106 protein-coding genes, 1 tRNA gene, 1 other RNA gene and 1 riboswitch (2 of these 109 running past the window's edge) are annotated in these 113,967 nt (G+C 60.4%); of the genes, 51 read left to right on the top strand and 57 right to left on the bottom strand.

Annotated elements, in window-relative coordinates; genetic code table 11:
• The 3 genes from KVQ82_RS06375 to KVQ82_RS06365 form a co-directional block, all read left to right on the top strand.
• Positions 1-348, top strand: partial view of a GNAT family N-acetyltransferase gene (locus tag KVQ82_RS06375; protein WP_222018436.1) — the 3' portion only. 111 nt of this gene lie to the left of the window's left edge; the window shows 348 of its 459 coding nt (coding positions 112-459); its start codon lies off the left edge, out of view; its stop codon occupies positions 346-348.
• A 157-nt stretch (positions 349-505) separates the two neighbouring features.
• Positions 506-829 carry a hypothetical protein gene (locus KVQ82_RS06370; RefSeq protein ID WP_222018435.1) on the top strand — a complete coding sequence of 108 codons (324 nt, stop codon included), beginning with the start codon at positions 506-508 and terminating at the stop codon, positions 827-829.
• An 86-nt stretch (positions 830-915) separates the two neighbouring features.
• Positions 916-1,665 carry a YkgJ family cysteine cluster protein gene (locus KVQ82_RS06365; RefSeq protein ID WP_222018434.1) on the top strand — a complete coding sequence of 250 codons (750 nt, stop codon included), beginning with the start codon at positions 916-918 and terminating at the stop codon, positions 1,663-1,665.
• 140 nt (positions 1,666-1,805) lie between these two features.
• On the opposite strand, the gene KVQ82_RS06360 is transcribed toward KVQ82_RS06365, so the two are convergent.
• Complete coding sequence (locus KVQ82_RS06360) at positions 1,806-3,395, bottom strand: PAS domain-containing methyl-accepting chemotaxis protein (RefSeq protein ID WP_222018433.1); 1,590 nt, start codon at positions 3,393-3,395, stop codon at positions 1,806-1,808.
• Between the two features lie 149 nt (positions 3,396-3,544).
• Positions 3,545-3,784: a hypothetical protein gene (locus KVQ82_RS06355; protein ID WP_041071739.1), complete on the bottom strand. Its 240-nt coding sequence runs from the start codon at positions 3,782-3,784 to the stop codon at positions 3,545-3,547.
• 735 nt (positions 3,785-4,519) lie between these two features.
• Here KVQ82_RS06355 and KVQ82_RS06350 point away from each other — a divergent pair.
• The 7 genes from KVQ82_RS06350 to KVQ82_RS06320 all read left to right on the top strand — a co-directional run bounded on the left by KVQ82_RS06350 (position 4,520) and on the right by KVQ82_RS06320 (position 14,570).
• On the top strand, positions 4,520-5,677 hold the full coding sequence (locus tag KVQ82_RS06350; protein WP_222018432.1) for an efflux RND transporter periplasmic adaptor subunit: 1,158 nt from the start codon (positions 4,520-4,522) through the stop codon (positions 5,675-5,677).
• Complete coding sequence (locus tag KVQ82_RS06345) at positions 5,674-8,775, top strand: multidrug efflux RND transporter permease subunit (RefSeq protein WP_222018431.1); 3,102 nt, start codon at positions 5,674-5,676, stop codon at positions 8,773-8,775. Before KVQ82_RS06350 ends, KVQ82_RS06345 begins: the two co-directional genes overlap by 4 nt.
• Before the next feature lie 7 nt (positions 8,776-8,782).
• Entirely contained in the window at positions 8,783-9,460 is a 678-nt protein-coding gene (locus KVQ82_RS06340; protein ID WP_007916978.1) for a heavy metal response regulator transcription factor, read from the top strand.
• Positions 9,450-10,814 carry a heavy metal sensor histidine kinase gene (locus tag KVQ82_RS06335; protein ID WP_095668356.1) on the top strand — a complete coding sequence of 455 codons (1,365 nt, stop codon included), beginning with the start codon at positions 9,450-9,452 and terminating at the stop codon, positions 10,812-10,814. Before KVQ82_RS06340 ends, KVQ82_RS06335 begins: the two co-directional genes overlap by 11 nt.
• 288 nt (positions 10,815-11,102) lie before the next feature.
• A complete protein-coding gene (locus KVQ82_RS06330; protein ID WP_027612176.1) occupies positions 11,103-11,324 on the top strand; it encodes a hypothetical protein in 222 nt (73 codons plus the stop codon).
• A 196-nt stretch (positions 11,325-11,520) separates the two neighbouring features.
• The gene (locus KVQ82_RS06325; protein ID WP_222018430.1) at positions 11,521-12,837 is read left to right on the top strand and encodes an OprD family porin; all 1,317 of its coding nucleotides are present in this window, start codon (positions 11,521-11,523) and stop codon (positions 12,835-12,837) included.
• A 224-nt stretch (positions 12,838-13,061) separates the two neighbouring features.
• Positions 13,062-14,570, top strand: a complete 1,509-nt coding sequence (locus tag KVQ82_RS06320) for a sensor domain-containing diguanylate cyclase (protein WP_222018429.1) — start codon at positions 13,062-13,064, stop codon at positions 14,568-14,570.
• A gap of 202 nt (positions 14,571-14,772) precedes the next feature.
• On the opposite strand, the gene lpxC is transcribed toward KVQ82_RS06320, so the two are convergent.
• From lpxC to rsmI, 18 genes are all read right to left on the bottom strand, one after another.
• A complete protein-coding gene (gene lpxC, locus KVQ82_RS06315) occupies positions 14,773-15,684 on the bottom strand; it encodes a UDP-3-O-acyl-N-acetylglucosamine deacetylase (RefSeq protein WP_007961638.1) in 912 nt (303 codons plus the stop codon).
• 112 nt (positions 15,685-15,796) lie between these two features.
• Entirely contained in the window at positions 15,797-16,993 is a 1,197-nt protein-coding gene (ftsZ, locus tag KVQ82_RS06310; RefSeq protein ID WP_003228013.1) for a cell division protein FtsZ, read from the bottom strand.
• A gap of 68 nt (positions 16,994-17,061) precedes the next feature.
• Positions 17,062-18,321, bottom strand: coding sequence for a cell division protein FtsA (gene ftsA, locus KVQ82_RS06305; protein ID WP_003228014.1), 1,260 nt, complete (start codon positions 18,319-18,321; stop codon positions 17,062-17,064).
• 15 nt (positions 18,322-18,336) lie between these two features.
• Positions 18,337-19,203, bottom strand: a complete 867-nt coding sequence (locus KVQ82_RS06300; protein WP_041073143.1) for a cell division protein FtsQ/DivIB — start codon at positions 19,201-19,203, stop codon at positions 18,337-18,339.
• 4 nt (positions 19,204-19,207) lie between these two features.
• Positions 19,208-20,182 (bottom strand): D-alanine--D-alanine ligase, encoded by a 975-nt coding sequence (locus KVQ82_RS06295; RefSeq protein WP_086791637.1) that lies wholly within the window; start codon positions 20,180-20,182, stop codon positions 19,208-19,210.
• A complete protein-coding gene (gene murC, locus KVQ82_RS06290) occupies positions 20,179-21,639 on the bottom strand; it encodes a UDP-N-acetylmuramate--L-alanine ligase (protein ID WP_007961634.1) in 1,461 nt (486 codons plus the stop codon). The genes KVQ82_RS06295 and murC overlap by 4 nt, the downstream gene beginning before the upstream one ends.
• Positions 21,632-22,702: an undecaprenyldiphospho-muramoylpentapeptide beta-N-acetylglucosaminyltransferase gene (gene murG, locus KVQ82_RS06285; protein WP_222018428.1), complete on the bottom strand. Its 1,071-nt coding sequence runs from the start codon at positions 22,700-22,702 to the stop codon at positions 21,632-21,634. Before murG ends, murC begins: the two co-directional genes overlap by 8 nt.
• A complete protein-coding gene (gene ftsW / locus KVQ82_RS06280; RefSeq protein ID WP_171061850.1) occupies positions 22,692-23,903 on the bottom strand; it encodes a putative lipid II flippase FtsW in 1,212 nt (403 codons plus the stop codon). Before ftsW ends, murG begins: the two co-directional genes overlap by 11 nt.
• Before the next feature lie 2 nt (positions 23,904-23,905).
• The gene (murD, locus tag KVQ82_RS06275) at positions 23,906-25,252 is read right to left on the bottom strand and encodes a UDP-N-acetylmuramoyl-L-alanine--D-glutamate ligase (protein ID WP_222018427.1); all 1,347 of its coding nucleotides are present in this window, start codon (positions 25,250-25,252) and stop codon (positions 23,906-23,908) included.
• Between the two features lie 5 nt (positions 25,253-25,257).
• The gene (gene mraY, locus KVQ82_RS06270) at positions 25,258-26,340 is read right to left on the bottom strand and encodes a phospho-N-acetylmuramoyl-pentapeptide-transferase (protein ID WP_025109289.1); all 1,083 of its coding nucleotides are present in this window, start codon (positions 26,338-26,340) and stop codon (positions 25,258-25,260) included.
• Positions 26,340-27,707, bottom strand: a complete 1,368-nt coding sequence (murF, locus tag KVQ82_RS06265) for a UDP-N-acetylmuramoyl-tripeptide--D-alanyl-D-alanine ligase (protein ID WP_222018426.1) — start codon at positions 27,705-27,707, stop codon at positions 26,340-26,342. The genes mraY and murF overlap by 1 nt, the downstream gene beginning before the upstream one ends.
• Complete coding sequence (locus KVQ82_RS06260) at positions 27,700-29,163, bottom strand: UDP-N-acetylmuramoyl-L-alanyl-D-glutamate--2,6-diaminopimelate ligase (RefSeq protein ID WP_047296423.1); 1,464 nt, start codon at positions 29,161-29,163, stop codon at positions 27,700-27,702. Before KVQ82_RS06260 ends, murF begins: the two co-directional genes overlap by 8 nt.
• Entirely contained in the window at positions 29,163-30,902 is a 1,740-nt protein-coding gene (locus tag KVQ82_RS06255) for a penicillin-binding protein 2 (RefSeq protein ID WP_174376919.1), read from the bottom strand. Before KVQ82_RS06255 ends, KVQ82_RS06260 begins: the two co-directional genes overlap by 1 nt.
• Complete coding sequence (gene ftsL, locus KVQ82_RS06250; RefSeq protein ID WP_041073157.1) at positions 30,902-31,195, bottom strand: cell division protein FtsL; 294 nt, start codon at positions 31,193-31,195, stop codon at positions 30,902-30,904. The genes KVQ82_RS06255 and ftsL overlap by 1 nt, the downstream gene beginning before the upstream one ends.
• Positions 31,192-32,133: a 16S rRNA (cytosine(1402)-N(4))-methyltransferase RsmH gene (gene rsmH / locus KVQ82_RS06245; RefSeq protein WP_222019364.1), complete on the bottom strand. Its 942-nt coding sequence runs from the start codon at positions 32,131-32,133 to the stop codon at positions 31,192-31,194. The genes ftsL and rsmH overlap by 4 nt, the downstream gene beginning before the upstream one ends.
• A 2-nt stretch (positions 32,134-32,135) precedes the next feature.
• The gene (gene mraZ, locus KVQ82_RS06240; protein ID WP_003228026.1) at positions 32,136-32,591 is read right to left on the bottom strand and encodes a division/cell wall cluster transcriptional repressor MraZ; all 456 of its coding nucleotides are present in this window, start codon (positions 32,589-32,591) and stop codon (positions 32,136-32,138) included.
• Positions 32,592-32,992: 401 nt separating this feature from the next.
• Positions 32,993-33,346: RNase P RNA component class A (gene rnpB / locus KVQ82_RS06235), an RNA gene on the bottom strand.
• 73 nt (positions 33,347-33,419) lie between these two features.
• Positions 33,420-34,325, bottom strand: coding sequence for a 16S rRNA (cytidine(1402)-2'-O)-methyltransferase (gene rsmI / locus KVQ82_RS06230; protein WP_222018425.1), 906 nt, complete (start codon positions 34,323-34,325; stop codon positions 33,420-33,422).
• A gap of 177 nt (positions 34,326-34,502) precedes the next feature.
• Here rsmI and KVQ82_RS06225 point away from each other — a divergent pair, with 177 nt between their 5' ends.
• From KVQ82_RS06225 to KVQ82_RS06210, 4 genes are all read left to right on the top strand, one after another.
• Complete coding sequence (locus tag KVQ82_RS06225; RefSeq protein ID WP_041073162.1) at positions 34,503-36,314, top strand: penicillin-binding protein activator; 1,812 nt, start codon at positions 34,503-34,505, stop codon at positions 36,312-36,314.
• Positions 36,314-36,676, top strand: a complete 363-nt coding sequence (locus KVQ82_RS06220; RefSeq protein ID WP_041073170.1) for a YraN family protein — start codon at positions 36,314-36,316, stop codon at positions 36,674-36,676. Before KVQ82_RS06225 ends, KVQ82_RS06220 begins: the two co-directional genes overlap by 1 nt.
• A gap of 104 nt (positions 36,677-36,780) precedes the next feature.
• Positions 36,781-37,374 carry a phosphoheptose isomerase gene (locus KVQ82_RS06215; protein WP_025109297.1) on the top strand — a complete coding sequence of 198 codons (594 nt, stop codon included), beginning with the start codon at positions 36,781-36,783 and terminating at the stop codon, positions 37,372-37,374.
• Positions 37,371-37,949 (top strand): BON domain-containing protein, encoded by a 579-nt coding sequence (locus KVQ82_RS06210; protein ID WP_041073173.1) that lies wholly within the window; start codon positions 37,371-37,373, stop codon positions 37,947-37,949. The genes KVQ82_RS06215 and KVQ82_RS06210 overlap by 4 nt, the downstream gene beginning before the upstream one ends.
• A gap of 148 nt (positions 37,950-38,097) precedes the next feature.
• On the opposite strand, the gene KVQ82_RS06205 is transcribed toward KVQ82_RS06210, so the two are convergent.
• The 7 genes from KVQ82_RS06205 to rplM form a co-directional block, all read right to left on the bottom strand.
• The gene (locus tag KVQ82_RS06205; protein ID WP_145593172.1) at positions 38,098-38,511 is read right to left on the bottom strand and encodes a ClpXP protease specificity-enhancing factor; all 414 of its coding nucleotides are present in this window, start codon (positions 38,509-38,511) and stop codon (positions 38,098-38,100) included.
• Between the two features lie 16 nt (positions 38,512-38,527).
• Entirely contained in the window at positions 38,528-39,145 is a 618-nt protein-coding gene (locus KVQ82_RS06200; protein ID WP_003228048.1) for a glutathione S-transferase N-terminal domain-containing protein, read from the bottom strand.
• A 146-nt stretch (positions 39,146-39,291) separates the two neighbouring features.
• Entirely contained in the window at positions 39,292-40,074 is a 783-nt protein-coding gene (locus KVQ82_RS06195; protein WP_222018424.1) for a cytochrome c1, read from the bottom strand.
• Positions 40,074-41,285, bottom strand: a complete 1,212-nt coding sequence (locus KVQ82_RS06190; protein ID WP_041073175.1) for a cytochrome bc complex cytochrome b subunit — start codon at positions 41,283-41,285, stop codon at positions 40,074-40,076. Before KVQ82_RS06190 ends, KVQ82_RS06195 begins: the two co-directional genes overlap by 1 nt.
• Positions 41,285-41,878, bottom strand: coding sequence for a ubiquinol-cytochrome c reductase iron-sulfur subunit (gene petA / locus KVQ82_RS06185; protein ID WP_003228055.1), 594 nt, complete (start codon positions 41,876-41,878; stop codon positions 41,285-41,287). Before petA ends, KVQ82_RS06190 begins: the two co-directional genes overlap by 1 nt.
• A 269-nt stretch (positions 41,879-42,147) precedes the next feature.
• On the bottom strand, positions 42,148-42,540 hold the full coding sequence (rpsI, locus tag KVQ82_RS06180; protein ID WP_007961615.1) for a 30S ribosomal protein S9: 393 nt from the start codon (positions 42,538-42,540) through the stop codon (positions 42,148-42,150).
• 14 nt (positions 42,541-42,554) lie between these two features.
• Entirely contained in the window at positions 42,555-42,983 is a 429-nt protein-coding gene (gene rplM / locus KVQ82_RS06175; protein ID WP_003228062.1) for a 50S ribosomal protein L13, read from the bottom strand.
• A 244-nt stretch (positions 42,984-43,227) separates the two neighbouring features.
• Here rplM and KVQ82_RS06170 point away from each other — a divergent pair, with 244 nt between their 5' ends.
• Positions 43,228-44,268: an NADP(H)-dependent aldo-keto reductase gene (locus tag KVQ82_RS06170; RefSeq protein ID WP_222018423.1), complete on the top strand. Its 1,041-nt coding sequence runs from the start codon at positions 43,228-43,230 to the stop codon at positions 44,266-44,268.
• Between the two features lie 104 nt (positions 44,269-44,372).
• Here the strand turns inward: KVQ82_RS06170 and KVQ82_RS06165 are convergent, their stop codons facing one another.
• Positions 44,373-45,509, bottom strand: coding sequence for an acyl-CoA dehydrogenase family protein (locus KVQ82_RS06165; protein ID WP_222018422.1), 1,137 nt, complete (start codon positions 45,507-45,509; stop codon positions 44,373-44,375).
• Between the two features lie 250 nt (positions 45,510-45,759).
• Here KVQ82_RS06165 and KVQ82_RS06160 point away from each other — a divergent pair, with 250 nt between their 5' ends.
• The gene (locus KVQ82_RS06160) at positions 45,760-46,656 is read left to right on the top strand and encodes a GlxA family transcriptional regulator (RefSeq protein ID WP_174376918.1); all 897 of its coding nucleotides are present in this window, start codon (positions 45,760-45,762) and stop codon (positions 46,654-46,656) included.
• A gap of 193 nt (positions 46,657-46,849) precedes the next feature.
• Here KVQ82_RS06160 and zapE read toward each other — a convergent pair whose 3' ends face one another.
• From zapE to KVQ82_RS06145, 3 genes are all read right to left on the bottom strand, one after another.
• A complete protein-coding gene (gene zapE / locus KVQ82_RS06155; protein ID WP_041074841.1) occupies positions 46,850-47,944 on the bottom strand; it encodes a cell division protein ZapE in 1,095 nt (364 codons plus the stop codon).
• A gap of 90 nt (positions 47,945-48,034) precedes the next feature.
• Positions 48,035-49,390 (bottom strand): tryptophan--tRNA ligase, encoded by a 1,356-nt coding sequence (locus KVQ82_RS06150; RefSeq protein WP_222018421.1) that lies wholly within the window; start codon positions 49,388-49,390, stop codon positions 48,035-48,037.
• A 24-nt stretch (positions 49,391-49,414) separates the two neighbouring features.
• Positions 49,415-50,044, bottom strand: a complete 630-nt coding sequence (locus tag KVQ82_RS06145; RefSeq protein ID WP_222018420.1) for an alpha/beta hydrolase — start codon at positions 50,042-50,044, stop codon at positions 49,415-49,417.
• Between the two features lie 144 nt (positions 50,045-50,188).
• On the opposite strand from KVQ82_RS06145, the gene KVQ82_RS06140 reads away from it, so the two are divergent.
• A complete protein-coding gene (locus tag KVQ82_RS06140) occupies positions 50,189-50,623 on the top strand; it encodes a YhcB family protein (RefSeq protein WP_007961596.1) in 435 nt (144 codons plus the stop codon).
• A gap of 261 nt (positions 50,624-50,884) precedes the next feature.
• Here KVQ82_RS06140 and KVQ82_RS06135 read toward each other — a convergent pair whose 3' ends face one another.
• Entirely contained in the window at positions 50,885-51,619 is a 735-nt protein-coding gene (locus KVQ82_RS06135; protein WP_007961595.1) for an OmpA family protein, read from the bottom strand.
• Between the two features lie 114 nt (positions 51,620-51,733).
• A complete protein-coding gene (locus KVQ82_RS06130; protein WP_222018419.1) occupies positions 51,734-52,378 on the bottom strand; it encodes an MBL fold metallo-hydrolase in 645 nt (214 codons plus the stop codon).
• A gap of 206 nt (positions 52,379-52,584) precedes the next feature.
• On the opposite strand from KVQ82_RS06130, the gene KVQ82_RS06125 reads away from it, so the two are divergent.
• Positions 52,585-56,529: a M10 family metallopeptidase gene (locus KVQ82_RS06125; RefSeq protein ID WP_222018418.1), complete on the top strand. Its 3,945-nt coding sequence runs from the start codon at positions 52,585-52,587 to the stop codon at positions 56,527-56,529.
• Positions 56,530-56,607: 78 nt separating this feature from the next.
• On the opposite strand, the gene KVQ82_RS06120 is transcribed toward KVQ82_RS06125, so the two are convergent.
• The 5 genes from KVQ82_RS06120 to KVQ82_RS06100 all read right to left on the bottom strand — a co-directional run bounded on the left by KVQ82_RS06120 (position 56,608) and on the right by KVQ82_RS06100 (position 65,733).
• Complete coding sequence (locus KVQ82_RS06120) at positions 56,608-59,340, bottom strand: LuxR C-terminal-related transcriptional regulator (protein ID WP_222018417.1); 2,733 nt, start codon at positions 59,338-59,340, stop codon at positions 56,608-56,610.
• Positions 59,341-59,543: 203 nt separating this feature from the next.
• Entirely contained in the window at positions 59,544-60,908 is a 1,365-nt protein-coding gene (locus tag KVQ82_RS06115; protein WP_041072394.1) for a DUF1329 domain-containing protein, read from the bottom strand.
• A 28-nt stretch (positions 60,909-60,936) separates the two neighbouring features.
• On the bottom strand, positions 60,937-62,826 hold the full coding sequence (locus KVQ82_RS06110) for a DUF1302 domain-containing protein (RefSeq protein WP_222018416.1): 1,890 nt from the start codon (positions 62,824-62,826) through the stop codon (positions 60,937-60,939).
• A gap of 338 nt (positions 62,827-63,164) precedes the next feature.
• A complete protein-coding gene (locus tag KVQ82_RS06105; RefSeq protein ID WP_222018415.1) occupies positions 63,165-64,847 on the bottom strand; it encodes a fatty acid--CoA ligase in 1,683 nt (560 codons plus the stop codon).
• Positions 64,848-65,103: 256 nt separating this feature from the next.
• Positions 65,104-65,733, bottom strand: coding sequence for a LysE family translocator (locus KVQ82_RS06100; protein ID WP_027612203.1), 630 nt, complete (start codon positions 65,731-65,733; stop codon positions 65,104-65,106).
• Between the two features lie 241 nt (positions 65,734-65,974).
• Between KVQ82_RS06100 and KVQ82_RS06095 the strand changes: the two genes are divergently transcribed.
• From KVQ82_RS06095 to KVQ82_RS06085, 3 genes are all read left to right on the top strand, one after another.
• A complete protein-coding gene (locus KVQ82_RS06095) occupies positions 65,975-66,940 on the top strand; it encodes a 2-hydroxyacid dehydrogenase (RefSeq protein WP_222018414.1) in 966 nt (321 codons plus the stop codon).
• Between the two features lie 33 nt (positions 66,941-66,973).
• A complete protein-coding gene (locus tag KVQ82_RS06090) occupies positions 66,974-67,972 on the top strand; it encodes a class I SAM-dependent methyltransferase (RefSeq protein WP_003228088.1) in 999 nt (332 codons plus the stop codon).
• 40 nt (positions 67,973-68,012) lie between these two features.
• Positions 68,013-68,135, top strand: a riboswitch (yybP-ykoY riboswitch).
• 88 nt (positions 68,136-68,223) lie between these two features.
• Positions 68,224-68,808, top strand: coding sequence for a TMEM165/GDT1 family protein (locus KVQ82_RS06085; protein WP_222018413.1), 585 nt, complete (start codon positions 68,224-68,226; stop codon positions 68,806-68,808).
• A gap of 203 nt (positions 68,809-69,011) precedes the next feature.
• Here KVQ82_RS06085 and KVQ82_RS06080 read toward each other — a convergent pair whose 3' ends face one another.
• Positions 69,012-69,830: a M48 family metallopeptidase gene (locus KVQ82_RS06080; RefSeq protein ID WP_222018412.1), complete on the bottom strand. Its 819-nt coding sequence runs from the start codon at positions 69,828-69,830 to the stop codon at positions 69,012-69,014.
• A 263-nt stretch (positions 69,831-70,093) separates the two neighbouring features.
• On the opposite strand from KVQ82_RS06080, the gene KVQ82_RS06075 reads away from it, so the two are divergent.
• Positions 70,094-72,235: a methyl-accepting chemotaxis protein gene (locus KVQ82_RS06075; protein ID WP_222018411.1), complete on the top strand. Its 2,142-nt coding sequence runs from the start codon at positions 70,094-70,096 to the stop codon at positions 72,233-72,235.
• A gap of 87 nt (positions 72,236-72,322) precedes the next feature.
• Here the strand turns inward: KVQ82_RS06075 and KVQ82_RS06070 are convergent, their stop codons facing one another.
• The 3 genes from KVQ82_RS06070 to KVQ82_RS06060 are packed head-to-tail and all read right to left on the bottom strand — an operon-like array spanning position 72,323 to position 73,435.
• On the bottom strand, positions 72,323-72,946 hold the full coding sequence (locus tag KVQ82_RS06070; RefSeq protein ID WP_027612209.1) for an SOS response-associated peptidase: 624 nt from the start codon (positions 72,944-72,946) through the stop codon (positions 72,323-72,325).
• A gap of 36 nt (positions 72,947-72,982) precedes the next feature.
• A complete protein-coding gene (locus tag KVQ82_RS06065) occupies positions 72,983-73,243 on the bottom strand; it encodes a DUF2007 domain-containing protein (protein WP_003228093.1) in 261 nt (86 codons plus the stop codon).
• A 9-nt stretch (positions 73,244-73,252) separates the two neighbouring features.
• Positions 73,253-73,435: a CPXCG motif-containing cysteine-rich protein gene (locus tag KVQ82_RS06060; protein WP_108183764.1), complete on the bottom strand. Its 183-nt coding sequence runs from the start codon at positions 73,433-73,435 to the stop codon at positions 73,253-73,255.
• A 142-nt stretch (positions 73,436-73,577) separates the two neighbouring features.
• On the opposite strand from KVQ82_RS06060, the gene KVQ82_RS06055 reads away from it, so the two are divergent.
• The gene (locus KVQ82_RS06055; RefSeq protein WP_222018410.1) at positions 73,578-74,741 is read left to right on the top strand and encodes a 1-acyl-sn-glycerol-3-phosphate acyltransferase; all 1,164 of its coding nucleotides are present in this window, start codon (positions 73,578-73,580) and stop codon (positions 74,739-74,741) included.
• Positions 74,742-74,885: 144 nt separating this feature from the next.
• On the opposite strand, the gene KVQ82_RS06050 is transcribed toward KVQ82_RS06055, so the two are convergent.
• Positions 74,886-75,164, bottom strand: coding sequence for a hypothetical protein (locus KVQ82_RS06050; protein ID WP_108183766.1), 279 nt, complete (start codon positions 75,162-75,164; stop codon positions 74,886-74,888).
• A gap of 194 nt (positions 75,165-75,358) precedes the next feature.
• On the opposite strand from KVQ82_RS06050, the gene KVQ82_RS06045 reads away from it, so the two are divergent.
• Positions 75,359-75,565, top strand: coding sequence for a hypothetical protein (locus tag KVQ82_RS06045; RefSeq protein ID WP_027612213.1), 207 nt, complete (start codon positions 75,359-75,361; stop codon positions 75,563-75,565).
• Positions 75,566-75,742: 177 nt separating this feature from the next.
• Here KVQ82_RS06045 and KVQ82_RS06040 read toward each other — a convergent pair whose 3' ends face one another.
• The gene (locus KVQ82_RS06040; RefSeq protein ID WP_025109324.1) at positions 75,743-76,327 is read right to left on the bottom strand and encodes a YajG family lipoprotein; all 585 of its coding nucleotides are present in this window, start codon (positions 76,325-76,327) and stop codon (positions 75,743-75,745) included.
• Between the two features lie 203 nt (positions 76,328-76,530).
• Between KVQ82_RS06040 and KVQ82_RS06035 the strand changes: the two genes are divergently transcribed.
• Together KVQ82_RS06035 and mqo are read left to right on the top strand one after the other, a co-directional pair.
• Positions 76,531-76,764, top strand: a complete 234-nt coding sequence (locus KVQ82_RS06035; RefSeq protein ID WP_041072422.1) for a hypothetical protein — start codon at positions 76,531-76,533, stop codon at positions 76,762-76,764.
• A 708-nt stretch (positions 76,765-77,472) separates the two neighbouring features.
• The gene (gene mqo / locus KVQ82_RS06030) at positions 77,473-78,981 is read left to right on the top strand and encodes a malate dehydrogenase (quinone) (protein WP_041072424.1); all 1,509 of its coding nucleotides are present in this window, start codon (positions 77,473-77,475) and stop codon (positions 78,979-78,981) included.
• 161 nt (positions 78,982-79,142) lie between these two features.
• On the opposite strand, the gene KVQ82_RS06025 is transcribed toward mqo, so the two are convergent.
• From KVQ82_RS06025 to KVQ82_RS06015, 3 genes are all read right to left on the bottom strand, one after another.
• Entirely contained in the window at positions 79,143-79,430 is a 288-nt protein-coding gene (locus tag KVQ82_RS06025; protein ID WP_222018409.1) for a PA4642 family protein, read from the bottom strand.
• Between the two features lie 63 nt (positions 79,431-79,493).
• Positions 79,494-79,979 carry a hypothetical protein gene (locus KVQ82_RS06020; protein ID WP_222018408.1) on the bottom strand — a complete coding sequence of 162 codons (486 nt, stop codon included), beginning with the start codon at positions 79,977-79,979 and terminating at the stop codon, positions 79,494-79,496.
• A 135-nt stretch (positions 79,980-80,114) separates the two neighbouring features.
• Entirely contained in the window at positions 80,115-80,672 is a 558-nt protein-coding gene (locus tag KVQ82_RS06015) for a hypoxanthine-guanine phosphoribosyltransferase (RefSeq protein ID WP_041072430.1), read from the bottom strand.
• A 162-nt stretch (positions 80,673-80,834) separates the two neighbouring features.
• Between KVQ82_RS06015 and upp the strand changes: the two genes are divergently transcribed.
• Entirely contained in the window at positions 80,835-81,473 is a 639-nt protein-coding gene (gene upp, locus KVQ82_RS06010; RefSeq protein ID WP_041072432.1) for a uracil phosphoribosyltransferase, read from the top strand.
• A 2-nt stretch (positions 81,474-81,475) separates the two neighbouring features.
• Positions 81,476-82,750 (top strand): uracil-xanthine permease family protein, encoded by a 1,275-nt coding sequence (locus KVQ82_RS06005; protein ID WP_007951684.1) that lies wholly within the window; start codon positions 81,476-81,478, stop codon positions 82,748-82,750.
• Between the two features lie 150 nt (positions 82,751-82,900).
• Here the strand turns inward: KVQ82_RS06005 and hemH are convergent, their stop codons facing one another.
• Positions 82,901-83,926 (bottom strand): ferrochelatase, encoded by a 1,026-nt coding sequence (hemH, locus tag KVQ82_RS06000; protein ID WP_222018407.1) that lies wholly within the window; start codon positions 83,924-83,926, stop codon positions 82,901-82,903.
• 13 nt (positions 83,927-83,939) lie between these two features.
• Positions 83,940-84,842, bottom strand: a complete 903-nt coding sequence (locus KVQ82_RS05995; RefSeq protein ID WP_108183770.1) for a TIGR01777 family oxidoreductase — start codon at positions 84,840-84,842, stop codon at positions 83,940-83,942.
• A gap of 197 nt (positions 84,843-85,039) precedes the next feature.
• Here KVQ82_RS05995 and KVQ82_RS05990 point away from each other — a divergent pair, with 197 nt between their 5' ends.
• The 12 genes from KVQ82_RS05990 to KVQ82_RS05935 all read left to right on the top strand — a co-directional run bounded on the left by KVQ82_RS05990 (position 85,040) and on the right by KVQ82_RS05935 (position 95,113).
• On the top strand, positions 85,040-86,026 hold the full coding sequence (locus KVQ82_RS05990; protein ID WP_047296478.1) for an NAD(P)/FAD-dependent oxidoreductase: 987 nt from the start codon (positions 85,040-85,042) through the stop codon (positions 86,024-86,026).
• Positions 86,023-86,238, top strand: coding sequence for a TIGR02450 family Trp-rich protein (locus KVQ82_RS05985; RefSeq protein ID WP_047296480.1), 216 nt, complete (start codon positions 86,023-86,025; stop codon positions 86,236-86,238). The genes KVQ82_RS05990 and KVQ82_RS05985 overlap by 4 nt, the downstream gene beginning before the upstream one ends.
• A 169-nt stretch (positions 86,239-86,407) precedes the next feature.
• Positions 86,408-87,370 carry a DUF523 and DUF1722 domain-containing protein gene (locus tag KVQ82_RS05980; protein WP_041072444.1) on the top strand — a complete coding sequence of 321 codons (963 nt, stop codon included), beginning with the start codon at positions 86,408-86,410 and terminating at the stop codon, positions 87,368-87,370.
• Positions 87,370-88,311, top strand: a complete 942-nt coding sequence (locus KVQ82_RS05975) for a MerR family transcriptional regulator (protein ID WP_222018406.1) — start codon at positions 87,370-87,372, stop codon at positions 88,309-88,311. Before KVQ82_RS05980 ends, KVQ82_RS05975 begins: the two co-directional genes overlap by 1 nt.
• An 11-nt stretch (positions 88,312-88,322) precedes the next feature.
• Positions 88,323-89,768, top strand: a complete 1,446-nt coding sequence (gene phrB / locus KVQ82_RS05970; protein ID WP_222018405.1) for a deoxyribodipyrimidine photo-lyase — start codon at positions 88,323-88,325, stop codon at positions 89,766-89,768.
• Entirely contained in the window at positions 89,761-90,183 is a 423-nt protein-coding gene (locus KVQ82_RS05965) for a nuclear transport factor 2 family protein (RefSeq protein ID WP_108183773.1), read from the top strand. Before phrB ends, KVQ82_RS05965 begins: the two co-directional genes overlap by 8 nt.
• Positions 90,180-90,962 (top strand): SDR family oxidoreductase, encoded by a 783-nt coding sequence (locus KVQ82_RS05960; protein WP_041072452.1) that lies wholly within the window; start codon positions 90,180-90,182, stop codon positions 90,960-90,962. The genes KVQ82_RS05965 and KVQ82_RS05960 overlap by 4 nt, the downstream gene beginning before the upstream one ends.
• Entirely contained in the window at positions 90,959-92,206 is a 1,248-nt protein-coding gene (locus KVQ82_RS05955; protein WP_222018404.1) for an NAD(P)/FAD-dependent oxidoreductase, read from the top strand. Before KVQ82_RS05960 ends, KVQ82_RS05955 begins: the two co-directional genes overlap by 4 nt.
• On the top strand, positions 92,203-93,018 hold the full coding sequence (locus KVQ82_RS05950; protein ID WP_108183776.1) for a DUF1365 domain-containing protein: 816 nt from the start codon (positions 92,203-92,205) through the stop codon (positions 93,016-93,018). Before KVQ82_RS05955 ends, KVQ82_RS05950 begins: the two co-directional genes overlap by 4 nt.
• Positions 93,005-94,270: a cyclopropane-fatty-acyl-phospholipid synthase family protein gene (locus tag KVQ82_RS05945; RefSeq protein ID WP_047296494.1), complete on the top strand. Its 1,266-nt coding sequence runs from the start codon at positions 93,005-93,007 to the stop codon at positions 94,268-94,270. Before KVQ82_RS05950 ends, KVQ82_RS05945 begins: the two co-directional genes overlap by 14 nt.
• Positions 94,263-94,754: a DUF2878 domain-containing protein gene (locus KVQ82_RS05940; RefSeq protein ID WP_222018403.1), complete on the top strand. Its 492-nt coding sequence runs from the start codon at positions 94,263-94,265 to the stop codon at positions 94,752-94,754. Before KVQ82_RS05945 ends, KVQ82_RS05940 begins: the two co-directional genes overlap by 8 nt.
• Positions 94,755-94,807: 53 nt before the next feature.
• Complete coding sequence (locus KVQ82_RS05935; RefSeq protein WP_041072462.1) at positions 94,808-95,113, top strand: YkgJ family cysteine cluster protein; 306 nt, start codon at positions 94,808-94,810, stop codon at positions 95,111-95,113.
• A 93-nt stretch (positions 95,114-95,206) separates the two neighbouring features.
• Here KVQ82_RS05935 and KVQ82_RS05930 read toward each other — a convergent pair whose 3' ends face one another.
• The 6 genes from KVQ82_RS05930 to hemA form a co-directional block, all read right to left on the bottom strand.
• Positions 95,207-95,725 (bottom strand): acyloxyacyl hydrolase, encoded by a 519-nt coding sequence (locus tag KVQ82_RS05930; RefSeq protein WP_027612230.1) that lies wholly within the window; start codon positions 95,723-95,725, stop codon positions 95,207-95,209.
• 112 nt (positions 95,726-95,837) lie between these two features.
• Positions 95,838-96,629: a glutamate racemase gene (murI, locus tag KVQ82_RS05925; protein ID WP_222018402.1), complete on the bottom strand. Its 792-nt coding sequence runs from the start codon at positions 96,627-96,629 to the stop codon at positions 95,838-95,840.
• Complete coding sequence (locus KVQ82_RS05920; RefSeq protein ID WP_086791597.1) at positions 96,622-97,377, bottom strand: molybdopterin-synthase adenylyltransferase MoeB; 756 nt, start codon at positions 97,375-97,377, stop codon at positions 96,622-96,624. The genes murI and KVQ82_RS05920 overlap by 8 nt, the downstream gene beginning before the upstream one ends.
• On the bottom strand, positions 97,371-98,201 hold the full coding sequence (prmC, locus tag KVQ82_RS05915; RefSeq protein ID WP_041072468.1) for a peptide chain release factor N(5)-glutamine methyltransferase: 831 nt from the start codon (positions 98,199-98,201) through the stop codon (positions 97,371-97,373). Before prmC ends, KVQ82_RS05920 begins: the two co-directional genes overlap by 7 nt.
• Complete coding sequence (prfA, locus tag KVQ82_RS05910; RefSeq protein ID WP_027612234.1) at positions 98,202-99,284, bottom strand: peptide chain release factor 1; 1,083 nt, start codon at positions 99,282-99,284, stop codon at positions 98,202-98,204. It lies immediately after the preceding gene.
• Complete coding sequence (gene hemA / locus KVQ82_RS05905; RefSeq protein WP_027612235.1) at positions 99,281-100,567, bottom strand: glutamyl-tRNA reductase; 1,287 nt, start codon at positions 100,565-100,567, stop codon at positions 99,281-99,283. The genes prfA and hemA overlap by 4 nt, the downstream gene beginning before the upstream one ends.
• Before the next feature lie 182 nt (positions 100,568-100,749).
• On the opposite strand from hemA, the gene KVQ82_RS05900 reads away from it, so the two are divergent.
• From KVQ82_RS05900 to ychF, 8 genes are all read left to right on the top strand, one after another.
• The gene (locus KVQ82_RS05900; protein ID WP_222018401.1) at positions 100,750-102,474 is read left to right on the top strand and encodes a tetratricopeptide repeat protein; all 1,725 of its coding nucleotides are present in this window, start codon (positions 100,750-100,752) and stop codon (positions 102,472-102,474) included.
• A gap of 3 nt (positions 102,475-102,477) precedes the next feature.
• Positions 102,478-103,095 carry a lipoprotein insertase outer membrane protein LolB gene (gene lolB, locus KVQ82_RS05895; RefSeq protein ID WP_047296510.1) on the top strand — a complete coding sequence of 206 codons (618 nt, stop codon included), beginning with the start codon at positions 102,478-102,480 and terminating at the stop codon, positions 103,093-103,095.
• Positions 103,096-103,098: 3 nt separating this feature from the next.
• Positions 103,099-103,950 carry a 4-(cytidine 5'-diphospho)-2-C-methyl-D-erythritol kinase gene (ispE, locus tag KVQ82_RS05890; protein WP_027612238.1) on the top strand — a complete coding sequence of 284 codons (852 nt, stop codon included), beginning with the start codon at positions 103,099-103,101 and terminating at the stop codon, positions 103,948-103,950.
• Positions 103,951-103,987: 37 nt separating this feature from the next.
• Positions 103,988-104,062, top strand: a tRNA-Gln gene (locus KVQ82_RS05885).
• Positions 104,063-104,107: 45 nt separating this feature from the next.
• Positions 104,108-105,049, top strand: a complete 942-nt coding sequence (locus KVQ82_RS05880; RefSeq protein WP_003171603.1) for a ribose-phosphate pyrophosphokinase — start codon at positions 104,108-104,110, stop codon at positions 105,047-105,049.
• A gap of 141 nt (positions 105,050-105,190) precedes the next feature.
• Positions 105,191-105,793 carry a 50S ribosomal protein L25/general stress protein Ctc gene (locus KVQ82_RS05875; RefSeq protein ID WP_007967646.1) on the top strand — a complete coding sequence of 201 codons (603 nt, stop codon included), beginning with the start codon at positions 105,191-105,193 and terminating at the stop codon, positions 105,791-105,793.
• A gap of 169 nt (positions 105,794-105,962) precedes the next feature.
• Positions 105,963-106,547 (top strand): aminoacyl-tRNA hydrolase, encoded by a 585-nt coding sequence (gene pth, locus KVQ82_RS05870; protein ID WP_003228164.1) that lies wholly within the window; start codon positions 105,963-105,965, stop codon positions 106,545-106,547.
• A gap of 22 nt (positions 106,548-106,569) precedes the next feature.
• Positions 106,570-107,670 (top strand): redox-regulated ATPase YchF, encoded by a 1,101-nt coding sequence (ychF, locus tag KVQ82_RS05865; protein WP_041072487.1) that lies wholly within the window; start codon positions 106,570-106,572, stop codon positions 107,668-107,670.
• A gap of 183 nt (positions 107,671-107,853) precedes the next feature.
• Here the strand turns inward: ychF and KVQ82_RS05860 are convergent, their stop codons facing one another.
• A complete protein-coding gene (locus tag KVQ82_RS05860) occupies positions 107,854-109,071 on the bottom strand; it encodes an MFS transporter (RefSeq protein ID WP_041072489.1) in 1,218 nt (405 codons plus the stop codon).
• 433 nt (positions 109,072-109,504) lie between these two features.
• Here KVQ82_RS05860 and KVQ82_RS05855 point away from each other — a divergent pair, with 433 nt between their 5' ends.
• Positions 109,505-111,562 (top strand): methyl-accepting chemotaxis protein, encoded by a 2,058-nt coding sequence (locus KVQ82_RS05855; protein ID WP_222018400.1) that lies wholly within the window; start codon positions 109,505-109,507, stop codon positions 111,560-111,562.
• Here the strand turns inward: KVQ82_RS05855 and KVQ82_RS05850 are convergent.
• Complete coding sequence (locus tag KVQ82_RS05850; protein ID WP_222018399.1) at positions 111,555-112,457, bottom strand: LysR substrate-binding domain-containing protein; 903 nt, start codon at positions 112,455-112,457, stop codon at positions 111,555-111,557. The genes KVQ82_RS05855 and KVQ82_RS05850 overlap by 8 nt on opposite strands.
• 227 nt (positions 112,458-112,684) lie before the next feature.
• On the opposite strand from KVQ82_RS05850, the gene KVQ82_RS05845 reads away from it, so the two are divergent.
• Positions 112,685-113,803: an ABC transporter ATP-binding protein gene (locus KVQ82_RS05845; protein WP_222018398.1), complete on the top strand. Its 1,119-nt coding sequence runs from the start codon at positions 112,685-112,687 to the stop codon at positions 113,801-113,803.
• Between the two features lie 15 nt (positions 113,804-113,818).
• Positions 113,819-113,967: the 5' end (the start) of an ABC transporter permease gene (locus KVQ82_RS05840; protein WP_222018397.1), read on the top strand. Its footprint extends 772 nt past the window's final position; 149 of the gene's 921 nt are visible here — the first part of the coding sequence; the start codon lies at positions 113,819-113,821; its stop codon lies off the right edge, out of view.

Genomic DNA, 113,967 nt, shown 5'->3' with positions numbered 1-113,967 from the left:
GGATACCGTGAGGGCGGCGGTCGGGTGCCGGCACTGGAGGAATGGCAGCTGCGGTTTGAAAGCGATGCCGAATACGATCCTGATTTGTGCTTCATCGCCCGCGATAACGAAGGCGTGATCGGCGTGGCGCAATGCTGGACCAGTTCGTATATCAAGAATCTGGTGGTGCATCCGCGCGCTCAGGGCCGAGGTTTGGGTCGGGCGTTGCTGTTGAATGCATTCAAGGTGTTTCAGCAACGCCGTGAAGGGTTTGTCGATCTGAAGGTGCTGGAAGACAATCTGCGGGCGCAGCGTTTGTATGAAAGTGCCGGGATGTTTGTGGTTCGCCGGGAAATCGTGCCGGACTGATTCAAAGTCAAAAGATCGCAGGCTTCGGCAGCTCCTACAATGGAACGCATTCTCTGTAGGAGCTGCCGCAGGCTGCGATCTTTTAGCGATGTCTCGGCAACAAAATTCTTTAGGCATACTCCAACCTCTGGACACTCAAGACCAAGGATGCCGCCCCATGAAACCCCTCACCCTGAGCCTGCTCTGCCTCACCGCCCTCGCCTCCCAGGCCCACGCCTCCAGCCCCGACGCCTGGGCCGCGTACGACAAATCCGTACTCGCCAGTTGCACCAAGGCCAGCGGCCTGAAAGCTGCGAAACCCGTCGGCACACCCGCGCAATTCGATGACCGCGTCGGCTACACCGCCGTGCTGCTGCAAGGCCAATACCCGCAAAAACACATGAAAGGCCAGCAAGGCACTGAGCTGTGCCTGTACAGCAAAAAGTCGAAAACCGCGTTCGTCACCGAATGGGACTCGATCCGCCCGACCGTCAAGCCTTGAGGACTGGCGCACAACTTGCTTCGATCAGCCTCAGCCTGGCGACTTTATGTCGCCGTTTCACACCCTGATTGAAGATTGATCGTGCAATGAAAACGACATTTTCCTGCGTCGGTTGCGGCAGATGCTGCACCGACCACCATGTACCCCTGACCCTCGCCGAAGCCAGCATGTGGGCGGCGGACGGTGGTCAGGTGATCGTGCTGGTGGAGGCCTTTCTCGCCAACGGCCTGGGCCTGCCGGCGCAGCAGCGTGAGCACGCTGAACGACGTTCAGCGGCAGTGCGCAGCGGTACCACCGAGGCCCACGTGGCAATCACTTTCGCCGCCTACAACGTCGGTCGCTGCCGGAATCTTGACGAAGACAACCTGTGCCGTATCTACGAGCGCCGACCGTTGGTGTGCAGGATTTATCCGGCAGAAATCAATCCGCACATCCCGCTCAATCCGGCCGCCAAGGATTGCCCGCCAGAGTCGTGGCAGCAGGGGCCGCTGCTGATTGTCGGTGGGGAGCTGGTCGACCAGGAGCTGTTGGAATTGATCCAGCGTTCACGCCAGGCTGATCGCGACGATATTCGGATCAAGGATGCGATCTGCGCCGCACTGGAAATTCGCACCACAGCACTCAAGGGCGACGGGTTCACCGCGTATTTGCCGCAGATGGACGCTTTTGCGGCTGTGATCGATCAGGTGTCTTCACAGCCACTGAACACAGCATCCAGTGAATGGCTGTTTCATTTGTCCGGAGACGACGTGGCCGGGCAATTGCTGGCGGCCGGTGCGCAGGTAGTGACGGAGCCGGCGCAGACGTATGCGTTCATTTCGCTGCGCGCGGCTTGATCGGAAATTCCTGCCGATTGGACTGGCCTCATCGCTGGCAAGCCAGCTCCCACAAGGTTCCATGTCGTGCACAAGTCATGTGAACACTCGAGAAACCTGTGGGAGCTGGCTTGCCAGCGATGAGGCCAGTGGCAACAGCATCAATCCTGTCCTTGCCGCCGCCCCCAGAACTCCCGCGCCAGCAAGCGCAAATCCCCCGCCAACCCCGCCACATCCTCAGAGTTGCGTTGGCTCAGCCGCCCCTCATCCACCGTCAATTCGGACGCCGTGCGAATGCTGACGATATTGCGATGGATGTCTTCGCTCACCGCGCTCTGCTGCTCCACCGCTGCGGCAATCTGCAGGCTCATTTCGGTGATCTGCTCGACCCGCTCGCTGATCCCGTCCAGCGCCCGCGCCGCACGCTGTGCCTGTTCGACGCTGTTATCCACATGCTCACTGCTTTGCTGCATCACCAGCACCGCATCGCGCGCGCCGTTTTGCAGCGTGCTGATCATCCGCTGAATCTCGTTGGTCGATTGCTGCGTGCGCCGCGCCAACCCGCGCACCTCATCCGCCACCACTGCAAAACCGCGCCCGGCATCGCCCGCGCGCGCCGCTTCGATCGCCGCGTTAAGCGCCAGCAGATTGGTCTGCTCGGCGATGCTGCGGATCACCTCCAGCACCCCGGAAATCTCGCTGCTGTGGCCTTCGAGCTGATGGATCACCTCGGTCGCCCGCCGCAATTCCTCGGCCAGACGCAACACCGCACTGCGACTTTCACCGACCAGCCAATGCCCTTCACGGGTTTCCGTATCGGCCAGGTCTGCCGCCACCGACGCCTGCTGCGCATGGCTGGCGACCTGCGCGACACTCGCGGCCATTTGGTGAATCGCTGCCGCCACCTGATCGGTTTCCGCCTGCTGCGCCAGCGAACTGCTGTGGCTTATTTGCAGATGATCAACCAGTTGCGCCGCATGCCCGGCCAACTGTTGCGATGCGTCCCCCATACGCCCGACCACCGCGCCGACCTGGGCTTCGAGCATCTGCAGGGCAAACTCGATCTGGCCGAACTCATCGCCGCGCCCGGTGTAAATGCCCTGGCTCAACGGATTGTCCGCGACCTGCCGCGCCCGTTCGCTCAGCCGCTCCAGCGGCCGCAAGATCCAGCGCACGCCCAACGTGCAGAGACTGCTGCCGACAACAAATGCCAGCCCATCGATCCACGCCGACTCCGGACGCAACCAGGCCTCGATCCCCAACACCACACCCAGCAACGCACTGGCCAACGCCGTGATCCTGCCGCGCAAACCTAACCTGAGCAGCGGCCGCCTTCCCTTCAATTCGCCACGCAACTGCGCATAAACCCGCTCCGCCGCGGCCACCCACCGCGCATCAGGCCGGGTGCGCACCGACTGATACTCCACCGCCACGCCGTTCTGCGTGACCGGCGTGACATAGGCGCTGACCCAATAATGGTCGCCATTTTTGCAACGATTCTTCACCAGCCCCATCCACGAACGACCGCTCTTGAGCGTCTGCCACATATGGGCAAACGCCTGCGCCGGCATGTCCGGGTGACGCAACAAGTTGTGTGGCGTGCCGAGCAATTCGTCGCGGCTATAACCGCTGATCTGAATGAAATCGTCGTTGGCGTAAGTGATCGCGCTGGTCAGATCGGTGGTCGAAAGAATGTTCGCATCCAGCGCCACATCGACGTTACGGCCGGTTACCGGGAGATTGATCTTCATGGAAAGCGCGCTCGTTTTATGGGAAGAGTCGGCAGGGCTGCTGACTCTAAGCGCACCAATTGGTCAAATATTGATCTGGCTCAGGGGATGAGCACTTAGCCATCACTGCGACGGAAAATCGCAGTCGATGGCTGAAGGCGGGATAAAACTCAGCGCTTGCCCATCGAACGGCGGGTACCCGGCGGGGCCATGCCCGGGGTCTTGGTGTGGCCGTTCTTGGCGCCGTTCTTGTACCACGGCTGATTCGAACCCTTGGCAGCCGCCAGCTCCCCCGGTTTGAACGGGAACTTGAAAGCCGGGATCTCGGGTTTGGTTTCGCTGGCGTCAGTCAGCTCGGCCGGGACATCGCTCACGGCGTCGTCAACCGGCGGTTGGGTCGGGGAAGTCATAAAAGCTCCGCAAAGCAAAAAGTCGGGCCCGAACAGTGAGCCGCGAAGGCGCGCAGTATACCTGCGCGCCCGGACTCGGCACCTGAAGATTTGCAGCGGCTGTCAGGCCGTCTTCGCGAGCAGGCTCGCTCCCACAGGTGGACAGAGTACACCCGCCAGAGATTGGTCGGCTGTCAGGCCGCAATCGCTGGCAAGCCAGCTCCCACAAAAGAGCAAAAGCAAAAGCAAGATCAAAAGATCGCAGCCTGCGGCAGCTCCTACAGGAAAAATAAGTACAACCCGCACGCGGCGCAGCCGCCCCACTCAACAGGATGAGCGCAAGCTCGGCTGCAGCTCTTGATCTTGATCCACGGGCGACGTCGGAAGGCTGAGTGGAGGGGTTAATCCGGGCGTGGGAGCGCAGCGACCGTTTGGCGCAGCCAAACACAGCGAGAGGAGGTGCAGCGAAGCAAACCGTAGGCGCTGCGCCCGGATCGATCCCGCAGCGAAGGGACCCCGAGCCCCAGCGAGCGGGCCGAACGCAGGAGCAAGCGTTTTTTTTGCTTACTTTTTTTAGGCGTTTGTAAAAAAAGTGAGTCGCCGTCAGGGCGAAACCCTAATCAGCCACACCCGCAGAAACGGATATACACCCCGGCGAAACTGACAGCGCTGACAGCCAGCCGTCACCCTCCTGACCCCCAAACAAGTTTATAAATACCCAACCTGCCCAAACTCCACCCCTGGCGCCCCAATCGCATGCGAATCCAGAAAAACATAGCCCTGCCAGCCCTAGTGATCGCCCTGGCCGCCGCAGGCACATGGTGGGCACTGAAACCCGCCCCGACCAAACTGGCCACCCCGACCGCCATCCCGGTCCGCGTCGTCACCGTCAGCGAAAAAGACGTCCCCCGCTACACCAGCGGTATCGGCTCGGTGCTCTCATTGCACAGCGTCGTAGTGCGTCCACAAGTCGATGGCATCCTCACCAAAATCCTCGTCAAGGAAGGCCAACTCGTCAAAGCAGGCGACCTGCTCGCCACCATCGACGACCGCTCGATCCGCGCCAGCCTCGACCAGGCCCGCGCGCAACTGGGCGAAAGCCAGGCACAACTGCAAGTCGCCCTGGTCAACCTCAAGCGCTACAAACTGCTCAGCGTCGACGACGGCGTCTCCAAACAGACCTACGACCAGCAACAGGCACTGGTCAACCAACTCAAGGCCACCGCCCAAGGCAACCAGGCCTCGATTGACGCGGCGCAAGTACAACTTTCCTACACGCAGATCCGCTCACCAGTCACCGGCCGCGTCGGTATTCGTACAGTCGACGAAGGCAACTTCCTGCGCATGACCGACACCGCCGGCCTGTTCACCGTGACCCAGATCGACCCGATTGCCGTGGAGTTCTCGCTGCCGCAGCAAATGCTGCCGACCCTGCAGGGCCTGATCAACGATCCGCAGCACGCACAGGTCAAGGCCTACATCGGTGCCGACACCGACGGCGAAACCGGCAACCTGCTCGGCGAAGGTCACCTGACCCTGATCGACAACCAGATCAACGCCAACACCGGCACCATCCGCGCCAAGGCCGAATTCGACAACGCCAGCCAGAAGCTCTGGCCGGGCCTGCTGGTGACGGTAAAAATTCAGACGGCACTGGATAAGAATGCGCTGGTGGTGCCGCCCACTGTCGTACAGCGCGGTCTCGATCAACACTTCGTTTACCGCGTGAACGGCGACAAAGTCGAAGCCGTACAAGTGCAGATGGTCTATCAGGGCAGCGGGCAGGACATCATCAAAGGCGTGAAGGCCGGTGACGTACTGGTGACCGACGGCCAGTCGCGGCTCAAACCCGGCTCGACCGTGCAGGTCATGAGCGAGCCGCCACAGGTGGTGCAAGCGGAGCCGAAACCATGAAGGCGCACAAAGGCGTCTCCACCTGGTGCATCGATCACCCGGTCGCGACGATTCTGCTGACCATCGCATTGGTGCTGGTCGGCGTGATTGCCTTCCCGCGCCTGCCGATCGCCCCACTGCCGGAAGCGGAATTTCCGACAATTCAGGTCTCGGCGCAGTTGCCCGGCGCCAGCCCCGACACCATGGCTTCGTCCGTGGCCACGCCGCTGGAGGTGCAATTCAGCGCCATCCCCGGCATGACCCAGATGACCTCCAGCAGCGCGCTCGGCTCCAGCCTGCTGACCCTGCAATTCACCCTCGACAAGAGCATCGACACCGCCGCTCAGGAAGTCCAGGCCGCGATCAATACCGCCGCCGGCAAGCTGCCCAAGGACATGCCGACCCTGCCGACCTGGAAGAAGGTCAACCCGGCCGACAGCCCGGTACTGATCCTCAGCGTCAGCTCGACGCAAATGCCCGGCACCGAACTCAGCGACCTGGTGGAAACCCTGCTGGCGCGTCAGATCAGTCAGATCGACGGTGTAGGCCAGATCAACATCACCGGTCAGCAACGTCCGGCGATCCGTGTGCAGGCCTCGGCCGACAAACTGGCGGCGATCGGCCTGACCCTCGCCGACATTCGTCTGGCGATCCAGCAGACCAGCCTCAACCTCGCCAAAGGTGCGTTGTACGGCGAATCGAGCATCTCCACGCTGTCGACCAACGATCAGTTGTTCCACCCCGAGGACTACAGCCAACTCATCGTTTCCTACAAGGACGGCGCACCGGTTCACCTGCGCGATGTCGCCAAAGTCGTCAACGGTTCGGAAGATGCCTACGTGCAGGCCTGGGCCGGTGATCAACCCGGGGTGAACTTGGTGATCTCGCGCCAGCCCGGCGCCAACATCGTCGAAACCGTCGACCGCATTCAAGCCGCCCTGCCCGGCCTCGAAGCCATGCTCCCGGCCTCGGTGCAAGTAAAAACCTTGATCGACCGCACCCAGACCATTCGCGCCTCGCTGCATGAAGTCGAGATCACTCTGCTGATCGCGATCCTGCTGGTGGTGGCGGTGATGGCGCTGTTCCTGCGGCAGTTGTCGGCGACCATGATCGTCTCGGCGGTGCTCGGTGTATCGCTGACCGCCAGTTTCGCCCTGATGTACCTGTTGGGATTCAGCCTGAACAACCTGACGCTGGTGGCGATCGTCGTCGCGGTCGGGTTTGTCGTGGACGATGCGATTGTCGTGGTGGAGAACATCCACCGGCATCTGGAGGCCGGCGACAGCATGCGCGAGGCGGCGGTCAAAGGTGCCGGCGAAATCGGCTTCACCGTGGTCTCGATCAGTTTCTCGTTAGTGGCGGCGTTCATTCCGCTGCTGTTCATGGGCGGTGTGGTCGGGCGGTTGTTCAAGGAATTCGCCCTGACCGCAACCTCGACCATTTTGATTTCGGTGGTGGTGTCGTTGACCCTCGCGCCGACGCTGGCAGCGCTGTTCATGCGCAAACCGGTGCACCACGCCCACGACAAACCGGGCTTCAGCGAGCGCTTGCTGGCCTGGTACGAAAAAGGTCTGCGTCGCGCCCTCGCCCACCAGAAGTTGATGATTGGCGTATTCGGCCTGTCGCTGGGACTGGCGATTGCCGGTTACATCTTTATCCCCAAGGGATTCTTCCCGGTGCAGGACACCGGGTTTGTCCTCGGCACCACCGAAGCCGCTGCGGATATTTCCTACGGCGACATGGTGAAAAAACACCTGGTGATGGCCGAAATCGTCGCCGCCGACCCGGCCGTGCAGGCGTTTTCCCACTCGGTGGGTGTGTCCGGCAGCAACCAGACCATTGCCAACGGCCGCTTCTGGATCGCCCTGAAAAAACGCGGCGACCGCGACGTCTCGGCCAGCCAGTTCATCGACCGGATTCGTCCGCAACTGATGAAAGTCCCGGGCATCGTCCTGTACCTGCGCGCCGGCCAGGACATCAACCTCAGCTCCGGCCCGAGCCGCGCGCAGTACCAATACGTGCTCAAGAGCAATGACGGCGCGACCCTCGCCACCTGGACCCAGCGTCTGACCGAAAAGCTGCGCAGCAACCCGGCGTTCCGCGACATTTCCAACGACCTGCAACTGGGCGGCAGCATCACTCACATCAGCATCGACCGCAGCGCCGCCGCGCGTTTCGGCCTGACGGCGAGTGATGTCGACGAGGCCCTGTACGATGCGTTCGGTCAACGGCAGATCAACGAGTTCCAGACCCAGGTCAACCAGTACAACGTGATCCTGGAGCTGGACACCAAGCAACGCGGCAAGGCCGAAAGCCTCAATTATTTCTACCTGCGCTCGCCGTTGAGCGGCGAGATGGTGCCGCTGTCGGCACTGGCCAAATTCGATGCGCCGACCATCGGCCCGCTGTCGATTGCCCATGACGGCATGTTCCCGGCCGCCAACCTGTCGTTCAACCTGGCGCCCGGCGTGGCGTTGGGTGATGCGGTGATTCTGCTCAATCAGGCCAAGGCCGAAATCGGCATGCCGACCGCGATCAGCGGCAATTTCCAGGGCGCGGCGCAGGCGTTCCAGAGTTCGCTGGCCAGTCAGCCGTGGCTGATTCTCGCAGCGCTGGTGGCGGTGTACATCATTCTCGGCGTGCTTTATGAGAGCTTCGTGCATCCGCTGACCATCATCTCGACCCTGCCGGCGGCCGGTCTCGGTGCGGTGATCATGCTGTGGATCTGCGGCCAGGACTTCTCGATCATGGCGTTGATCGGCTTGGTGTTGCTGATCGGTATCGTCAAGAAGAACGGCATCCTGATGATCGACTTTGCCCTCGAGGCGCAGCGCAATCGCGGCTTGCCGCCGCAGGATGCGATTTACGAAGCGTGCCTGACGCGATTCCGGCCGATCATCATGACCACCCTCGCCGCCCTGCTGGGTGCCCTGCCGCTGATGCTCGGTTATGGCACCGGCGCCGAACTGCGCCAGCCGCTGGGGATCGCGGTGGTGGGCGGCTTGCTGGTCAGCCAGATGCTGACGCTGTTTACCACGCCGGTCATATACTTGTGGCTTGAGCGGCTGTTCCACAGGCCCAAACCTGTGCCCACGACGGCATTGGCGACTACAGACTGAGGCGGTCATGCGCGTTCTGATTATCGAAGACGAGGAAAAAACCGCGGACTATCTGCACCGCGGTCTGACGGAACAGGGTTACACCGTGGACCTGGCCCGCGACGGCGTCGAAGGCCTGCACCTGGCGCTGGAAAGCGACTACGCGGTGATCGTCCTCGACGTCATGCTGCCGGGCCTGGATGGCTTCGGCGTACTGCGTGCATTGCGTGCACGCAAGCAGACCCCGGTGATCATGCTCACCGCCCGCGAGCGTGTCGAAGACCGCATCAAAGGCCTGCGTGACGGCGCCGACGATTACCTCGGCAAGCCGTTTTCCTTCCTTGAACTGGTAGCCCGCCTGCAAGCGCTGACCCGGCGCAGCGGTGGCCATGAACCGGTGCAAGTGAGCATCGCCGACCTGTGGATCGACCTGATCAGCCGCAAGGCGACCCGTGCCGGCACCCGGCTGGACCTGACCGCCAAAGAGTTCTCGCTGCTCAGCGTGCTGGCGCGCCGGCAAGGCGAAATCCTCTCGAAAACCGCGATTGCCGAGATGGTCTGGGACATCAATTTCGACAGCGATGCGAACGTCGTCGAAGTCGCGATCAAACGTCTGCGGGCCAAGCTCGACGGGCCGTTCGACGAGAAACTGCTGCACACCATTCGTGGCATGGGTTATGTGCTGGAGAGCCGTGGTGTCCAGTAATTCGATTGCCCTGCGTTTAAGCGGGATGTTCACCCTGGTGGCGCTGCTGGTGTTTCTGTTGATCGGCGGCGCGCTGTATCAACAGGTCGACAAGGGCCTGGGCCTGCTCCCGGAAGCCGAGCTGGATGCGCGTTACAGTGTGCTCGAATCGGCGCTCAATCGTTACGGCACACCCGAGCATTGGGTGAAGATCAACGCCAAGCTCAAGCTGCTCGGCGAAGAGGACAAGCGCATCCGTTTCTGGGTGGTCAGCGCTGATCCCGGTTACGAGTATGGCGAGCCTGACGCGCAAATCCGCGCCTTCGCCCAAGGCCCGACCGGCATGCATGATCTGCAGTTGCCTGAACATCCTTATCCGCTGAAAGTGCTGCTCACCGAGTTGCCGGCCAAGGACCAGCGCCCGCCGCTGCGGTTCATGATCGGCATCGACACCGAAACGTTCCACGAAACCCAACACAAACTGTTGATCGCTCTCGTCAGCCTCGCGATTGTCGGTGTACTGATGGCCTCGGCGCTGGGATACTGGGTCGCGCGAATCGGCCTCAAGCCGTTGATCAAACTGTCGGATGAAGCCCAGCGCCTCGCGCCCCCCCTGCGGGCCGGACGTTTGCGGATGTCGCCATTGCCGCCGGAGCTAGAGCAGTTTGTCGATTCGTTCAACTCCACGCTGGAGCGGGTCGAACAGGCCTACTCGCGGCTGGAATCGTTCAACGCCGACGTCGCCCATGAACTGCGCTCGCCACTGACCAACCTGATCGGCCAGACCCAGGTCGCACTGACGCGCGGACGCTCCGCCGAACATTACTTCGAAGTGCTGCAGTCGAATCTTGAGGAGCTGGAGCGCCTGCGTTCGATCATCAATGACATGTTGTTCCTCGCCAGCGCCGACCAGGGCAGCAAGGCGACCAAACTGACGTCTACGTCGCTGGCCGATGAAGTCGCGACTACGCTCGAGTATCTGGATTTCATCCTTGAAGACGCGCAAGTGCAGGTGCACGTGAGTGGCGATGCGCAGGTGCGGATCGAGATCGCACATCTGCGCCGGGCATTGATCAATCTGCTAAGCAACGCCGTGCAGCACACCGAACCCGGCAAGGTGATTGAGGTGCGCATCGAGGTTGAGGAACATCAGGTCAGCATCGGCGTGGCCAACCCGGGATCGCCGATTGCCAGCGAGCACTTGCCACGACTGTTCGAGCGTTTCTACCGGGTCGATGCCTCGCGCAGCAACAGCGGCAACAACCATGGATTGGGGCTGGCGATCGTCAAGGCGATTGCGCTGATGCACGGTGGGGATGTGTTTGTGCGCAGTGATCGGGGGATGAATACTTTCGGCATTCACCTCCCCGTTTAATCGCTGATTAAAGTCCCCTGTGGCGAGGGGATTCATCCCCGATGGGTTGCGAAGCGACCCCAAAATCAGCAATCGCGATCTTCCTGACACAACCAGTACAAAGGATTGAGGGCTGCTTCGCAGCCCATCGGGGATGAATCCCCTCGCCACAAGGCGTGGAGTCAACCCGAGGTTGATCTTTGCTTTTGCTGTAACAGTCATTTATGAAAATCACGCTGTTTCCCAACGCTCGGCAACCTTATCTTTGCCCGCACCAAACAGCACTTGCCAAGCAAGAAGGTTTTCAAGATGTCCAACAGTATGGGTATTGCCAGCGCTTTCGTTTTGTCCTCATTGATCCTGTCGCCAATGGCGATGGCTGAAGAATCGCAGGCGTTCGTCGCGCAGAATGCTGCTCGCGCTCACGCCTTCGAGCAATCTCAGGCAGAAGTGATGGCGAAGTCGCAAGACGCCTCGCAAGCCCCACAGGCCGCCACTTCCCAGGCTCAAGCGGCCGAGAAAGACAGCTGAGTCGCGCACCGCGAAACATTTCCCTCGACGCGGTTGTTTGGCTCTTCCCGTTCAACCGTCGTCCTTCCAGGCCGCTGCCTTTCAGCGGCCTTTTTTCGTTGTGGTCTGAAAGCCGTTTGGTTCGTCTGTAACAACAAGAAATATCCCGCACCTCAAGACATTGAAGTGTCAGTTGACCCAAGGAGCTCCGTCGCAAGTGCGTTACCCAGTCAGTTTCACCTCGCTGTTCATTGCAATTGCCGCAACGATTGCCCCCACAGCCCAAGCCGACGAAGCCGCCAAACAAGGCTTCATCGAAGGCTCGAGCCTCAATCTCAACGCTCGCAACTACTACATGAATCGCAACCGTCTGCAGCAGACGGACGACAACATCGAGTGGGGTCAGGGTTTTCTCGGGATCTTCCAGTCGGGTTATACCGAAGGCACGGTCGGCTTCGGCATCGATGCCCACGCCATGCTCGGGCTGAAGCTCGACGGCGGTGGCGGTACCGATGGTTCGAGCATCCTGCCGATTAGCGATGGCAACGGCAAAGCGCCGGGCTCGTTCTCGACTGCGGGCGGCACGTTGAAGATGCGCGCGTTCGATACCGAGCTGAAGGCCGGTGACCTGTTCCTCACCAACCCGGTGATTGCCGGCGGTGAATCGCGCATGTTGCCGCAGACCTTTCGTGGCGTCAGCCTGACCAACCACGGCTTCGACGGCTGGATGTTCGAAGGTGGCCAGGCCAGTTTCACCAAGCCGTACAACCAGAGCGGTCGCCAGCGCATCGGCACGTCCTACGGCAAACTCGCCGAGGGCGACGAAAGCCATCACCTGAACTGGGCCGGCGTGTCCTGGAGCGGCGTCGAAGGCCTGACCAGCAATCTGTATGCCGCTGAACTGAAGGACATCTGGAACCAGTACTACTACGACCTGGATTACACCTGGCAGTTGAACGATCTGGTCAGCCTCAACCCGGGCCTGCACTTCTATCACACGCAGGACACCGGCGACGCGCTGCTGGGTAACATCGACAACAACACCTACAGCCTGCATTTCACCGTCGGCATCGGCAACCACAGCGTCACCGCTGCGTACCAGCGCGTGAACGGCAACACGCCGTTCGACTACATCAGCCAGGGCGACAGCGTTTACCTCGACAACTCGCAGCAGTACTCGGACTTCAACGGCCCGAACGAGCGCTCGTGGAAGCTCAAGTACGCCTACGACTTCGCCGGTCTCGGTCTGCCGGGTCTGACGTCGGCAATTTCCTATTCGCGTGGCACCGTGGACCTGACCAAGGTCGATCCGGACAGCAAAGGCTATGCCTCGTGGTACAGCGCCGACGGTCGCAACGCCAAGCACTGGGAACGCGACCTCGATCTGAAATACGTGGTGCAGAGCGGCCAGGCGAAAGATCTCGCGGTGCGCCTGCAATGGGCAACCAACCGTGGCGGCAACGGCTACGGCGCGATCGATACCGACACCGATGAATACCGCGTGATTGTCGACTACCCGATCAACGTCTTCTAAGATCACCTATAGCTCAGTAACAACTGATCCTTTTTTTGAATGGAATAGATTTTGTGGCGAGGGGATTTATCCCCGATGGGCTGCGCAGCAGACCCTTTTTTTGGGGCCGCTTCGCAGCCCATCGGGGATAAATCCCCTCCCCACAGTAGATCTGCTTTAGTGTCATCCCCCGCAGTGTTTGTGCAACTACTCTTATAAGTCTCAGCCCAATCGAAAGCCCCATCATGATCGCGAACCGTACCCCACCTCTGGCGGGCAAGACCGGACGCCCCGAATTGCTGCTGATCTGCGGCAGTTCGCTGACCGTGATCGCGATTCTGTGCATCGTCACTTTTCTGCTGATTCGTGAGCACGCCAACGCTCAGGAAGCGGCCACCCGCAGTGCCACCACCATCGCCCAGTTGATCGACGCCGACGTCCTGCGCACGGTCGAGTTGTACGACCTGACCCTGCAAGGCCTGATCGCCGCCGCCCAGCGCGATGACTTGCGCGACGTCACCCCGCAGATTCGCCATCTGGCATTGTTCGACCGCTCGACCACCGCGCGCTTCAAGGGCGACATTCTCCTGCTGGACAAGCATGGCGATGTGGTTGCCGACTCATCGCGGATCGAACCGAAACCGGGCAACTTTGCCGATCGTGATTACTTTCTCGCCCACGCCTTCAACCGCGATACCGGCATGTTCATCAGCCGCCCATTCAAGACTCGCTGCGATTGCGACGACGCCAATCAGTGGCGCATCAGCTTCAGTCGGCGGATCTCCTCGGACACCGGCGAATTCGCCGGAGTGGCGGTGGCGTCGATGAAACTCGACTACTTCGATCAGTTGTTCAATAGCCTCGACATCGGCAAAGACAGCACGCTGAACATCATCAACAGCGACGGCGTGCTACTGGCGCAGAAGCCGCATCTGCAAAGCGACTCCATCGGCAAGAGTTTCGGTAACCGGCCCAACGTGGTGCGGATTCTCGGCGACAAGAATGGCAGCGGCAGTTTCACCAGCACTTCGAGCATGGACCACCAGCAACGGCTTTACACCTATTCGCGGGTCGGCAACTTGCCGCTGACGGTGATGGTCGCGCTCTCCAGTGATGAGGTGTTCGGCACTTGGCGACGCACGGCACTGTTGATCAGTGGCGCCACCGGCGTGCTGTGTGCCGGGCTGCTGTGGCTGACCTGGCTGCTCGCCCGCGAGCTGCGTTTGCGCCAGCGCGCCGAACGCGAGCTGGCGCAACTGGCTGCCACCGATGCGCTGACCGGCGTGGCCAACCGGCGGATGCTCGATCAGTCGCTGCGCCACGAATGGTTCCGCGCCCAGCGTTCGGGCAAGCCGCTGTCGGTGATGATGATCGATGCCGACCACTTCAAGGCGTTCAACGACCGTCACGGGCATCAGGCCGGTGACCAGGCGCTACGCGAACTGGCCAAGGTGATCACGGCGAACGTGCGCCGCCCCGGCGATCTGGTCGCCCGTTACGGCGGCGAAGAGTTCTCGGTGATTCTCGCCGAAACCGACAGCAGCGGTGCCCGGCAAATTGCTGAACACATTCGTCAGGCGGTGGAGCAGATGCCGAGGGTCGAGGGCGCGGACGTGGCGATGACCGTCAGTATCGGTATCAGCACTTGGACGGCAACGGTCGAGATGTCGCTGGAGCAACTGCTGTTTGCGGCGGACAAGGCGCTGTATCAGGCCAAAGAAGGTGGGCGCAATCGGGTGGTGGTGGCGGCCTGAAACCTCGAGGTGCTGGCGCTGGCCCAATCGCTGGCAAGCCAGCTCCCACATGGGTCTGTGGGGTGCTGCAGATTTGAGATCAACAAAGAACCTGTGGGAGCTGGCTTGCCAGCGATTGGGCCAGTGCAGGCAACACAAAAACCGCAGGCATAAAAAAAGGCCATCCGAGGATGGCCTTCAAAAAACTAGAGAGGTTTTTTACTTACACCGCCGCAACCGGGCGCATGTAAGAGATCGGTGCAGTGCTGGCGTCTTCGAACGTCACGACTTCCCAAGCATCTGTCTGCTCAATCAACTTGCGCAGCAGCTGGTTGTTCAGTGCATGACCGGACTTGAAGCCTTTGAACTCACCAATCAGGCTGTTACCCAGCAGGTACAGGTCGCCAATCGCATCGAGGATCTTGTGCTTCACGAATTCGTCTTCGTAGCGAAGACCGTCTTCGTTCAGTACACCATCGGAATCCACCACGATCGCGTTTTCAACGCTGCCGCCGAGTGCGAGGTTGTGCTTGCGCAGGTACTCGATGTCACTCATGAAACCGAAAGTACGCGCGCGGCTGACTTCTTTTACGAACGAAGTGCTGGAAAAATCCACGCTTGCACTTTGGGTGCGGTCCCGGAAAACCGGGTGATCGAAATCGATCTCGAAGCTCACCTTGAACCCTTCGAAAGGGACGAAAGTGGCGCGCTTGTCGCCGTCTTCCACTGTCACTTCACGCAGGATGCGGATGAATTTCTTGGCGGCGTCCTGCTCTTCCAGGCCAGCCGATTGAATCAGGAATACGAACGGTCCAGCGCTGCCATCCATGATCGGGACTTCGGACGCGGAGAGCTCGACGTAGGCGTTATCGATGCCCAGGCCAGCCATGGCCGAGAGCAAGTGCTCTACCGTGTCCACTTTGACGTCGCCATTGATCAGCGTCGTCGACATAGTGGTTTCACCGACGTTTTCCGCGCGGGCAGGAATCTGCACCACAGGGTCGAGGTCAGCGCGACAAAACACAATGCCAGTGTCGACAGGCGCAGGCTTGAGGGTCAGGTAGACCTTCTCCCCGGAATGCAGGCCTACACCTGTGGCACGGATAATATTTTTCAGTGTGCGTTGTTTAATCATGGCTTGGGCCGCTTCAGCGCAAATTGCGAACTGGTATCAACAAAGGCTGGCGATAATAGCAGACCGAGCCTTTGCTGAACACCAATCACCGTCATAGCCCTGATACATTCCATCAATCGGCCTGACGACGCAGGAATGCCGGGATGTCCAGGTAATCCAGATCGTCCTGCGGGTTCATCTTCGCGGCAGTCGCAGCACCGGCCTGAGCCTGGTTGCGCATGACGGTCGGACGGTCAAGGTCACGGTAGTTCACCGCCGGAGCTTCCTGACGCGCTGGAGCCGGTTGTTGAACCTGAGCGGAAGCCATGGAGGTGTGAACGGTGTTGTCGATGACCTTCACAGGCTTCTCGATTTTCGCGCCCAGACCGGTGGCAACCACAGTAACGTGCAGTTCGTCGCGCATGTCCGGATCGATCACGGTACCGACCTTGACCATCGCGTGTTCAGAAGCGAAGGCTTCGATGATGCTACCCACGTCGGAGTACTCACCCAGGGACAGGTCAGGACCGGCGGTGATGTTCACCAGGATGCCGCGTGCACCTTGCAGGTTCACGTCTTCCAGCAGCGGGTTGCGGATGGCCGCTTCGGTCGCTTCACGTGCACGGTTCGGACCGCTGGCGCAGCCAGTGCCCATCATCGCCATGCCCATTTCGCTCATCACGGTACGCACGTCGGCGAAGTCGACGTTGATCATGCCCGGACGCTTGATGATGTCGGAGATACCGCGCACGGCACCGGCCAGTACGTCGTCAGCCTTGGCGAACGCCGACAGCAAGCTGGCGTCTTTGCCGAGAATGGTCAGCAGCTTCTCGTTCGGAATGGTGATCAGCGAATCGACGCTTTCGGAGAGCATGCGGATGCCTTCGTCGGCGATCTGCATACGCTTGCGGCCTTCGAACGGGAACGGACGGGTCACGACCGCAACCGTCAGGATGCCCATTTCCTTGGCCACTTCGGCGATGATCGGCGCAGCACCGGTACCGGTACCGCCGCCCATGCCAGTGGTGATGAACACCATGTTGGTGCCGGCCAGCACTTCAGCGATGCGCTCGCGATCTTCCAGCGCAGCCTGACGGCCGACTTCCGGGTTGGCGCCGGCGCCCAGGCCTTTGGTCACACCGGTGCCGAGTTGCAGGATGGTGCGCGCGCCGATGTTTTTCAGCGCTTGAGCATCAGTGTTGGCGCAGATGAATTCAACGCCTTCGATGTTGCTCTTGACCATGTGGTTGACAGCGTTGCCGCCGCCACCGCCAACACCGATAACTTTGATTACCGGGCTTGCGGGGATGTTGTCTACGAGTTCGAACATTTTCCCTCTCCTTACATTCTCTAGTTTTTTCGCCTACTGCATTTTTGTAGCGGTGTTGCGGTAAAGCTTTAGAAGTTGCCTTGAACCCACTTCTTCAATCGGTCCAGCAACGGCGCCTGTGGCTCATCGTTGCTGTAGCTGTCGCGGCTGCCAATGCCCGAGAACGAGATCCCGTCGGACTGCTTCTGCAGGCCGTACATCAGCAAGCCAACGCCAGTGGAATAAATCGGGTTGCGCACCACGTCATCCAGACCCTTCACGCCGTGCGGCACGCCCAGGCGCACCGGCATGTGGAAGATTTCCTCGGCCAGCTCGGTGGCACCTTCCATCTTCGAGGTACCGCCGGTCAGGACGATGCCCGCCGGGATCAGGTCTTCGTAGCCGCTGCGACGCAGTTCGGCCTGGATCAGGGTGAACAGTTCGTCGTAACGCGGCTCGACCACTTCGGCCAGGGCCTGACGCGACAGTTCGCGCGGAGGACGGTCGCCAACGCTTGGCACCTTGATGGTTTCACCGGCACCGGCCAGTTTGGCCAGGGCACAGGCGTAGCGGATCTTGATCTCTTCGGCGTACTGGGTCGGGGTGCGCAACGCCATGGCGATGTCGTTGGTCACCTGATCACCGGCAATCGGGATCACCGCGGTGTGGCGGATCGCGCCTTCGGTGAAGATCGCGATGTCGGTGGTGCCGCCGCCGATGTCGACCAGGCAGACGCCCAGCTCTTTTTCGTCGTCGGTCAGTACCGAGTAGGCCGAGGCCAGTTGCTCGAGAATGATGTCGTCGATTTCCAGACCGCAGCGACGCACGCACTTTTCAATGTTCTGTGCGGCGTTGACGGCGCAGGTGACCACGTGAACCTTGGCTTCCAGACGCACACCGGACATGCCCAGAGGCTCGCGGACGCCTTCCTGGTTATCGATCACGTAATCCTGCGGCAGGGTGTGCAGCACGCGCTGGTCAGCCGGGATCGCCACGGCCTGGGCAGCGTCAAGTACACGCTCCAGGTCAGCCGAGCTCACTTCGCGGTCACGAATCGCCACGATGCCGTGGGAGTTCAGGCTGCGGATGTGATTGCCGGCCACGCCGACGAACGCCGAGTGAATGCGGCAGCCCGCCATCAGTTGGGCTTCTTCGATCGCGCGCTGGATCGATTGCACGGTCGACTCGATGTTCACCACCACGCCCTTCTTCAGGCCGCGGGACGGGTGAGTACCGATACCGACGATTTCCAGCGTGCCGTCGTCCGCGACCTCGCCTACCAGCGCCACCACCTTGGAGGTGCCGATATCCAGACCGACGATCATTTTGCCGCTTTGCACGTTTGCCATGGGTCCTGCCTCTTCTTAATTCTTTGCGACAGCGGGTTGGGCTGTCGTCGGCGCTACTGGTTCCCGCCAGCCAACAGCGAGGCCGTTGGCGTAGCGCAGATCGATGCGCGCAATGTTCGTAATCTGGTCTTTAAGCGTCTTGTCATAGATGGCGATGAAGCGGCGCATCTTTTCCACCAGGTTGCCGCGTCCCAGCAGCAGCTCGATGCCGGGGCCGGAGCTACCGGCACCGGTGGTCAGGAACCAGCTGCCACGTTCACGCAGTTCCAGACGCGCGATCGAGAAACCCAGCGGCCGGAGCATCTGGCTCAGCACCTGATACTGCTGCATCACTTGCTGCTGGGCCCGTTGTGGGCCGAACAGCTGTGGCAGGTGTTCGTAGTTCGCCAGTTCCTTGGGCGTAAACGCCTGGCCCTGGTTGTTGAGCAGCGACTCGTCGCCCCAACGGGCCACGGGCAGTTGCTCTTCGAGGCGGATCACCACCTGGTCCGGCCACACCCGGCGTACTTCGGCGTGGGCGATCCACGGCATTTGCTCAAGCTCGGTGCGCATGCCGGCCAGATCAATGGTGAAGAAGCTCGACGCCACGTACGGGGCGATTCGCTGCTGCACCGCTTGCTGGCTGATGTAGCTCAGGTCGCCCTGCACGGCGATCTTGGTGATCGGCCGATCGGCATACGGCAGCAAACGCTGCGCGCCTTCGTAGGTACCGAACCCCAACGCCACCAGCAGCACTGGCCAGAACAGGCTTTTCAGAAAGCCGAAATTGGCTTTCGGCAGGCGCGCAGACATCGGCTCTTTGGCCACCATTCGGCTGGCACCCCGCGGCACCGGCTTGCGGCCGGGTGCGGGTGGCTGATGTCTGAGCTGAGCGCCTTGCATGGTCTTAACCTCGCGCCTCTGTATGACCGGAGCCTTCAACACTGGCGGCCAGAATGGCCAGAACCAGTTGCTGGAAGTCCAGACCGGCAGCACGGGCCGCCATCGGCACCAGGCTGTGATCAGTCATGCCCGGTGCGGTGTTCACTTCCAGGAACCAGAACTGCCCGTCGGCGTCCTGCATCACGTCCGCCCTGCCCCAACCGGCAATACCCAGCGCCTCACAGGCCTTGGCCGTGAGATCCATGAGTTCCTGTTCCTTGGCGGCATCCAGCCCGCACGGAATGCGGTACTGGGTATCGTTGGCGATGTACTTGGCGTCGTAGTCGTAGAACGTGTGCGGTGTACCCAGGGCGATAGGAGGCAACACCTGGTCACGCAGGGTGGCGATGGTGAACTCCGGACCTTGAATCCATTGCTCCACCAAGACTTGCGAATCGTAGGTACTGGCCGCTTTCCATGCGTCGATCAACTCGGACGCAGAACTCACTTTGGCCATCCCGATACTTGAACCTTCATGCGCCGGTTTGACGATCAAAGGGAAGCCCAGTTCCGTCGCCGCGGAAATACAATCGGCTTCGCTGCACAGCACGGCGTGACGCGGCGTCGGAATCCCGAGGCTGTGCCAGACCTGCTTGGTGCGCAGTTTGTCCATCGCCAGTGCCGAGGCGAGGATGCCGCTGCCGGTGTAGGGAATGCCGGCGCATTCGAGCAGGCCCTGCATGGAGCCGTCTTCACCGCCACGGCCGTGGAGAATGATGAACGCACGGTCGATCTTTTCGTTCAGCAGACGCTGCAGAAAATCCTCGCCGACGTCGATCCCGAACGCGTCCACACCCGCGCTTTGCAGCGCGTCGAGCACAGCGTTACCGGACTTCAGCGAAACCTCACGCTCGGCACTCATGCCACCGAACAGCACGGCGACCCGGCCGAAGTCTTTCGGCGCGATGGTGGAGAACAGGTTGGCGTAGGCAGCAGTCATTTCAACTTCCCCTCGACCGACGCCGCCACGGCGCCGGCGAACAATTCACTTTTCAACAGCTTCGGCGCGAGACCGCCGATATCCCCGGCGCCCTGGCACAGCAGGATGTCGCCGGCACGCAGTAGCGGCTTGACCAGCGGCGCGAGGTCGACACCGCGCTCGATGTAGATCGGGTCGAGCTGACCGCGCTGACGGATGCTGTTGCACAACTTGCGGCTGTCCGCGCCCGGGATCGGCTCTTCGCCGGCCGGATAGACTTCCATCAGCAACAGCACGTTGGCATCGGCCAGTACATTGACGAAATCGTCGTACAGGTCACGGGTGCGGCTGTAACGATGCGGCTGGTAGACCATCACCAGACGGCGCTCCGGCCAGCCACCGCGCACGGCTTTGATCACCGCCGCGACTTCGGTCGGGTGGTGACCATAGTCGTCGACCAGCATCACGTTGCCGCCGTCCACCGGCAGTTCGCCGTAGACCTGGAAGCGTCGGCCAACGCCCTGGAACCCGGACAGGCCCTGAACGATGGCTTCATCACTGACGCCTTCGTCGGTGGCGATGCAGATGGTCGCCAGCGAGTTGAGCACGTTGTGGTTGCCCGGCATGTTCACGGAAACATCCAGCGGCTCGCGGTCAGGACGCAGCACGGTGAAGAACGTCTGCATGCCTTGCTGGCGCACATTGATCGCGCGCACGTCGGCGTCTTCGCTGAAGCCGTAGGTCACGGTCGGACGTTTGACCAGCGGCAGGATTTCACGCACCACCGGATCGTCCAGGCACATCACCGCCAAACCGTAGAACGGCAGGTTGTGCAGGAACTCGACGAAGGTTTTCTTCAGTTTGTTGAAGTCACCGTCGTAGGTCGCCATGTGGTCGGCGTCGATGTTGGTAACCACCGCCACCAGCGGTTGCAGGTGCAGGAAGCTCGCATCGCTTTCGTCGGCTTCGGCGATCAGATAGCGGCTGGTGCCGAGCTGGGCATTGGTACCCGCCGCATTCAGACGGCCACCGATGACGAAGGTCGGGTCCAGGCCACCGGCGGCGAACACCGAAGCGATCAGGCTCGTGGTGGTGGTTTTGCCGTGAGTACCGGCGACGGCGATGCCGTGGCGGTAGCGCATCAGCTCGGCGAGCATCTCGGCACGCGGCACCACCGGGATACGACGCTCAAGGGCGGTCGCCACTTCCGGGTTGGAAGTGTTCACAGCGCTCGAGACCACCAGTACGTCGGCGGTGGCAGCGTTCTCGGCACGGTGGCCGATATAGATGTGTGCGCCGAACGATTCCAGACGCTCGGTCACCGGCGAAGCCTTCAGGTCGGAACCGGACACTTCATAGCCCAGGTTCAACAACACTTCAGCGATGCCGCACATGCCCACGCCGCCGATACCGACGAAGTGGATGCGACGGATGCGGCGCATTTCCGGTTGTGGCATGGCTTTCTGATTCTCAACCATGGGCCACCTCCAGACAGGTATCGACCACGCTACGGGTGGCATCGGGTTTGGCCAGACGGCGGGCCGCTTGGGCCATTTCTTCGAGTCGTTGCGGTTGCATCAAGACCTCTGTCAGGCGCGCGGCAAGGTCCGCGGCACCAGTCGTTCTTTGCGGCATCACGAAGGCAGCGCCTTCACGGGCCAAATAATCGGCGTTGCGGGTCTGGTGATCGTCGATCGCGTGGGGCAAAGGCACCAGCATCGAGGGCAGACCAACGGCGGCCAGCTCACTGATGGTCAGCGCGCCAGCGCGGCACACCACCAGGTCAGCCCAGCCATAGGCCTGGGCCATGTCTTTGATGAACGGCTGCACCTGCGCATCCACGCCGGCGGCGCGATAGCGCTCTGCAGTCACGTCATCGTGGTTTTTGCCGGCCTGATGAAACACGTCCGGACGCAAATCGGCGGGGACTTGCGCCAGGGCTTCAGGCAGCAACTTGTTCAACGGTTCTGCGCCCAGGCTTCCGCCGAGGATCAGCAAACGCGCTTTGCGCCCGGCCAGAGCCGGTCGCGATGTTTCGAGGAACAGCTCGCTGCGCACCGGGTTTCCGGTGGTACGGCGGCTGTCCGACAGAGTAAAGGTGTCGGGGAACGCTTCACACACCCGGGCGGCGAACGGCACCAGCAACCGATTGGCGGTGCCGGCCACGGCGTTCTGTTCGTGAACGATCACCGGCACACCGGCCAGTTTCGCGGCAATCCCGCCAGGCCCGGTCACATAACCACCGAAGCCGACCACGCAGACTGGACGCAGCTTGCGAATCACCGCCCGCGCCTGCCACACCGACTTGAGCAACATGAACGGCGCCTTGAGCAGCGACAGCTTGCCCTTGCCACGCAAACCCGTGGCATTGATGCGGTGCAGTTCAAGACCTGCAGCCGGTACCAGTTCGTTTTCGATTCCGCGTGGCGTGCCGAGCCAATGCACGGTGTAGCCGCGCGCTTGGAATTCGCGGGCACAGGACAGCGCCGGGAACACGTGGCCACCGGTGCCGCCGGCCATGATCAATACGTTAGCGCCCATGGTTCGGCTCCTCGGCGAAGTCGCTCTCATGGAATTCCATCTCTTCACTGCCCAGGTGGGTCCGACTCTCCCACTCGATCCTCAGCAACAGACCAAGGCAGGCGCAGCAGATCACCAGGGAACTGCCGCCATAACTGAGGAACGGCAGGGTCAGGCCCTTGGTCGGCAACAGGCCGACGTTCACGCCGATGTTGATCAGGAACTGACCGATCCACAGGAACGACAGACCGTAAGCCACGTAAGCGGCGAAGAATTGCTTGGCCTTCTCGGCCCACAAACCGATATACATGCCGCGAATACACACGAAGACGAACAGCGCGACTGTGCACAGCGAACCGACGGCGCCCAGCTCTTCGGCCAGTACCGAGAACACGAAGTCGGTGTGCGCTTCAGGCAGGTAGAACTGTTTCTGCACGCTGTTGCCCAGGCCAACGCCCAGCCACTCACCGCGACCGAAAGCGATCAATGCCTGCGACAACTGATAACCGGCACCGAACTGGTCGGCCCACGGGTCAGCGAAGTTGGTCAGACGCGCCATTCGATAAGGCTGCATCTGGATCAGCAACACCACCGCTCCGACTGCCAGCACCACCATCAGCGAGAAGCGGAACAGCCCGACCCCGCCAAGGAACAGCATCGCCGCCGCAGCCCCCATCATTACCACGGTGGCACCGAAGTCCGGCTCCATCAGCAACAGGCCCGCCATTGGCAGCAGCACGATGAACGGCTTGAAGAAGCCCATCCAGCTCTCGCGCACTTCTTTCTGCCGACGCACCAGATAACCGGCGAGGTAGATCACCACGAAGACTTTGGCGATCTCCGACGGCTGTACGTTGAAGAAGCTGAAACCGATCCAGCGCATCGAACCGTTCACTTCACGGCCGATCCCGGGGACGATCACCATCACCAGCAGACCGAATGCACCGATCAGCATCATCCAGCCCAGACGCTGCCAAGTGGCGATCGGAATCATCATGGTGATGATGCAGGCACCCAGGCCCAGCGCCACATAGATCAGGTGGCGAATCATGTAGTACAGCGCGCTGCCCGACTGCGCCGCCGCCACTTCGGTGGAGGCCGAGGCGATCATGATCAGGCCCAAGCCCAGCAGCGCCAGGCAGCCGGCGAGCATCGGGAAATCGAGGTCGATGCCACGGCCGGTGATGATCGGCGACGGGTACGGCTTGATGATATTGCGCAGGCTCATGCCAGATCCTCCACGGCGCGGACGAACTGGTGACCACGGTCTTCGTAATTCTTGAACATGTCGAAACTGGCGCAGGCCGGCGACAGCAGCACCACGTCACCCGGTTGGGCGACCGCGCGGCATTGCGCAACGGCGTCGAGCAGCGACGTGGCGCGAATCAGCGGCACGGCGTCACCGATGGCCGCGCCGATCTTGTCGGAGTCGCGGCCCATCAGGATCACGGCGCGGCAGTTGGCCGCCACCGGATCGCGCAAATCGTTGAACTCGGCGCCTTTGCCGTCGCCACCGGCGATCAGCACGACTTTGCCGTCGATATCCGCACCCAGGCCTTCGATGGCGGCCAGTGCGGCGCCGACATTGGTGGCCTTGGAATCGTTGTAGTAACCGACGCCGTCGAGATCACGCAGCCACTGGCAGCGGTGTTCGAGGCCGGTGAAGTTGCGCAGGGCATCAAGCATGGCGTCGAACGGCAGGCCGACCGCATGCCCCAGCGCCAGCGCCGCGAGGGCATTGGCCTGGTTATGCGCGCCGCGCACTTTCAGTTCGCGCACCGGCATCAGGTTCTGGAATTCGAAGGCCAGGTATTTCTCGCCGTCTTCTTCGCGCAGGCCGAAAGCCTTGAAATCCGGTTTGTTCAGGCCGAAGGTCCAGCACGGCTGGCCCTCGCCGATCAGCGGACGGCTGAGCGCGTCCTGACGGTTGACCACGAACTGCTTCGCGCCACGGAAGATCCGGTGCTTGGCCAGGTGGTACGCCGGCAGGCCGCTGTAGCGGTCCATGTGGTCTTCGCTGATGTTCAACACGGTAGCCACTTCAGCGTTGAGCTGGTCGGTGGTTTCCAGCTGAAAACTCGACAGTTCCATCACATACAGCTCGACGTCGTCGCTGAGCAGGTCCAGCGCCGGCGTGCCGAGGTTGCCGCCCACCGCGACGCGTTTGCCGGCTGCAGCCGCCATCTCGCCGACCAGGGTGGTGACGGTACTTTTCGCGTTGGAACCGGTGATGGCCACGATCGGCGCCCGCGCGTTACGCGCGAACAGCTCGATGTCGCCGGACATTTTCACGCCACGGGCGGCAGCGGCTTGCAGGGCCGGGGTCGCCAGCGCCAGGCCAGGGCTCACGTAGAGCTCGTCGGCACGGCACAGGAATTCGACGTCCAGCTCGCCACAACGCACTTCCACGTGCGGATAGTCACGCTTGAGCGTGGCCAGTTCCGGTGGATTGTCCCGCGTATCGGCAACGGCAAACGACACGCCCCGGTTCGCCAGGAAGCGAACCAGGGACATGCCGCTCTTGCCGAGGCCGACAACGATGCGGAAGTGGTCAGAAGCGATCAGAGACACTCGTTCTACCTCAGCTTCAGGGTGGCAAGGCCGATCAGCACGAGAATCACGGTGATGATCCAGAAACGGACGATCACGCGTGGCTCGGGCCAGCCCTTGAGTTCAAAGTGGTGGTGAATCGGTGCCATGCGGAACACACGGCGCCCGGTCAGCTTGAAAGAGGCAACCTGGATAACCACCGACAGGGTTTCCATCACGAACACGCCGCCCATGATGAACAGGACGATTTCCTGACGGACGATCACTGCGATGGTGCCCAGTGCCGCGCCCAGTGCCAGAGCACCGACGTCGCCCATGAACACTTGCGCGGGATAGGTGTTGAACCAGAGGAAGCCCAGACCGGCACCGATCAGTGCGCCGCAGAACACGATCAGTTCGCCCGCGCCCGGCACATAAGGGATCAGCAGGTATTCAGCGAATTTCACGTTACCCGACAGGTAGCAGAAGATGCCCAGACCGCCGCCGACCATCACGGTTGGCATGATCGCCAGACCGTCGAGGCCGTCAGTCAGGTTGACCGCGTTGCTTGAGCCGACGATCACGAAGTAGGTCAGCACGATGAACCCGGCGCCCAGCGGAATGCTGTAGTCCTTGAGCATCGGCAGGATCAGCGTGGTTTCCACCGGCGTGGTGGCGGTCATATAAAGGAAGATCGCCGCGCCCAGACCGAACACCGACTGCCAGAAATATTTCCAGCGGCTTGGCAAGCCACGGGAGTTCTTCTCGATCACTTTGCGGTAGTCGTCGACCCAGCCAATGGCGCCGAACAGCAGAGTCACCAGCAGCACGACCCAGACGTAGCGGTTGCTCAGGTCAGCCCACAACAGGGTGCTGACACCGATGGAAGACAGAATCAACGCGCCGCCCATGGTCGGCGTACCCGACTTGGACAGGTGCGATTGCGGGCCGTCGTTACGAACGGACTGGCCGATCTGACGGTTCTGCAGGGTGCGGATCATCCACGGGCCATAGCACAGCGACAAAACCAGCGCGGTCAGCACACCGAGGATCCCGCGCAGGGTCAGGTACTGGAAGACCGCGAAGCCTTTGTAGAACTGTTGCAGATACTCCGCTAGCAGCAGCAGCATTAATGTTTCTCCAGACTGGACCCGCACAGAGCCGCAACGATGTTTTCCATCGCTGCACTGCGCGAACCCTTGATCAAAATGGTGGTGTTTGTGTCCTGCTCGGCGTCGAGGGCCTGGATCAGTTCGGCTTGCGTGCCGAAGTGATGCGCCTCTTTGCCGAATGCGTTCACGGCGTGGACCATGTTCGGCCCGACCGCGTAAAGCGCGGAAACCTTGCCCCGGGCGTATTCGCCCACGTCGCGGTGCCCCTGCTCCGCCCAGTCGCCCAACTCGCCGATATCTCCGAGCACCAGGACGGTGCGGCCGGAAAAGCCGGCGAGTATATCAACGGCAGCGCACATGGAGGTGGGGTTTGCGTTGTAAGTGTCATCGATCACGCGCATGCCGTTCTTCGCCAGTTGCGCGACGGTGCGGCCCTTGACCGGTTGTACCGCGCCAAGCCCGGTGGCAATGCCGAACAGCGACACGCCCAAGGCGTGAGCGGCAGCGGCGGCAGCCATGGCGTTGGCGACGTTATGGGTGCCGAGCAGGTTCAGCTGAACGTGCTCCACACCTTCAGGGGTATGCAGGTTGAAGGCCGGGCAACCCCGGGCATCGGTGCTCAGGTCGCTGGCGTAGAAATCTGCCTGCGGATTGCTCAGGGAGAAGGTCAGCACCTTGCGTGCGCCGGCGCGGAGCTTCCAGATTCCGAAGGCCTTGTCGTCGAGGTTGAGCACGGCAATACCATCCGCCGCGAGCCCGTCGATGATCTCGCCTTTGGCCTCGACGATTTTTTCCGGCCCGCCGAACTCGCCAACGTGGGCGGTGCCAGCGTTGTTGAGGATCGCCACGTGTGGCTTGGTCAGCCCGACGGTGTAGGCGATTTCGCCCAGACGCGAGGCGCCCAGTTCGATCACGGCGGCAGTGTGTTCCGGTGCCAGTTCGAGCAGGGTCAGCGGCGCGCCGAGGTCGTTGTTCAGATTGCCGCGCGTCGCCAGCACCGGACCGCGGGTACGCAGGATGCTCGCCAGCATTTCCTTGACCGTGGTCTTGCCGCTGGAGCCGGTAATGGCCGCCACCGGTTGCGTGAACGCGGCACGGTTCAGCGCACCCAACTGGCCGAGGGCCTGACGGGTGTCCTTGACCAGCAGTTGCGGCAAGGTGCTGTCGGCGACTTCACGCTCGACCAGTGCCGCCACCGCGCCTTTGTCGGCGACATCGTTCAGATAGTCGTGACCGTCAAAGCGCGGGCCAGTCAGGGCAATAAACAGTTGGCCAGCGGTGATCGCACGGCTGTCGATGCTGACACCATCGAAACTGGCGTCGCTGCTGATCAGACGGGCGTCGAGCACGTTGGTCAGTTCGCTCAATGTCAGAGCCTTAAGCATGGGCCACCTCCCACGCGGTGAGGGCATGATCGGCCTCGACCAGATCGGAGAAAGCGTGCCGCTCGCCGTTGATTTCCTGATAGTCCTCGTGGCCTTTGCCGGCCAGAACGATCACGTCATCGGCCGATGCAGCAGCGATGAGTTGGGCAATCGCCTGACCACGGCCGGCGACGAAGGTGACTTTATCCACAGCGGTGAAACCGGCGCGGATGTCGTCGAAAATCTGCGCCGGGTCTTCCGTGCGCGGGTTGTCATCGGTGACCAGTACGCGATCGGCCAGACGCTCGACCACTTCGGCCATCAGCGGACGCTTGCCGCGATCACGATCACCGCCACAGCCGAACAGGCACAGCAACTGGCCTTTGACGTGTGGGCGCAATGCAGTCAGAACTTTTTCCAGCGCATCCGGGGTGTGCGCGTAATCGACCACCACCAGCGGCTGAGTGCCGCCACCCAGACGCTGCATACGTCCGGCAGGGCCTTCGAGTTTCGGCAGCACCTTGAGAATTTCGTCTAGGGCGTAATCCAGACCGAGCAAGGCGCCGACTGCCGCCAGTACGTTGCTCAGGTTGAAACGACCGAGCAGCGTGCTGCGCAGGTGATGCTCGCCCTGCGGCGTGACCAGCGTGGCGCGCACGCCGTGGTCATCGAACTGCGCTTCGCGGACATACAAATAGGCGCTGCTGTCGAGCAGGCTGTAACTGATCAAACGCGACTCGCGTTTTTCGCCGGCCAACTGCCGACCGAAATCGTCGTCGAGGTTGACCACGCGGCACTTCAGGTCATTCCAGGCGAACAGCTTGGCCTTGGCCTCGGCGTACGCCTGCATGGTGCCGTGATAATCCAGGTGGTCGCGGGACAGGTTGGTCATCACCGCGACGTCGAACGCCAATGCAGTGACCCGGCCCTGATCCAGACCGTGGGACGACACTTCCATGGCCACGGCTTTGGCCCCGGCCTTTTTCAGGTCGGCCAGAGTGGCTTGCATGGCGATCGGATTCGGCGTGGTGTGCAGGCCGCTTTCCAGCGCGCCATGGAAGCCGGAACCCAGCGTACCAACGATGCCGCAATGCTGACCAAGCAGATCGAGTGCCTGCGCGACCAGTTGGGTCACGCTGGTTTTGCCATTGGTGCCGGTAACACCGATCAGGTTCAAGTGATGGCTCGGCTCGCCATAAAAGCGCCCGGCGATGTCGGACAGCTGCGCCGCCAGGCCTTTGACCGGAATCAACGGTACTTCGGTGATCGGCAGCACGGTGGCGCCTTCCACTTCGTAAGCAACTGCCGCCGCGCCGCGCTGCAAGGCATCGGCGATGTGCGCACGGCCATCGAACTTGCCACCCGGCACGGCGAGGAACAGGTCACCCGCGCGTACGTTGCGGCTGTCCAGCGCCAATTCACGGATCAACAGATCATGGCCGGCGTGGGGGAATATCTTGTTCAGACTCAGAGACATCAGCCGCGCCCTCCATTGGCTTTCAGCGGAACGACCGGGGTAGCGTTGGCCTGTTGGGTAGTCGGCAGGTTGTCCGGGGTCACGTTCATCAGGCGCAGGGTGCCGGACATCACACGGCTGAACACTGGCGCCGACACCAGACCACCGAAGTAACCGGCCTTGGACGGTTCATCGATCACCACCACGATGGCGTAACGCGGATCACTCATCGGCCCGAAACCGGCGAACAGCGAGCGGTAGGAGTTTTCGGCGTAGCCCTTGGTGCCCACCGAAGTCTTGCGCGCAGTACCCGACTTGCCGGCCACGTGATACGCCGGCACCTGCGCACGGAACACGCCGCGCGGTGCTTCGATCACTTGCTGCAGCATGCCTTGCATGGTTTTCGCGACCGCTTCCGGCAATACCTGAGTGGTCTGCGGCGGCTTGTCGGTTTTGATCAGCGTCAGCGGTGCGAGACGACCGTTGTTGGCCAGCGCCGAGAATGCGTGCACCAGCTGGATCGCGGTCACGGAAATACCGTAGCCATAAGACAGTGTCGCGGTTTCGGCTTTGCGCCAGTCGCGGTAGTTCGGCAGGTTGCCGACGCGCTCGCCCGGAAAGCCCAGGCCGGTGTCTTGGCCGAGGCCGACTTTCTGTGCGAGACGGTAAATGGTTTCACCGCCGATATCGAACGCGACCTTGCTCATGCCGACGTTACTGGAATTGATCAGGATGCCGGTCATGTCGAGTACCGGCCCCTCGGTCTTCGACACGTCCTTGATCGTGTACTTGCCGATCTGCAGCGAGCCCGGATACACCTCGACGGTGTCGGTCGGTTTCCAGCGACCGGACTCGATGGCGGCGCTCATCGAGATCGCTTTCATGGTCGAACCCGGTTCGAACACGTCGATCATCGCGCGGTTACGCATCATCGCCGGCTGCAGGTTGCGACGGTTGTTCGGGTTATAGGTCGGCTGGTTGACCATGGCGAGAATCTCGCCGGTCTTCACGTCCATGATCACCAGACTGCCAGCCTTGGCGCCATTCTCGATGATCGCGTTGCGCAGCTCGCGGTTCGCCAGGTATTGCAGACGCAGGTCAATCGACAACGCCAAGGGCTTGCCGGCCTTGGCGTTCTTGGTGACCTGGACATCCTTGATCAGCCGACCGCGCCGATCCTTGATGACCTGCCGCTTGCCCGGCACCCCGGCCAGCCACTCGTCGTAGGCCAGCTCGACGCCTTCACGCCCGTGATCGTCAATGTCGGTAAAGCCGACCATGTGCGCGGTGACTTCACCGGCCGGGTAGAAGCGGCGGAATTCTTCGATGCCGTAAACGCCCGGCACTTTCAGGTCGAGCACAGCCTGGCCCTGCTCGGGGGTCAGCCCGCGCACCAGGTAAATGAATTCTTTGTTGGCCTGAGCTTCGAGACGTTCGGCCAGGGCTTTCGGATCCTGCCCCAGCGCCGCGGCCAGTGCCGGCCACTTCTCTTTGGCCGTCTGCATTTCCTTGGCGTTGGCCCACAGCGTCGTCACCGGGGTACTCACGGCCAACGGCTCGCCGTTACGGTCGGTGATCAGACCACGGTGAGCAGGAATCGGGATGTGACGGAGACTGCGCGCGTCGCCCTGCCCCTTGAGGAAGTCACGGTCAACCACTTGCAGGTCGATGATGCGCCAGCAGATCGCCGCGACCATCACGCCGAGCAGAGCCACCATCAGGCGGAAGCGCCACGGGAAGAGTGCGCCTTCGAGTTTCATCATGGCGCCACCATCTTCACGTCAGCCGCGCCCGGAATGTGCATTTTCAATTGTTCAGTGGCCAGCACTTCGATGCGGCTGTGCGCTGTCCAGGTGCTTTGCTCGAGAATCAGACGCCCCCACTCGGCCTGCGCCTTGTCGCGCACGCTGAGTTCGTTGTAAAGGGTGTTAAGCAACTGCCGGTTCCAGTGCGCGCTGTAGGACACGCCGATGGCCGACACGAGCACGCCGACAAACAGCAGCAGCATGATAAAGCTGCCGCCCGGCAGGGGCTTGGCGAAAAGCTTGCTCACCGCAACTTCTCCGCAACACGCATGACAGCGCTACGGGAACGTGGGTTGGCTTTGAGTTCGGCGTCGGAGGCCGTCTGCGCTTTGCCATGGATTTTGATTTTCGGTTCGAACGCCACGTGGCGCACGGGCAGGTTGCGCGGCAGGTTGTCGGCTTCGCCTTTTACCAGCTTGCGCATGAACAGTTTGACGATGCGGTCTTCCAGCGAGTGAAAGCTGATGACCACCAGGCGGCCGCCAATTTCAAGCGCATCCAGGGCGGCTTCGAGGCCGGCCTCCAGATCGCCCAGTTCGTTGTTGACGTGAATGCGCAAGCCCTGGAACGCGCGGGTCGCCGGGTTCTTGCCCTTCTCCCACGCCGGGTTGGCGACTTTCAGAACTTCCGCCAGATCGGCGGTGCGCTCGAACGGCTTGATGTCGCGGCGCTCGGCCACGGCACGGGCCATGCGCCCGGAGAAACGCTCTTCGCCGTATTCCTTGAACACCCGGGCAATTTCTTCCACCGGCGCAGTGTTGACGAACTCGGCGGCGCTGATGCCACGGGACGGATCCATGCGCATGTCCAGCGGGCCGTCATTGAGGAAACTGAAGCCGCGCTCGGCGTCATCCAGTTGCGGCGACGACACGCCGAGATCGAGCAGGATACCGCTGACCTTGCCGCTCAGCCCTTGTTCGGCGACCACCGAACCCAGTTCGGCAAAGCTGCGCTGCACAACGACAAAGCGGCCGTCTTCGGCCGCTAGCGTTTGCCCGGTGGCAATCGCTTGAGGATCCTTGTCGAATCCGATCAGTCGGCCGTCCGGCCCGAGCTGGCTGAGGATCAGCCGACTATGCCCGCCGCGCCCGAACGTACCGTCCAGATAGCAGCCATCAGGGCGTACGGCGAGAGCCTCGACGGCTTCGTCAAGCAGTACGGTGATGTGGTTAAAGCCGCTATCAATAGTCACAGGATCAAATCACGCAGTTCGTCAGGCATGGCGCCCGGTTGTTGAATAGCAGCAAGGTCAGCGGCAGATACCGCGTTCCATGCATCCTCGTCCCACAATTGGAACTTGTTCAGTTGGCCCACCAGCATCGCTTTCTTATCAAGCTTGGCGTATTCGCGCAGACGCGGTGGAACCAGAAAACGACCACTGCCGTCGAGTTCGAGGTCGACGGCATTACCAATCAATAAACGCTGCAGGCGACGGTTCTCTTCACGAAGCGAAGGGAGTGCACGCAACTTGGTTTCAATGATTTCCCACTCGTCGAGCGGGTAGACACACAGGCACGGATCAACGGCATCAATGGTCACGATCAACTGGCCGGAACTACGCGAAACGAGCTCGTCACGGTACCGGCTCGGCATGGCGAGACGGCCCTTAGCATCGAGACTGATAGCGTTAGCTCCGCGAAACACGTCAGCGTTTCTCCAATTTTTATCGTTTTGAGCTCAAAAAACCCACTTCATGCCACTTTCCGCCACTTGCGCACACTATAGGAATGCGCCCACCACACCGTCAAGGCGCGGATTAAAGGAAAACCCTTACAGAACGGAGATTTAGGAGCTTAAAAGGAGGGGCAACGACAATTTGGCGGATACTTTTGACCAATAACTTGATGCAGCACTGAAAGCTGCGCTCGGAAGTTAAAGTGATTTGTTAAGAGTAAGATTTTTTCGGTATTACAAAAGCGCTTCTGCTGTTGATTGAAGCAAGGTGGGAAATGGCTATTACTGCATTTGCCGCTGCCGGACTTTAGCGCAGGCCTGCCGATAATAACCAGCCCTGATGCCATTGATTCAAGCAGGGAAAGAAAAAGGTGGAGAGTCGATCTGTAAGCCGGGTTCTGTCTTGAACAGTCATTCGTCTACGATGGCCATCACTGGACATCTTTAGCAACCTACCCGGTCCCAGCGCGGGCCACGCCTTGGGACCCTATTTGGTCTTGCTCCAAGTGGGGTTTACCTAGCCACGAACTGTTGCCAGACGTGCGGTGCGCTCTTACCGCACCTTTTCACCCTTACCGGCGCCGAAGCGCTTAGGCGGTTATTTTCTGTGGCACTTTCCGTAGGCTCACGCCTCCCAGGCATTACCTGGCACTTCGCCCTATGGAGCCCGGACTTTCCTCCCCCCTCTAATTTTCATAGAGGGCAGCGACTGTCCGATCGACTCTCCGCCGCGCAGGTTAACGGCAGAGCGCCCGAAGAACAAGCGCTAATAGCCGTGAAACCCGTCTGCGCGACGGGTTACTCGCCCTTCTGCTGCTCCAGTGCGACCTGATACAGCACGTTTTTGCGCTCACCGGTGATTTGCGCGGCCAGGGCGGCGGCGCGCTTGAGCGGCATCTCTTCGAGCAGCAGGTTGAGGACGCGCATCGCCTCGCTGCTGACCGCGTCCTCGGACTCCGGTGCAGACCAGCCGGCGACCAGCACCACACACTCGCCGCGCTGCTGGTTGCTGTCGGACTCGACAAACGCACGCAACTCAGCCAGCGGCAACCCTTTGAGCGTCTCGAAAGTCTTGGTGATTTCCCGGGCCAGCAATGCCTGACGCTCGCCACCGAACACCGCTTCCATGTCCTGCAGGCACTCGAGAATGCGATGCGGGGCCTCGTAGAAAATCAGCGTGCGTGGCTCTTCCTTTACCGATTCCAGGCGCGCCTTGCGCCCCGCCGACTTGGCCGGCAGGAAGCCTTCAAAAATGAACCGGTCGGAGGGCAGCCCCGCCGTCGACAGCGCTGCGATCAACGCACAGGCACCCGGCACCGGCACCACATTGATGCCCGCCGCCCGCGCCTGACGCACGAGGTGATAACCCGGATCGGAAATCAGCGGTGTCCCGGCATCAGATATCAGCGCGACGTTATCGCCTGCCAGCAAACGGGTAATAAAGCGGCTACCTTCATCACGTTCGTTATGTTCATGGCACGCGGCCAGCGGCGTGGCAATACCGAAGTGCTGCATCAAGCGCGCCGAGTGCCGCGTGTCTTCGGCGGCGATCAATGCCACTTCGCGGAGGATTTTCAGAGCCCGGGCGCTGATGTCGTCCAGGTTGCCGATGGGCGTCGCCACCACATAAAGCGAGCCAGCAGCGGAATTCAAAGGACCTGGAGCAGTCAAAGCGCACACCTCATGATCGGTAAAAGCCGGCATTGTAACGCGTCACGAGGCTTGCGATGCGTTCCGGCCGACGCCGGTTTTGCGCGCCTTTGTGCGATGCCGCAACATTTGCTTCAGCTAAATTGACGGTTTCACGCCAGTAACATCGCGCCCCGGCCAGCGCTTGGGTACAATTCCACGCTAATTTGATCGAGTATCAGGAACACTTACATGATCGCTTGCCTGCGGCTGTTCACTGCCCTCTGCCTCGCTGCCTTATTGGCGGCCTGCGCCAGCTCCCCTTCCTCCAGCCTTGGCGAACTTCCACGGACTCCGGATGCCAGCATCGAGCAACTGCTCGAACAGGCTACCCAGGCCAAGACGCCGGAAAAAGCCGCGTTGTTGCGCTTGAGCGCGGCAGACCTCGCTTATCGCCAGGGCAATGCCGGCCAGTCCGCGCAGATCCTGCAACAAGTGCCAATGGAGCAGTTGAAGCCAGGCCAGCAGATCTTCGCCAGCACCTTGTCCGCTGAGCTGGCAATGACGCGTAATCAGCCGAAAGCTGCGCTGACCGCCCTGAGCCATCCGAGCCTGCAGCATCTGAGCGAAATGCCGGAAGACCAGCAAGTGCGCACCGGCACCGTGCATGCCCGCGCACTGGAAGCCGATGGCCAGACCCTGGCGGCCGCTCGCGAGCGCATCTTCATCGCGCCAATGCTCAAAGGCGAAGCCGCGAGCAAGAACCACGAAGCCATCTGGACTTTGATCGCTTCGCTGCCGACCGATCAACTGCAACCCAACACCGCCGACGATCTCGGCGGCTGGATGGGCCTGGCCCTGGCTGTGAAAACCGCCGGCACCCTGGAACAGCAGCAAGCGGCGATCGATGCCTGGCGCGCACAGAATCCAAAGCACCCAGCAGCAATCAACCTGCCGCTGCCACTGACCAAACTCAAGGAACTGGCCAGCCAGCCCCTGAGCAAGATTGCCCTGCTGCTGCCGCAAGACGGCCCACTGGCCTCAGTCGGTAAAGCGCTGCGTGAAGGCTTCATGGCGGCGCACTATCAAGCACAACAGGCCGGTCAGAAGCCGCCCGCCATCGAGTTTTACGACAGCTCCAAACTGACCTCGATGGACGAGTTCTACCGCAAGGCCCAGGCCGATGGCGTGCAACTGGTGGTCGGCCCGCTGGAAAAACCGCTGGTCAAGCAATTGAGCACCCGTCCGCAACTGCCAATCACCACCCTCGCGCTGAATTACAGCGAAGGCGATCAAGGTCCGGCGCAACTGTTCCAGTTCGGTCTGGCGGCTGAAGACGAAGCTCGCGAAGTTTCGCGTCGCGCCCGCGCCGACGGCCTGCATCGCGCGGCGATCATGGTGCCGAAAGGCGAATGGGGCGACCGCGTATTGCGTGCGTTCAGCCAGGACTGGCAGGCCAATGGCGGCAGCATCGTTGCCACCGAACGCGTTGATCAGCCAGTGCAACTGGCCCAGCAGATCGCTGACATGTTCCAGCTGCGTCAAAGCGAAGCCCGCGCCAAGAGCCTGCAAAACGCTGCTGGCACCAATGTCGCCGCGCAGCCGTCGCGTCGCCAGGACATCGAGTTCATCTTCCTCGCAGCCACCCCGCAGCAAGCGCAGCAGATCAAGCCGACTCTGAACTTCCAGTACGCGGGTGACGTTCCGGTGTACGCAACTTCCCACGTGTACAGCGCCAGCGGCGATGTGAACCAGTACAACGACATGAACGGCGTGCGCTTCTGCGAAACCCCATGGTTGCTGGAAGCCAATGACCCGCTGCGTCAGCAAGTCACCGCGCAATGGCCGCAAGCGGCCGGCAGCCTTGGTCGCCTTTACGCCATGGGCGTCGACGCCTACCGTCTGGCGCCGCGCCTGGGTCAGTTGAAGGCGCTGCCGGACAGCCGCATCGAAGGTCAGTCGGGTAGCCTGGGCATGACCCAGACCCAACGCGTAGTGCGTCAGTTGCCATGGGCGCAGTTCGTCAACGGTCAGGTTCAACGCCTGCCGGACACCCCGCGCTGATGCCCGACGGCTCGCACCTGCAAAGCGGTAAAGATGCCGAGCGCCAGGCGCTCGAGCATCTGCAACACCAGGGTCTGCGCCTGCTGGCGCAGAACTGGTCATGCAAACGGGGCGAGCTTGATCTGGTCATGCTTGATGGCGATACAGTAGTATTCGTCGAAGTCCGCTACAGAAAAAACACTCAATGGGGTGGCGCGCTCGCTAGCATCGATGAGCGCAAACGGCAGAAGCTGATTTTCGCCGCACAGCATTTCCTTCAGCGCGAGTCACGCTGGGCCGATTCCCCTTGCCGCTTCGACGTGGTGGCCATCGACAGGCACCCGGATCAGTTGAACTGGTTGCAGAATGCGTTCGATGGTTGATTCTCTGCACACCACCCCGGACACTTTCACCGACAATTTTTGCTCTTTGCTTTGCGGGCTGCACATTCACGTGCCGAACAGCCGCGCTACTTAAGGTCACACAGATGGACATGCAATCCCGAATTCGCCAGCTTTTCCAGGCCAGTATCGACACCAAGCAACAGGCGATGGACGTACTTGCACCGCACATCGAGCAAGCCAGCCAGATCATGGTCAACGCCCTGCTCAACGAAGGCAAAATGCTTTCGTGCGGCAACGGCGGCTCTGCCGGCGACGCCCAGCACTTCTCCTCCGAGCTGCTCAACCGCTTCGAGCGTGAACGCCCGAGCCTGCCGGCCATCGCTCTGACCACCGACAGCTCGACCATCACCTCGATCGCCAACGACTACAGCTACAACGAAGTGTTCTCCAAGCAGATCCGCGCACTGGGTCAACCCGGCGACGTATTGCTGGCGATTTCGACCAGCGGCAACTCCGCAAACATTATTCAAGCGATCCAGGCCGCACATGATCGCGAAATGGTTGTCGTAGCTTTAACTGGCCGCGATGGCGGCGGCATGGCTTCACTGCTGCTGCCTGAAGATGTCGAGATTCGCGTACCGGCCCATGTCACTGCACGTATTCAGGAAGTCCATCTGCTGGCGATCCATTGCCTCTGCGATCTGATCGACAGCCAACTGTTCGGGAGTGAAGAATGACCCCTAATCGCCTTGGCCTTCTGGCCTTGACCCTGTGCCTCGGCATCAGCGGCTGCACCTCGGTGGTGAATGCCAGCCGTGAAGCGCCGATTGAAGACGACCGCGGCACCCGAACCTTCGGCAGTAAAATCGACGACTCGCTGATCGAAACCAAAGTCGGCGTCAACGTGGCCAAGGCCGACCCCGGCCTGGACAAGGATTCACATATCGTCGTCACCAGCTTCAACGGCGTGGTCCTGCTTGCCGGCCAGACGCCGCGCGAAGACCTCAAGGCCAAGGCCGAACAGGCCGCCGCCAACGTGCAGCGCGTGAAGAAAGTGCACAACGAACTGCAAGTGATTGCACCTTCAAGCTTCCTCGCTCGCCAGAACGACGCCTGGCTGACCACCAAGATCAAGACCCAGATGCTGACCGACGCCAGCATTCCCGGCTCGCGCATCAAGGTCGTGACCGAGAACGGTATCGTTTACCTGCTGGGCCTGCTGACCAAACAGGAAGCACAACAGGCGACCAATCTGGTGCAAGGCGTTGCCGGCGTGCAGAAGATCGTGAAGCTGTTCGAATACATCGATTGATCTGCACTTCTGTAGGAGCTGCCGAGTGAAACGAGGCTGCGATCTTTTGATCGTCAAAAACAAGATCAAAAGATCGTCCGAACGCGGCCCGAGCCTTCGGCAGCTCCTACGTAATAAAAAAGGCGACCCTCTCGGGTCGCCTTTTTTATTACTTCACCACTTTCAAACTTGGCCGGCCACTTGGGCGCGGCGGCTCGCTGTCGGGTGGCGGCACATCGTCATCAGGCTCGATATCGTCTTCGTCATCCATCGGCGACTCTAGATCGAACACCATGCCCTGACCGTTTTCCCGGGCATAAATACCCAGAATTGCGCTGATCGGCACATAGAGACTATGCGGAACGCCACCGAAGCGACCCTCAAAGGTCACCACGTCGTTGTCCATGTGCAAGTGCCGCACGGCACTGGGCGAAATGTTCAGGACAATCTGCCCGTCGCTGGCGAAACCTTGCGGCACCTGCACTGCCGGGTATTCGGAATTGACCAGCATGTGCGGGGTGCAATCATTATCCACAATCCACTCGTAGAGCGCGCGGACCAGATAAGGTCGACTGGAGTTCATAGCGGCTCCTTAAGCCTTAGCGCATATCGCGTTCGACGCCAGACAGACTCGCCTGGAAAGCCTCACGCGCAAACTGGCGCTCCATATAATCAAGCAGCGGCTTGGCCGGCCGCGGCAGTTCAATACCCAGAATCGGCAAACGCCAGAGTATTGGCAATAGGCAGCAATCCACCAGACTTTGTTCCTCACTGAGGAAAAACGGCTTGTCGGCAAACAACGGCGACACGCCCGTCAGGCTTTCACGCAATTCCTTGCGCGCCACGACACGCGCGGCTTCCTTGGTTTTCGGATCCAGGATCAGATCCACCAGCCCACACCAGTCGCGCTGAATACGGTGAATCAGCAGACGGCTGTTGGCACGCGCCACCGGGTAAACCGGCATCAGTGGCGGATGCGGGTAACGCTCATCCAGATATTCCATCACCACGGTCGACTCCCACAACGCCAGGTCGCGATCGACCAGTGTCGGGAGACTGCCGTAAGGGTTCACCTCAATCAGTTTAGGCGGCTGGCGGCCAGCTTCCACGTAAATGATTTCGGCGCTGACACCCTTCTCTGCAAGCACGATGCGCACTCGGTGGGAATAGTGGTCGGCGGGGTCGGAGTAACAGGCCAACCGATTGGTCACGCCCATGGCGATCCTCCTCGCTTGTTGAAATGATTGGAACCGGAAAAACGCGCGCGCCCAGAGGGCGCCTCCCGCAATGCCTGGCGAACCAGACATTGCGTTATCGGAGGCACCCTTGGGCGCGCGCGATTAACAGCAATGCTTGAAGCGTATCAGTGCACGTCTTTCCAGTATTCACGCTTGAGCAGGTAGGCGAACACAAAGAAGAACGCCAGGTACAGCAAGACGTATGTACCGATGCGCTGATGTTGCAGCTTAACCGGGTTAGCCGAGTAAGCCAGGAAGGTTACCAGATTCTTGACCTTCTCATCGAACTGCTCTTCGTTCAGAGCACCGGTTTTCGGCACGATGGTCAACTGATCGCACGCTTCATGGGTCAGCGGCGTACCGGTCAGCGGATCGTATTGCTTCTTGCCGTCCTCGACGATTTGCACTTGCTTGCAGCCCACCACCTGACGACCTTGCAGGCCGACCAGCACGTTAGGCATGCCGACGTTCGGGAAGACCTTGTTGTTCACGCCCCAAGGGCGCGCCGGATCTTCGTAGAACGAGCGCAGATAACCGTAGAGCCAGTCGGTGCCACGCACACGCGCCACCAGGGTCAGGTCCGGCGGTGCCGCACCGAACCAGGTCTTGGCGTCTGCCGGCTGCATGCCGATGCTCATGTGGTCGCCGATCTTGGCGCCAGTAAACACCAGCTTCTCGAGCATCATGTCGTGGGGAATGCCGAGGTCATCGGCCACCCGTTCGTAACGCTGGAACTTGGCACTGTGGCAACCCATGCAATAGTTGGCAAAGGTGCGCGCACCGTCCTGCAGGGCAGCTTTATCGGACACGTCGATGTCGACTTTTTCCAGCTCCGGACCACCGTGTTCGGCGGCGAAAGACAGCACAGGCAGCGCAGCAAAAATCAGAGCAAAAAATAACTTTTTCATCAGCCAGTCACCCTTTCCGGAACCGGTTTGGTCTTCTCGAGCCTGGTGTAGAACGGCATCAGAATGAAGTAGGCGAAGTACAGGAAGGTGCAGATCTGCGACACCAGCGTGCGCTCGGGCGTCGGGGCCAGTACGCCCAGAATGCCGAGGATCACGAAGGAAATGCAGAACACCAGCAGCCAGATTTTGCTCATCCAGCCCTTGTAGCGCATCGATTTGACCGGACTGCGGTCCAGCCACGGCAGCACGAACAGCATGGCAATCGAGGCCCCCATGGCGATCACGCCCATGAGCTTGTCCGGGATCGCACGCAAGATCGCGTAGAACGGCGTGAAGTACCAGACCGGCGCAATGTGCTCAGGCGTCTTGAACGGGTTGGCTTGCTCAAAGTTCGGCTTTTCGAGGAAGTAACCGCCCATTTCCGGGAAGAAGAACACGATAAAGCAGAAGATGAACAGGAACACCACCACGCCGACGATGTCTTTCACGGTGTAGTACGGGTGGAAGGCAATGCCGTCCAGCGGGACACCGTTTTCGTCTTTGTGCTTCTTGATGTCGACGCCATCCGGGTTGTTCGAACCGACTTCGTGCAGCGCCAGAATGTGCAACACCACCAGACCGAGAATCACGATCGGCAGCGCCACGACGTGCAGTGCGAAGAAGCGGTTCAGAGTGATTCCGGAGATCAGGTAGTCACCCCGAATCCACTGGGTCAGGTCGTTGCCGATCACCGGAATCGCACCGAACAGCGAGATGATCACCTGGGCACCCCAGTAGGACATCTGCCCCCAAGGCAGCAGATAACCCATGAAGGCCTCAGCCATCAGCGCCAGGTAGATCAGCATGCCGAACACCCAGACGAGCTCACGCGGTTTCTGGTACGAACCGTAGAGCAGGCCCCGGAACATGTGCAGATAAACCACGATGAAGAACGCCGAAGCGCCGGTGGAGTGCAGCAGACGCAGGATCGAGCCGTACTCGACGTCGCGCATGATGTACTCGACGGAAGCGAACGCCTCTTCTGCCGACGGGGTGTAGCTCATCGTCAGCCAAACACCGGTGACGATCTGGTTGACCAGCACCAGCAGTGCCAGCGAGCCGAAGAAATAGAAGAAGTTGAAGTTTTTTGGCGCGTAATACTTGCTGAGATGGTCTTCCCACATTTTGGTCGCCGGGAAGCGCGCATCCACCCAATCCATGAACTTGCTCATCACGCTTTCTCCGTATCGACGCCAATGACAATCAGGTCATCGGTCTCATAGGAATGCGGGGGAACTGGCAGGTTCAAAGGCGCGGGTTGCGACTTGTAGACGCGGCCAGCCAGATCGTAGTGGGAACCGTGGCAAGGGCAGAAATAGCCGCCGACCCAGTCTTTACCCAAGTCCGCAGGCGCCACTTCGGGACGGAAGGTGGGAGAGCAACCCAGGTGAGTGCAGATCCCGATCAGCAGCAGGATTTCCGGCTTGATCGAGCGCACTTCAGGATCGACATAAGTAGGTTGCGTGGAGTTTTTGGAAGTCGGATCGGAGAGCTGGCCCTCGATCTTCTTGAGATTCCCCAGGATTTCCGCAGTACGGCGGACAATGAACACCGGCTGGCCGCGCCATTCGGCAATCATCTGCTGTCCTGGCTCGATCTTGCTGACATTCACTTTCACCGGTGCACCGGCGGCTTTCGCCTTGGCACTGGGAAACCATGACCCCACGAACGGGACCGCAGCCCCCACCGCTCCTGCAGCACCCACCACGGATGTGGCTGCTACCAAGAAGCGACGCCGGCCTGCATTCACGCCGTCATTGCTCATTCAGTCCTCTCCCATCAGCTTTGTGGCCTGTTAAATCAGGCATCTACTAAATAAATCAATGTTACTTATAAAAATTTTGCCGAGATGGTAATGAAAAGCCCCAATTCTGACAAGGGAATTACCCGGGGCTCCCACCCTCAAGCCTTGTAGTATAGGGGGTCTACGAATGTGGCAAGTTGTCACAGCGCAATTCTTTAATAAATCGCAGGTATAAAAAAACGCCCGCTTCCGTGAGGAATCGGGCGTTCTTTTTTGAACGTGGAAACGAATTAACGCTTCGAGTACTGCGGACGCTTACGCGCTTTACGCAGACCAACTTTCTTACGTTCAACTTCACGGGCGTCGCGAGTAACGAAGCCAGCTTTGCGCAGAGCGCTACGCAGAGTTTCGTCGTAGTCCATCAGAGCGCGAGTGATGCCGTGGCGGATTGCGCCAGCCTGACCACTTACACCGCCGCCGATGACAGTGACGTAGATGTCGAACTTCTCGACAGTCTCGGTCAGTTCCAGCGGCTGACGAACTACCATGCGGGCAGTTTCGCGGCCGAAGAACGAGTCCAGGGAGCGGTTGTTGATGGAGATGTTACCAGTACCCGGACGCAGGAAAACGCGTGCGGTTGCGGTCTTGCGACGGCCAGTGCCGTAATTTTGAGTCGCCGACATAATGAACTATTCCGTTAAATCTTCAGTTCTTGGGGCTGCTGAGCAGTATGAGGGTGTGCAGCGCCCGCATAGACTTTCAGCTTACGGTACATGTCACGACCCAGCGGGTTCTTAGGCAGCATGCCTTTAACCGCGGTCTCGATCACGCGCTCAGGGGCCTTGGCGATCAGCTTTTCAAAGTTGATCGACTTGATGCCGCCCGGGAAACCGGAGTGGGAGTAGTACATTTTGTCAGTGGTTTTAGCGCCGGTTACACGAATCTGCTCGGCGTTGATTACGACGATGTAGTCGCCGGTGTCAACGTGAGGAGTGTACTCAGGCTTGTGCTTGCCACGCAGACGGCTCGCGATTTCGGTGGCCAGACGACCCAGGGTCTGACCAGCAGCGTCGACGACAAACCAGTCGCGCTTTACTGTTTCCGGTTTAGCAGTAAAAGTTTTCATTCTTTATAGCCTCAGGGGCCGCCTGTAAATAAGACGGCGGATCTTACTGAATAGTGCGTACTTTGACAAGTCAAAGGCAGCCGGATACAGACGCTTTCGGGGGCTCGGGTCGGCGCGTCCGTTCAACGGCAAGATTCTTCGGCGGCGGCGCATCACTTCCACTGCAGAAAGAGGTCGGCAATTATGCAGATTGCGAAAAAATTTTCAACCTGCTTTTATGATTGTTTTGCCCAAGGAGCACCCGATGGACTATCGCCAGCTAGGCCGTACCGACCTGAACGTGAGTGCAATCTGCCTCGGCACCATGACCTGGGGCGAGCAAAACACTGAAGCTGAAGCCTTCGCCCAGATCGAACGGGCCAAGGAAGCCGGGATCAATTTCATCGACACCGCCGAGATGTACCCGGTGCCGCCGAAAGCCGACACCTACGCCACCACCGAGCGCTACATCGGCAATTACTTCAAGCGTCGCGGCGACCGCGCCGACTGGATCCTAGCCAGCAAGATCGCCGGCCCGGGCAACACCATCGACTACATCCGCGACAAAAACCTGCGCCACAACCGCCAGCACATCACCGAGGCGGTGGATGCCAGCCTCAAGCGCCTGCAGACCGATTACATCGACCTGTATCAATTGCACTGGCCGGAGCGCAGCACCAACTTTTTCGGACAACTGGGCTACAAACACAAGATCGAAGCCAACCTGACGCCGCTCGAAGACACCCTCGAAGCCCTCGACGAGCAAGTGAAGGCCGGCAAGATCCGCCACATCGGCCTGTCCAACGAGACGCCGTGGGGCACCATGCGCTTCCTTGCCCTGGCCGAAGCCCGGGGCTGGCCGCGCGCGGTGTCGATCCAGAACCCGTACAACCTGCTCAACCGCAGCTTCGAGATCGGCCTGGCGGAAATCGCCATCCGCGAACAGTGCGGCCTGCTCGCCTACTCGCCGCTGGCATTCGGTTTCCTGTCCGGCAAGTACGAAGGCGGCGCGCGTCCGCCGAAAGGTCGCCTGAGCCTCTACAGCCGCTTCAGCCGCTATTTCAACGCGCAATCGGAAGCGGCCTGCAGCCGTTACGTGGCCCTGGCCCGTGAACACGGTCTTGATCCGGCGCAGATGGCCCTTGCATTCGTCACCCAGCAACCGTTCGTCACCAGCAACATCATTGGCGCCACGACACTTGAGCAACTGGACAGCAACGTTGCCAGTTTTGATCTGAAGCTTTCCGATGAGGTGCTGGCGGGGATTGAGGCGATCCACAAGGATCATCCGAACCCGGCGCCTTGATCGGCCGTTAAAAGCTTCGCGAGCAGGCTCGCTCCCACAGGTACAGCGTGATCCTTGTGGGAGCGAGCCTGCTCGCGAAGGGGCCCGTCAATTCACTGCAGAACTCACAGCGACCGCGCAATGATCTCCTTCATGATTTCATTGGTACCGGCATAGATCCGCTGCACCCGTGCATCCGCCCACGCCCGGGCCACCGGGTACTCCCACATGAAGCCGTAGCCGCCATGCAACTGCACGCACTCGTCGAGCACCTTGCATTGCAGGTCGGTGCCCCAGTATTTGGCCATCGCAGCTGTCGGCACATCGAGCTTGCCCTGCAGATGCAGTTCCAAGCACTTGTCGACAAATACTCGGCCGATCTGAATCTCGGTAGCCATCTCCGCCAGTTTGAAGCGGGTGTTCTGGAAATCGGCGATCGCCTTGCCGAACGCCTTGCGATCACGGGTGTAATCCAGCGTCCATTTCAGCGCAGCTTCGGCTGAGGCCAGACCACCGATCGCTACCGTCAGTCGCTCCTGTGGCAATTCCTGCATCAAATAAGCGAACCCTGCCCCGGCCTGCCCCAACAGGTTTTCTTTCGGCACGCGTACGTCCTGGAAGAACAATTCCGACGTGTCCTGAGCCTTCATTCCGACCTTCTCCAGGCGTTTGCCCTTCTCGAAGCCCGGCGTATTCGCCTCTACCACAAACAGGCTGGTGCCTTTGGCGCCGGCCTTGGGATCGGTTTTGGCGACCACGATCACCAAATCAGCGAGAAAGCCGTTGGTGATGAAGGTCTTGGAGCCGTTGATCACGTACTCGTCGCCGTCCAGCACTGCGGTGGTCTTGACCCCTTGCAGGTCGGAACCGGCACCCGGCTCGGTCATCGCAATCGCGCTGACCATCTCGCCCGAGACCAGTTTCGGCAGGTATTTTTGCTTCAGCGCTTCACTGCCGTAATGCAGGATGTATGGCGCAACGATGTCCGAATGCAACGAGAAACCGATCCCGGTCAGACCCAGACGACCGACCTCTTCGATTACCACTGCGCTGTACAGAAAGTCCGCGCCCAGGCCGCCGTACTCTTCCGGCAGGTGCGAGCAGAGCATCCCCGCCTCCCCCGCCTTATTCCACAGTTTGCGGTCGACGTGGCCTTGTTTCTCCCATTGCGCATGGAACGGCACGGCCTCTTTTTCGAGGAAGGTTCGTACGCTGTCGCGGAACAATTCGTGCTCGGAGCTGAACAAGGTTCTGGGGATCATGCGGCACCTTTCATTGTTGTTGGAGGAATATGGCCTTCAGAGACTAAGCCTCACCTCCGACACAGGACACTGGACACATCCGACAAAAAATAAGACGATCCAGCCGTCTGGTGACCACTTTCCCTTATAAAAACAAAACAAAAGTTGAATTATGTCCAAGCAAGTCTCCACGCCCTTGCGGCGCGTCAGCATCCTGGCAATCGACCGGGTTTTCGCATCCACTCTCATGCAGGCCAAGGATTTCTTTCATTTGGCCAGCCTGCGTTACGGCAAACAACTGGGCCACGGCCTGACACCGGCGTTTGAAACCCGCTTGGTCAGCCCCGACGGCAAACCGGTGAACAGCTTCAGTGACGTGATGATGCCGGTGGACGGCGGCCTGGAAAACGCCGACGTCATCATCCTCCCGGCGTTCTGGGATGATTTCGACACCCTGTGCAGCCGTTATCCACAGATCCTGCCATGGCTGCGCGAGCAACATGCCCGCGGCGCCGTGCTCTGCGGCGAAGCCACCGGGGTGTTCTGGCTGGCCGAGGCCGGGCTGCTCAACGGCAAGGAAGCGACCACCTACTGGCGCTTCTTCAATGCCTTTGCCGAGCGCTTTCCCAAGGTGTACCTCAATCAGGACAAGCACCTGACCGACGCCGACAACCTGTATTGCGCCGGCGGTACCACTTCGGCCTGCGACCTGTATATCTACCTGATCGAACGCTTCTGCGGCGCCAACGTGGCGCAAGCCGTGGCCCGCGACATTCTGTATGAAGTGCAGCGCAGTTATTCGCCGGGACGTATCGGTTTCGGCGGGCAGAAGCTGCACCAGGACGTGATCATCCTGCAGATCCAGCACTGGCTCGAAGAGCATTTCGCCGACAAGTTCCGCTTCGAAGACGTGGCCCGCGAGCACGGCATGAGCATCCGCAACTTCATGCGCCGCTTTCAGACCGCGACTGGCGACAAGCCGCTGCACTACCTGCAACGCCTGCGCATCGAGACTGCCAAAGGTCTGTTGTCGGGCAGCCGCAAGAGCATCAAGACCATCAGTTATGAGGTCGGCTACGACGATGCGAGCTTCTTTGCGCGGCTGTTCCGCCAGCACACCGAGTTGTCGCCGAACCAGTATCGGCAGCAGTTTCAGCAGGCTGCGTAGGCCCCTGAGCAAATACAAAACCTGTGGGAGCTGGCTTGCCAGCGATGGCGTCGTGTCAGGTGATATCTATTTCTCTGACAAACCGCTATCGCTGGCAAGCCAGCTCCCACAGGGATTGCAGTGCATTAGAGATTTTTTCAGCGCATAAAAAAGGCCTGCAATTGCAGGCCCTTTTTTTGTATGCCGAATCTGTTTAGGGCTTGTGCGCCCGCGACAGGAATTCGTGCGATTGCATCTCCAGCAGACGGCTCAGCGTACGCTGAAATTCGAACGTCAGGCGTCCGCCGGTGTACAGGTCTTTCAACTCGACTTCGGCAGAAATGATCAGCTTGACGTTGCGGTCGTAGAACTCGTCAACCATGTTGATGAAGCGTCGGGCGATGTCGTCAGTGGTGACGCTCATCTGTTCGACACCACTGAGCAGCACGGCGTGGAATATCTTGCCCAGCTCGATGTAGTCGTTCTGGCTGCGCGGGCCGTCGCACAGTTCACGGAAGTCAAACCAGGCCACGTCGTCACAGGTGCGCAGGGCACGGATTTCGCGGTTCTCGATGATCAGCACATCGTTCTCGACCGCCGCCGTGCATTCCGGCGTCAATGCCTTGAAGCTCTTGCGCAGGCTTTCGTGCGCGGCTTCGTCCAGCGGATAGTGGAACAGCTCCGCTTGTTCGAGATGGCGCAGACGGTAGTCGACGCCGCTGTCGACGTTGACGATTTCGGTGTTCTGCTTGATCAGCGCGATGGCCGGCAGGAAGCGTGCGCGTTGCAGGCCGTCCTTGTACAAGCCGTCCGGAACGATGTTCGAGGTCGCAACCAGGGTCACGCCGTTCTTGAACAGCTCTTCCATCAGCGTGCCGAGGATCATCGCGTCGGTGATGTCCGAGACGAAGAATTCATCGAAGCAGATCACTCGCGACTCGGTCGCAAAACGCTTGGCGATGATGGTCAGCGGGTTTTTCTCGCCGCCGAGGGTTTTCATCTCTTCGTGCACACGTTTCATGAAACGGTGGAAGTGGGTGCGGGTCTTTTCCTTGAACGGCAGCGCTTCGAAGAAGGTGTCGACCAGGTAAGTCTTGCCGCGACCCACGCCGCCCCAGAAGTACAGGCCCTTGACCGGCGTCTGATCCTTCTTGCCAAACAGTTTGCCCAGCAAACCCGGCTTGTTCTGCTCGGCCGCGATCAGATCGTCGTACAGGCGCTGCAGATGACGCACGGCAGTTTCCTGCGCGGCGTCATGGAAGAAGTCCGGGCGTTTCAGATCAGCTTGGTATCGTTCTAGGGGCGTCATAATTCGTTAGCAAGGCAACAAAAACGGGCCGTCACTGTAGCGACGGCCCGTAGGAATGGCAATCAGCCCTTGGTCGGGCCGCACCGTTGTTTAGTCCTGAACCGGGGTCAGCGCTACGCGCAAAGCTTCGATCGCGGCGTCCCGCGCAGCAGCATCAGCGAACGCCGGGCCGTCACCCACGCACTCGCCTTCCAGCCACACACTGAAGCTCAGGTCTTGATTGCGGATGTCCAGCGCCTGACCGGTTTGCAGTTGCTTGGTCACCTGGCCGGCGGTTTTGCCGTCGGCAAAGTTGCGCGACAGCAGCAGTTGCTCGCCATCGGCCGCCAGCAGACGGAAACGGAAGCTGCCGTCGTCTTCACGGAAGCTGACGAAACGTGCAGCTTTCACGGCTTTCTTCTTGGTGGTCGCCGCGACTTGCACCTGATTGACGAACGAACGCAGGCCGACCGCTTCACGCAGTTCGTTGAGGAACGGCGTCGCCACCGCACGGGCCTTTTTCGCGCCGTGTTGCAGGATGTCTTCCAGATCCGCCGGACGCTCGATCAGATGGTGATAGCGTTCGCGGGACTCGCCCAGTTCATTGTCGAGCAACTGGAACAGACGATTCTTCGCCTCGCCCCAACCCAGACCGCCGAGCAGTTCGCTGCGGAATTCGTCAGCCTGCGTCGGTGTGGCGAACGCCTGGAACAGGGTGAACAGGTGCGAGTTGTCCGGATCTTTGGCTTCGCCCGGCGCTTTGGAGTCGGTGACGATCCGCGAGATCGCGTCCTTCATCTCTTTGGCGCTGGAGAACAGCGGGATGGTGTTGTCGTAGCTCTTCGACATCTTGCGCCCGTCGAGGCCTGGCAACGTCGCCACGCTTTCCTCGATCAGCGCTTCAGGCATGGTGAAGAACTCTTTGCCCTGGCCGAACAGGTGGTTGAAGCGCTGGCCGATGTCGCGGGCCATTTCCACGTGCTGGATCTGGTCACGACCGACCGGGACCTTGTGCGCGTTGAACATCAGAATGTCCGCCGCCATCAGCACCGGGTAGCTGTAGAGGCCCATGGTGATGCCGGCATCCGGGTCTTCACCGCTCTCGACATTCTTGTCCACCGAAGCCTTGTAGGCGTGCGCACGGTTGAGCAGGCCCTTGGCGGCGACGCAGGTCAGCAGCCAGGTCAGCTCGGGAATTTCCGGAATGTCGGACTGGCGATAGAAGGTCACACGGTCGACATCCAGGCCGCCGGCCAGCCAGGTCGCGGCGATTTCCAGACGCGAGCGCTGGATGCGCAGCGGGTCATCGCATTTGATCAGGGCGTGGTAGTCGGCCAGGAAGTAGAACGAATCGGCATTGCTGTCGCGGCTGGCGAGGATCGCCGGGCGGATGGCGCCGGCGTAGTTGCCCAGGTGCGGCGTGCCGGTGGTGGTGATGCCGGTGAGAATACGGGTACGGTTCGTCATGGGTAATCGCTTGTCAGACTGCAATCAATTCGAGAGACGCGGCAGGATCAGATCCTTGAGATCGGTCAGCTTGCCATGAAAAAAGTGTCCGCATTCTGCCACTTTCAGCAGCTCATGGGGGCGCTGGAGTTGTTCCGACCAGTCGTAGACCAACTGCGGATCGATCACTTCGTCGGTTTCCGGCTGGATCACGGTCAGCTCGCCGTGCTCTGGCAGTTGATCCTGATCGCCCAGGCGCATCACCGCCGGCGCGACCATGAACAACTGCTTGAGCTGCACGCCTTGGGCTTCGAGACGACCGCCGAGACTTGCTGCAACAAATCCGCCGAAGGAGAAACCGAACAGGGTCAGCGGCAGATCCGGGTGCTTTTCCCGCAGCCAGGCGGCAGCGGCCTGGGCGTCGTCGACTTCACCGCTGCCCATGTCGTGGGAGCCTTCGCTGGCACCGACGCCGCGATAGTTGAAGCGCAAAGTAATCAGGCCGGCGTCGCGCGCAGTGCGCTGCAGGGTCGAGACGACCTTGTTGAGCATGGTGCCGCCCTGCACCGGGTTCGGATGGCAGATCAGCGCGATGCCGATTGGCTGCTCGTTATCGAGGTACAGCGCTTCGATTTGGCCGACTGGGCCATCAATCACTACAGGGGTTTCACGCATCAGCAAGGAAGGAACTCCGTGACCTCGAATCGGGTCGACTCGTCTAGCAAATTGTCTGTGCCAATCTATTGCGAGTGAATCGCGGTATACAGCGCAGGTTCGAGCCGTTAACGTAAAGCAAAGCCGTTTATAGAGGAAGGACTCGTGGAACACTCGCTCTTAGTTTGGTTGTTACCGACTCTTGCCCTGGTTGTGGGTGTCGCCATTGGATTCCTGATCGCTCGCGTCGCACCGAATGCCGCGCCGAGCCGCACGCAGCGTCAACTGGATGATATCCAGGAGCGCTTCGACAGCTATCAAAACGAGGTGGTCACCCACTTCAACAGCACCGCGATGCTGGTCAAGAAGCTGACCCAAAGCTATCAGGAAGTGCAGGATCATCTCGCCGAGGGCGCCAACCGCCTGGCCCTGGACGAGCAGACCCGTCAACGTCTGATCGCCGCTTTGCACGCCGATGCCGCACAGGCACCGCGCGAACGTCTGACGCCACCGCGCGATCAGGAGCCGCCGCGTGATTACGCGCCAAAAGCCCCGAACTCACCGGGTATGCTTGATGAGCATTACGGTCTGAAGAAGTAATCGGGTTTCGCGCCCAACAAAAAGCCCCCGGACAATTCGGTTGTCCGGGGGCTTTTTTGTATCTGTTGAGTTTGTGGTGCCTGCACAGGCCCAACAACCCTGTAGGAGCTGTCGAGTAAAACGAGGCTGCGATCTTTTGATCTTGTTGTTGAACCTGAAGATCAAAAGATCGCAGCGTGCCGCAGCTTCTACAGGGTGACTGCGTTCGGGCAAAAAAATGCCCGGTCACAAGACCGGGCATTTCTTCACTCAAGCATTCAGTTACGGATACTGCTGAACCGTACCCGGCTGTTGCTGCTGACCACCATACTGCTGACCCGGAATCGCCTTCAGGTTGACCTCGACGCGGCGGTTCTGCGCGCGGCCATTGACATCGCCGTTGCTGGCGATCGGATTATCCGGGCCGGCGCCACGGGCCGACAGGTTGGCACCGCTGACACCTTGCGAGGTCAGGTAGGTGGCCACGCTCTGCGCACGACGCTGGGACAGGTCCATGTTGTGCTGGCGGCTGCCGGTGCTGTCGGTGTAGCCGACGATTTCGATCTGGTTCTGATTGAACTCTTTCAGCGAGTTCGCCAGGTTGTTCAGCGGTTGGTAGAAGCTCGGTGCGATGTTCGCCGAATCGGTGGCGAAGGTGATATTGCCCGGCATGATCAGTTTGATCTGATCGCCTTGGCGCTGCACTTCAACCCCGGTATTGGCCATGCTGGCGCGCAGCTTTTTCTCTTGCTGGTCGGCGTAGTAACCGTAACCGGCGGCCGAAGCACCGACCACCGCCGCGCCGATCAAGGCGCCCTTGCCACGGTTGTTGTGGTCGATGGCGGCACCCGCCAGGGCACCGGCCAGAGCGCCGAGACCACCGTATTTGGCAGTTTTGCTCATGCCTTGCGAGCCACCGTCGGCCTGCCCCTGATTGTCATACGGGTTGGGCGAGGCGCAACCGGCCAACATGGCCACAGCGGTAGCAACAATAATCAAACGAGGCGTGGTGAACATGAAGTGCTCCTGGTTTTTGCATTTTGTGTGGCAGCGGCCCTAGGCAATAGACCTTTGCGGGCGTTGGATCATGACAATGCCGAAAAATTCCGCTGCACACTCGTGACAAAATGTTTAGGCGCGCACGAACGGGTTTTCGCGCATTTCATCCCCGAGACGCGTGTCCGGACCATGCCCGGCAACCACGATGGCGTCTTCGTCGAGCGTGTACAGCCGCTGCTTGATCGATCGCACGATGGTCGCCTGATCGCCGCCCCACAAATCCGTGCGCCCTACCCCGCGACGAAACAACGTGTCGCCGGCAATCAACAGCTTAGCCTCGGAAAACCAAAAGCTCATGGAACCGGGCGTATGTCCCGGCGTATGCAGCGCGACACCACAGCCGCAAGCCAGTTCTTCATCGTCGCTCAACCAGCGATCCGGCGACGGCACCGGAGTGTACGGCACACCAAACATCTGGCATTGCATCTCAAGGTTGTCCCACAGGAACTGGTCTTCCTTGTGCAGATGCAAGGTTGCGCCGGTTTTCTCTTTCATCTGCCCGGAAGCGAGGAAGTGATCGAGGTGCGCGTGGGTGTGGATGATGCTGACGACTTTCAGACCGTGAGCATCAAGGCGCGCCATGATCAGGTCAGGATTGCCGCCTGGGTCGACGACGATGGCTTTTTTGCTGATCGGGTCGCCGATGATTGTGCAGTTGCACTGGAGCGGGCCGACGGGGAAGGTTTCGCGAATCAGAGTTGGGCTCGGGGCGGTCATGGAAAATCCTGGACGAACGGTCGTAAGGCTTATTTCAGAATTCTACTGCACATGCCGATACAATTTGCCCGGTCAGTTATTTGACGCCACTAATCCGAAAAAATGATGGCTTAATGATGTCAAATGTATTGTTTCTGGTGCAAAATCGCATTTTTTTGTAGCGGTCGCATTCAGGAAGGGCCGCAGCGCACTCAGGAAATCCCCGCATGCCTACGCCTATTACGTTCTCCTTCGCGTTCCCCGCCTCACTGACTGGCAATGCTGTCGTCGACAGCCTGATTGGCGGTAAATACTGGCTGGGCTCCACTTGGCCACTGGGTGGGACGACCAGTCTGAGCTATAGTTTTATGGCTCCAGAGACCTCGTATTTCGCCACTAACTACAGTCCGAAAAACGAATATAACGCGCTGTATGAACTGACGTCCGCGCAAAAAACTGCGATCACCAGTGCACTGGGTGCATGGAGTGCCGTCGCCAACCTGACGTTCACGCTGACCAGCGACAACATCAACAATGTTGGCGACTTGCGTTTTGGTGGCTATCGGTTGATGGACAACAAGACTGCAGCCTGGGCCTACTTTCCTGACAACCTTCCGGCCGCCGGTGACGTCTGGGTCGGCACAGAAACCAGCGACCCTAATCCAATCAAGGGCACTTACGACTACATGACGTTCGTGCATGAAATCGGCCATGCGCTGGGTCTCAAGCATCCCTTCGATACCAGTGCGACCAACAAGACCCTTCTGGATCCGTCGCTGGATGATGCTCACTTCACAGTGATGAGCTACAACAGCAACTATTCCTATCAGCCGACAACACCAATGGTGCTGGACATCATTGCGATGCAGAGTCTGTATGGCGCAAACATGCTCTGGCAAACCGGCGACAACTACTACAAGTGGGATGCCAACCAGTCGGTTTTTGAAACAATTTGGGACGCAGGTGGTAACGACACCATTGATGGCAGCAATCAACTGACATTCGTCAATATCAACCTCAATGAAGGCACCTACAGCAAGATCGGCAAAGCATTCACGGATTTGAACAACAACACCCAGATCAATGACGGCCTGGCGATTGCTTTTGGCGCCAAAATCGAAAACGCCATTGGCTCGGTATTCAACGACACGCTGACAGGCAACGCGCTGAACAATGTTCTCAATGGTATGGAGGGCGCCGACACCATGGACGGCGGCGCCGGGAATGACACTTATTACGTCGACAACATCGGAGACGTGGTTATCGAGCGTGGTACATCGGCCTCGGAAATAGACACTGTGATGTCGACATTGAGCTATTCCCTGGGCACCAACCTGGAAAATCTCACACTGCTGGGTACCGCAAACATCAACGGCACCGGCAATGAGCGAAACAATGTCATAACCGGCAACAGCGGCGACAATATCCTCGACGGTGGCACCGGTATTGACCGCATGATCGGCGGCGCCGGCAACGACACCTATATCGTCGACAACTCGAGCGACGTGATCGTCGAAACCAGCACCCTCGCCAGCGAAATCGACACCGTGCGTTCCTCGGTCAACTGGGTGCTGGGCGCCAACCTGGAAAACCTCACGCTGACCGGCACCGGCAATATCGCCGGCTACGGCAACGCCCTGGACAACGTGATCATCGGCAACGATGGCAACAACGAACTCAGCGGCCAGGGGGGGCTCGACACCCTGATCGGCGGCAAGGGCGACGACGCTTACCTGGTCGATCAAATCGGTGAGCTGGCGCTGGTCAAGGAACTGGCCAACGAGGGTACTGACACCCTTTATGTCACCTACGCTGCCACGGCGCAGACCAATACCGTCGACCTGAGCACCAGCAACCTGCAGAACTTCGAGAACGTCACCCTGCTCGGCGCCGGCCAGTTCAATATCATCGGCAACGACCTGAACAACACCCTGCTGGGCAACGCCGACGCCAACACCCTCAACGGTGGTGCCGGCGACGACCTCCTTGATGGTCGTGCAGGCGCCGATACCCTGATCGGTGGCACCGGCAACGACACCTACATCGTCGACAACTCGGGCGACGTGATCGTCGAAACCAGCACCCTCGCCAACGAAATCGACACCGTGCGTTCCTCGGTCAACTGGGTGCTGGGCGCCAACCTGGAAAACCTCACGCTGACCGGCACCGGCAATATCGCCGGCTACGGCAACGCCCTGGACAACGTGATCATCGGCAACGATGGCAACAACGAACTCAGCGGCCAGGGGGGGCTCGACACCCTGATCGGCGGCAAGGGCGACGACGCTTACCTGGTCGATCAAATCGGTGAGCTGGCGCTGGTCAAGGAACTGGCCAACGAGGGTACTGACACCCTTTATGTCACCTACGCTGCCACGGCGCAGACCAATACCGTCGACCTGAGCACCAGCAACCTGCAGAACTTCGAGAACGTCACCCTGCTCGGCGCCGGCCAGTTCAATATCATCGGCAACGACCTGAACAACACCCTGCTGGGCAACGCCGACGCCAACACCCTCAACGGTGGTGCCGGCGCCGACACAATGAAAGGTGGCGCGGGCAACGATACCTACTACGTCGACAATGCTGGCGACGTGATTGTTGAAACCAGTGCCTTGCTTGACGAAATAGACACTGTGATGTCGACATTGAGCTATTCCCTGGGCACCAACCTGGAAAATCTCACACTGCTGGGTACCGCAAACATCAACGGCACCGGCAATGAGCGAAACAATGTCATAACCGGCAACAGCGGCGACAATATCCTCGACGGTGGCACCGGTATTGACCGCATGATCGGTGGCACCGGCAACGACACCTACATCGTCGACAACTCGGGCGACGTGATCGTCGAAACCAGCACCCTCGCCAACGAAATCGACACCGTGCGTTCCTCGGTCAACTGGGTGCTGGGCGCCAACCTGGAAAACCTCACGCTGACCGGCACCGGCAATATCGCCGGCTACGGCAACGCCCTGGACAACGTGATCATCGGCAACGATGGCAACAACGAACTCAGCGGCCAGGGGGGGCTCGACACCCTGATCGGCGGCAAGGGCAACGACGCCTACCTGGTCGATCAAATCGGTGAGCTGGCGCTGGTCAAGGAACTGGCCAACGAGGGCACCGACACTATTTACATCACCTACGCCTCCACGGAGCAGACCAATACTGTCGATCTGAGCACCAGCAACCTGCTGAACTTCGAGAACGTCACCCTGCTCGGCGCCGGTCAGTTCAACGTCATCGGCAATGCCTCCAACAACACCCTTACCGGCAACAGCGGTGACAACATCCTCGACGGCGGTGCCGGTATCGACCGCATGATCGGCGGCGCCGGCAACGACACCTACATCGTCGACAACTCGGGCGACGTGATCGTCGAAACCAGCACCCTCGCCAGCGAAATCGACACCGTGCGTTCCTCGGTCAACTGGGTGCTGGGCGCCAACCTGGAAAACCTCACGCTGACCGGCACCGGCAATATCGCCGGCTACGGCAACGCCCTGGACAACGTGATCATCGGCAACGATGGCAACAACGAACTCAGCGGCCAGGGGGGGCTCGACACCCTGATCGGCGGCAAGGGCAACGACGCCTACCTGGTCGATCAAATCGGTGAGCTGGCGCTGGTCAAGGAACTGGCCAACGAGGGCACCGACACTATTTACATCACCTACGCCTCCACGGAGCAGACCAACACGGTCGATCTGAGCACCAGCAACCTGCTGAACTTCGAGAACGTCACCCTGCTCGGCGCCGGTCAGTTCAACGTCATCGGCAATACGTCTAACAACACACTGATTGGCAACAGCAGCAACAACACTCTGGATGGCGGTCTCGGTACGGACACTTTTACCGGCGGAGCAGGCGCGGACATTTTCAGGTTCAGCGCTCTCAACGATATGGGCAAAGACTCCAGCCGTGATGTCATTACCGACTTCAACAGCCTGCAAGGCGACAAAATCGACTTGAAACTCATCGACGCGAACTTGCTTCAGAATGGTCTCAATGGTTTTACATTCATTGGTTCGAATGAGTTTTCGGGAGCCGGGCAGTTGCGCTTCGTTGATCACGTTCTGTCAGGGAATGTCAGCGGCAACAGCGGGGCCGATTTTGAAATTCAACTGGTTGGCGTCAACAGCTTCAGTGCCAATGATTTGTTGGCCTGACGGGAAAACAGACCTGCGAAGAAATAGATAAAAAACGCCCCGACTGGCTCGGGGCGTTTTTTTGTCGATGTTTTATGCCTAGCTCAGGACTCCGAGGGCCTTAGCCCGCGCCACCGCTTGCGTACGCCGCTCAACGCCAAGTTTGCTGTTGATATGACTCGCATGGGTTTTCACCGTGTGCAGTGAAATGAACAGCTGCTCACTGATCTCCTGATTGGAACAGCCTTGGGCAATCAAACGCAGCACCGCCAGCTCCCGGCTGCTGAGTTGTTCGGTAGCGGTGAACTCGGCCACTGGACGAGTAGCCACCAGCGGAAAATGCGCCAATAAGTGCTGTCCGGCCAGCGCAGGTGAAGCGTGCAATTGGCTGCGCAACCAGTCCGGATGTTCTCTGACGAGGGCGTCAAACGGCTGTATCACGCCGCCCGCCGCCGCTTCCAGCGCCTGACTCAAGACCTTGCGTGCTTCCGTTTCGCGGCCAGTGCCCAGCAATAAGGCGACCTTCTGCGCCAGCGCCATTACACACAGCAACTGTCGACCGGTTTGCTGACCGTTTTCCAGCAGCACATTCAAGCGCCCTTCGGCGAGCATCGGCTGCCCTTTGATAACATCGAGCAACGCCTGCTGCAGTTCGACGTGCAATGGCAACTGTGGATGAAACTCCGGCGGCGCTGCCGCACGTTCTCCGGTGTAGGTCTGACCAAGACGCGCCAGCCAGGCCTCGGCCAGATCGGTACGGCCCTGCACCAGCCACAGTTCGCATTTGACCAGGGTGATCATTGCCAGATAGTAGATCGGCGGGACGTCCCAGATGTGCATCAGGCGCTCGGCTTCGGCAAGTTCGGCAAAGGCTTTGGCAAACTCGCCGGCACCGCCGTCCAGACGGGCGATCACGCAGTGGCCGATCAACACACTGATATCGCGGCAAGCCCGCGCTTCCGCCACACCGCTCAGCAACCGCGCCCGGGCCTGCTGGGGTTGCAAGCGCATGGACAACAGAAAACCTTCGTACAGCGTCAGCCGCGCACGTACCGCATACAGACGTTGCGGGGACAGTCCACGCAACCGTTCCAGGCCCTGATGCACCTCATCCAGCGCGCGCAATATTTCCCCGCGCGACTGCAGTACCCGTGCCCGGTCGTAATGCGCCAAGGCTTCGAACAACGGATTGCCAACCCGCTGCGCCAGCTCGAGGGATTCGCGATTCAAGCCCCGGGCGCGCCACAGGTCGCCGTCGGCGATCGCCAGATTGGACAAGGTCGACAGGCACATCAGACGTTGCCCGTAACGTTTTACCGGCAGGCTTTCCAGCGCTTCGCTGCAATAGCGGTGAGTCAGTTCACGCTGGCCACGGCCCCGGGCGATGATCCCGCTGAGCGCCAGCCATTGTGCAAGCATCGACTTCTGCGCAGAGGCCGAAGGCGCTGGCAGGAAGCGACTCAAATGACTGGCCAGCTCTTCAGCGGCATCCAACTGACAGGCCAGCCCCAGCGCCCAACTGTACAGCACGATCAAGCGTGGCGTGCTGATCAGCAGACTGTCGGGCAAGTCCATTTTCCAGCGCAGCAGCATGCCCACGTTCTGCTCGGCGAGCAGTTGCTCCTCGGACAGGTTCTGCACCAGATTCGCCGCCACATCCAGGTGGCCGGCGCGCAAGGCTTGCTCCACCGCTTCGTCGAGCAGCCCTTGAGCATTGAACCAGCGGCAGGCGCGCAGATGCAGCGTCGCCGCCGGCACCAGCGTCTGGGTCACGGGCCGGCTGCGCAGCAGATCGGAAAACAAATGGTGATAGCGATACCAGTGACCGTGCTCGTCCAGCGGTACCAGAAACACCTGATGCGCCAGCAGAAACCGCAGGATTTCGGCGCTGTCGTGGGCTTCACGCACCGCGTCGCACAGTTCGCTGCAAAAGCGTTCCTGAGGCGCGGTGTCGTAGAGAAATGCCTGTACCTCGGCGGGCAGGCAATCGATGACTTCCTCCAGCAGATAGTCGCGAATCAGCCCCTCCCCGCCGTTCAGCGCTTGCGGTAACGCGGCCTCGCTGCCGGCTTCAGATGCCGCCAGCAACCAGAAACGCAGCCCGGCCACCCAGCCTTCGCTGCGCTGGATCAGATTTTCCAGGGCTTCACCGCGCAATGAACTGCTGTGTCGATCAAGCAGGGTCAGTGCTTCGTCATGGGTCAGACGCAGATCCTGCTCGTGCAGTTCCAGCAGTTGTCGCGACAGGCGCAGGCGCGCCAGATGCCAGTCCGGACGCTGCCGACTGGTGACCATGACCAGCAAGCCATCGGGCAAGTGATTGAGGAAAAACTGCAGGCAGCGGTCGAGCACCGGGCCTTGGGCGAGATGGTAATCATCGAGCACCAGCAGCAGTGGCGCCGTTGGCTGCAGTTGCAGCGCCAGCTCATCGAGCAAGCCGTCGAGCCATTCTTCGAAGGCAAACGGCTGATGGCGCTGGCGCATCTTCAACAGGCCCAGCGCGCGACTGCCCAGATTCGGAAAGTAGTCCTGCAGTCCTTCCAGCAAGCGCTCGAGAAAACGTCCCGGATCGTTATCCCGCGGGCTCAGGCCCAACCAGAGGCTTCGCCAGTGCGCTGGCAGGCTCTGACAGAACTCCACCGCCAGCGAGCTCTTGCCGAAGCCTGCTGGCGCACAGACCAGCAACAGGCGCCCCGCAAGCCCCGCACTCAGGCGCTCACACAGACGCGGTCGCGACACATGGCCGTCGGGCAACGGCGGGCGAAAAAAACGCCCGTCCAGCGTCGCAACGGCAGCGCTTGCAGGATCCGGAAGCGGGGACAGATCAGTCATGGCCGGCTCTTGTTTGAATGGCGGTTGGCGGCGTAGCAGATGTCCGCAGACTAGCGGTAAACGTAGAGGGTTTGAAGGTTATTGCTACAAATGGCTACAAAAAGACTACGAGCCAGCAGGCGCTAGTGCGTAAAAGCGCGACGAAAAAAAACGCCCCGAACCAGTCGGGGCGTTTTTTCGAGGATGCGGCCTCGGGTCAAAGCTTAGCGGATACCGTCCTGGCCCAGGTTGCCCGGCTGGAATTCGCTCTTGGTGGCAGAGAAGCCGAAGTCATACGCTGATTTCTCTTCGTTCTTCATGCCCAGTGCCAGGTAACGGCCCGATTGCAGGTCGTACAGGGCTTCCAGCGCGTACCACGGCACTTGCTTGTCGTAGTAATCCTCGGCATGCGCCTCGGCCACACGCCACAGCTGACCGCGACCGTCGTAATGGTCGATGACCGCTGCCTGCCAGGTGTCTTCGTCGATGTAGAAGTCACGTTTGGCGTAGATATGGCGCTGACCCGGTTTCAGGGTCGCCACCACGTGCCAGACCCGACGCAGCTCGTAACGGGTCAGATCCTGATTGATGTGGCCAGCCTTGATGATGTCGGCGTACTTGAGGGTCGGCGAGTCGATCTTGTAGCTGTTGGAGGCGATGTACATCTCTTTCTTGCCTTCCAGCGCCCAGTCGTAGCGATCCGGCGCACCGTTGTACATGTCGAGGTTGTCGGAAGTGCGCAGACCATCCGCGGCAGTACCCGGCCCGTCATAGGACACTTGCGGTGCCTGACGTACACGGCGCTGGCCAGTGGCGTAAACCCAGGCCTTGCGCGGTTCCTTCACCTGGTCGAGGGTTTCGTGCACCAGCAGCACGGTACCGGCCAGACGTGCCGGCGCGGTCACTTTCTGCTTGAAGTAGAACAGGATGTTGCCCGGGTTGGCCGGATCGTAATCCTTCATCTTGTCGCGGAACACGAACTGGTCCTGGAAATACACCAGGCTGAACGAGCCGTTGGTTTGCGGCGTGGCCTGGGTGACCAGACGGGTCACGCTGCCACCGCGATAGCGGGTGATGTGGTTCCAGATCACCTCCAGACCGCTTTTCGGAATCGGGAACGGCACGGCGGTGTCGAAGTTTTCCAGACCGTTACCGCCGGCAACCAGATTGGTGGTGGTGGCGTTCTTCCTGATCGCGGCAAACACGTCATCCGGCACGGTCGAGCCGCGATGGGACGGGTACACCGGCATCTTGAAGGTATCCGGGTAGCGCTTGAACATCGCGTACTGGCCCGGAGCGAGCTTGGCCTTGTACTGCTCGACGTTCTGCGCGGTGATGGTGAACAGCGGTTTTTCACTGCCGAACGGGTCGGACAGGAAACCCTTGCTGTCGACGGTACCGGCATTTTTCGGCAGCGGTTTCCAGGCCGGAATCGAACCGTCAGCGTTACCAGCCATTTCAGCGCCCATCGGCGTCAGGCTCTTGCCCAGTTTGTCGGCTTCGGCGGCGGGAACGGCCGCCATGACGCTGGTCGCCAGCAGCGACAGCCCCAGAACACCGGCTTGGAACAGACTCTTTGTTATTTTCATATGTGTGTTCGTCCTGAAAAAACTGTGCTTAGAAGTTCACGCCAACACTGAGGGCAACGAAGTCACGATCGTCCACGGTCGTGTAGTCGCCGCCAAAGAAGTTGGTGTAGGCCAGGCTCGCCGTGTAGGTGTTCTGGTATTCGGCATCCAGACCGAGGCTGATCGCCTTGCGACCTTCCTCGAAGTTGCCGCCTGGGCCTGGCGAGTAGCCTTTCACGTCATGCGACCAGGCCACGTTCGGCTTGAGGTTCACACCGGCGAACACGTCGCTGTAATCCCAGATCGCACGAGCGCGATAGCCCCACGAGGTCGAGGTGGTGAAACCGTCGTTGTTGCAGTTGCTGGACACGTTATCGCGCGACGCCCCCGGACCGGCACCGTTGATGGTCGAGGTGTTGAGGATCTGCGAGCAGGTGTTCAGACCGCCAGTGGCAGGCAATTCACCCGGGCCGAACACCGGGTCGCGGCCGTAACGGGCTTCGGACTTGCTTTCCAGACCACCGACGTGGGTCACGCCGACTTCACCCACCAGGGTCAGACGGTTGGCGCCCATCACCTGATCGAAGAAGTGCGTCAGAGTGGTTTGCAGTTGGGTGATCTCTTTGCGGTTGTAACCGTGCAGGTCCTGGCCCGGCACACCGTTGAGGACCGACGCATTGGTCAACGCGCCACCCAGCGGACGCACACCGGCGAACAGGATGTCGGTGGAGTTCAACTGTACCGGCGCATTCGGCCGGTAGCTGACCTCACCGCTCCACGCCGTACCGGTAGGCAGGGTGGTGGAGAAGCTCAGACCGTAGAGGCGAATGTCTTCAGGGTATTCGATGAAGTATTCCGAGTTGCCCGCGACCACCAGTGGTCCCAGCGCCCGGAATGGCCCCGGCAATGCCGCCACGCCGTTATAGATCGACTGTGGCGCGCCGGTGGCGCTGAAGATCGGCGCGCGGCTGTGATAGTTCATGAAGTAGGCACCGAACTCGGTGGCCAGTGGGTCGAACATGTACTTGGCGGAAACGCCCCACTGTCCGCTGTCACGCGCATTGCGATTAGGCGAACGGCGCACCAGCACACCCTCTTCGTTGACGTCGACACCCGCGCCTGCCAATGGGCCGAGCGCGATGGCCGGGATGGTCGAGCGCTTGTTCAGTACCCGCAGGTTATCGTCGCAACCGGTAGTGACGATGTCCGGCTGCGAGAAGAACGTGCCGCAGTTGTCGGTGACGGTCTTCTGCCAGTCGATCTGATAGAAACCTTCGGCCGAAAGGTTTTCGGTGAGGCTCTGCGACACATAGAACATGTTGACCGGGATCAGACCTTCCTTGATCTCGGCACCCGGACGACGGAACGCGGACACGTCGATCGGGTTGATCGAGTTGATACCACCGCCGATGAAGGTACTTTCGCCCCAGTTCACTACCTGCTTGCCCAGGCGCACCGAACCTGGCTCATCGGCAATCGAGTAGTTGTGGTAAACGAAGGCGTCGAGGATCTGCCCGCCGGAAGAACGCGCCGCCACATCGCGGTTGTGGTTGCTGACGTCCTTGTATTCCAGGTCCTGGTTCTGCAGCGCGAAGTCGTACCAGTATTTGCCCCGAACGAAGACTCCGGTGTCGCCGTATTTCAATTCGAGATCATGGATGCCTTTGAAGATCTTCGAGAAGGCTTGCCCGCTCTTGAAGTTCAGGTGGCCGTTGTCGGAGGTCTGGGACAGGCCCTTGCCGCCGTTGTTGACACCAATAAGGTCCTTGTTCGGCTGCTGAGTCGAGATACTCATGCCCAGGGAGAGCGAAGAGTCGAACTGACCTTCGATTTCACCGACGTTGAAACTGACGCCGAATGCGGGCCCGGCGAGCGTAGAGGCAAGACTGACGGCCAGAGGCAGTTTAGCCCGGCGCCAGAACTGGTTTACTGATGTCATCGACGCTACTCCATGTGCATTATTGTTATGGCATTGAGTACTTTTAAAAACGCCTGGAAGACCGGGAGCCAGTAGCTGCCCGACGTCACTCCAAAGTTGCATCGCCCCGTGTCGTGCGTGTGCCCCGTTCTTAAAAATCCTTGAGCGGACTATAGCCAGCAGGCGGGTATCGCTTGATCCCTCTAAAGTGTGATTTGCAGCTGCCGGCCACTCTGGAACAGTCCTTTCGCCAGTCCGACAGATGTCGGCTCGGCAAGGATGGCTGATTTTTTCGATTTAACAAGCCAAGCGCTTGCTTGGTGGGTCTGGCGCGCCGTTTTCGGCGCGCCAGCAGACACTTAAAGTGTCGAGAGGAAGGTGCTGTTGTTGGCCTGCCATTCGGTGATGTCGAGGCGGATGCGCTTCTTGTCGAGCTTGCCGACACTGGTCTTGGGAATTTCCGTAACAAGGGCGATCTGGCTCGGAATCGCCCACTTGCTCAAGTGTCCCAATTCCACGAACGGCTTGAGGTGTTCCTTGAGCTCGCGCGCGCCGATCTCGTGCCCTTCGCGGATCACCAGCAGCGCAAACGGCCGTTCGCCCCACTGCGGATCAGCGATGCCCACCACTGCTACTTCACGTACCGCCACATGACGGCTGATCAGGTCTTCGAGATCCAGCGAAGAGATCCACTCGCCGCCGGTCTTGATCACGTCCTTGATGCGGTCGCGGATGTCGATCACGCCCATGCCGTCGAGTGTTGCCACATCGCCGGTGTGCAGCCAGCCGCCGGCCCACAGTTCGGCGCCTTTCTGCGGCTCGTTGAAATAGCCTTCGGTCAGCCACGGCGCGCGCAACACTAGCTCGCCCTGGGTTTCGCCATCGGCGGGGAGGAAGTTGCCCTCGGCGTCGACGATCGCCGCTTCCACCAGCGGCCCGGGCACACCAGCCTTGATCCGGTAAGTGGTGCGCTCGTCTTCGGTGCCAGCCATCAGTTCGTCGTTGAGGTGCGCACACGAGACCAGCGGCCCGGTCTCCGACATGCCGTACGCCGCCGTCAGTTGAATGCCCCGGGCCTTGGCGGTTTCATACAGCGTGCGATTGAGCGCACTGCCGCCGATGACGATTTTCCAGCCACCGAAATCGGTGCCCTGCGCGCCTTTGGCGTTGAGCAGCATTTGCAGGATGGTCGGCACGCAGTGGGAGAACGTGACCTTCTCCTTGCGCCACAGCTCGACCAGGAACTCCGGGTCGTAACGCCCCGGATAAACCTGCTTGAGCCCGAGCATCGTCGCCACGTACGGCAAACCCCAGGCATGCACATGGAACATCGGCGTGATCGGCATGTACACGTCGTTGGTGCCGAGCAGGCGCACGCTGTCGATCGCGCCCATGATCGTCGACACGCCCATGGTGTGCAGCACCAGTTGCCGATGGGTGAAATACACGCCCTTCGGATTGCCGGTGGTGCCAGTGGTGTAGAACGTGGTGGCGACGGAGTTTTCGTCGAAATCCTGAAAGTCGTAGTGCGCACTGGCGGCGGCCAGCAGTTGCTCGTACTCGCCGACCAGATTCGGCAGCTCGGCGGTCTTTTCCGGCAGATCGGTCAGCAGCAGGGTTTTCTCCACCGTGGTCAGGTGCGGCGCGATGGCCTGATACAGTCCGACGAACTCGCTGTTGACCAGCACGAAGCGGTCCTCGGCGTGGTTCATGGTGTAGAGGATCTGCTCCGGCGACAGCCGTACGTTGATGGTGTGAATCACCGCGCCGATCATCGGGATGGCGAACATGCATTCCAGGTAGCGATGGCTGTCCCAGTCCATCACCGCCACGGTGTCACCCGCCTTCACCCCGGCCGCCGTCAACACGTTGGCCAGCCGCGCAACCCGCTCGATCAGGGTCGGATAGCTGTAGCGCAACTGGTCTCGATAGATGATCTCGCGGGTTTTCTCGTAACGGGCGCCGGACATCAGCAACCGCTTGATCAGCAATGGATACTGGTAGGCCCCATCGGCCGGGGGAATGACGCGAGTCTGCAACATATGAATCCCTTTTCTGGCTGCACGGTGTTGGCGTAGAGAGCATTACTCTAGAGCCGTTATACCCCAGCCAAATCAGCCGAAGGAATGATTTGCACAGCCGTACAAATGCTAGCTTTGCGCCAGCATTTGCCGGTATTCAGCGCCGATCAGGCCGCTTGCTCTTCTGTAGGAGCTGCCGCAGGCTGCGATCTTTTGATCTTCTAAAAGCAACATCAAAAGATCGCAGCCTGCGGCAGCTCCTACAGGTGAGTATTGATCAATGCATCTCGGTGAACGCGATTTTCACGCCGAGAGCGATCAGCACCGCGCCCATGGTGCGGTCGAACCAATGGCCCATGCGGGCAAAACCGGCACGTACACGTTGCTGACTGAACAGCATCGCCACCAGGCAGAACCAGAACGCGGTCGCAACGGCCAGGTAAACCCCGTAACCCGCCTGCACCGCCAGTGGCGTGTGCGGGTTGATCACCACGGTGAACAGCGACAGGAAAAACAGCGTGGCTTTCGGGTTCAGGCCATTGGTGACGAAGCCTGAAGTGAAGGCGCCGCGCGCGGTACGCACGCCAGCTTCCTTGTGCAGGTCATCGGTAACGGTTTTCGCCGGCTGCGCGCGCAAGGCTTTGAAGCCGATGTACAGCAGGTAAGCGGCGGCGGCCCATTTCAAGGCGTTGAACAGCACGATCGACTGCGACACGATCAGGCCGATGCCCAGCAGCGAATAACCCACATGCAGGAAAATCGCCGTGCCCACACCCAGCGCGGTCCAGGTGCCGGCGCGACGACCATGGGTCACGCTCTCGCGCACCACTACGGCAAAGTCCGGGCCGGGGCTGGCCACGGCCAGCAGGTGGATCAGGGCAACGGTCAAGAACTCGGTCCAGTACATGGGGGCTCCTCTGGAAGTAATCAGTCAAATCGGACTCATGGCGCAGATGTTTTCCCTGTGGGAGCGAGCTTGCTCGCGAAAGCGGTGTGTCAGACAACAGCAATTCGCTTGATCCGCCCTCTTCGCGAGCAAGCTCGCTCCCAAAGAACTTGTGAGTACCTCTGGCTCTGAGTAACCAATTGTTTCATCTGGTAGGCTCGGCAGATTACGCCTTCCGTTCCAAGCACAAAAGGTACAGTTGATGACGAACCCGCGCCGCGCCGTATTCCTCGATCACCCGTCTCTGGATCTCGGCGATCTTGACCTCAGCCCGTTGCGCGCCTGCTTCAGCGACCTGCAACTGTTCGCCCAGACCGCACCGGAACAAGTCGCCGAACGCCTGCACGGTGCCCGCGTGGCGATCACCAACAAGATCCGCATCGACGCCGCCGCGATGGCCGCCAATCCGGATCTGCAACTGATCCTGATCACCGCCACCGGCACCAACAACGTTGATCTGGACGCGGCCCGCGCCCACGGCATCACCGTGTGCAACTGTCAGGGTTACGGCACGCCGTCGGTGGCGCAGCACACGATCATGTTGCTGCTCAACCTCGCCACCCGCTTGGCCGATTATCAAAAAGCCGTCGGCGATGGTCGCTGGCAGCAAGCCAGACAGTTCTGCCTGCTGGACTACCCGATTGTCGAACTGGAGGGCAAAACCCTTGGCCTGCTTGGTCACGGTGAGCTCGGCGGCGCGGTCGCAAGGCTGGCCGAAGCGTTTGGCATGCGTGTGTTGCTCGGGCAGATTCCCGGCCGCCCGGCACGCCCGGACCGTCTGCCGCTGAACGAATTGCTGCCGCAGATCGACGCCCTGACCCTGCACTGCCCGCTTAATGAACACACCCGACACTTCATCGGCGCCCGCGAGCTGGCAGCGATGAAACCCGGCGCCTTTGTGGTCAACACCGCTCGCGGTGGTTTGATCGACGAGCAAGCCTTGGCCGATGCCCTGCGCAACGGTCACCTCGGCGGTGCGGCGACCGATGTGCTCAGCGTCGAACCGCCGGTCAACGGCAATCCGCTGCTGGCCGCCGACATTCCACGGCTGATCGTCACTCCGCACAACGCCTGGGGCAGTCGCGAAGCGCGGCAACGCATCGTCGGCCAATTGACCGAAAACGCCCAGGCATTCTTCAGCGGTAAAGCGCTGCGGGTCGTCAGTTGATAAACTGCGGCACTTTTTTTCCAAGGAGCAGTTATGGATCCGCGCAGTGAAGTACTGCTTCGTCAGGCCGAGTTATTCCAGGGTTCGCTGTTGTTGGCCGGTTTGCCTGCCGACGATCTGCTCGGGCGCCTGCCCAATGCGTTCGGCTGGTGCTGGCATGCCGGCGATCAGGCCGCTCTCGATGCGCGCTTCGAAGGTCGCAGCCATTTCGGCGTAAACGTGCCGGAGCGCGAGTTCGACAGCGCCGTGGTGTTTTTGCCCAAGTCCAAGGACCTGACCGATTACATCCTCAATGCCGTGGCCGCGCGTCTGCCCGGGCGCGAGGTGTTTCTGGTCGGGGAAAAACGCAGCGGTATCGAGGGCGCTTCCAAGCAGCTCAACCCGTTTGGCAAACCGCGCAAACTCGACAGCGCCCGTCACTGCCAACTGTGGCAAGTGACCGTGGCCAATGCGCCGGAAGCCAAATCGCTGGAAAGCCTGGCGCAGACTTACGAGCTGCCACTGGCCGAAGGCCCGCTTAAAGTCATCAGCCTGCCGGGCGTGTTCAGCCATGGTCGACTGGACCGCGGCAGCGCGCTGCTGCTGGAGCATCTGGACAAACTGCCGAGCGGTCATCTGCTGGATTTCGGTTGTGGCGCCGGGGTGTTGGGCGCGGCGGTCAAACGGCGTTATCCGCACAATCAGGTGACTTTGCTCGACGTCGATGCCTTCGCCGCCGCCAGCAGTCGTCTTACTTTAGCGGCCAACGGTCTGGAAGCCGAAGTGCTGACCGGTGACGGCATCGATGCTGCACCCATGGGTTTGAACGCGATTCTGAGCAACCCGCCGTTCCATGTCGGGGTGCATACAGACTATTTCGCTACCGAGAACTTGCTGCGAAAAGCAGCCAAACATCTGAAAAACGGCGGCGAACTGCGCTTGGTTGCGAACAGCTTCCTGAAGTATCAGCCATTGATCGAAGAGCATCTGGGCGTGTGCGCGATCAAGGCCGAAGGCAATGGTTTCCGGATTTACCGGGCCAAGCGCGGCTGAAAATTAGCACTTGCCGAATGGATTCTGCCTAGGCAGAATCCGCTCCGTCCTAGGGGAGTAGTCTCCCACGAGCGCCACGCTCGTCCGGCATACGTCAACATACTTGATCCTCAGATCATGGCGTATGCGACCCAAGCGTCCGCACCAGACGGATCGCAGGGTTTGACAAGACCTATGACACGCACACCTTACCCGGGGCGGGAAGGCTGTACGTGTCATAGCCGTGTCGACCCGCCCCTTAGGAAATCCTGATGCTGGACTCGTTACTCGTTCCCACCGCAATCGTTGCCTTGGCCGAAATCGGCGACAAGACGCAACTGCTCGCGCTGATTCTCGCCGCTCGCTTTCGCAAACCCTGGCCGATCATTGCCGGTATCGTCGCCGCGACCTTGGCCAACCACGCAGCAGCCGGTGCGGTAGGCGCCTGGTTCGGCAGCTTCTTCTCCGACGCGGTGTTGCACTGGATTCTTGCCGCGAGCTTCGCCGCCACTGCACTGTGGACGCTGGTCCCGGACAAGATGGATGACGATGAAGCCGGCACCGCGCGCAAGTTCGGGCCCTTCCTGACCACGCTGATCGCGTTCTTCCTGGCGGAAATCGGTGACAAGACCCAGATCGCCACCGTGATGCTGGCGGCGCAATACCCTGAGCTGTGGCTGGTGATTATCGGCACCACGGCAGGCATGCTGATTGCCAACGTGCCGGTGGTATTGGCGGGTAACTTTGCCGCGGAGAAACTGCCGCTGACGCTGATCCGTCGCTTGGCGGCTTCGGCATTCCTGATTCTGGCGATCGTTGCGGTGTACAAGGCGATGCAGAGCAGTGGCTGGGTTTAACCCAATCTACTGAACCCCACAAAATCTGTGGTGAGGGGATTTAGCGAAACGTCGCACCGCCCCGATGGGCTGCGAAGCGCCCCAAAGCTGACCACCTCGGTGTACCTGGTACACCGCAGTCATAGGTTTTGGGGCTGCTTCGCAGCCCATCGGGGATGAATCCCCTCACTACAGCAGCAGGTTCGACTTGCCCGGAATGCCTATCAGGATTTCGGCGCTTTCTCGTACAACGGCATCACCTTCGGAATCGCCGCCTGCAACGAAGCGATCCGGCTGGACGAGGCCGGGTGAGTGCTCATGAATTCCGGCGGTGCGCCTTCCGAGGCCTTGCTCATCTTGTTCCACAAGGTGATCGCGGCATTCGGGTTGTAGCCGGCGCGGGCGGCCAGTTCGAGGCCAATCAGATCGGCTTCGTTTTCATTGGCGCGGCTGTTGGGCAAGGTCATGCCGTAGTTGGCCACGGTGTCGGCCAGCGCCAGGCTGTCCTGGCCCAGACCGAATAGCGCACCGGCACCCTGCTTGGCCATTTCAATGCCATAAGCCTTGGACATCGCTTCACGACCGTGCTCGCGCAGGGCGTGAGCGATTTCGTGGCCCATGACTGCGGCGATTTCATCGTCGGTCAGCTTCAGGCTGTCGATCAGCCCGGTATAGAAAATGATTTTGCCGCCAGGGCCGCAGTTGGCGTTGAGCTCATCGCTCTTGATCAGGTTGACTTCCCATTGCCACTGCGCGGCATCCGGGCGGAAATTTGGTGCCTGGGCGATCAGCCGGTTGGCAATTTCCTGAACCCGCTTGGCCTCCGGGCTGGTCTTGTCCAGCACGCCTTTGCTCGACGCCTCGCCGACGGTCTTCTGATAGGACTGGGCATACATCTGGTCGACCTCTTGCGAGGACAGCATGCTGAACATGTACTGCTTGCGCTCCACGCCCACGGCTCCGCCGCTGGTGGTGTTGACCGACTGACAACCGGCCAGCAACAGCGCTGCGCTCAGTGCACTTACAACCAATGTCTTGTTCATTCAAAAGCTCCCTGAAAACCTGCCGCGTATCGTAGGGGGTGAATTGTATCGGCGCCAGATACAACAGACGTGTTGCAGCGTCTTTCGGAAGTTTCCCACCGCTGTTGTCGTAAAAAATTCACAGCAACCGGCAAGTCTGCTGCCGCTGCGTCGTGCACCGATCCATTTGCGACATCCTCCGCCCTTTGTTCCGTCCAACACTCATGGCGCAATGCCTGCTGCCGATACAACAGCGCAGACGTCCTCTTGCGTGCGGAGCTCCCATGAAGTTCAAGTCGATCCAGTTTTCCGTCGCCGCCCTGGCCGGCGCCATCGTCCTCAGCGTGGTCGCCGCGCTGGTGCTGTACGCGCTGTTCTCCGGCGCCCGCACTCAAGACATGGTGCAACAGCGCACCCAGGCGCAGTTCGAGCAGGTCATCGAACAGCGCCTGACCTCGCTGGCGCAGACCCAGGTCAGCCAGATCCAGCGCGAACTCGAAGCACCGCTGCTGATTGCCGGGGGGCTGGTGCGGGTCAATGCGCTGCTCGGCACACCGGGCGCCGATGGCCAGCCGCGACTGAACATCAGCCGCGAGCAATTGATCAGCCTGATCAAGGAAAACGTCGAGCAGAACCCGAAAATTCTCGGCACCTACATCGGCTGGGAAAAGAACGCACTGGATCACCATGACGCGGCCTACGTTGGCAGCGCCGTGATCGGTATCGACCCTGCCAACGGACGCTTCCTGCCGTGGTGGTTCCGCAATACCGACGGCAGTCTGGGCGTGGACAAACTGGCCGATGTCGACGATCAGAAAACCCTGTCCACCGGGGTGCGCGCCAGTGAGTATTACCTCTGTTCCAAGGAAACCAAAAAACCCTGCGTGATCGATCCGGCGCCTTACAAAGTCGGCGACAAAGTCGTCATGCTCGCCTCGTTCATTGAACCGATCATGCTCAACGGCGCTTTTCAGGGCATCGTCGGCGCCGATCTGTCGGTGAACTTCATTCAGGACATGCTCCTCGCCGCCAACCAGAAGCTGTACAGCGGCGCCGGGCAAATGGCCCTGATCGGCGGCAACGGGCGGATCGTGGCCTACACCCAGGACCCGAGCAAATTCGGTGAAAAGGTCAGCGACATTCTCGACGCCGAACAGATTGCCAACATGGCCAATCTCAAACGCGGCGAAGTCACTTACTCCGTCAACAAGGACAAGGGCCGCATCGAGTTGTACCTGCCATTCGGCATCGGCCAGACCGACGCGCGCTGGACCCTGATGCTGCAACTGCCGCTGAATGCGGTAATGGCCGATCTGCAGAAACTTCAGGCCGACCTCGATGCCCAGCGCAAATCCGACACCTTCGGTATGGCCATGGTCGGTCTGATCATCGCCGGCATCGGCCTGCTGGTGATCTGGCTGGTGGGCCACGGCATCGCCCGCCCTCTGAAGCAGATGGTCGCCATGCTCGATGACATTGCCAAAGGTGAAGGCGATCTGACCCGCCGCTTGAGCAGTGATCGCAGCGATGAACTCGGCTCGATTGCCAAAGGCTTCAACACCTTCCTCGCCAAGTTGCAGGCGATGATCACGCAGGTGGTGACGTCGGTGCAGAGCGTCAGCGATTCCTCCGAACACACGGCCGACATCGCCATTCGCACCAACATCGGCATTCAGAAACAAATGGCCGAGATCGATCAGGTCGCCACTGCCGTGCAGGAAATGACCGCCACTGCGCAAGACGTGGCGCGCAACGCCACCCAGGCGGCGCAAGCCGCCAGCCATGCGGATCAGGCCGCTGGCCAGGGCATGCAGATCGTCCGTGATACCTCGAATTCGATTGGTGCGCTGGCGCTGGAAATCGGCAAAGCCGTGGGCGTGGTGCAGACCCTGGCCAAGGACAGTGAAAACATCAACGCGATCCTGACGGCCATTCGCGGGATCGCCGAGCAGACCAACCTGCTGGCGCTGAACGCGGCGATCGAAGCGGCGCGTGCCGGCGAACAAGGGCGCGGCTTTGCCGTGGTCGCGGACGAGGTGCGCAATCTGGCGCAGAAGACCCAGAAGGCCACCGAAGAAATCCAGAGCATGATCCAGCAACTGCAACAGGGCACCCGCGACGTAGTGCGGGTCATGGAGGACAGCCAGAACCGCACCGACGAAAGTGTGCAGCACGCGGCGAAAGCCGCCGAAGCGCTGGAGACGATTACTCAGGCGGTGTCGGTGATCAATGACATGAACACGCAGATTGCCAGTGCCGCTGAAGAGCAAAGCGCCGTGGCGGATGACATCAACCGCAACGTGATCAATATCGGTCAGGTGGCCAATGAAGTGGCGGGCGGTGCGGATGAGTCGAGTTCGGCGAGTGCCGGCCTGACCAAACTGGCGGAGCAGCAGCGGCGCTTGATCAATCAGTTCAAGGTTTGAGAGCAAGATCAAAAGATCGCAGCCTACGGCAGCTCCTACAGAATCGATGCAGGAGCTGCCGCAGGCTGCGATCTTTTCGCTTTCACATCAACCCGGGGTCAGACACTCCGGCCCATTGAGCTTCGGATCATTCACCAGATTCGCCAGCACCCGCTCGCGCAATGCCGCCGGCTCACTGGCGAGCAAACCCTGCAGCACATGCAGCGGCGTCGCGGGATCGAGCCAGGCCGCCTGCCCCGCCTCATCGAGAATCAACGGTCGGCGCTGACTGGCCGCCGGCTGCGTGATGACGGCGGTGCTCAGCCACACCTGCTCCTGCACCGGATACGCCTCCCAGATCGCCGCGAAAAACAGCGATGAACCCTCACCCGGCGTCAGCCAGTACGGGCGCTTGCGCAGATTGCCGCGCCATTCGTAGAAACCGTTGGCCGGCAACAGACAACGACGCAGGCGCAGCGCCTCGCGGAACATCGGTTGCTCGGCGACCGTTTCCGCCCGGGCATGCGCCGGGGTTTTCGACAGATCGGTCAGCCACGGCGGCGTCAGCCCCCAACGGGCGCGGGCCAGCGCGCGTTGGCCGTCGGCCTCGGCACGCAGCATCAACACCGAATCATTGGGAGAAATATTCCACTGCGCCTGCTGATCGGCGGGAAATCCGGGCAGGGCCGCGAAGTCGCGGTTCCAGCGAAACAGGGCATAACGTCCACACATGGGGCAACACGACTCAGCAATAAAACGAACGTCAGCCTAACAGACCAGCGTCCCGGGGAAGCTCTCCGGTTCATCGCCGGGCAGCGGCAGCGCGGCATTGTACGCGGTGATCAGCTCGCGGGCGTATTCGGCCTGATCGTTTTCGACCGACAACCCCAGCAGGCCAAAAATCGGCAACTCCCCCGTGCCGCCGAGCAGATCCCGGCCCACCAGGTGCGCCTCGATGCCTTCGCTGGCGAGCATGCCCTTGAGCATCTCGCCTTCCATCAGGTTTTCCGGCTCGTAGATTCGCTGCATGGGCGCCCCTCATTCGTTTTCACTGAACACTTCCAGAAACCAGTCCTCGCCATGCACCTGCAGGACAAAGGTGATCGGTCGACAACACACCTGACAGTCCTCGATGTAGGTCTGATCGCCGTCAGACAAGTCCACTGTTGTCTCGACCTCTTCACCACAATACGGACATTCATACAGTGCGCTTTCCAGCATCGCGGTCTCCCAGGTGACTTGTGCGTATAATCGTCGGTCTATTTGCAGGGCTATTTTTGTCTGGCTACTTTTTCAGACCGTGCCCCGTTGGTTTTCGATCAAAACCTTTACTTACCCTAGCCGTTTCCAACAAGAGAGCATGATGGGCGAATTCGATGCCATCCGACCTTACGACGACAGCGAAGTACCTGTGGTACTGGCAAGACTGCTCGGCGACAAGGCGTTTCTAGATATCCTCACCCACTTCCGCTTCCCGCGTTTTGCCGGTGCCTTCGGCTGGATGCTCAAACCACTTATAGCCCATCGGCTGCGTCGTGAGTTCGCCAGCGTGACCTCGGTGGCGACGTTGCAGGATAAGATCGAGTCCTACGTCGACCACACCATCGAGCGCGCCACCGACGGCGTGACCTACACGGGTGTCGAGCAATTCAAGTCCGGCAGCGCTTATCTGTTTATCGCCAACCACCGCGACATCGTGATGGACCCGGCTTTCGTCAACTATGCGGTGTACCACGCCGGCCTGCCGACGCCGCGCATCGCAATCGGCGACAACCTGCTGCAAAAGCCTTTTGTCAGCGATCTGATGCGCCTGAACAAGAGCTTCATCGTGCACCGTTCGATCACCGGGCGCCGCGAGAAGATGGCGGCGTATCAATTACTGTCAGCGTACATCAACCACTCGATCCGCAACGATTGCGCCTCGATCTGGATCGCGCAGGCCGAAGGCCGGGCCAAGGACGGCGACGACCGTACCGAGTCGGCGATCCTCAAGATGTTCCACATGAGCCGCAAGGACGAGCCGTTCGGCGAAGTGATCCAGTCGCTGAACCTGACTCCGGTGTCGATCAGTTACGAATACGACCCGTGCGACCAGGCCAAGGCCCGCGAGCTGTACATCCGCGCTACCACCGGCACCTACGCCAAGGCGCCGGGCGAGGATGACGTGAGCATTGCCAAGGGCATTACGGGCTACAAGGGCCGGGTGCACGTGAACTTCGCCGCGCCAATCACCGAGCTGTTCGAAGACACCAAGCAATTGGCGGTCGAGATGGACAAGCAGATTCTCGGCGGTTATCGCCTGTTCCCGGTGCATTACCTGGCGTATGCGATGTGGGCCGATGCCGATCCGCAACTGAACGTGCCGAAGGCTGCCGAGGTGTTCCCCGCCGACGAACTGGCCAAGGCGCAGGAAGAATGGCAGCGCCGGCTGGACGCCTGCCCTGAAGAGCACCGTCCGTATCTGGTGCTGCAATATGCGACGCCGGTGCGTAATCAGTACCGCGTAAAAGCCGGGTTGCCGTTGTAAAAACTGTTGGCAAATCACACTGTGGCGAGGGGATTTATCCCCGATGGGTCGCGAAGCGGCCCCAGGATTCTGCCTGAATAATCATGGGCCTGCTGCGCAGGCCATCGGGGATAAATCCCCTCGCCACAAGGTTTTGCATTCGCTTCAGAAGCGGGTGCTGATCCAGGAGACGACCAGGGCCAGCCCGAGGCAGGCAAAACCGAAGCGGTAGAAAAAGCGGTTCATGCGCAACGTCGCCCAATCCAGAATCGGCTCGGCGTTAGGCTGGGCCTGGCGTTGAGCGGCGATGCTGGCCATGGCGCGCTGTTCACGACGGCGGGTCGCGTGCAGCAGCCAACTGCCGGGGAAGGCCAGTGCCAACGCCAGCAGGTTGATCAATTTGGCGGGATGGGCGGTAAACAGCGTCATCAAGTGCAGCGACATCACAGACCTCGGAACTGAATCGGTGTGGCAGACGCCTGATCGACGACTGCGGCGCGGATTCTACCGAAACACGCCTGCACTACCCTACCCTTTGCGACAAATAACCTGACAATCGACCGATGGCTGTCCTGTGTCACGGCATCGTCATTTACATCGGCCACCATGCGCGCCTCGAAACACACATGGAACGCGACATGCTTCACGCCGAAAACCAGGATCGCCTGTACCTCATCACCCCGACCGACGAACAACAAAGCCTCGTCGGCAGCCTCGCCTTCAATGTTCAGGATCGCCACTGGCTGGTGTATTGCGCCCTCGGCGGGCATCAGCATGCGGATTTGCCGGAGACTGACCTGCTGACCGGTGTGAGCGTTCTCGACTTCTACTCCCAGGCCGCCTGACCCACATCGTCCTCTGTAGGAGCTGCCGCAGGCTGCGATCTTTTGATGTTGTTTTAAAAATCAAAGTCAAAAGATCGCAGCCTTCGGCAGCTCCTACAGGGGATTAGCGTCGTCCTGCAGGCATGAAAAAGCCCGGCGCCATCACTGGCCCGGGCTTTTTCACATCAGCCGCGAAGCTTACTCGGCGAGGATCTGACCCACGGTCGGGTCCTTGAACAGACGAGTCAAGGCGTCGCTCAACACGTCGCTGACCAGCTTGGTGTTGGTTTCCTGGTTCGGCGCCATGCCGAAACGCTGGTCCAGCGAAGCGCCGTAGCGGCCGCTGTAGCGACGGTTGCCGCTCTGCACGTCGGAACGGAAGGTCGCGCCGATGGTGGCCTCGGTCACGTACATGCCTTCTTTCGGCGACTGGTACTTGAGCTCGGTCAGGGTCACAGTCAGTTGCGGCGCATTCATCGCGTTGCTGGTCGGGGTAAAGCCGAGCAGACGCACGGCGGCTTCAGCCTGGGCCTGCAACTTCGGCAGGATCTGCTCGCGCTGTACAGTGATGGCGCTGGTTTCCGGGTACAGGCCGCCACGGGTGCCGAGGGTTGGCGACGGACGACCGTCAACCACGCGCACCACCACTTGCTGGCCATGGCCGACCGGGGCCAACTGCGTGGTCAGCTTCGGTTCCGGGCTCAGTTGTTGCGGGCTGTGGGCGCAGCCAACCAGGGTCAAACTGGTCACAGTGATCAAACCGAACAACAGGCGTTGCAACATGCTCTTTTCTCCAGAATCAGGCACAAACAGGCCGGCAGTATAGCGGTGGGCCACTGCGGGTCACCAGCACTCGACAGTGAATACTCAAATGTCTGACCCAGCCGAGAGAATGCGGTTCCTGTCACAGATTATTCACCGCCCATACACCTTGGCGTCACGGCCGCCTGGCAAGCTTCAAACCAGTCCCCAACAAGGTACTTGCCATGCGTTATCTGATCTCGTTGTTCGCGCCACGTCCGCTGCACCGCAGCTTCGCCCTGCTGGATCGCAACGGTCACTGCCAGGCCTTCAAACAGTGCAGCCTCAAGCCAATGGGCGACGGCTGGGTGGAAATCGAAGAAATCCGCCTCAACTGGTTGCACCAGCCGCTGCCCGCCAGCGCCCGGGTCATCGAGCAACAGCCTCGCGCACGTGCCCAGGCGATGTTGAGCATCTGACCGGATGCCTAATAAAAGTCATTAAACTCGACCAACTGCCCGCATTTCTTCGATACAATCTCCCCCCGATTATAAGGACGTCTCCTGATCGGGCCCCGCAACACCGGCAATGCCCTGCATTCGCCATCAAAATCGCCCACAGAGAGCCGCCCACACAGATCGAGTGAAGTTGGCGCGCTTGCCTGTTCTTCCGGCAAAAACCCCGCTTTTCGCGAATCTGCAGAGCTGTCATACGCTCGGCCACCGCGTTGTTTTGCCTTTGCGGGCACGGTGCCAGGCCTGGACAGCCCTTTTTTGAGGTTCACGTCTTCAAAAGAGCGTGAAAAAAACGGGTTTTCACAACTTCACAAGAGTGTGGCGAGCAAATGAATAGTTTTGCGTCTGAACATGCACCATTAGCGTCTGTAACAGCCCAACGACACAGGACCGGGGAAACCTCGAACATCGGAGCCTGAAGCCTGTCCGCTACGGATTTGGTTGCACAAAACGGATGTCTCGACCATAAGTCGAATTGCCAGCCGCGTGCTGAAATGAGTTGATGCAACTCTTGAAGCCAGGCCGCATGCATCCGTCGAAGTTGCGAAAAATTGCGAAGATTCGGACATGACGAACCTGACCATGGGTTATCCGGGGCGCAACTGACCTGCCCCGCCACGCCCTGGCAGCCATGCCGACAATTTGGTGCTGCAGATTTTGGAGACGCGTTAAATGGCGCATAACGAAGCAGTCGACGTAGTTCTGGTTGGGGCCGGCATCATGAGTGCCACCCTGGCAGTACTGCTCAAAGAACTCGACCCGACGATCAAGCTGGAAGTCGTCGAGTTGATGGATTCCGGGGCCGCGGAGAGTTCCAACCCGTGGAACAACGCCGGTACCGGCCACGCCGGCCTGTGCGAGCTGAACTACACGCCGCAGGCCGCCGACGGCAGCGTCGACATCAAGAAAGCCGTGCACATCAACACCCAGTTCGAAGTGTCCAAGCAGTTCTGGTCGTACCTGACCAAAAAAGGCACCTTCGGCTCGTGCAAGTCCTTCATCAGCCCAGTGCCGCACCTGAGCTTCGTCCAGGGTGACAAAGGCGTGTCGTTCCTCAAGGAACGCTTCAACGTGCTGCACAAGCACCACGCCTTCGCCGACATGGAATACACCGAAGACAAGGCCAAGATGGCCGAGTGGATGCCGCTGATGATGCCGGGCCGTTCGCCGGACGAGGTCCTGGCCGCGACCCGCGTGATGAACGGTACCGACGTCAACTTCGGCGCCCTGACCAATCAGTTGCTCAAGCACCTGACCAGCGCACCGGACACCCAGGTCAAATACTGCAAGCGCGTGACCGGCCTCAAGCGTAATGGCGCCGGCTGGACCGTCAGCATCAAGGACGTCAACAGCGGCAACAGCCGTGAAGTCGATGCCAAATTCGTCTTCCTCGGCGCCGGTGGCGCGGCCCTGCCGCTGCTGCAGGCTTCGGGCATCGAGGAAAGCAAAGGTTTCGGCGGCTTCCCGATCAGTGGCCAGTGGCTGCGTTGCGATAACCCGGAAGTGGTCAAGCACCACCAGGCCAAGGTCTACAGCCAGGCCGCGGTGGGTTCGCCGCCCATGTCCGTGCCGCACCTGGACACCCGCGTGGTCGACGGCAAGAAATCCCTGCTGTTCGGGCCATACGCCGGTTTTACCACCAAGTTCCTCAAGCACGGCTCCTTCATGGACCTGCCGCTGTCGGTTCGCGCCGGCAACATCGGGCCGATGCTGGCAGTGGCGAAAAACAACATGGACCTGACCAAGTACCTGGTCAGCGAAGTGATGCAATCGATGGAGCAGCGTCTGGACTCCCTGCGCCGCTTCTACCCGGAGGCGAAAGCCGAAGACTGGCGCCTGGAAGTGGCCGGCCAACGGGTACAGATCATCAAGAAGGACCCGAAAAAGGGCGGCATCCTGCAATTCGGTACCGAGCTGGTCGCAGCGAAAGACGGCTCCCTCGCCGCCCTGCTCGGCGCTTCGCCAGGCGCTTCGGTGACCGTTTCGATCATGCTCGAGCTGATCGAGAAATGCTTCCCGGCCAAGGCCAAGGGTGAGTGGGCAGCCAAACTGGCGGAAATCTTCCCGGCCCGTGAAAAGGTTCTGGAAACCGATGCTGCGCTGTATCGCAAGATCAACACGCAGAACAACATCGCCCTGGAACTGGTTGAAGAAAGCAGCGAGACCCCAAGCTTCGCTTGATCTTGCGGCATGAAAAACGCCCCGTACTCAGTGAGTGCGGGGCGTTTTTTATTGACCCTGAAAAGCAAAAGATCGCAGCCTGCGGCAGCTCCTACAGGGTAAACACAAATCCAGTGTAGGAACTGCCGAAGGCTGCGATCTTTTGATCTTGTCTTTTGATCTTAACCGCGAGCCTTGTCGATCAGCTCGATGTACTCGGCCGCGTTACGCTGGTCCTTGATCAAATCAACAAACGTCTGACCGTGCTCGTCCTTGCCATCCACGTCATAACCGGCAGCCACGAAGAACGTAAGGAAGCGTTCGAAATCGTCGATGCGCAGGCCACGGTAGGCCTTGATCAGTTTGTGCAGCGACGGCGAAGTGGCGTCGACCGGCTCAAAATCGAGGAACAGCTTGATCTGCTCATCGCCGATCTCGTCACCAATCACCTGTTTCTTATCTTTACGCATTGCCGACTCCAGCTCGCAGACATTACACGGGGCGGGCAGTTTACCCCTGCCCAGCCACAAGGCTCAACGCGCACGAACGGCCCCGGTGTGCAGATCGGCCCAGATGTGGCCGTTGGCGTAACTGAGGAACTGTACATACACGGTGTCGTTGCGCAGCAGATCGACCACCACCCGGTACTGGGCCAACGGGTAGAACAGGGTCAGGGTCTTGCTCTTGTCGTCATAAACCGGTTTTTTCAGGCTTTTGCTTTCGCCATCGAAATTGACCAGCACCTGGGTGATGGTCGCGCCCTTGTTCAGCGACTTGCCCTTGAGGCGGATCATCAGCGGTGAGGTCACCGGAATCGGCTGCTGATTGGACTGGCGTTGCGCACCGATCACCACCGAATAATCGGTGACCTGCAGCAGTTGTTGCTGCTCGGGTTCGGCATCACGCAGGGTCAAATCGTCCGGCGGTAGAATCTGACTGTGCATCGGCGCCGGGGCGGCGGCCAGAGGCAGGCTGAGGGTCAGCAACAGGGCGGCAAAGCTGCGGATCAGAAGGCTCATGACAGGCTCCGGGGGCGAGGCCGAGCACTCTAGCATGGGATTAAAAGCAAAAGATCGCAGCCTTCGGCAGCTCCTACAGGGTGTACATCAATCCCCCTGTAGGAGCTGCCGAAGGCTGCGATCTTTTGATCTTGCTTACATGCCTTTAACGGCAAAGATCCCGTTGGCGTTGCGCCAGTAGCCTTTGTAGTCCATGCCGTAACCGAAGATGTAGCGGTCAACGCACGGCAGGCCGACGAAGTCTGCCTTCAGGTCAGGACGCGCCTTGCGGTCGTGGTCCTTGTCGATCAGCACGGCGGTGTGCACTTTGCGCGCGCCGGCGTGTTTGCAGAAGTCGATGATCGCGCCCAGGGTGTGACCTTCGTCGAGGATGTCGTCGATGATCAGCACGTCGCGGTCGATGAACGAGACTTCCGGCTTGGCTTTCCAGAACAGGTCGCCGCCGCTGGTTTCGTTGCGATAACGGGTCGCGTGCAGGTAGGAGGCTTCCAGCGGGAACTGCAGATGAGTCAGCAGTTTGCCGGAGAAGATCAGGCCGCCGTTCATCACGCAGAACACCACCGGGTTGCTGTCGGCCAGTTGTTCGTTGATGTGTGCACCGACGCGGGCGATGGCGGCCTCGACTTCAGCTTCGGTGTACAGGCAGTCAGCCTCTCGCATGATTTGACGGATATGCTCGAGATCAGCGGACATGGCGCTCTCCAGGGGTGGCGGAATTGGAAAAGCGGGCAAAGGTACGCATCCCGCGAGGTCGAATCAAGCGTTAATGGACTAACGTACTCAATGTCCTATAGGACATCACCCTCGGATAGATTAATCTAGGCCGGTTTTTTTGCCCGCCGCCGGAGTTTTTCCATGCCCATCCTCGAGATCCGCCATCCGCTGATCCGCCATAAACTCGGCCTGATGCGCCGCGCTGACATCAGCACCAAGAATTTCCGTGAGCTTGCTCAGGAAGTCGGCGCCCTGTTGACCTATGAAGCTACCAAAGACCTGCCCCTGGAAACCTACGATATTCCAGGTTGGTGCGGCACCGTGTCGGTGGAGAAAATCGCCGGCAAGAAGATCACCGTCGTGCCGATCCTGCGCGCCGGCATCGGCATGCTCGAAGGCGTGCTGAGTCTGATCCCGGGTGCCAAGGTTTCCGCAGTGGGCGTCGCCCGCAACGAAGAAACCCTGCAAGCGCACACCTACCTGGAAAAACTGGTTCCGGAAATCGACGAACGGTTGGCGATGATCATCGACCCGATGCTCGCCACCGGCAGCTCCATGGTCGCGACCATCGACCTGCTGAAGAAAGCCGGCTGCAAGGACATCCGCGCAATGGTGCTGGTCGCCGCGCCGGAAGGCATTGCTGCCGTAGAAAAGGCTCACCCGGACGTGACCATCTACACCGCGTCCATCGATGAGCGCTTGAACGAGCACGGTTACATCATCCCTGGGCTTGGCGACGCCGGTGACAAGATCTTCGGCACCAAGCAGAAGGACGCGTAAACATGCAGCAAGAGTTCAACGATCCGCTCTGGCGCACGGTGCTGTCCGGTGCCCAGATGCTGTTCGTGGCTTTCGGCGCCCTGGTGCTGATGCCGCTGATCACGGGTCTTGACCCGAACGTGGCACTGTTTACCGCGGGTTTAGGGACGATCCTGTTCCAGATCGTCACCGGGCGTCAAGTGCCGGTGTTCCTCGCGTCGAGCTTTGCCTTCATCACTCCGATCATTCTCGCCAAGGGCCAGTTCGGCCTCGCCGCGACCATGGGCGGCGTGATGGCGGCCGGTTTCGTCTATACCTTCCTCGGCCTTGCCGTGAAGATCAAAGGCACCGGTTTCATTGACCGTCTGCTGCCACCGGTAGTGATTGGTCCGGTGATCATTTCCATCGGCCTGGCCATGGCGCCGATTGCCGCGAACATGGCAATGGGCAAGGCGGGTGATGGTTCCGAGCTGATCCATTACCAGACCGCGATGATGATCTCGATGCCGGCGCTGCTGACCACGTTGATCGTGGCGGTGTTCGGTAAAGGCATCTTCCGTCTGGTGCCGATCATTTCCGGGGTGCTGGTCGGTTTTGCCATGTCGTTTTATTTCGGCGTGGTCGATACCGCGAAGATTGCTGCCGCGCCATGGTTCGCCCTGCCGCACTTCACGGCACCCGAGTTCAACTGGCAGGCGATCCTGTTCATCGTTCCGGTGGCGCTGGCGCCGGCCATCGAACACATCGGCGGCGTCATTGCCGTGGGCAGCGTGACCGGTCGTGACTACCTGAAGAAGCCGGGCCTGCATCGCACCTTGCTGGGTGACGGCATCGCTACCACGGCCGCCGGCCTGTTTGGCGGCCCACCGAACACCACCTATGCCGAAGTGACCGGCGCGGTGATGCTGACCAAGAACTACAACCCGAAAATCATGACCTGGGCGGCGATCTTCGCCATCACCCTGGCGTTCATCGGCAAGTTCGGCGCGCTGCTGCAAAGCATTCCGGTGCCGGTGATGGGTGGGATTCTGTGCCTGCTGTTCGGCTCGATTGCCGCGGTGGGGATGAACACCCTGATCCGTCACAAGATCGATCTGGGCGAAGCGCGCAATCTGGTGATCGTCTCGGTGACCCTGGTATTCGGTATCGGCGGTGTGCTGGTCGGCACCGGCACTGGCCCGGACGACTTCGGCCTCAAAGGCATCGCGTTGTGCGCGGTGGTGGCCATTGCGCTGAACCTGATCCTGCCGGGCAATGACAGCTGGAAGCACAAGAAGGCGGATGAGCCGCTGATCTAAAATCTGCTCATGACCTGTGGCGAGGGAGCTTGCTCCCGCTTGACTGCGAAGCAGTCATAAACTCGGCGGATGCGGTTTCCTGTGAACCGCGTTCGCAGGGTTTGGGGCTGCTTCGCAACCCAGCGGGAGCAAGCTCCCTCGCCACAACAGCTACAGCGCCAACGGCGCTCTCTCGCACAGGGTTGCCAACGCCTTCGCCCATTGCGGGTCGTCATTCAGGCACGGCACCAGCACCAACTCCTCGCCCCCCGCTTCGCGGAACTGTTCCTGGCCGCGATCACCAATCTCTTCCAGCGTCTCGATGCAATCGGCGACAAACGCCGGGCACATCACCAGAATCTTTTTCACGCCGCTTTTCGCCAGCTCATCCAGCCGCGCCTCGGTGTAGGGTTCGATCCACTTCGCCCGCCCCAGACGCGACTGAAACGACACCGACCATTTACCATCGGCAATGCCCGCGCGCCTGGCGAACTCGGCGGCGGTGCGTAGGCACTGGGCGCGGTAACAGGTGGCCAGCACAGCCGGCGAGGCATTCTTGCAGCAGTCTTCGTTTTTGAGGCAGTGATTGCCCGTCGGATCGAGCTTGGTCAGGTGCCGCTCTGGCAAGCCATGGAAGCTCAGCAGCAAGTGATCGTAGTCCTGCTGCAAGTGCGGTTGGGCACTGGCGACCAGTGCATCGAGGTATTCCGGCTGATCGTAAAACGGTTGCAGCACCGACAGTTTCACGTCGAGTCTGTTCTCGCGAATCACCCGCTTGGCTTCTTCGATCACCGTGGTGGTGGTGCTGTCGGCGAACTGTGGATAAAGCGGCGCCAGCGTAATGCGCTTGTGCCCGGCGGCGACCAGTTGCAGCAATTTCGTTTCAATCGACGGCTCGCCGTAACGCATGGCCAGCTCCACCGGGCCATGGGTCCACCGGGTGGTCATCTGCTGCTGCAGACGACGACTCAGCACCACCAGCGGCGAACCCTCCTCCCACCAGATCGACGCGTAGGCATGGGCCGATTGTTCGGGGCGCTTGATCAGGATCAGCGACACCAACAGCCGCCGCACCGGCCACGGCAGGTCGATCACGTACGGGTCCATCAGAAATTGATTGAGGTAGCTGCGTACATCGGCCACCGAAGTCGAGGCCGGAGAGCCCAGGTTGACCAGAAGCAAGGCGTGATCGGTCATGCATCGTCCTATTTCAAAGGCGGCCGGAGAGATCATCCAGAGCCGCGCGCAAATCCGTGAACTGGAAAGTGAAACCCGCTTCCAGCAAGCGTGCCGGCATGGCGCGTTGGCCACCCAGTAACAGCAATGACATTTCGCCAAGCCCGACCTTCAGCGCCAGGGCCGGCATCGGCATGAACGCCGGACGATGCAGCACGCTGCCCAGCGTCTTGGCAAACTCGCGATTGCGCACCGGTTTCGGTGCGCAGGCATTATAAGGACCGCTCGCCTGATCGCGGTGCAGAAGAAAATCAATCAGGGCGATTTGATCATCAATATGAATCCAAGGCATCCACTGCCGACCATTGCCCAAAGGCCCGCCCAGCCCAAGCTTGAACGGCAGCAACAGCCGCGACAAAAAGCCGCCCTCGGCTGATAGCACCAGCCCGGTTCGTACCAGCACCACGCGCACGCCCAACGCTTCGGCACGCTGCGCGGTTTCCTCCCAGGCGATGCACAACTGGCTGGCAAAATCGTCGATCACCGGCGGTGAGTCCTCGGTCAGCTCGCGCTCGCCGCCGTCACCGTACCAACCGACTGCAGAACCGGAAATCAACAACGCCGGTTTCTGTTGTCGTGTTTCCAGCCAGGCCAGCAGGGTTTCGGTCAGGGTGATGCGGCTGCTCCACAACACCGCTTTGCGCCGATGGGTCCATGGCCGATCCGCAATCGGTGCTCCAGCCAGATTGACGATTGCGTCCAGTGGCTCGTTGCCGAAGTCTTCGAGACGGGCAATACCACGCACCTGCGCACCGCAGATCTGCGCGACTTTCTCCGGACGCCGACTCCACACCGTCAGTTGATGGCCTTGCCTGGACCAATACTGACAGAGCTGACGTCCGATCAAACCAGTACCGCCGGTCAGCAATATGCGCATGACATCTTCCTCGCGTGGCGTTTTACCCGGATCACTAGTCTATTTTTATAAGCAGGGATCTTTTCTATCGGGCAGGCTCTATTGTTTAACCATAGGCCAAGCTGTCAGAACGAGAACGCTAGAAGTTATACCAAAAAACAAAATTGTACAGGTTTCATTGACGGCGTAGTCTGTACAGAAAGGTAAACGAGGCCCCTATGACTGTACCTATCGCAATCATCGGCACCGGCATCGCCGGACTCTCCGCCGCGCAAGCGCTGACAGAGGCCGGACACACCGTCCAGCTCTTCGACAAAAGCCGCGGCAGCGGCGGGCGCATGTCGAGCAAACGCAGCGACGCCGGTTCTCTGGACATGGGCGCGCAATATTTCACCGCCCGCGACCGACGCTTCGTCACCGAGGTGCAGCGCTGGCAAAGCCAGGGCTGGGTCGCCGAATGGCAACCGCAGCTCTACACCTGTCAGGGCGGGCAATTGAATCTGTCGCCGGACGAGCAGACCCGTTGGGTCGGCACGCCGCGCATGAGCGCCATCACCCGCGGCTTGCTCAATGGCCTGGAAGTGCACTTTGCCTGCCGCATCACCGAGGTGTTTCGCGGCGAAGAACATTGGCATTTGCAGGACGCCGAAGGCTTCACCCATGGCCCCTTCAGCCATGTGGTGATCGCCACCCCGGCGCCGCAAGCCACCGCATTGCTGGCCGCCGCACCGAAACTCGCCGGCGCGGCCGCCGGGGTGAAAATGGACCCGACCTGGGCCGTCGCCCTCGCCTTCGATACGCCACTGGACACACCGATCGAAGGTTGCTTTGTGCAGGACAGCCCGCTCGACTGGCTGGCACGCAACCGCAGCAAACCGGGACGTGACACGACGTGCGACACGTGGGTGCTGCACGCCAGCAGCGCTTGGAGCCGGCAACACATCGACCTGCCCAAGGAAGCGGTGATCGAACAACTGCACGGTGCCTTCGCCGAACTGCTGCACAGCGCCATGCCCGCGCCGACCTTCAGCCTCGCCCACCGCTGGCTCTACGCGCGCCCTGCGACCGGCCACGAATGGGGCACGCTGGCCGACGCCGATCTGGGCCTGTATGCCTGCGGCGACTGGTGCCTGTCGGGGCGCGTCGAGGGGGCCTGGCTCAGCGGCCAGGAAGCTGCACGCCGTTTGCACGAACACCTGCAATGAACCGCATCAATCCGCAAAAGCTGCTGCTCTCGAAGTGGACAGCAGCCCACCCGCAAAACCGTGAAAAGCATTTTCTGGTCACCGAGCTATTCCGTGATGAGGAAGGTACGGTGCTGGAGATTGAATTGCAGGCGGTCCTGACGCAGCGCAGCGAAAGGCTTGATTGGCAGCGCCTGAAAATTTCGACTGAGTGGCTCCAGGGCTGGAAGTAAACACTACCCCCTGATCCGACGCCTTCGCGAGCAAGCTCGCTCCCACAGTTGAGAGCGTTAAACCTGGAAAAAACTTATACAAATGAGTTGACTTGTACACGCATGAATCTATGCTGAGGAAAAGTTGTACAGAAATAAATACCTGTACAGGAATAGATTCGAGGTGTGCATGTCCGATCTTTCTGCTTTGCGGCCCAAAATCGCCATCAGCGCCTGCCTGATGGGCGCCGAAGTGCGCTACAACGGCGGGCACAAGGAATCGCGGCTGTGCAGCCGCACCCTCGCCGAGCATTTCGAATTCGTCCCGGTTTGTCCTGAAGTCGCGATTGGCCTGGGCATTCCTCGCGAGCCGATCCGCCTGGTCGGGGATCCGGACGCTCCTGAAGCGGTCGGCACCGTCAACCCGCAGATCAATGTCACCGAACCGCTGGCGGCCTACGGGCAGAAAATGGCCGGCGAGCTCAATGACATCTGCGGCTATATCTTCATGCAGCAGTCGCCTTCGTGCGGTCTGGAGCGGGTCAAGGTCTATCACGCCAACGGCGCGCCGGTGAACGGCGGCGGCCGTGGCATCTACGCTCAGGCGTTCTGTGCGCAGCACCCTGATCTGCCGGTAGAAGAAGCCGGACGCCTGAACGATCCGGTGCTGCGGGAAAACTTCATCACCCGCGTACTCGCCTACAGCGCCTGGCAACAAGTGCTCAAACAAGGCTTGAGCCGCCGCGCACTGACCGAATTCCACTCGCGCTACAAATACCTGTTGATGGCGCACAACCCTGAACAATACAAAGCCTTGGGCAAATTGCTGGGCAACATGGCCCAGACCGATCCGGTCGAACTCGGCCCGCGCTATTTCAGCGAGTTGATGAGCGCGTTGAAGAAATGTGCCACCCGCCGCACTCACAGCAATGTCCTGCAGCACATCAGCGGCTATCTGAAACAGGCGATCAGCCCTGAAGACAAACAGGAAATGCAGCATGTCATCGGCCAGTACCGTCACGGCATCGTGCCGCTGGTGGTGCCGCTAACCTTGCTCAAACATCATTTTCGCCAACACCCGGATCCGTACATCGCGCAACAGGTGTACCTGCAGCCGCATCCGGAAAACCTCAGCCTGCGAAACGCCATTTGATGAACGACACATTCGACAGCAGCGCCCGGGAAGACCTCGGTGCGGACTTCAAGAAAGCCCTCGACGAGGGCTGGCTACCCATCCGCGAAGTGGCGCGGCAGACCGGCGTCAACGCCATTACCCTGCGCGCCTGGGAGCGCCGTTACGGGTTGATCGTGCCGCAGCGCACGCCCAAGGGCCATCGCCTGTACTCCAGCGAACATGTGCAACGCATCCTGACCATTCTGACCTGGCTCAACCGAGGCGTGGCGGTCAGTCAGGTCAAACCGTTGCTCGACGCGCCGCAAGCCTTCACCGAGACGGTGGAGAACGACTGGCAACGACAGCGTCAGTCCTTGCTCGGCGCCGTCATCCAGCTCAATGAGCGCAATCTCGACGACAGCATCAACCAGGCCATGGCCCTGTACCCGCCACGCACGCTGTGCGAGCAATTACTCCTGCCGCTGCTGGCCGAACTCGAACAGCGTTGGCAAGGACAGTTCGGTGCGCAGATGGAGCGTGTGTTCTTTTATTCGTGGTTGCGCAGCAAATTCGGCGCGCGCATCTACCATAACAATCGGCAATTGCACGCTGCACCGCTGCTGCTGATCAATCACTCGGACCTGGCGCTGGAACCACACCTGTGGCTCTGCGCGTGGCTGATCAGCAGTGCCGACTGCCCGGTACAAGTGTTCGACTGGCCTCTTCCGGCCGGAGAACTGGCGCTGGCGGTCGATCACCTGCAAGCGCGAGGAGTGCTGCTTTATTCCAGCAAGGCAATGAACCTGGCGCAGCTGCCGAAACTGCTGAACGGCATCAGCGCGGCAAAAATGCTCGTCGGACCAACGGTATGCATCCACCAGACCGAGTTGTCCGTAAGAACCCTTGAGATCGCTGATTTGATCCTGGCCGAAGATTCACTCTCGGCCCATCAGGTACTCGTTCAGCGTGGGCTGATTTAATGGAAACCGCGATGCAATTGATCTGGCTGCGCAGCGACTTGCGCCAACATGACAACACCGCCCTCGCGGCTGCCGCTGCGCGCGGCCCGACGGTTGCCGTGTATCTGTTGAGCCCGCAGCAATGGCTGGAACATGACGACGCGGCGTGCAAGATCGACTTCTGGTTGCGCAACCTGCGTGAATTGAGTGCCAGCCTTGGTGCGCTGAATATCCCGTTACTGCTGCGCACTGCCGACCATTGGGATCAGGCCCCGGCGGTGTTGCTTGAGCTTTGCCGGCAACTGAACGTGGAAACCGTGCACGTCAATGAAGAATACGGCGTCCACGAAAGCCAGCGCGACGCCGCCGTCGCTGCGGCCCTGAAAACCAGAGGCATCACTTTTCACAGCTACCTCGACCAACTGCTATTCAGACCCGGCACGGTACTGACCAAAACCGAAACCTACTTTCAGGTGTTCAGCCAATTCCGAAAGGTCTGCTATGAGCGCCTGCATCGCTCGGTACCAGCGTTGGTAAAAGCCCCCGGCAAGCAAGCGAAGCTGAATATCGACAGCGATCCGGTGCCGGCCTCAATCAAAGGTTTTGCAGCACCGAGCGAGTCATTGCGCGCTCTTTGGCCGGCAGGCGAGCAGGAAGCCCGGCGGCGTCTCGACACCTTCGCCGACGCGCAAATCGACTACTACCAGAGCGAACGCGACTTCCCGGCCAAACCCGGCACCAGTCAACTCTCAGCCTATTTGGCTGCCGGGGTGATTTCGCCGCGCCAATGCCTGCATGCGGCCCTGCAAAACAATCAGGGCGAATTCGACAGCGGCAAGGTCGGCGCGGTGACGTGGATCAACGAGCTGCTGTGGCGTGAGTTCTACAAGCACATTCTGGTGGGTTATCCACGGGTGTCGCGTCACCGCGCGTTTCGCCTGGAAACCGAGGCCCTGGCCTGGCGTGATGCGCCGGACGATCTGGCCGCGTGGCAAGAAGCGCGCACCGGTTTGCCGATCATCGATGCGGCCATGCGCCAATTGCTGGAAACCGGCTGGATGCACAACCGTCTGCGGATGGTGGTGGCGATGTTCCTGACCAAAAACCTGTTGATCGACTGGCGTGAAGGCGAGCGCTTTTTCATGCGCCACCTGATCGACGGCGATCTGGCGGCGAACAACGGTGGCTGGCAATGGAGCTCCTCGACCGGCACCGATTCGGCGCCGTACTTCCGCATCTTCAATCCGTTGAGCCAATCGGAAAAATTCGACAGCGAAGGCCTGTTCATCAAGCACTGGCTGCCTGAACTGGCTGGCCTGAACAAGAAGGAAGTACACAACCCGGCCAGCGCCGGCGGACTGTTCGGCGTGGCGGATTATCCGGCGCCGATCGTCAATCTGGGGGCCTCGCGCGAACGCGCGCTGGCGGCCTTCAAGAACCTGCCGGCGCGTTCGTCCATGGAAGATGCCCATGAGTGAATTCCTGCGCCGCTTCGCCCGTCAGTTCGCCGAGTTGAACAAGGACAACTTGCAACGCCTGAGCGACCTGTACAGCGAGGACATTCACTTCACCGATCCGCTGCATGAAGTGCAGGGGCTCAAGCAACTGCGCAACTACTTCAGCGAGCTCTACGCCAACGTCAGCGAATTGCGCTTCGACTTTCACGGTTTCGACCAGATCGCTGACGGTGAAGGTTACCTGCGCTGGGTCATGAGTTACCGCCACCCGCGCCTGGCCAGTGGTCAGTTGATTCGCGTCTCCGGGTGTTCACACCTGCTGTGGCGCGACAAGGTTTATCGCCACCGGGATTATTTCGATGCCGGGGCCATGCTGTATGAACATTTACCCGTATTGGGCCGGGTGATCGCCTGGCTGAAAAGGAGAATGGGATGAGTCGTACACCTCCACGGCGGTATTGGCTGACCGGTGCCAGCAGCGGCATCGGCGCAGCGCTGGCCGAAGAGATTCTGAAAAGCGGCGCGCATCTGGCGGTCAGCTCGCGTCAGGTGGCACCGCTCAAAGTGCTGTCGCAACGCTATCCGGGGCAAGTGCTGGTGGTGGCGGGCGATCTGACCAACAGTCAGACCGTGCGCGAAATCGGTCAGCAGATCGAACAGGCCTGGGGTTCACTGGACAGCGTGATTCTCAATGCCGGTACCTGCGAATACGTGGACGCCCGACAGTTCGACGCCTCGATCATCGAACACGTAGTGCGTACCAACCTGCTCGCCAGCAGTTACTGCATCGAAGCCGCCTTGCCGTTGCTGCGCAAAGGTACCACGCCGCACTTGGTCGGGATGGCCAGCTCGGTCACCTATCTGCCGTTGCCCCGGGCCGAAGCCTATGGCGCGTCGAAGGCCGGGCTGCGTTACCTGTTTGAATCGCTGCGTATCGACCTGGCGGTCGAGGGCATCGATGTCACGATCATCAGCCCGGGCTTTGTCGAAACGCCACTCACCGCAAAGAACGACTTCCCGATGCCGTTGAGCTGGCCTGTGGATAAAGCCGCGCGGCATATCTTCAGCCATCTCGATAACCGGCCTCTGGAAATCGCTTTTCCGGCACTGTTCATGGCGGCACTGTGGCCCCTGTCGAAACTGCCGGCGCGTCTGCAACTGGCGATCGGCAAGCGCATGGTGCGCAGCAACCCACCGCTGCGAGACCCGATATGAAGATTGCCATTGTCGGCAGCGGAATCGCCGGCCTGACCTGCGCTCACCTGCTCAATCGCCGACACGACATCACGGTGTTCGAGGCCAGCGACTGGGTCGGCGGTCACACGCACACCGTGCAGGTAACCGTCGATGGCCGCGAATACCACGTGGACACCGGCTTCATCGTGTTCAACGACTGGACCTACCCGAACTTCATTCGTTTGCTCGGCCAGCTCGGGGTGTCGTTCAAACCGACCGAAATGAGCTTCTCGGTGACCGACCCGGATTCCGGTCTGGAATACAACGGCAACAACCTCAACAGCCTCTTCGCCCAGCGCAGCAACCTGCTGTCCCCGGGGTTCTGGGGGATGTTGCGCGACATCCTGCGCTTCAATAAAGAAGCCCAGCGCGACCTCGCCGAACAGCGGATCGCCGCCGACACCACCCTCGACGATTACCTCAAGGCTGGCGGTTATGGTGAACGTTTCATCCTGCACTACATCGTGCCGATGGGCTCGGCGATCTGGTCGATGCCGATGGCCGAGATGCTCAATTTTCCGCTGCAATTCTTCGTGCGCTTCTTCAAGAACCATGGCCTGTTGTCAGTCAGTGATCGCCCGCAATGGCAAGTGATCGAGGGCGGTTCAAGTGCCTATATCGCGCCGCTGACGGCTGCATTCAAAGACAAGATCCGCCTCAGTTGCCCAGTGACCCGTATCGACCGCGACGAGCACGGCGTGGTTATCCACAGCCCGGCCGGCATTGAGCGTTTCGACAAGGTCGTGCTCGCCTGCCACAGCGATCAGGCCCTGCAACTGCTGGCCTCTCCCAGCCTTGATGAACGCTCGATCCTCGGCGCCCTGCCCTATGCCGATAACGAAGTCGTGCTGCATACCGATACCCGCTTGCTGCCCTCGCGCAAACTCGCGTGGGCCAGCTGGAACTATCGCTTGAGCGGCGCCGGCCATACACACGCGGCCGTCACTTACGACATGAACATCCTGCAGGGTATTCACAGCGAAACCACGTTCTGCGTCAGCCTCAACCAGAGCGCCGGCATCAGCCCGTTCAAAGTGCTGGCCAAATACACTTACGCCCACCCGCAATTCAGCCTCGCGGCGGTCGCGGCGCAGAACCGCTGGGCCGAAATCGACGGTCAGCAGCACACCCACTACTGCGGCGCTTACTGGGCCAACGGTTTTCATGAGGACGGCGTGGTCAGCGCATTACGCGTGGCCGCCGCGTTCGGGGAAAGCTTATGAACAGCGCCCTGTACAGCGGCTGGATCGGCCATCGACGCTTTGCACCCAGACGCCACGAATTCCGCTACCGGATCGGTCTGCTGTACCTCGATCTGGCCGAACAGGACGCCGTGTTCGAACTGTCGCCGTTTGCCAGCCGCAGCCGTTTTGCGCCGTTTTCATTTCGCGAAACCGATTACCTGAAAACCTTTACCGGCAGCGGCATGCGCCTGATCGACGCGGTGCGCCAGCAGGTCGCAACCGCCCTTGGCTACCAGCCGCAAGGTTCGGTCTGCCTGCTGACCCAGCCGCGCAGTTGGGGTCTGGCGTTCAATCCGGTGAGTTTCTTTTATTGTCACGAGGCCGACGGGCAACTGGCGGCGATTCTCTGCGAAGTGACCAACACGCCGTGGCGCGAACGTTATCACTACGTATTGCCCGCACGCACGCCGACCCACTTGCAAGACTTTCATCAGCATTTCGCCGTGGCCAAGGCCTTTCATGTTTCGCCGTTCCTGCCGCGCGATCTGGAGTACCGCATGAGTTTCAGCCCGGCCGCGCAAAACCTCGGCGTGCACATGGCCGACTGGCAGGGCGACCTCAAGCTGTTCGACGCCACGTTGAACTTGCAGCGCGAGCCCCTTGATCGCCGCAGCCTGCACCGCTACTTGCGGCGCTTTCCGTGGATGACCGCGAAAACCTGTCTGGCCATTTATTGGCAAGCCCTGCGCCTGTTGCTCAAACGCGCGCCGATTTTTGCTCATCAGGCTGCCGACGGCAGCTTCCAAATCGCCACTGTGCCTCCCAAGGAGCACCGCCATGAAATCCTCTAGCCTGACTGTCAGTCGCTTCAGCACCAACGGCTTGACCGGCTCGCTGCTGCGGCGCGGCGTATTGCGGCAACTGAGCCGACTCAAACACGGGCAGTTGTTGGTGGTCGAGGATGGCGAACGCCTGATGTTCGGCACGCCGGGCAGCCACCTGCTCGGCGAAATCCATGTGCAGGACGCGGCGGTCTGGGGCATGGTCGCCGGCAACGGATCGATTGGCGCCGGCGAAGCGTTTATCCACGGTTACTGGAGTTCGCCGGACCTGACGGCGGTGGTACGCGTGTTCGTCAGCAACCTCGACGTGCTCGACGCCATGGAGCGCGGTCTGGCCCGCCTCAGCCGGCCGCTGGTGCAAGGCCTGCACTGGCTCAACCGCAACACGCGCAAGGGGTCGCAGAAAAACATCGCGGCGCACTATGACCTCGGCAACGATCTGTTCGAACAGTTTCTCGACCCGACCATGATGTATTCAGCCGCACAGTTCCTCACGCCTGAAGACAGCCTGGAACAGGCTCAACTGAACAAGCTGGAACGGATCTGCCAGAAGCTCGCGCTCCAACCCGAAGACCACCTGCTGGAGATCGGCACCGGCTGGGGCAGCATGGCGCTCTATGCTGCGCAGCATTACGGTTGCCGCGTCACCACCACGACCCTGTCGAAAGAGCAGTACGCGTTTACTGCCAAGCGCATTGAAGCCCTGGGGTTGCAGGATCGGGTGACGCTGCTGCTCAAGGATTACCGCGACCTCACCGGCGAGTACGACAAACTGGTGTCGATCGAAATGATCGAAGCGGTCGGTCATCGCTTCCTGCCGACCTACTTCAAACAATGCGCGCACCTGCTCAAGAGCAACGGCCTGATGCTGTTGCAGGCAATCACTATCCGCGAGCAGCGCTACGAACAGGCCAAGCGCGGCGTCGACTTCATCCAGCGCTACATCTTCCCCGGCGGCGCCCTGCCCTGCGTGCAAAAGATGCTTGAAGTGGTCAGCCGCGAGACCGACATGAACCTGTTGCACATGGAAGACTTCGGCCTGCACTACGCCCGTACCCTGCGCCTGTGGCACGAAAACTTCCGCCGCGCCCATGGCCGTTTGAGCGAATTGGGTTACGACGATTACTTCCTGCGGCTGTGGGAGTTTTACCTGTGCTACTGCGAAGGCGGGTTTCTGGAGCGCACCATCGGCACGGCGCAATTGCTGCTGGCGAAACCGGCGGCCATGCCGGCGCCGTTGCTCGGGCGCTTCGATGCTTGAGCGAGTGGCCAATGCCGTGCTGTTTCAGGTCGGCTGGCTGGCCTGTGTCATCGGCGGCAACAGTCTGTGGCTGCTGCTGGCGCTGGTGGTGCTGGTGATTCATCTGGGCTGGATCAGCAGTTGGGCGGCGGAAGGTCGCCTGATCCTCAGCGTGGTGATTGTCGGCACGGCGGTAGACAGCCTGTTGCGGGCTGCCGGGGTGTTCGAATTCCAGGATCTGTCGCCACTGATTCCGCTGTGGCTGATGCTGCTCTGGGCCTTGCTCGCCACCACGTTGCGTCATTGCCTGCAATGGAGCGCCCGTCCCTGGTGGCTGGCCAGCGCACTCGGTGCAGTGGGCGGCGCCGTATCCTATTACGGCGGCGGACATCTGGCCGGCGTGCGATTCCCCTACGGTGAAGTGCCGACCCTGATCGGCATCGGCCTGCTGTGGGCCCTGCTGTTTCCGTTGTTGCATGCCATGGCGCGGCGCTTGAGCGACTGAGCGTCTGTCAGACCTTTCACACGATACCCGGCGGCTGCCTTACACTGCCCGGCATGAAAACCATTCCCCACCAGCAAATCACCGAGCCAGCGGTCACCTGTTCGACCTGCGCAGCGTGCTGCTGCCAGCTTGAAGTGATGCTGATCACCGACACCGGCGTGCCTGAGCGCTTTATCGATACCGATGAGTGGGGCGGTGAAGTCATGCTGCGTCTGGACGACGGTTGGTGCGCGGCGCTGGATCGCGACAGCATGATGTGCACGATCTACGAACGACGTCCGCTGATCTGTCGCGAGTTCGAGATGGGTGCACCGGAGTGCATTGAAGAACGCAAAGGCATTGCCACGGCCTACCGTTGATTAGATGCAAAAAGATCGCAGCCTGCGGCAGCTCCTACAGGGGATTGGGTTTTCCTGTAGGAGCTGCCGCAGGCTGCGATCTTTTGATCTTGCTTACAGCGGCATCGTGTAATGCAGCGCGTAGCTTTCTACACCGTCGTTGCTGCTGGCCAGGCCGGCGTTGGAATAGTGCGTCGCTCGGATCCCGACTTCATGCCCGCCATTGAAGCGCAGGCCAAAACCGATGCGGTCTTCGAACTGGAAAGAGCCGCCGATGTTGTTGCTTTCATATTTGGTGTTGGAGAACGCTGCGACACCAATGCCCGCTTCAACATACGGCTTGACCGACTGACCGGCAAACTCGTAAACGAACACCGGCGAGAACGACAGGCTGTTGTTGCTGGAAGTCTTGTCACCCTCCCAATACGTGTAGGCACCGCTCCAGTAACCGGTCAGGCGACCGACGTCACTTTGCAGCCAGCTCTTGTCCCAATCGAAATTCATGCCCAGGCGATACGTCATTGTCGAATCGCTGGTCGCACCCACTGCAAACTCAACGCCTGCCGCTTGTGCGGTAATACTTTGCCCCATCAGTGCAGCCGCAATCGCGGCCAAGCAGAATAGTCGCTTCACTTTGAAACTTCCTTTTCCGGAACGATCGTTTGGTTTTTTAGTAAACCCAGCGGTATAGAAATCAGCGCTTGAGCAGAAGTTCAGCTGACTTTTTAGATATTTCACATTTTTTTTACAAGGTGAATTTTTCGACGTCGCCGGCTGCCTGGCCCAACAGGGGCAGGATTTTGCGAAAGGACGCCGGATCCGCGCTGGTCCAGAATCTGACTGGTTGGTTCGGTCCGTTGGCGAGCAACTCACGCTCGGCCAACAGCCGCTGCAACTGGCGGGCAACGGCGGCACCGGTGTCGATCAGGCTGATGCTTTCGGGGAGCATCGACTTGAGCATCGGTTTGAGAAACGGGTAGTGGGTGCAGCCGAGGATGATCGTGTCGCAACCATTGGCCAGCAGCGGCTCGACATAGTGCTGGAGCAATGCGCGCAGCTCGGCGCTGTGCAGATCGCCGCTTTCAATCAGCTCGACCAGGCCGGGGCACGGCTGGGTGATGACGCGCACGTCGGTGGCGAAACGATCGAGCAACGCGGCGAACTTGGCGCTCTGCAACGTGCCGGTGGTGGCAAGTACGCCAACCACACCGCTACGGGTCGCGGCAGCAGCAGGTTTGACCGCAGGCTCCATGCCGACAATCGGCCACTCGGGGAAATCCCGGCGCAGATCGGCAACAGCGGCCACCGTCGCGGTGTTGCAGGCAATCACCAGGGCCTTGGCACCCTGCTCGCGGAAAAAACCGGCCATCACCTTGCAGCGCTGGCGGATGAACTCAGGGGATTTCTCGCCGTAGGGAATGTGCCCGCAATCAGCGAAGTACAGCAGTGACTCATGGGGCAGCAACCGCTGAATCTCGGCCAGTACCGACAAGCCGCCGACACCGGAATCGAACACCGCGATCGGTGCCTCACGCATCGTGCGATCCGCAGACGCTGCAGCCCGGATCACGCTTGACCCGCAGCTCACGAAAGCGCGAACCCAAGGCATCGATCAGCAGCAAGCGGCCTACCAGTGGTTCGCCGAAACCGACCAGCACTTTCAAGGCTTCTAGCGCCTGAAGACTGCCGACCAGGCCCACCAGTGGCCCGACCACACCGGCCTCGCTGCACGTCAGTTCGGCTTCGCTGCCATGCCCGTACAGGCAGTGGTAGCACGGACTTTCCGGGCGACGCGGGTCGAACACCGCCAACTGCCCTTCCAGACGAATCGCCGCGCCGCTGACCAGCGGCTTGCGCGCGGCCACGCACGCGGCGTTGACCGCTTCGCGGGTGGAGAAATTGTCGGAACAGTCGAGCACTAGATCCACCGCCGACACGGCAGCGGCAAGGGAGTCCTCGTCCAGCGCCTGACGGTGCGGCACCAGTTGAATCTCGGGATTGATCGCGCCGAGGCGCTTGAGCGCCGAGTCGACCTTGCTCATGCCGACGCTGTCGGTGTCATGAATGATCTGACGCTGCAGATTGGTCAGGTCGACCGTGTCGAAATCCGCCAGATGCAACTCACCGACACCGGCCGCCGCCAGATACAGCGCGACCGGCGCACCGAGACCGCCGAGGCCGACGATCAGCACGCGGCTGTCTTTGAGCTTCAGTTGCCCATCGATGTCGATGTGTTGCAGCAGAATCTGCCGGCTGTAGCGCAGCAATTCCTGATCATTCAGCACGGCAGGCGCCCCAGGCTGATCCGTTGATGGCCGCCCAGATCGGTGCGGCTGTGGACTTGTTCAAAACCGCGAGTGAGCAGCAGATCACGCACGGCCTCGGCTTGATCATAGCCGTGTTCGAGCATCAGCCAGCCGCCGGCTTCCAGATGATCCGGGGCCTGGGCGACGATCAGGCGCAGATCGTCGAGCCCGTCCACACCGGCGACCAGCGCACTGGCCGGTTCGAAGCGCACGTCGCCCTCGACCAGATGCGGGTCGGCAGCGGCGATGTAGGGCGGGTTGCTGATGATCAGATCGAAGCGCTGGCCTTGGAGGGCGCTGAACCAGTGGCTGCTCAGCACCGTGGCGTTGTTCAGGCTCAAGCGCTGGCGGTTGCGCTCGGCTAGGGCCACGGCTTCCAGCACGCGATCCACCGCCGTGACTTGCCACGCCGGGCGTTCGCTGGCCAAGGCCAAGGCAATCGCGCCGCTGCCGGTGCCCAGATCGAGGACTTTCGCCGGCGTTGCCGCCAGCAGCTCCAGCGCGGCTTCGACCAGCAATTCGGTGTCCGGGCGCGGAATCAGCGTGTGCGGCGCAACTTCCAGATCGAGTTTCCAGAACCCCTGCTGACCGAGGATGTAGGCCACCGGCTCGCCACTTCGACGCCGTTGCAGGTACTCGGTAAAAATCAGCACCGCTTCGCTGGGTACGATGCGCTCGGGCCAGGTGTGGAGGAAGCTGCGCGACTTGCCCAGTGCCGCCGCCAGGAGCAATTCGGCATCCAGGCGCGCCGTTGGCGAATCCGGCAGTTCGGCGGCACGCAGCAGACTGGCAATGATGGTCATTTATTCACCTATCGCTGCAAGCTGGTCGGCCTGGTATTCGGCCAGCAAAGGCTCGATCACCGCTTCAACGCCACCGGCGAGGATTTCATCCAGGGAGTACAGGGTCAGGTTGACGCGATGGTCAGTCACCCGGCCCTGAGCAAAGTTGTAAGTACGAATACGCTCGGAACGGTCGCCGGAACCGACCAGCAGCTTACGCTCGCTGGCAATCGCATTGGCCGCTGCGGCGGTCTGCTGGTCGTTGAGCTTGGCCGACAGCCAGGCCATCGCCCGCGCACGGTTCTTGTGCTGGGAACGTTCTTCCTGGCACTCGACGACGGTGCCGGTCGGTATGTGCGTGATGCGGATCGCCGAGTCGGTGGTGTTGACGTGCTGACCACCGGCCCCGGAGGAGCGGTAAGTGTCGACACGCAGATCCGCCGGGTTGATCTCGATGGCTTCCCGCTCGTCCGGCTCGGGCAACACCGCCACGGTGCAGGCCGAAGTGTGGATACGGCCCTGGGATTCGGTGGCGGGTACACGCTGTACGCGGTGCGCGCCGGACTCGAATTTCAGCTTGCCGTAAACGTTGTCGCCTTCAATGCGGGCGATGACTTCTTTATAGCCACCATGCTCGCCTTCGTTTTCCGAAAGGATCTCCACGCGCCAGCCACGCCGTTCGGCGTAACGCGAGTACATGCGAAACAGATCGCCGGAGAAGATCGCCGCTTCGTCGCCACCGGTACCGGCGCGGATTTCGAGAAAGACGTTACGCCCGTCATTGGGATCCTTGGGCAGCAACATGCGCTGCAGATCATCTTCCAGTCTGATCAGCAATTCCTTGGCTTCGCGGACTTCTTCCACGGCCATTTCACGCATGTCCGGGTCGCTGTCCTTGAGCAGCGCCTGGGCGCCTTCAAGATCACTTTGTACGCCGAGCAGCTTTTTATAGCCTTGTACCACCGGCTCGAGTTCGGCGTATTCCTTGGAATAAGCGCGGAATTTGGCCTGATCGGCAATGACTTCGCCGTCGCCGAGCAGCGCGGTCAGTTCCTCGAAACGGTCCTGGAGGGTGTCCAGCTTGTTGAGCAGTGACGCTTTCATTGCGGTTTTTTATCCGAAAAACTATCCGGTGAGCCCTCGAGGGCGAAGAGTTCCTGGGCCATGGCCAGCGCATCGAGGCGGCCTTCGGCAGAAAGCTTTTTCAACTGCACGCTGGGCGCATGCAGCAGTTTATTGGTCAGGCCACGGGCCAGTTGCCCGAGCACGTCTTCGGCGTTGCCGCCGTTGGCCAGCAGGCGCAGGGCTTTTTGCAGCTCCTCGTCGCGCAGGCGTTCGCTTTGTTGCCGATAAGCCTTGAGCACATCGACCGCCGCCAGCTCACGCAGACGCACCATGAAATCGTCGGCGCCGACCGAGACCATCTCTTCCGCCGCCTGGGCTGCACCCTGACGACTCTTGAGGTTCTCGGCGACCACTTCGTGCAGATCGTCGACGCTGTACAGGTAAACGTCGTCGAGTTCGCCGACTTCCGGCTCGATGTCGCGGGGTACGGCGATGTCGACCATGAAGATCGGCTTGTGCTTGCGCTGCTTCAGCGCGCTTTCGACGGCACCTTTACCGAGGATCGGCAACTGGCTGGCGGTCGAACTGATCACGATATCGCTGCGCACCAGTTCTGCCGGAATGTCCGATAGCAGCACCGCATGCGCGCCGAACTGCTCGGCCAGCAGGCTGGCGCGCTCCAGCGTACGGTTGGCGACCACGATGCGCTTGACCCCCAGCTCGTGCAAATGGCGGGCGACCAGCGTGATGGTCTCGCCGGCGCCGATCAACAGGGCCTGGCTGCGCTGCAAATCACTGAAAATCTGTTTGGCCAGGCTGACGGCGGCAAACGCCACGGACACCGGGTTTTCGCCGATGGCGGTGTCGGTACGGACTTGCTTGGCGGCATTGAACGTCGCTTGAAACAGTCGCCCCAGCAGCGGGCCGATGGTGCCCGCCTCACGCGCCACGGCGTAGGCCGATTTCATCTGGCCGAGGATCTGCGGTTCGCCCAGCACCAGCGAGTCGAGCCCGGAGGCGACGCGCATCATGTGACGAACTGCCGCATCATCTTCGTGCACATAAGCGCTCGCACGCAGCTCATCGAGGCTTAAATGGTGATAATCGGCCAGCCAGCGCAGAACCAGATCAGCCGAAACCTGATCCTGTTCTATATAAAGCTCACTGCGATTGCAGGTGGAGAGGATCGCAGCTTCGCGGCTGTCGGTGAGTCGGCAGAGCTGCTGCAAGGCCTCAACCAGCTGCTCAGGGGTAAAGGCCACGCGCTCGCGGACGTCTACTGAAGCAGTCTTGTGGTTAATACCGAGTGCAAGGAAGGCCATTCAAGGTCGCTGATGGTGACGTGAAGCCGGCAATTGTCCTACTTCGTCAGATTCAGAACAACTACCGCTGACTATTGTCCCAATTGTCGGCCACTATAAAGGCCACATTCGAGACTCGGTTATGTTTGACCGAAGGCTTGTGTCATGATGATCCGACCGCAGGTTAGTCGTCCTTCTCCTATATGAATAGATCTTCCGCGTTGCTCCTTGCTTTTGTCTTCCTCAGCGGCTGCCAGGCCATGGCACCCGTTTCGCCGGACGGTACCCCGCCGGTCGAAGACACCACGCCCGCGCCTGAAAAACCCAAGGTTTACAGCTCGTTCAGCGAGGAAACCGTCTTCAGCCTGTTGAGCGCCGAACTCGCCGGCCAGCGCAATCGTTTCGACATTGCCCTGGACAACTACGTGACCCAGGCGATCAACACCCAGGATCCGGGGGTTTCCGAGCGCGCGTTCCGCATCGCCGAATACCTCGGTGCCGACCAGCCTGCGCTGGATACCGCGCTGATCTGGGCAAAAAACGCCCCGGACGACCTCGAAGCGCAACGCGCCGCTGCCGTGCAGCTGGCCCGCGCCGGGCGTTACGACGACTCCATGGTCTACATGGAGAAAGTCCTGCAAGGCAAGGGCGACACTCATTTCGACTTCCTCGCACTGTCGGCGGCCGACACCGATCAGGAAACCCGCAACGGTTTGATGAAAAGTTTCGACCGTCTGCTGCAGCGCCACCCGAAGAACAGTCAGCTGATTTTCGGCAAGGCCCTGTTGCTGCAACAGGACGGCGACAATAAAGCCGCCCTGACACTGCTCGAAGACAACCCGCCGGAAGAAGGCGAGATTGCGCCGATCCTGCTGCGCGCGCGTCTGCTGCAAACCATGAATCGTGGCGACGAAGCCCTGCCGCTGTTGCGGAAAAGCATCAAGAAATACCCGGACGACAAGCGCCTGCGCCTGACGTATGCGCGCACGCTGGTTGAACAGGACCGGATGGATGACGCCAAGGTCGAGTTCTCCACCCTGGTTCAGCAATACCCGGAAGACGACGAACTGCGTTATTCGCTGGCACTGGTGTGCCTGGAAGCCAAGGCCTGGGACGAGGCCAAGGGTTACCTGGAAGACCTGATCGCCCGGGAAAGCCACGTTGACTCGGCGCACCTGAACCTCGGTCGCATCGCCGAAGAACGCAACGACCCGCAGGGCGCGCTGATCGAATACGCGCAGGTCGGCCCGGGCAACGACTACCTGCCGGCGCAACTGCGTCAGGCCGATATTCTGATGAACAACGGCAAGACCGCCGAAGCCCAGAGCAAACTGGCGGCCGAGCGCGATGCCCAGCCGGATTACGCGATCCAGCTGTATCTGATCGAATCCGAAACCCTGTCGGCCAACAAACAGGACGACAAGGCCTGGAAAACCCTGGATAAAGCCTTGCAGCAATACCCGGACGATCTGAATCTGCTCTACACCCGGGCCATGCTCGCGGAAAAACGCAATGATCTGGCACAGATGGAAAAAGACCTGCGCCTGATCATCAAGCGCGACCCGGACAACGCCATGGCGCTCAATGCGCTGGGCTATACCCTGTCCGATCGCACCACCCGCTACGCTGAAGCCAAGGCCCTGATCGAACAGGCGCACCAGATCAATCCGGAAGACCCGGCGGTACTCGACAGCCTTGGCTGGGTGAATTTCCGCATGGGCAATCTGGACGACGCCGAGAAGTATCTGCGTCAGGCGCTCGAGCGCTTCCCGGACCACGAAGTCGCCGCGCACCTGGGCGAGGTCCTGTGGGTCAAGGGCAATCAGCGCGAAGCCAAACAAGTCTGGGGCAAATTCCTCAAGGATCAGCCCGACAGCACCATCCTGCGCAGCACCATCAAGCGCCTGACCGGATCCGAGACTCTTTAACTCATGTTTTTGCGCCACGTTATTATTTTCAGTTTCATCGCCCTGCTCGCCGGTTGCGCGGGCTTCGGTGCTCGCGAGTCGGTCGAGGGCCACGGCAGTCCGGCTCAGTGGACCGCAAACAAACAACAGCTGACCGGCCTCGACGGCTGGCAGATCGACGGCAAGATCGGCATCCGCGCACCGAAAGATTCCGGTAGCGGCACGCTGTTCTGGCTGCAACGCCAGGACTATTACGACATTCGTCTGTCCGGCCCGCTGGGTCGTGGCGCGGCGCGTCTGACCGGGCGTCCGGGCAAGGTCTCGCTGGAAGTCGCCAATCAGGGCCGCTATGACGCCGAGTCGCCGGAAGCGCTGCTCGAAGAGCAACTGGGCTGGAAGCTGCCCGTGTCGAATCTGGCCTGGTGGGTCCGTGGCCTGCCGGCGCCCAGCAGCAAAAGCCGTCTGACCCTGGATAACGACAGTCGCCTGGCCAATCTGGAACAGGACGGCTGGAAGGTCGAGTACCTCAGCTACGCCGAGCAGAACGGTTACTGGCTGCCCGAGCGGATCAAACTGCATGGCACCGATCTGGACGTGACGCTGGTGATCAAGACCTGGCAACCGCGTAAATTGGGGCAATAACCCATGACCGCTCCACGCCTGACGCTGCCGTCGCCGGCCAAGCTCAATCTGATGCTGCACATTCTCGGGCGCCGTGCAGACGGTTATCACGAACTGCAGACGCTGTTTCAGTTCGTCGATTACGGCGACGAAATCACCTTCGCCGTGCGCGATGATGGCGTGATTCATCTGCACACCGAATTCGCTGGCGTGCCCCACGACAGCAACCTGATCGTACGCGCGGCGAAAATGCTGCAGCAACAGTCTGGCTGCACACTGGGCATCGACATCTGGATCGACAAGGTGCTGCCCATGGGCGGCGGCATCGGTGGCGGCAGCTCCAACGCGGCGACCACCCTGCTCGGCCTCAATCACTTGTGGCAATTGGGCTGGGATGAAGATCGCCTCGCGGCATTGGGCCTGTCGCTCGGCGCTGACGTACCGGTTTTCGTCCGGGGTCACGCGGCATTTGCCGAAGGCGTGGGCGAAAAACTGACCCCGGTCGACCCCGAAGAACCGTGGTATCTGGTGCTCGTGCCGCAAGTCTCTGTAAGTACGGCAGAAATTTTTTCCGATCCTTTGTTGACACGTAACACGCCGCCCATTAAAGTGCGCCCCGTTCCCGAGGGAAACAGTCGTAATGACTGCTTGCCGGTGGTTGCAAGGCGTTATCCAGAGGTACGTAACGCATTGGATTTGTTAGGTAAATTTACCGAAGCAAAACTCACCGGAACTGGAAGTTGTGTGTTTGGGGGCTTCCCAAGCAAAGCTGAAGCTGATAAAGTCTCGGCCCTTCTTACAGAGACCCTTACAGGGTTTGTAGCAAAAGGAAGCAACGTTTCGATGTTGCATCGCAAGCTGCAAAGTCTGCTCTAAAAGGAATCAAGTGCAAGGCACTTGAAGCAACAGATACAGGGGCGTCGCCAAGCGGTAAGGCAGCAGGTTTTGATCCTGCCATGCGTTGGTTCGAATCCAGCCGCCCCTGCCATTTTCTATACTCATCCAGGTTACCCTCAGCCTCTAGGTACTGCGCGTGTCCAAGATGATGGTCTTTACGGGGAACGCTAACCCCGATCTGGCTCGGCGTGTTGTACGTCAGCTGCATATCCCTCTCGGTGACATCTCTGTCGGCAAGTTTTCCGACGGCGAAATTACTGCCGAGATCAATGAAAACGTTCGCGGTAAAGACGTTTTCATTATTCAGCCGACTTGCGCCCCGACCAACGATAACCTGATGGAACTGGTAGTGATGGCTGATGCCTTCCGCCGCTCCTCGGCTACTCGTATCACTGCTGTTATTCCTTATTTTGGTTATGCCCGTCAGGATCGCCGTCCGCGTTCCGCACGTGTGGCTATCAGCGCGAAAGTCGTTGCTGACATGCTTACCGTAGTCGGCATCGACCGTGTGCTCACGGTTGATCTGCATGCTGACCAGATTCAGGGCTTCTTCGATATTCCGGTAGATAACATCTACGGCTCCCCGGTTCTGGTGGATGATATTGAAGATCAGCGCTTCGAAAACCTGATGATCGTGTCCCCGGACATTGGTGGCGTCGTGCGTGCACGTGCCGTTGCCAAATCCCTGGGCGTGGATCTCGGGATCATCGACAAACGCCGTGAGAAAGCCAATCACTCTGAAGTGATGCATATCATCGGTGATGTCGAAGGGCGTACCTGCATTCTGGTCGATGACATGGTCGATACCGCCGGCACTCTGTGCCACGCGGCCAAGGCCTTGAAAGAGCATGGCGCAGCCAAGGTCTTTGCCTACTGCACACACCCTGTGCTGTCGGGTCGGGCCATCGAGAATATCGAAAATTCCGTGCTGGACGAGCTGGTGGTGACTAACACCATCCCGCTGTCCGCTGCAGCACAAGCCTGTGCACGTATCCGTCAACTGGATATCGCACCGGTTGTTGCCGAAGCGGTTCGCCGCATCAGCAATGAAGAATCGATCAGCGCGATGTTCCGTTAAGGGCCCTGCCCTTCTCGAAATGTCTCGTTGACGAAAAGCGCCCCGCCCCGGCATTCCTGTCGGGGCGGGGCTTTTTTGCCCATACCGTGTTTGGCGCTGGTCGCAAACGCCACTCGGTCATGGCTATTTTGGAGATACAAAATGAACGATTTTACTCTGAATGCTGAAGTGCGTTCCGACCTGGGGAAAGGTGCGAGCCGCCGCCTGCGTCGTCTCGCCGCTCTGGTTCCAGCTGTTGTTTACGGTGGCGACAAAGCCCCTGAATCCATCAGCATGCTGGCCAAAGAAGTTGCCAAACTGCTCGAAAACGAAGCGGCTTACAGCCACATCATCGAGCTGAACGTTGGTGGCAAGAAACAAAACGTCGTCATCAAAGCCCTGCAACGTCACCCGGCCAAAGGCCACGTGATGCACGCTGACTTCGTACGCGTTGTAGCTGGCCAGAAACTGACCGCTATCGTTCCTGTGCACTTCATCAACGAAGCTGCTCCAGTGAAGAAAGGCGGCGAAATCTCGCACGTTGTTGCCGAGATCGAAGTTTCCTGCCTGCCAAAAGACCTGCCTGAGTTCATCGAAGTCGACCTGGCTAACGCTGAAATCGGCACCATCGTTCACCTGTCGGACCTCAAAGCTCCTAAAGGTGTCGAGTTCGTTGCTCTGGCACACGGCGATGACAAGGCAGTAGCCAACGTCCACGCTCCACGTGTTGCTCCAGAAGCTACCGAAGAAGGCGCAGCAGAGTAATTTCACTCTGTTCGTCGGAGTGAGTGAAACATCGCGGACTGGAACGTAGCGAGAAAGCGGGCGAGAACGCGGAGTTTACATTCATGGTAAATGAGCAATTTTCGTCCACTTTCGCCGCCTTCACTGATCGCGGCGATGTTAACCACCACTCCAAGGAAGGGCCCCTATCGTGACTGCCATCAAACTGATCGTTGGCCTGGGTAATCCAGGCGCTGAATACGAACAGACCCGGCATAACGCAGGGGCCCTTTTTGTTGAGCGCATCGCCGCCGCGCAAGGTGTGAACCTTGTGGCCGATCGCAAATATTTCGGCCTGACCGGGCGCTACTCGCATCAGGGTCAGGATGTTCGTCTGCTGATTCCCACCACCTACATGAACCGCAGCGGCCAGGCCGTGGCGGCACTCGCCGGTTTCTTCCGCATCAAGCCTGAAGAAATCCTGGTGGCGCACGACGAACTCGACCTGCCTCCGGGCGTCGCCAAGCTCAAGCAGGGCGGCGGCCATGGCGGTCACAACGGGTTGCGCGACATCATCGCGCAACTGGGCAATCAGAATACGTTCTACCGCCTGCGGCTTGGCATCGGCCACCCGGGCGTCGCCAGTATGGTTTCAAATTTCGTCCTGGGTCGTGCGCCACGCGCCGAACAGGAAAAACTCGATGCCAGCATCGACTTTGCCCTCGGCGTGCTGCCGGATATCCTCGCCGGTGAATGGAACCGCGCGATGAAAAACCTGCACAGCCAGAAGGCCTGACTCTAATCCGAGGGGAAACACCATGGGATTCAATTGCGGCATCGTCGGCCTGCCTAACGTCGGCAAGTCCACCCTGTTCAACGCCCTGACCAAATCCGGGATCGCGGCCGAGAACTTCCCCTTCTGCACCATCGAGCCGAACAGCGGCATCGTGCCGATGCCGGATCCGCGTCTGGACGCTCTGGCGGCCATCGTCAATCCGAAACGCATCCTGCCGACCACCATGGAATTCGTCGACATCGCAGGCCTGGTGGCCGGCGCCTCGAAAGGTGAAGGTCTGGGCAACAAGTTCCTGGCCAACATCCGTGAAACCGACGCCATCGCTCACGTGGTGCGCTGCTTCGAAGACGACAACGTGATCCACGTGTCCAACAGCGTCAACCCGAAGCGCGACATCGAAATCATCGACCTGGAACTGATCTTCGCCGACCTCGACAGCTGCGAGAAGCAACTGCAGAAAGTCGCGCGCAATGCCAAGGGTGGTGACAAGGACGCAGTGGCTCAGAAAGCCCTGCTGGAGCAATTGATCCCTCACTTCACCGAAGGCAAGCCTGCGCGCAGCCTGATGAAGAACATGAGCGCCGACGAGAAGGCGATCATCAAGGGCTTCCACCTGCTGACCACCAAACCGGTCATGTACATCGCCAACGTCGCTGAAGACGGTTTCGAGAACAACCCGCACCTGGACGTGGTCAAGGCCATCGCCGAAGAAGAAGGCGCCATGGTGGTTCCGGTGTGCAACAAGATCGAAGCGGAAATCGCCGAGCTCGAAGACGGCGAAGAGAAGGACATGTTCCTCGAGGCCCTGGGCCTGGAAGAGCCTGGCCTGAACCGCGTGATCCGCGCCGGCTACGAAATGCTGCACCTGCAGACCTACTTCACCGCCGGCGTCGAAGAAGTCCGCGCCTGGACCGTCCGCGTCGGTGCCACCGCACCACAAGCCGCTGGCGTGATCCACACCGACTTCGAGAAAGGCTTCATCCGCGCCGAAGTCATCGCCTACAACGACTTCATCCAGTACAAGGGCGAAGCCGGTGCCAAGGAAGCCGGTAAATGGCGCCTGGAAGGCAAGGACTACATCGTCAAGGACGGTGACGTGATGCACTTCCGCTTTAACGTGTAAGCGTTACGTCCAAGAAAAAGCCGCGTTTGATACGCGGCTTTTTTGTGCCTGAAATTTACTGCTGAACATATTTCCCCTGTGGGAGCGAGCCTGCTCGCGAAAAGGGAGTGTCAGTCACACCTGTGTGAATACCACACCGCATTCGCGAGCAGGCTCGTTCCCACAGTTGGAAGTGATGTGGAGTCAGGCCTTTTTAGTGCGTGGCAAGAAGATCGCCAGCACGCCAAACAACGGCAAAAACGAGCACAGGAAATACACGTACTCAATCCCGTGCACATCCGCCAGATGCCCGAGCAACGCCGCACCGATCCCGCCAAAACCGAACATCAAGCCGAAGAACACCCCGGCAATCATCCCGACATTACCCGGCACCAGCTCTTGCGCGTACACCACAATCGCCGAGAACGCCGAGGCGAGGATGAAGCCGATCACCACACTGAGGACAGAGGTCCAGAACAGATCGACGTGCGGCATCAGCAAGGTGAACGGTGCCACGCCGAGAATCGAAAACCAGATCACCGCCTTACGCCCGATCTTGTCGCCAATCGGCCCGCCGAAGAACGTCCCCGCCGCCACCGCACCGAGAAACAGGAACAGGTGCAACTGCGAACTGGCCACCGACAGGTCGAACTTCTCGATCAGGTAGAAGGTGAAATAGCTGGTGAGGCTGGCCATGTAGAAATACTTGGAAAACACCAGCAAGCCGAGCACCACCAGCGCACTGATCACCCTGCCCTTCGACAGCCCGTGAGTCGCCGCCTGTCCGGCCTTGAGCTTGAACAGGTTCAAGTGATGGGCGTACCAGCGACTGATGCGGTACAGCACGAACAGCGCAAACACCGCGAACAGACCGAACCACGCCACGTTGCCCTGACCGAACGGAATGATGATCGCCGCCGCCAGCAACGGGCCGAATGCAGAGCCTGCGTTACCGCCGACCTGAAAGGTCGATTGCGCCAGACCAAAGCGTCCACCCGAGGCCAGCCGGGCAATTCGCGAGGCTTCGGGATGAAAGGTCGAGGAACCGATACCGATCAATGCCGCCGCCAGCAGAATCAATGGAAAACTGCCGACCACCGACATCATCACGATGCCGATCAGCGTGCAGATCGAGCCCGCCGGCAACAGCCACGGTTTCGGATGGCGGTCAGTGTGATAACCGACCCACGGCTGCAGCAGCGATGCGGTCAACTGGAAGGTCAGCGTGATCAGCCCGACCTGAGTGAAGCTCAAGCCATAGTTGGCTTTGAGCATCGGATAGATCGACGGCAGCACTGACTGGATCAGGTCGTTGATCAAATGCGCCAGCGCCACCGCGCCGATGATACGCATCACCAACGGGCTGCTTTGGGAAGGAGAGGATGCCGAGGCAGCGGCGGTCTGAGCGTTGCTGATAGCCATGGAAGTTTCCGTACAGCAGATGGGTGCACGCGGGCAGGTGCGCCAATGTGCCATTTTTCGGTGCACCAGCGCCATCCCCTTAGCCAGCTAACTAACGTCCAGTTCGATGACTCATCAATCCCTGTAGGAGCTGCCGCAGGCTGCGATCTTTTGATTCTGTTTTTAAAGGGCAAGATCAAAAGATCGCAGCCTGCGGCAGCTCCTACAGGTGGAAAGGGTGATAGCTCAACGCCATGGTCTGAATCTTGCCTTGCTTCTCCCCTCGAACGCGGCGGCCTTACAAAGGTCGCCGAGAATGGGAAGTTTCGCTACAGAGCCGGCCTACCGAGCGGGCGAGAGTGAACTTTCGAGGCCTTTTAGCAGGGCACAACATCGAGGTCGCACGACCGCGATGCACGCCATTGGTGCGTGGTGTCCAGAGGAGTCATGGGGCATGCAGGCTTTCCTTTCACCGGGGATCAAATTGCTGGGGCGGTTTGGCTTCGCGCGTAAATTCCAGCTGTTGTTTCTGCTGTTCATTCTGCCGTTGGCCGGCAGCCTGTTGATGATTGGTCAGGACTATCGCAACAAACTCAATCTGATTGCCGGTGAGCGTGCCGGCGTGCGCCAGTTGCTCAGCCTCGATGCCCTGGACAACCTGCTCGCCGCCCAGCGTGACCGCGCCGCCCGTTGGCGCGCCACCGAAACCAATCGCCAGCCGACCCCGGCCACCCTCGCCGCCATGGCTGCATTTGACGCCGTGCAACCGGCCCTCCAGCAAGCCACCAGCGATCTGAGCAACGCGCTGAACAAGGAAGGCGCCGAAGGCGAAACCCTCGCCCGCTATCAAGCCCTGCAAACCGCGCTCGGTGGTCTGGACTCGAAAAGCCTGAGCAGCGTCGGTTGGTGGCCGGACGGTTACGATCGTTTCACCAACGCCCTCAGCGCCCTGCAAGCCTTGCGCGAGCAAATCGTCATGGACAACCGCCTGACGCTGGCGCCATGGCTGGAAACCTATCTGCTGACGCAGATCTCCACACAGCACGCACCGGATCTGATCGAGCGCGTGGGCCGCCTCGCCGCCGTCGGCCAGGCTTCGGTGGTCTCGGGACAATTCACTTTGCAGAGTCGCTTGCAACTGCGCGATCTGCGTGGCCGCATCGGCGACGCCCGCGAGCAACTTGTCAAAACCGCAGGCCTGCTCGAAGCGCGTCTGCCGAGCGATCTGCACATCTGGGCCGGTCAGTATCACGACAGCCTCAAGCGCCTTGATGCCGGGCTGAAGGTGCTGGATGACGGCGTGTTTGGCGGCAGCATTACACTCAAACCGGAAGACTTTGAACGCAGCCTCGATACACTGTTGGGCGATCTCGCCTCATTGCGCCAGCAATCACTGTTGTCGCTGGATCAGCGCCTGGACGCCTACCACGCTTCGGCGATTCGCCAGTTCATCGTGGTCGCCGCGGTGTTCGGTTGCCTGTTGCTGGCGGCGTTGTACCTGTTCGTCTGCCTGCAAGCCTCGATCCGGCGCAGCGCCAGCGGCATTACTCTTCTGGCCGAGGCCCTGCGTGACGGCAATCTCAGCCTGCAAGTGCCGGTGGTGGGCCGCGATGAGCTGGCGGCGATCAGCACCGCGCTCAACGTCGCGGTGGTGCAACTGCGCGCCAGCATGCTCGGGGTCGATCACGAAACCTCGCAACTGAGCCACGCGGTGCACAGCCTCAACGATCACTCCAGCGGCGCGCTGAGCGAAGTCGAAGCGCAGCAGTTACAGATCAGCCAGATCGCCGCCGCTGCGACGCAACTGGCCGCCACTTCGCAAGGTGTGGCGCAGAGTTGCGAACAGGCCTCCAGCAGCGCCCAACAGACCCGGCGCATCGCTGCCGACAGCAGCCGCGACAGCCAGCGCACCACGGCGAGCATTCAGCAACTCAACCAACGGCTGAACGACACCGCAGCGGCACTCGGTCGTGTCAGCGAGCAAGGGCAGCAGATTCAACTGGTGGTCGACACCATTCGTGGCGTCGCCGAGCAGACCAACTTGCTCGCGCTCAACGCCGCCATTGAGGCCGCACGCGCCGGCGAACAGGGACGCGGCTTTGCCGTGGTCGCCGATGAAGTGCGCAGCCTGTCGCAACGTACCCAGTCATCGACCGCGCAAATCGCCGGCACGGTCGACAGCCTGCGCGCCACGGTCAACGAGGCGGTGAGCCTGATGGAAGCCGCCTGTGGCCAGGCGCAATCGGATGCCGACGCCGTGACCGGTCTTGGTGAACGTCTCGGCGAAATCGCCAGCGCGGTACAGAGTGTCACTGACACCCTGGCGCAGATCGCCACCGCCGTGGAAGAACAGGCGAGCACCGCCGATGAAGTCAGCGGCAATATCCAGCAGGTCGATCAGGCCGCGGTGCGTCTGCTTGAAGGTGCCCGCGCAGTGAATCTCGCGGCGGATACCCTGAGTCAGGGCAGCAAGGCTCTGAGCGACAACACCGCACGCTTCCGCCTCAGCTGATCCGCGCTTCGGGGAAGTCCGCTTCCAGCTCGGTCTTCAGCCACTGGATAAACCACGCCACATCCGCCGGCAGTTCGGCGGACGGCGTGAGGACCCGGTAGCTTTCCAGCTTCACCTGCGCGTCCACCGCGCGCACCAGTTTGCCGGACTTGAGCTCCTCGCGAACCAGCACTTCATTGGCCAAGGCAATGCCCTGCCCGCTCTCGGCCACCGACAGCGCGTGATCGTTGTTGACGTAGAGCATGTCGGAATTGAGGTGAATATCCAGGTCATGGGCAGCGAACCACAGGTTCCACCACTCGCCGTCATCGACGTGGATCAGTTCATGGCGAACCAGATCCGCCGGGCCGATCACAGGCTCGATGCTGGCGAGGTATTGCGGGGTGCAGATCGGAAATACGCGCGGGCAGATCAATGCTGCACGGGAGTCGGCGTACTGCCCGTCGAGGCCGTAGACGATGCCCAGATCGGCACTTTTGCCGTCGACTTCGGTGAAGGTCGAGTTTGGCTCGATCGCCAGTTTCAATCCCGGTCGCAGATGCCGCAGGGTTTCGATCCTTGGCATCAACCAGCGCTTGGCAAACCCCGGCACCACCATGATCCGCAACCAGCGCTCGGCATCTTTCGGTCGCGCCTCCTTGCCGGCTTCAATGATCAACTGCAACGCCGCGCTGATCTTGCGGTGGTACTTCTCACCCGCCGGCGTCAAATTGACCCCGCGCGAGGTGCGTTCGAACAGCTGAATGCCCAGCCAGCCCTCCAGCAACTTCACATGCCGACCAATCGCCGGTTGGGTCACGTGCAGGGCTTTCGAGGCTTCGACGTAGCTGCCCAGGCGCGCGGCGGCATCAAATGCACGCACCGCGTTGAGCGGCGGCAAACGGTGGTCGGGCATGATTCCTGGCACCTTTGGCTGTTAAATTAACTAACAGCTGCCATGTTTAAATTGAAGTGTCGCCTCACGCAAGCACTGGCTGATAATCGAGCCACAGCAGAACAATAAAACAGCTGGTTTCACCCCGTACGCAATCTCGATCCTGCCCAGAAAAATAATATCCATGGCCCGACGACTTCGCTGATTCGCAGCGCAATCGCAGGCGATGGGGGAATCGGAGGTAACGCATGAATGCCCTGCATTCGCTGCAAACGCTGGCGGTGTCGATCCGCTCGGTGCGCAAGGTTTACGGTGATCCGGACACCGGTCCGGTGGCGTTGAAAAACATCGACCTGGACATCCGCGACAACGAATTCTTCACCCTGCTCGGCCCTTCCGGCTGCGGCAAGACCACCCTGCTGCGGATGATCGCCGGCTTCGAGTTTCCTACCGAAGGCGAGATCCTGCTGTACGGCGAAAACATCGCTGATCGCCCGCCGTTCCAGCGCCCGGTCAACACGGTGTTCCAGCATTACGCGCTGTTCCCGCACATGACCATCGCGGAGAACCTGGCCTTCGGGCTTGAATCGCAGCCGATGGGCAAGGTGCTGAACAAGGCGCAAATCACCGAGCGCATACGCGAGATGCTCGCGCTGGTGCAGATGGAACGCTTCGCCCAGCGCAAACCTGCGCAGCTGTCCGGCGGCCAGCAACAACGTGTCGCCCTCGCCCGCGCACTGGCGCCACACCCCAAAGTGCTGCTGCTCGACGAACCCCTTTCCGCGCTCGATCTGAAGCTACGCCAGGCCATGCGCGAAGAGCTGAAAACCATTCAGGCCAAGACCGGCATCACCTTCATCTTCGTCACCCACGACCAGGAAGAAGCGCTGACCATGTCAGACCGCATCGCCGTGTTGTCCGAGGGCGAAGTGCAGCAGGTCGGCCGTCCGGAAGATATCTACGAACGCCCGCGCAATCGCTTCGTCGCCGACTTCATCGGCGAGACCAATTTCATCCAGGGCACGGTGACGAAGATCGAGGCCGGCATGGCCTGGTTCGCCGGGCCGGCCGGGCATCCGCTGCCGGCGCAAGCGTGCAGCGATGTGACGGTCGGCGCCAGCGTGACGTTATCTGTGCGCCCCGAGCGCCTGCATCTGGTGCCTGCCGCGACCGAGGCCGCGCTGCCGTGCCGGATCGAAGCGCAGATCTACCTCGGCACCGATCTGCAATATCAGGTCAGCCTCAGCGACGGTTCGCGCCTCACCGTGCGCACGCCCAACTGCGTCGACCAGAGCCTGCGCTTTGCCGTCGGCTCTCAGGCCGGTCTGCTGTTCGACCGGGGAAGCGCCAGCGTCCTGCACGATTGAGCCCGAGGAGTTGCCATGCACACCTTACCGATTGCCAACACGCTGGAACGCCGCAAGGCTTTCCAGAGCTTTCTCGGAGTCAGCCCGGCGCTGGTCGCCATTGGCCTGTTTCTGCTGGTGCCGATCCTGATCGTCATCGGCTATTCGCTGATGGAAGCCAACCC

It is taken from the genome of Pseudomonas sp. AO-1, assembly GCF_019775695.1.
Classification (GTDB): Bacteria; Pseudomonadota; Gammaproteobacteria; order Pseudomonadales; family Pseudomonadaceae; genus Aquipseudomonas; species Aquipseudomonas parakoreensis.
The sequence above is the reverse complement of the archived record's forward strand: the minus strand, read 5'-3'. Positions and strand labels throughout refer to the sequence as shown.

What these genes read in the sequence shown, in the direction of transcription:
- ychF (WP_041072487.1), top strand. Translation starts at nt 106,570, where the DNA reads ATGGGATTCAATTGCGGCATCGTCGGCCTGCCTAACGTCGGCAAGTCC.
- KVQ82_RS05950 (WP_108183776.1), top strand. Translation starts at nt 92,203, where the DNA reads ATGAACAGCGCCCTGTACAGCGGCTGGATCGGCCATCGACGCTTTGCA.
- phrB (WP_222018405.1), top strand. Translation starts at nt 88,323, where the DNA reads ATGCAATTGATCTGGCTGCGCAGCGACTTGCGCCAACATGACAACACC.
- KVQ82_RS06355 (WP_041071739.1), bottom strand. Translation starts at nt 3,784, where the DNA reads ATGACTTCCCCGACCCAACCGCCGGTTGACGACGCCGTGAGCGATGTC.
- KVQ82_RS05855 (WP_222018400.1), top strand. Translation starts at nt 109,505, where the DNA reads ATGCAGGCTTTCCTTTCACCGGGGATCAAATTGCTGGGGCGGTTTGGC.
- KVQ82_RS06205 (WP_145593172.1), bottom strand. Translation starts at nt 38,511, where the DNA reads ATGAACTCCAGTCGACCTTATCTGGTCCGCGCGCTCTACGAGTGGATT.
- KVQ82_RS05975 (WP_222018406.1), top strand. Translation starts at nt 87,370, where the DNA reads ATGAACGACACATTCGACAGCAGCGCCCGGGAAGACCTCGGTGCGGAC.
- rpsI (WP_007961615.1), bottom strand. Translation starts at nt 42,540, where the DNA reads ATGTCGGCGACTCAAAATTACGGCACTGGCCGTCGCAAGACCGCAACC.
- KVQ82_RS05940 (WP_222018403.1), top strand. Translation starts at nt 94,263, where the DNA reads ATGCTTGAGCGAGTGGCCAATGCCGTGCTGTTTCAGGTCGGCTGGCTG.
- KVQ82_RS06095 (WP_222018414.1), top strand. Translation starts at nt 65,975, where the DNA reads ATGACGAACCCGCGCCGCGCCGTATTCCTCGATCACCCGTCTCTGGAT.
- KVQ82_RS05985 (WP_047296480.1), top strand. Translation starts at nt 86,023, where the DNA reads ATGAACCGCATCAATCCGCAAAAGCTGCTGCTCTCGAAGTGGACAGCA.
- prmC (WP_041072468.1), bottom strand. Translation starts at nt 98,201, where the DNA reads ATGACCATCATTGCCAGTCTGCTGCGTGCCGCCGAACTGCCGGATTCG.
- KVQ82_RS06040 (WP_025109324.1), bottom strand. Translation starts at nt 76,327, where the DNA reads ATGTTGCAACGCCTGTTGTTCGGTTTGATCACTGTGACCAGTTTGACC.
- KVQ82_RS05845 (WP_222018398.1), top strand. Translation starts at nt 112,685, where the DNA reads ATGAATGCCCTGCATTCGCTGCAAACGCTGGCGGTGTCGATCCGCTCG.
- KVQ82_RS06340 (WP_007916978.1), top strand. Translation starts at nt 8,783, where the DNA reads ATGCGCGTTCTGATTATCGAAGACGAGGAAAAAACCGCGGACTATCTG.
- KVQ82_RS06370 (WP_222018435.1), top strand. Translation starts at nt 506, where the DNA reads ATGAAACCCCTCACCCTGAGCCTGCTCTGCCTCACCGCCCTCGCCTCC.
- KVQ82_RS06170 (WP_222018423.1), top strand. Translation starts at nt 43,228, where the DNA reads ATGGACTATCGCCAGCTAGGCCGTACCGACCTGAACGTGAGTGCAATC.
- lolB (WP_047296510.1), top strand. Translation starts at nt 102,478, where the DNA reads ATGTTTTTGCGCCACGTTATTATTTTCAGTTTCATCGCCCTGCTCGCC.
- KVQ82_RS06215 (WP_025109297.1), top strand. Translation starts at nt 36,781, where the DNA reads ATGGACATGCAATCCCGAATTCGCCAGCTTTTCCAGGCCAGTATCGAC.
- KVQ82_RS06295 (WP_086791637.1), bottom strand. Translation starts at nt 20,182, where the DNA reads ATGACTGCTGCCTACGCCAACCTGTTCTCCACCATCGCGCCGAAAGAC.
- KVQ82_RS06110 (WP_222018416.1), bottom strand. Translation starts at nt 62,826, where the DNA reads ATGACATCAGTAAACCAGTTCTGGCGCCGGGCTAAACTGCCTCTGGCC.
- KVQ82_RS06255 (WP_174376919.1), bottom strand. Translation starts at nt 30,902, where the DNA reads ATGAAACTCGAAGGCGCACTCTTCCCGTGGCGCTTCCGCCTGATGGTG.
- murF (WP_222018426.1), bottom strand. Translation starts at nt 27,707, where the DNA reads ATGCTTAAGGCTCTGACATTGAGCGAACTGACCAACGTGCTCGACGCC.
- KVQ82_RS06005 (WP_007951684.1), top strand. Translation starts at nt 81,476, where the DNA reads ATGCAGCAAGAGTTCAACGATCCGCTCTGGCGCACGGTGCTGTCCGGT.
- KVQ82_RS06055 (WP_222018410.1), top strand. Translation starts at nt 73,578, where the DNA reads ATGGGCGAATTCGATGCCATCCGACCTTACGACGACAGCGAAGTACCT.
- murG (WP_222018428.1), bottom strand. Translation starts at nt 22,702, where the DNA reads ATGGGCGCTAACGTATTGATCATGGCCGGCGGCACCGGTGGCCACGTG.
- murI (WP_222018402.1), bottom strand. Translation starts at nt 96,629, where the DNA reads ATGCGTGAGGCACCGATCGCGGTGTTCGATTCCGGTGTCGGCGGCTTG.
- upp (WP_041072432.1), top strand. Translation starts at nt 80,835, where the DNA reads ATGCCCATCCTCGAGATCCGCCATCCGCTGATCCGCCATAAACTCGGC.
- rplM (WP_003228062.1), bottom strand. Translation starts at nt 42,983, where the DNA reads ATGAAAACTTTTACTGCTAAACCGGAAACAGTAAAGCGCGACTGGTTT.
- lpxC (WP_007961638.1), bottom strand. Translation starts at nt 15,684, where the DNA reads ATGATTAAACAACGCACACTGAAAAATATTATCCGTGCCACAGGTGTA.
- KVQ82_RS05980 (WP_041072444.1), top strand. Translation starts at nt 86,408, where the DNA reads ATGTCCGATCTTTCTGCTTTGCGGCCCAAAATCGCCATCAGCGCCTGC.
- KVQ82_RS06345 (WP_222018431.1), top strand. Translation starts at nt 5,674, where the DNA reads ATGAAGGCGCACAAAGGCGTCTCCACCTGGTGCATCGATCACCCGGTC.
- KVQ82_RS05860 (WP_041072489.1), bottom strand. Translation starts at nt 109,071, where the DNA reads ATGGCTATCAGCAACGCTCAGACCGCCGCTGCCTCGGCATCCTCTCCT.
- ftsA (WP_003228014.1), bottom strand. Translation starts at nt 18,321, where the DNA reads ATGGCAAACGTGCAAAGCGGCAAAATGATCGTCGGTCTGGATATCGGC.
- KVQ82_RS05965 (WP_108183773.1), top strand. Translation starts at nt 89,761, where the DNA reads ATGAGTGAATTCCTGCGCCGCTTCGCCCGTCAGTTCGCCGAGTTGAAC.
- KVQ82_RS05945 (WP_047296494.1), top strand. Translation starts at nt 93,005, where the DNA reads ATGAAATCCTCTAGCCTGACTGTCAGTCGCTTCAGCACCAACGGCTTG.
- KVQ82_RS05960 (WP_041072452.1), top strand. Translation starts at nt 90,180, where the DNA reads ATGAGTCGTACACCTCCACGGCGGTATTGGCTGACCGGTGCCAGCAGC.
- KVQ82_RS05995 (WP_108183770.1), bottom strand. Translation starts at nt 84,842, where the DNA reads ATGCGCATATTGCTGACCGGCGGTACTGGTTTGATCGGACGTCAGCTC.
- KVQ82_RS06035 (WP_041072422.1), top strand. Translation starts at nt 76,531, where the DNA reads ATGCGTTATCTGATCTCGTTGTTCGCGCCACGTCCGCTGCACCGCAGC.
- KVQ82_RS06225 (WP_041073162.1), top strand. Translation starts at nt 34,503, where the DNA reads ATGATCGCTTGCCTGCGGCTGTTCACTGCCCTCTGCCTCGCTGCCTTA.
- KVQ82_RS06090 (WP_003228088.1), top strand. Translation starts at nt 66,974, where the DNA reads ATGGATCCGCGCAGTGAAGTACTGCTTCGTCAGGCCGAGTTATTCCAG.
- prfA (WP_027612234.1), bottom strand. Translation starts at nt 99,284, where the DNA reads ATGAAAGCGTCACTGCTCAACAAGCTGGACACCCTCCAGGACCGTTTC.
- ispE (WP_027612238.1), top strand. Translation starts at nt 103,099, where the DNA reads ATGACCGCTCCACGCCTGACGCTGCCGTCGCCGGCCAAGCTCAATCTG.
- KVQ82_RS06050 (WP_108183766.1), bottom strand. Translation starts at nt 75,164, where the DNA reads ATGTCGCTGCACTTGATGACGCTGTTTACCGCCCATCCCGCCAAATTG.
- KVQ82_RS06190 (WP_041073175.1), bottom strand. Translation starts at nt 41,285, where the DNA reads ATGAGCAAGTTCATGGATTGGGTGGATGCGCGCTTCCCGGCGACCAAA.
- KVQ82_RS06020 (WP_222018408.1), bottom strand. Translation starts at nt 79,979, where the DNA reads ATGAGCCTTCTGATCCGCAGCTTTGCCGCCCTGTTGCTGACCCTCAGC.
- KVQ82_RS06135 (WP_007961595.1), bottom strand. Translation starts at nt 51,619, where the DNA reads ATGTTCACCACGCCTCGTTTGATTATTGTTGCTACCGCTGTGGCCATG.
- KVQ82_RS06165 (WP_222018422.1), bottom strand. Translation starts at nt 45,509, where the DNA reads ATGATCCCCAGAACCTTGTTCAGCTCCGAGCACGAATTGTTCCGCGAC.
- KVQ82_RS06200 (WP_003228048.1), bottom strand. Translation starts at nt 39,145, where the DNA reads ATGGGCGTGACCAATCGGTTGGCCTGTTACTCCGACCCCGCCGACCAC.
- KVQ82_RS06125 (WP_222018418.1), top strand. Translation starts at nt 52,585, where the DNA reads ATGCCTACGCCTATTACGTTCTCCTTCGCGTTCCCCGCCTCACTGACT.
- KVQ82_RS05875 (WP_007967646.1), top strand. Translation starts at nt 105,191, where the DNA reads ATGAACGATTTTACTCTGAATGCTGAAGTGCGTTCCGACCTGGGGAAA.
- KVQ82_RS06115 (WP_041072394.1), bottom strand. Translation starts at nt 60,908, where the DNA reads ATGAAAATAACAAAGAGTCTGTTCCAAGCCGGTGTTCTGGGGCTGTCG.
- KVQ82_RS06100 (WP_027612203.1), bottom strand. Translation starts at nt 65,733, where the DNA reads ATGTACTGGACCGAGTTCTTGACCGTTGCCCTGATCCACCTGCTGGCC.
- ftsZ (WP_003228013.1), bottom strand. Translation starts at nt 16,993, where the DNA reads ATGTTCGAACTCGTAGACAACATCCCCGCAAGCCCGGTAATCAAAGTT.
- KVQ82_RS06065 (WP_003228093.1), bottom strand. Translation starts at nt 73,243, where the DNA reads ATGCAGCGAATCTACGAGCCGGAAAACCTGATGGAAGGCGAGATGCTC.
- KVQ82_RS06120 (WP_222018417.1), bottom strand. Translation starts at nt 59,340, where the DNA reads ATGACTGATCTGTCCCCGCTTCCGGATCCTGCAAGCGCTGCCGTTGCG.
- KVQ82_RS06130 (WP_222018419.1), bottom strand. Translation starts at nt 52,378, where the DNA reads ATGACCGCCCCGAGCCCAACTCTGATTCGCGAAACCTTCCCCGTCGGC.
- KVQ82_RS05900 (WP_222018401.1), top strand. Translation starts at nt 100,750, where the DNA reads ATGAATAGATCTTCCGCGTTGCTCCTTGCTTTTGTCTTCCTCAGCGGC.
- mqo (WP_041072424.1), top strand. Translation starts at nt 77,473, where the DNA reads ATGGCGCATAACGAAGCAGTCGACGTAGTTCTGGTTGGGGCCGGCATC.
- KVQ82_RS06365 (WP_222018434.1), top strand. Translation starts at nt 916, where the DNA reads ATGAAAACGACATTTTCCTGCGTCGGTTGCGGCAGATGCTGCACCGAC.
- KVQ82_RS06220 (WP_041073170.1), top strand. Translation starts at nt 36,314, where the DNA reads ATGCCCGACGGCTCGCACCTGCAAAGCGGTAAAGATGCCGAGCGCCAG.
- KVQ82_RS05935 (WP_041072462.1), top strand. Translation starts at nt 94,808, where the DNA reads ATGAAAACCATTCCCCACCAGCAAATCACCGAGCCAGCGGTCACCTGT.
- KVQ82_RS06075 (WP_222018411.1), top strand. Translation starts at nt 70,094, where the DNA reads ATGAAGTTCAAGTCGATCCAGTTTTCCGTCGCCGCCCTGGCCGGCGCC.
- KVQ82_RS05850 (WP_222018399.1), bottom strand. Translation starts at nt 112,457, where the DNA reads ATGCCCGACCACCGTTTGCCGCCGCTCAACGCGGTGCGTGCATTTGAT.
- hemH (WP_222018407.1), bottom strand. Translation starts at nt 83,926, where the DNA reads ATGACCGATCACGCCTTGCTTCTGGTCAACCTGGGCTCTCCGGCCTCG.
- KVQ82_RS06045 (WP_027612213.1), top strand. Translation starts at nt 75,359, where the DNA reads ATGCTTCACGCCGAAAACCAGGATCGCCTGTACCTCATCACCCCGACC.
- KVQ82_RS06300 (WP_041073143.1), bottom strand. Translation starts at nt 19,203, where the DNA reads ATGCAAGGCGCTCAGCTCAGACATCAGCCACCCGCACCCGGCCGCAAG.
- murC (WP_007961634.1), bottom strand. Translation starts at nt 21,639, where the DNA reads ATGGTTGAGAATCAGAAAGCCATGCCACAACCGGAAATGCGCCGCATC.
- KVQ82_RS06145 (WP_222018420.1), bottom strand. Translation starts at nt 50,044, where the DNA reads ATGCGTGAAACCCCTGTAGTGATTGATGGCCCAGTCGGCCAAATCGAA.
- KVQ82_RS06070 (WP_027612209.1), bottom strand. Translation starts at nt 72,946, where the DNA reads ATGTGTGGACGTTATGCCCTGTTTCGCTGGAACCGCGACTTCGCGGCC.
- KVQ82_RS06360 (WP_222018433.1), bottom strand. Translation starts at nt 3,395, where the DNA reads ATGAAGATCAATCTCCCGGTAACCGGCCGTAACGTCGATGTGGCGCTG.
- KVQ82_RS05990 (WP_047296478.1), top strand. Translation starts at nt 85,040, where the DNA reads ATGACTGTACCTATCGCAATCATCGGCACCGGCATCGCCGGACTCTCC.
- KVQ82_RS06105 (WP_222018415.1), bottom strand. Translation starts at nt 64,847, where the DNA reads ATGTTGCAGACTCGCGTCATTCCCCCGGCCGATGGGGCCTACCAGTAT.
- petA (WP_003228055.1), bottom strand. Translation starts at nt 41,878, where the DNA reads ATGAGCAATGACGGCGTGAATGCAGGCCGGCGTCGCTTCTTGGTAGCA.
- mraY (WP_025109289.1), bottom strand. Translation starts at nt 26,340, where the DNA reads ATGCTGCTGCTGCTAGCGGAGTATCTGCAACAGTTCTACAAAGGCTTC.
- KVQ82_RS06350 (WP_222018432.1), top strand. Translation starts at nt 4,520, where the DNA reads ATGCGAATCCAGAAAAACATAGCCCTGCCAGCCCTAGTGATCGCCCTG.
- hemA (WP_027612235.1), bottom strand. Translation starts at nt 100,567, where the DNA reads ATGGCCTTCCTTGCACTCGGTATTAACCACAAGACTGCTTCAGTAGAC.
- KVQ82_RS05955 (WP_222018404.1), top strand. Translation starts at nt 90,959, where the DNA reads ATGAAGATTGCCATTGTCGGCAGCGGAATCGCCGGCCTGACCTGCGCT.
- KVQ82_RS06085 (WP_222018413.1), top strand. Translation starts at nt 68,224, where the DNA reads ATGCTGGACTCGTTACTCGTTCCCACCGCAATCGTTGCCTTGGCCGAA.
- KVQ82_RS06330 (WP_027612176.1), top strand. Translation starts at nt 11,103, where the DNA reads ATGTCCAACAGTATGGGTATTGCCAGCGCTTTCGTTTTGTCCTCATTG.
- KVQ82_RS06060 (WP_108183764.1), bottom strand. Translation starts at nt 73,435, where the DNA reads ATGCTGGAAAGCGCACTGTATGAATGTCCGTATTGTGGTGAAGAGGTC.
- KVQ82_RS06080 (WP_222018412.1), bottom strand. Translation starts at nt 69,830, where the DNA reads ATGAACAAGACATTGGTTGTAAGTGCACTGAGCGCAGCGCTGTTGCTG.
- KVQ82_RS06025 (WP_222018409.1), bottom strand. Translation starts at nt 79,430, where the DNA reads ATGCGTAAAGATAAGAAACAGGTGATTGGTGACGAGATCGGCGATGAG.
- KVQ82_RS06150 (WP_222018421.1), bottom strand. Translation starts at nt 49,390, where the DNA reads ATGACGAACCGTACCCGTATTCTCACCGGCATCACCACCACCGGCACG.
- KVQ82_RS06015 (WP_041072430.1), bottom strand. Translation starts at nt 80,672, where the DNA reads ATGTCCGCTGATCTCGAGCATATCCGTCAAATCATGCGAGAGGCTGAC.
- KVQ82_RS06195 (WP_222018424.1), bottom strand. Translation starts at nt 40,074, where the DNA reads ATGAAAAAGTTATTTTTTGCTCTGATTTTTGCTGCGCTGCCTGTGCTG.
- KVQ82_RS06260 (WP_047296423.1), bottom strand. Translation starts at nt 29,163, where the DNA reads ATGTCTCTGAGTCTGAACAAGATATTCCCCCACGCCGGCCATGATCTG.
- rsmI (WP_222018425.1), bottom strand. Translation starts at nt 34,325, where the DNA reads ATGCCGGCTTTTACCGATCATGAGGTGTGCGCTTTGACTGCTCCAGGT.
- KVQ82_RS06320 (WP_222018429.1), top strand. Translation starts at nt 13,062, where the DNA reads ATGATCGCGAACCGTACCCCACCTCTGGCGGGCAAGACCGGACGCCCC.
- zapE (WP_041074841.1), bottom strand. Translation starts at nt 47,944, where the DNA reads ATGACGCCCCTAGAACGATACCAAGCTGATCTGAAACGCCCGGACTTC.
- KVQ82_RS06210 (WP_041073173.1), top strand. Translation starts at nt 37,371, where the DNA reads ATGACCCCTAATCGCCTTGGCCTTCTGGCCTTGACCCTGTGCCTCGGC.